A 115343-nucleotide genomic window follows, 5' to 3' on the forward strand; every position below is an offset into this window, starting at 1 on the left:
TTCGAGGCACGCGTCGGTCTTGTCGGTATTCGGGGACGCGGCGGAACGGCCGCCTCCTGGATGAGTGCCAACAGCCTGCCGATCGCATCCTTGCGGTTTTCTTCCTGCGTGCGGTGGCGGTTTGCCGTGATGACGATGACGCCGTCACGGGTCAGCTTGCCGCCTGCGAGTTTCTGGAGCCGGTTGCGAACGGCCGGGGGCAGAGAAGGCGAGTGGCGGGCGTCGAAACGAAGCTGCGCGGCGGTTGCGACCTTGTTGACATTCTGCCCGCCGGGACCGCCCGAGCGGATAAAGCTCAGGACGATCTCTTCTTCCGCGAGGGAGAGTCTGTCCGTGACCTCTATCATGTGCGCGAGCCTGGTGCAGCGGTCAGGATGCGGGCGGGGCTGTGTCCGCAAAGGACGGACGCTTGCTCATGTCCGCCCACCAGCCGGCGATCTCTCGGTAGTTCTTCTGCCATTCCAGCGCAGCGTGACGGAAGTCGAGATATCCAAGCGCCGATCCGACCGCGATGTGAGAAAGGTCGACGGGGCCGTCGAGTTTCGTCACTTCGTCGTCCAGAATTTGGAGCGAGCGGTCGATGGCGCGATGCCAGCGGCCGAGCCAGACTTCGGATTGTTCGGAATCCTTGCGGCCGCGTTCCATGGTGATGGCAACGGCTGCGTCCATGATGCCGTCGGCCAGCGCCTGAAAGCGCAGCACGGGCCAACGCTCGGGGTGGGCAAGGGGGATCATGGTTTCGCCTTCGAGGGTCGAATCCAGATATTCGCAGATGAGCGGGCTGTCGAAGAGCGTGTCGCCATTGGCAAGTACAAGCGCGGGCACCTTGCCGAGCGGGTTCGCTTCATGCAGCGCCGGCGGATCCTGCATGGCGACGATATTTTCCTCGCTCACATGGGATGTGCCGTTCTTCTCGCGGATGAGTACGCGGCATTTGCGGGCGAAAGGGGATGTCGGCGAGGCATAGAGTTTCATCGGATTTTCCTGAAGAGACGGCCGGACCATACGGATCCGGTTTCTATCCCATTCCGCCCCTGCCGTCACTCGATGTCATGTGTTGTCATCGGGCAGGGCGCCGCCGCTACTCCGGTTTTGTGTCGCCGTCTTTGCTCCCGCTGTCGCGATTGAGGATCGGCATGATGATCTTGCGCAAGAAAGGGCTCATCGCAGCCAGCGCGCCCAGGATGATTGTGACCATCGGCATCCCGGAAGAGGTGCCGCGGACCATGCCAAGAAGCCCCATAGAGAGATCGTTGAAACGCTTTTCCAGCGCATCGACATCGCGGCGAATGTCGGCGCGCGCCGCCTCGATATTGAGGTTGGCGAGTTTCATTTCCAGTTCGTCGGCATGGCTCGGTTTGCGGGCGGCAAGGCCGAGCGCAACAATGGCGACGAACAGCAGCGCGCCGCCGGTGATAAGCGCCCCAAGCGGATAGCCGTAAAGTTCCGAGAGTGCGAGAAAGCCGGCGATCACCAGCATGGTGAAGGCGAAAATCGTAAGGAAGACGGCGATGCCGATCAGGCTCAGACGGTTTGCGAGCCTCTTTGCCTCCAGTTCGGCGCGGAAGAGTTCGGCCTCGGCAAGCGTTCGCAGTTTGGGTGTGGGGTCGTACATCGCGGTCCTACTTTCCCAGCACACGGCCGATAAGGAATCCGATGCCCAATGCGATGAGCGCGCTTGGAACGGGATTGGAATCGATCTGTTTTTCCAGATCGGTCAGCCCGTCCTGCAATTTGTCGCCAAGCTCTTCGACATCTTCTTTCGAAAAGGGCGGGGCCTTGCGGGCGCGTTCCTCCTCAAGCGCTTCCTTGAGTGCGGCGATCTCCGCACGGAGGTCTTTCAATTCCGCGTCTGCCGTTTTTTTCGCGCCGCTTTCGGTCATTTCAAGCCTCTTCGGGATCGTCGTTTCAGATGGAGCGTCCGATCGCACCCCGGCAGCATAGCGCTCGCGGGGGCCGGGGAAAAGGAGATCGGGTCAGAGATAGGGTGAGCCAAGGCGGAAGAAGGCGTCGCGCAGCTTGATCGAGATGGGGCGTGCGGCAAGTTCCTTGCTGGAGACGGGCCGGGCCGACGCGATCTTGTGTTCGATGATGTCGTCGATCTCGTTTGCCAGCGAGGCACCGTAGCATTCCAGGTTGAATTCAAAATTGAGGCGAAGGCTCCGCCCGTCCCAATTGGCCGAGCCCAGCATCGACCAGAGTCTGTCCACGGTCATGAGTTTGGAGTGCTCGAAGGGGCCGGGCGTCTTCCAGATGCGGCAGCCTGCGCGGGCAAGCCATTCCAGTTGCGGGGTGGCGGCCCAGTCGACGAAGGGCAGATTGTTGGTCTCGGGCAGAACGATGTCGACCTTTACGCCACGCATGGCGGCGAGGGAGAGATTGGTCCGCAAGGTCTGGTCGGGGACGAAATAGGGCGTGACAATGCGGATGCAGTGACGGGCTTCGGAGAGCGCGCCGAGCAATGTCCAGCGGATCGGGTTCATGCCCATATCCGGCCCGGCGGGGAGGCCGCGCGCGGTGATCTCGCCGGCTTCCTCCAGTTCCGGAAACCAGTCCGGCCCGTCCAAAAGTTCGCCGGTGGCGAAATTCCATTCATGCGCGAAAGTGTGCATCAGGTGTGCGACCACCGGACCTTCCACCCGGAAGTGATAGTCGCGGATCGGCTTTCGAGGATCGGAATCGATCAAATTCCCCTCTGAAATGTTCATGCCGCCGGTAAAGCCGTGCCGCCCGTCGATCACCAGAATTTTCTGATGGTTGCGCATGTTGAGATAGGGCATGCGCCAGGGCATGAAGGAGTGCAGGTAGCGCGTGTAATTGAGACCACGCTCTCTGAGAAGCGGTATGAGGGAGGGGTGCGAGTAGTAGCAGCCGACGCCGTCGATCAGGATGCGTACCCGCACGCCGCGCGCCTTTGCGCGTGTCAGGGCGTCGAGCACCATTCGGCCAGCGAGATCGTTGTTGAAGATATAGGTGGAAAGCGCCACGGAGCGTTGGGCTGCGTCGATCGCCTCGACCATGGCGGGATAAGCCTCGTCGCCGTTTTCGAGGACGCGGATGGCGTTTCCCCCCTCGAAGCTTTCCGGCAGCACCTTCCAGCCGAAACGGGCGAGGCTCTCCATTTCGCGCACCTGCGGGCCGTCGGGCACCGTCTCGCCTGCGATGCGGGCGGGCGGCGGGACGGGCAGTAATTCGCCGACATGGCGGGCACGCAGTTCGCGCGCGCGGCGCTGGATGCGGTTGATGCCGAAGATGAGATAGACGAGCCAGCCGAGGAACGGCACCAGGAGAATGACCGCAAGCCAGCCGGCGGCTGCGCGTTCGTCGCTCTTGGAAAGCATGACGTGCACGGCAGCGCCCGCCATGGCGGTAAACTGGATGAGGCCAAGTATCAGGGGCCAGAGATCGGACATGAAGGTCAGCATGGCGCGCAAGACTAGTGCATGCGGCCTCGTCTGCCATCCCTCATTGTGGTGGGCTTCGCCGACCCGCCCGGCAAGTGTGCGATGCACAAAAATTGCGGATGCCCCGGCAGGCATGCCCGCGCACAATCGGGCACGCTATTACACACGTCATTTCCCGTATCGCGCGCTAGGTTCAATCCGAACCCGGTTTTTATTGAAGAGCGAAACACGGAAAAGAGATTGTTTTTCGTATGGAAAAACTTAGCGAAAACGAGAACCTGCTTCTCTGTTATCTGTCCGGTCAGATGAGCGAGCGCCAATGGCAGGCGCATTGCACGGACCGCGGTTTCAGGGCGTGGCTGAAAGGGCGGCGCGGTGCACCCGGAGAGTACAGGGTCGTTCATCGTCCTTTCCGGCAGAACGTTTAGCGTCAGTACGCCGCATCGGACAGGCGTTCGGCGGATAAGCCGGCAGGCGCGGGGCCGGAACCTTTGATCTCTTTAGGGTCTTTCAGGCCGTTCTGCTTGAACTGAATTCTGAAAAACCAGTCGAGCATGATCTGTGTCGCTTGCGGCAGACCGGCGGCCTTGCCCGATGACGTGGCGAGGAAGTCGGCCACCGAGCAGATGGATGCTTGCGGGCAAGTGAGGCACTCCATCTCGCATCCTTCCGACGAGATGAGAGCGGGGCTCTGCACCACCACCGACCATTCGTCGAAACAGCGCGAGGGCAGTTTCTCGAGGGCGACCCTCTTGACGGATCTGATGCGCCGGTCGTTCACGAGACGGGCTTCCAGGGCCAAGAGTTCCGCTTCGGCCCCTTCCACGATGTGGAAGAACGAGTTTTCCGAACAGAAAAGCGCCCCTGTAATCGCGGCGAAATTGTTCCGTATGGCAGACCCTTCGAATATCCGATGAAGCTCTGTTTCGTCGATCCGGTCGCTTACCCATGCGCTGAGACAGGCCATCTGGAAGATCATCGCGTTTCCTCTTGTTCTTGAGGAACAAGGGTTGCGCAGCAGGCCTGAATAAACAGTTTATCCTTGTGATTTATAGGGTTTTGTTCAGTCCGCGTTGGGACGCAGCAGATAGTGGCTGACGCCCCAGGCCGTGCCGTTCTCATGACCGAAGAGCCCGGCCGTTGCGAGAAAGAAGAGCCGCCAGCGCCGGAACCAGACGCCGGCCTCGTTGCCGTAGACGTCGTTCAATATGCGGCGGATGGCGGGTGCATTCGCATCGTAATTTTCCAGCCAGTCGAGCGCGGTGCGTTGATAATGTTTGCCGTTCCAGTTCCAGTCCTGCTCCACCTCGAAAAGCTCGGGGAACTGTCGGATCAGGCCATGGCTCGGCATATTGCCGCCGGTAAAGAAATACTGGGCGATCCAGTCATTGCCGTCTTCATGGTCGAAGCGGTAAGGCGCATTGCAATGCGAGAAGACATGGATGAAGAGGCGGCCTTCGGGGTTCAGCCATGTCTTGACGCGTTTCAGCAGGTCGTACCAATTCGTCATGTGCTCGAACATTTCGATACTGATCGCGCGGTCGAACATACGATCCGTCTCGAACACATTCATGTCGGCGGTGATGACTTCGAGATTGTCGATGCCGCGCTTTTTTGCCTCCGCTTCGATGAAGGCGCGTTGCGAAGCGGAGTTGGAGACGGAAACGATGTGTGAATTCGGATAGGTCGCAGCCATATAAAGAGAAAGCGATCCCCAGCCGCAGCCGAGTTCCAGAATGTCCTGCCCGTCGGCAAGGCCTGCGCGCTTGCAGGTGATCCGCAGCGCGGCTTCTTCCGCCTCGTCCAGGCTCGCCTCGTCATGCTCGTAGAAGCAGCAGGAATATTTCAGATGCGAACCCAGCGCGAGCTTGAAGAAGTCGGCGGGTAGTTCGTAGTGCTGTTCATTGGCTTCGTCGGTGAAAAGCGCAACGGGATTTTTCCGCATCATCTCGGCGAAAGCGTGTTCTTCGCTTGCCGGCATGCCCATCAACCGCCGGTTGGTGCTGGAGACGCGCATCCCGATCCCCGCCTTGAGCAGGCTGTCGGGAAGCGGCGCATGTTCGGCAAGAGAAACGGTCAGGGATTTCAGCATGATTTTGTCCTGCAAAGATCAGTGGGCAGAGGAGGCCGGGCGGGCGGTGTTTCCGCCGGAGGGCGGCAAGGGAATGAAGGGACTGACGCGGGCCTGATAGGCTTCATAGGCGGCGCCTTTGGAGGCGAGCATTTCGCGTTCCAGCATGGGCACGCCGGATACCCGGGTCAGGAGCCAGTACATGAAGACGGGGCCGGTGAGGGAGAGAAGGCCGGCGTAGTAGCCGTCCGACAGGTTGATCGCGAAGACGGGATAGGCGAGCCAGCCCATCCATTCGAAGAAATAATTCGGGTGGCGCGACCAGCCCCACAGGCCGGCGTCGCAGACCTTGCCCTTGTTTTCCGGATCCGCCTTGAAGCGGCGGAGCTGACGGTCGGCGATGGCTTCGCCGAGGATGGCGCCGGCGAGGATGAGGACGCCTGCGAGATCCGTCCAGCCAAGGCCGGGCGCGGGGTTATGCGCAGCGAAGAATACGGTGACGGCGAGGAGGAAGGCGGCAACGGCCTGAATCTGCAGGAACAGCGCCATGCGTGGCGACCAGTAGGAGCCGTATCTCTCGGCGAATGCGACATAGCGCGGATCGGGCTCGCTGATGAGCGTACGCTGGAAGAGGTGCAGGGTGAGCCGGGCCGACCAGGCGCCCGCCAGTATGGCGATGAGTATCTGGCGCTCGCTCAGGCCGCCGTCATGCGGGAAGAGAGCGGCTGCGACGCAGGCCAGGCCCGTCGCCAGCGACCAGACCACATCGACCGCGCCGCCGTGCTTTGTGACGCCCTGAACCGCCCAGGCCAGAAGCATGGCGCCACTGACGCAAACGGCTATCAGGCCTAATACTTCGGCCACTTTTCCGGCTCCCCGTTCAATTTCGACTATCTGAATGAGCTATACGCCGGTCAGGCCGAGGCGGATCATTCCCGCGCGGCGTGATCCGGCTCCCGCTCAAATGCGTATCCCAGATAGTCGAAGCGTTACGCCAAGGAGGATCATCATGCCGACCCGCCGCGCACTCCTGTTGGGCACAGGCGCTGCCATTCTGGTCTCGCGCCCGGTCCTTGCCGCCGCTCAAAACATCGTCGAGGCGCCCATAACGCCGCGCCGGCCGGCATCAAACGAAATCGCTTTCGATATTTTTCGCAAGGGGTCGAAAATCGGGCATCACCGGCTGAGCTTTCAGGGCGACGAGCAGGATTTTCGGGTCGCAATCGATGTGGAGATGGTGGTGAAAATCGGTTTCATCCCTGTCTTTCGCTATGAGCACCAAAATCTGGAGCGTTGGGAGCAGGGACGTTTTGTGGGTCTCGAGGCAAAAACCAACAATGATGGCGACGACCTCGTGACGAAGGTCAGCCAGACGGAGAAGGGCTACCGGGTCAAGTCGACGGGCAAGAAAACCTATGTCGCGCCCTCGCAGGCGCTGGCGGCGACGCATTGGAACATCGACGAGCTGAACGGCCCGATGATCAATCCGCAGAATGGCGAATTGCTGACGCCGGAGGTGGTGAAGCTGGGCGCGGACAAGGTGCCGCTGGCCGATGGCGAGCATGTTCCCGCCACCGGCTACAAGCTTGAAATGAAAGACCCGCTTTCGCTCTGGTATGACGGGCAGGAGCAGTGGACGGCGCTCGACTTCACCGCCGGCGACGGATCCAGTGTGGTTTACCGCAAGGTTTGAGGCCGTGCGTCAGAACCTCACTGTGGTGCCCGCATAGATCGCGCGGTCCTCGCCGGGGAAATAGCGCGCCGCGCCCCGGAAATAGTCGGCCCGGTCGGCATAGCGCGTATCGAACAGATTCATCACCTTGCCGAAAACGCTCAGGTTTTCGTTGATGCCGTAGCTTGCCCGCAGGTTGAAGATGTCGTGGCCGGGATATTTTTGCGTATTGGCTGCATCCATCCAGTACGATCCCATATGCACCCATTCCAGTTCCAGCCGTCCGCGGTCCTCGTCGAAATTGTAGCCAAGCGCGACATTGGCGAGGGTGCGCGGGGCGGTGTCCACATCGTCGCCGGAGCGGATGGACTCGGTGGTCAGAGGACCGGATGTGATGGGCCGGTTGAACTCATAGGTGTGCCGGGCATAGGTGCCTGAAGCCGCAATATCGAAACCATAGGCAAGCGGTGTGGTGACTTCGAGTTCGATGCCGACATGCTGGGTTTTGCCATCGGCCACATTGGTGTCGTTGGCGTCGCGGAAATAGAAATTGTGCTTCTTCATGAAATAGGCCGAGGCCGAGTAGCTGAGGGCGCCGATGCTGCCGCGCGCACCGATTTCCACGCTGTCGAGAATCTCCGAATGCGCCGCGCCCGGGGTCTCGTTGATGCGCAGGCGATAGAGATCGGTTGTCTGCGGTGCACGCGTGCCGCGGGCGAGGCGAATGAAACCGGCTAGATCCTCATTGAACTCGTGTACCAGGCCAAGCTTGGGCGAGACATCGGCGAAGGTGCTGATCTCGCTCGGGATCCGCAGCGCCTTGCCGAGCGCCCCGTTCGCAGTCCGGTTTTCATAGTCGTAGCGCGTGAATTCGAAACGCGCCCCCGCATCGAGCGTCGTCGCCTCGTCGAGCTTCCACTCGGTCTGAAGATAGGGGGCAAGGACGAGCGCATTGACCGCATAGTCGTAATGGGTGCCCTGCGCATAGGCAAAGACGGTCGGGTTGTCCTGGATTTCCGTCAGCGTGCCGCGCGTGTAATCCACGTCGAAGCCGGCAATGACCCGGTGACCGCCGTCAAGGTTGAACACGTAGCTCGACTGCATGCCGCCACCGGTCTGCTGGTTTTCCTCGACAGGCGATCCCGGCAGGAAATGCATCAGGAAATTCATGTAGGTCCGGCGCGCATATGGCGTGATGACGAGCATCTGATCGTCGGAGATACGCCGTTCGATGCGGACCATGGCGCGTCCGGAAAAGGCATCGCGATAGGCTTCGGGGTTCGGGTTGGCCTTGTAGATGCCGGGGTCCTTGTAGGAGCTGGCATAGGCCGCCGTTTCCTGATTGACGTTTACATAGGTCAGCGTCGCCATGACATTCGTGTCGGCGGAATCATAATCGTAGCGCAGCCGCGCCTTCTGCTGGTCATAGCCCGACGCGTCCCGGAAGCCGCCGTCATGGCCTAACACGAAGCTTGCGCGCATCCCGTGGCTCGTTCCGTTGTCGCCGGCCACGGTGGTGCTTGCTGTGCCCTGCAGATGGAGCACGTCATGAGGCCCCGCCCAGGCGGTGACTTCGCCGCCCGGCTCTTCGGCGGGCGGGCGGCTCAGAACATTGATGAGGCCGTGCACTGCATTGGAGCCATAACGCGCGCTGGCGGGGCCGCGCACGATTTCGATGCCGCCATTGATCTCCGGCATGGATTCCATCAGCGCGTTCACATTGCCGAAGCCCGCCGCGCGCAGGGGCACGCTGTCCTCCAGATAGAGAAAGGAGCCCGCGCCCGCGCCGCCGGTCAGCACCGGCGAACGGATGGCCGTCAGATGTTCGACGCCGGACCCCTGTTCGATATCGACGCCGGGGAGCCGGTTGAGCGCTTCCGCGGGCTGATCCGGCGCGATGAAGTCATACTGATAGGGCAGAAGTTTCGCGATATTGCCACTATGGGTGGCGCGTGGCGTGCCCGGCACGGTCGATGTCACGACAATCGCGCCTTCGGTGGCTTCCTGCGAAGAGGCGTTATCCGCGGCCCGGGCGGGACCGCAGGCGAGCGGAACAGCCAAAAGTGCGAGAATGGCGGCGGCGGCCGAAATGCGGCGCCGCGTCACGACTACTGAATCTGACACGAAACTCTATCCTCCCCTTGAGTCCCCTCCCGCCGCATGCCCGCTCTGTCGGGGGCTGTCATCGACCGGATGCAGAGTGATAGCACGGCGCGGCGTGACGCCGAAACGGTGCAAAAGGGCGTTTCGCAGGGGAAACCCTTTGTTTTCTGCGAGACAATCGGTCACGGGGCCCGGGGCGCTGCGCCAGCTTGCCGCAGGGCGATCTGCCTCTTAATGTCCGGCATCATGAAGCGTATCCGCGACAATATTGTTCCGCTCGGCCTTTCCTTCGTGCTGCTGGCCATGGCCACGACGGCGGTCGTCTATGCGCCGACTCTCTACCAGTTGTTCTGCCAGGCGACGGGCTATGGCGGGACGGTTACGGTGAAGCGGGACGTCAATCCCGGCGTGGACAGGATCGGCCGTGCGATCACGGTCCGCTTCGACGCCAACGTGGCCAATGGTCTGCCCTGGACGTTCAAGCCGGCGCAGCGGGAGGTGAAGACCCATATCGGGCTTCCCACCAAGATTTATTACACTGCCACCAATAATTCCGACCGCACGATTGTGGGTCGTGCGATCTACAATGTGACGCCGGACGCGGCGGGTTATTATTTCACCAAGACGCAGTGCTTCTGCTTCAACGAGCAGAAGCTAGCGCCGGGCGAGACGGCGAAGATGCCGGTCATGTTCTATGTCGATCCGGAATTCGAGACCGATATCGACACCAAAACCATTCAGACCATCACGCTGTCCTATACCTTCTTCCAGCTCAAGTCGGACAAGGAGGCGGTCGCCAGGGCAACGTCGTTGAAGGATGAAGCGGCGGCGCGCGACGAGCATCTCTCCACCGCCAAAACGGCGGAGTTCGAGGGGCCGCGCCCTTTACGTAAATAGCAGCGGCACCGGGGGCTTTCCTTCCGGCTTGCGACTAGGCTCTATCCGGCGGTCGGGATATAAATACCGGCGAGGCGGATTTCACGGCAAAGGGGCCCGGATGCCCGAAGCTCAGCAGGAAGAGGGGCAGCGCAAGCTGCCGGTTCTCGCGCTTGGCGCGCTGGGCATCGTATATGGCGATATCGGCACGAGCCCGCTCTATGCGTTCCGGCAGGCGCTGTCGGACCTCTCGCCCAGTCCTTTCCATGTACTCGGCATTCTGTCGCTCATCGTCTGGGCGCTCATCATCGTCATCTCGCTCAAATATCTCGTGCTCGTTATGAAGGCGGACAATAAGGGCGAGGGCGGTATCCTCGCCCTGCTGGCACTGCTCAATCCCTGGCGGGGCGGAGAGACGCGCGGCAAGACCATGCTGATCGTCTTCGGCATATTCGGCGCAGCGCTGCTTTACGGCGATGGAATGATCACACCGGCGATCTCGGTTTTGAGTGCGGTGGAGGGGTTGGAGACGGCCGCGCACGGGATCGACCCCTATGTGATCCCGATTACGCTGGTTATTCTGGTGGCCCTGTTCTCGATGCAGTCGCGGGGGACCTCCAGTGTCGGGGCTTTCTTCGGTCCTGTGACGCTTGTCTGGTTCATCACCATCGGCGTGCTGGGGGCGGTCCAGATCGTTCGCAACCCGGCGGTGCTGCTCGCCTTCAACCCGCTTTACGCGATCGAGTTCTGCACTCAGGCGGGCGGTGTGGCGCTCACCGTTCTGGGTGCGGTTTTCCTGGTGGTGACGGGTGGTGAGGCACTCTATGCCGATATGGGGCATTTCGGACGCGCGCCGATCCGCCTGGCCTGGTTCGGCTGCGCCTTTCCCTGCCTGATCCTCAATTATTTCGGGCAGGGGGCGCTGGTCCTTTCCGACCCCGCGCAGGCAAGCCACCCCTTCTATCATCTGGCACCGGGCTGGGCTCTTTATCCGCTGATCGCGCTTGCCACGGCGGCGACAGTGATCGCCTCGCAGGCGGTGATTTCCGGCGCGTTTTCCCTGACCCGGCAGGCGGTGCAGCTGGGCCAGTGTCCCCGCTTCAGGATCATCCAGACCTCGTCTGAGGAAACCGGGCAGGTCTATGTGCCCGCGGTCAATGTGGCGTTGGGGCTTGCGACGGTGGGCCTTGTGCTGGGCTTCAAGACATCGGGCAATCTTGCCGCGGCCTATGGCATCGCGGTGAGTTCCACCATGGTGATCACCACGTTTCTCATCTTCTATGTGATGCGCAAGCAGTGGAAGTGGAGCGGCTGGGTTGCGGGTGGCATCGCGCTCTTGTTCCTGCCGATCGATCTGCTCTTCTTCGGCGCGAATGTTCTCAAGATTGGCGAGGGGGGCTGGTTTCCGCTCCTGATCGGCGGCGGCGTCTTTCTGCTGATGCGGACCTGGTGGCGGGGACGCAAATTGCTGCATGAACGGCTGACCGAAGGCGAGCAGGGTCTGGACGAGTTCATCGAGGAACTGGAAGAACACCCCCTGACGCGCGTTCCCGGCACCGCCGTTTTCATGGTCGCCCCTTCCCCGAAATTGCCTCCCATTCTGCCGCATCACATCGCGCATAATCAGGTCCTGCACGAGCAGGTTCTGCTCGTCACCGTGGCGACCGAGGACGTGCCGCGCGTAAGCGCGCAGGACAGGTTGGAGGTGGAGACGCTGGGACAGGGCTTCCACCGTATCGTTCTGCATTACGGTTTCATGCAGTCGCCGGATATACCGGTCGCGTTGAGGCTGGCGAACGAACTGGGGCTGAGCATCGACCTCGACAGCCTGACCTATTATGTCGGTCGCGAAACCATTATTCCGACCGATGACGTGCCGGGCATGTCGCTCTGGCGGGAGAAGATTTTCGCTTTTCTCTCGCGGAATGCGATGGATGCCACCACATTTTATAAACTTCCCGCGGACCGTGTGGTGGAACTCGGCATTCAGGTGCCGATCTAGGCGGGCGGGGTCATGTTTCCGATTTCCGACGACAATTCGAGGCCCGGCACGCCCTATGTGACATGGGGGCTTATCGGCGCCTGCGTTCTCGTTTTCCTCTGGGAACTCAGCCTGACGGACAAGGCGCTGGAAGCTGCCTTCTATCGCTATGGCGCGGTGGCCGCCCAGCTTACCGGCGCGGGCCTGCAGGGTGCGGGGGCTATGCCTGCGCATGTTTCTGCGGACTGGTCGACGCTCGTGACCTCCATGTTCCTGCATGGCGGTCTCGCCCATATCGCGGGCAACATGCTCTATCTCTGGATTTTCGGGGACAATGTGGAACTGGCCATGGGGCGCGTGCGCTTCATCCTTTTCTATCTCGCTTGCGGCATCGTGGCGGCGCTTGCTCAAATCTGGATGAGCCCGACTTCCGCCTTTCCGCTGATCGGGGCGAGCGGCGCCATCTCGGGCGTCCTTGGCGCCTATCTGATGCTCTACCCCTATGGCCGGGTGCGCGTTCTCATTCTGCCTTTTCCGATCATCATCCTTCGCGTGATCGAAGTGCCGGCCATGCTGGTGCTGGGCTTCTGGTTCGTGCTGCAGTTACTGAGCGGAATTTTCAGCAATCCGGCGGAACCGGGCGTCGCGTTCGCGGCGCATGTCGGCGGCTTCCTCGCCGGGATGGTGCTGGTGCTGGTTGCAAGGCAGCCGGGCGTGCCGCTCTTCGAACGTCCGCGTCCCCGCTCGCCCTGGGATCGACGACGAGGCGGCCGGCGCGGACCCTGGGGCTAACTCGAAGGGCGCGTGACCTGAGGTGTTTTCGAGAGGATGAAGGCGCCGATCGAGATGGCGGCGAGCGGGCCATGCGGCATGTACTGCAGTGTCCCCGTTGCCAGGATCGCGGTCAGCGGCGTGGCGGCGAGCAGGATATCGCTCATGTGCCACCCGGTGCGGGTGCGTATCCGTGCAATACCCGCCAGCATCAGGGCGAGGAGGCACAAGGCCAGCGCCGGAACCTCGACCTGCCAGAAGGTGTGAAAGCGCAGCGCTTCATCGTGCAGACCTGCGACCCAGTAGCTCCCGATATCGGCAAGCGCGGCGATGGCCAGTGCGGCCCACGCAAACGGTGCCGCGATGCGCAGCAATCGGCTCTCTTGCTCCGCGAAGAAGGGCGACCATGCCATCAGATTTCCCAGATAGATCAGAATGGTCAGCCGACCGAATATTTCATACGGCTCCGGACCCAGCACGGGGGCAAGAATGTTCTGCACCCATGGACGCGCGATGTCGGGCCATATGAGGGACCCGATCCATGCAGGCGCGTCGGTCCCGTTCCATATCTGCGATTGAATGGGGCCGAGCAGGAGATCCAGCACAAGGGCGATGAGAGCTGCGCCGGGGACGCGCCAGCTGAGGCGATTACTCATGGGCGGTCTCCTCGCTCTTCTCGAATGCGATATAGCCGTCCTCCACGGTCATGACGATGTCGGTGACTTCGAAATAGGGGACCGTGAACAACGGTGTGTCGCGGAGCCGTTCGATGGCGAAGTAATAGGCTTTCAAGTCGGTCGTCTCGAAAAGCGCGAGGTCTGTGCAGCGTCCGGTAAACGCCTCGGCATCGAAATAGCGCATCCGGACCTCGTCCGACGGAAGCGCCTGGGCGAAGGCCTCCGCCGCAATGGCGGAACGCTGTGCGCGGGGCAGGGCGAGCCAGGATGGCGTGGTGCGCAGATGCACGAAGATCGCGTATCGGGTTTTTCCGGTGTCTTTCGCGGATTTTTCCGGATCGGGCATGACGGAGCCTTTCGGTGGAGGGAAGGTACCGTCATAATGTGAGCGATTGCTCGTATTTATGGGACTCGCATTAGATGGCATCACCTCCCGCCAAGCCCGACCTGCGGAAAAGGCCGAGACAAAGCCGCTCGCAGGCAACGGTCGACGCCGTTCTGGAGGCCACTGCTCGCATTCTGGAGCGTGACGGCATCGGCGCGGTCAACACGAATGCGGTGGCGAAGCTGGCCGGTGTCAGCGTCGGTTCGCTCTATCAGTATTTCCCCGACAAGGAGGCGATTTTCGCCGAACTCATCAGGCGGGAGCGAGGCCGGTTGCGGCGCGACGTGGCAAGCGCCGTCGGCAAAGCGGAAGCGCAGAGCTTCGAGATGACGATTGCCGGGCTATTGGAGGCGGCCATCGCGCATCAGCTCGACAGGCCGGCGCTTGCCCGGGCACTTGAATATGTCGAGGCACTGCTGCCGCTGGATGACGAGACACAGTCTCTCAACGAAGCCATTGTCGCCGATGTCAGGCATGCGATGCGTATTCATGGACGACCGGACGATCCTGTGACCGCGCAGGATGTTGTCGCCATGACAAAGGGGATGGTGGACGCGGCCGGGCTTGCAGGAGAAACCGACAAGCGCAATCTGATCAGCCGCGTCGAAAAAGCCGTGTTCGGTTATCTCAAAGCCGGATGATTGAGCTCAGAGGCGGTCGCGCAGAAGCGGAAGTGCATCGCGGAGGTCGACCGCGGGCAGCACTGCGAATGTTTCCGTCGCAAGAGACATGGCCTTCTCGCGATGGGCCTTGCCGTGACCGGTCAGCACATGGATGGCGCCTTTCAGGCCTGCGTTCCGTGCGGCCTCGATGTCGCTTGCCTTGTCGCCGATAAGCCAGCTTGCCTTGAGATCGATCTCCATCATCTTCGCGGCAAGCTCCAGCATGGCGGGACCGGGTTTGCGCCAGCGCGCTTCCGCGTCTCCATAGCCGGGCGTGAAGTCTGGATGGAAGGGGCAGGCAATGACGAGATCGAAGCTCGCATTCCATTCGGCCAATTGCCGGGCGATTTCCGCTTCGACCGCTTCGAGCGCCTCCAGGCTGATGCGGCCCCGGGCCATGCCGGACTGGTTGGTCGGACAGATAAGGGCGAGCTCTGCCCCATGGGCCCATTGCATCAGGTCGCCCGCGCCGTCTTCCAGTGCGACATCTTCAGGGGCTGCCAGATAGTTCCGTTCGGCGACCACCACGCCGTCCCGGTCGAGAAACAGGGCGGGGCGGCCCGGCATGGGGCGGGGTCTCTCGGTCGATATCCAGATTCCATTGTCGAGGAGCATGGGATGCGCGGTATGCGTATAGGGAACGGGCGCGCATTTTGCCCCGATTTTCCGGAGCTGGCCAGCAAGGCCGCGTGTCGTCGAATTTAATGCTAAGTAAGATTGTGAATGCTATATGCGTTTCTGCCTCTGCGCAGGCGGAGAGGCCCCATTCCCAACGATAAACCGGGCGTTTTCCCGTGAGCGAGATATGAGCGACATTTCAAGACAGGTTCAGGTCGGCGCATTGAGCGGTGCGCGTGTCGTCTGCGTCGGGGATGTGATGCTCGATCGCTTCGTCTATGGGCAGGTGGAGCGGATTTCGCCCGAAGCGCCTATCCCCGTTCTCAGGGTTCGCGACGAGAGGTCGATGCCGGGCGGCGCGGGCAATGTGGTGCGCAACCTCGCGGCGCTGGATGCGACCGTCTCCTTCATTTCGGTTGTGGGCGATGACGAGGCGGGCCGATCGCTTTCAGAGATTTTCGATGAACTGCCCGGCGTGACGGCGGATCTTGTGGCCGATCCCGGCCGTCCGACCACGATCAAGACGCGGTATATTTCGATGGGCCAGCAAATGTTGCGTGCCGACCGGGAGACCGTGGAAGCAATCGCCGATGAGACCGCCGATGTCGTCGTCGCCGCCGTCGCTCAGCATCTTCCCAAGGCAGACATTCTGGTTCTTTCCGACTATGGCAAGGGCGTTTTCACGCCTTATGTCTGCGAGGTGGTGATCAAGGCTGCGAGGGAAGCGGGCGTGCCAGTGCTGGTCGATCCCAAGGGGCGGGATTATGCGCGCTATCGTGGTGCCGATGTGATCACGCCGAACCGGCAGGAACTAGCCGAAGCGAGCGGCATGCCGGTGGATAGCGATGCGGCGGTTATCGCCGCGGCGCGGGCCGTCATGGATGCAGCCGGTATCGGCGCGGTCGTTGCGACGCGCAGCGAAGACGGCATGTCCGTGGTGAGCGGAACGGGCGATGCGATCCATTTTCCCGCCGAGGCGAGAGAAGTTTTCGACGTTTCCGGTGCGGGCGATACGGTTGTCGCCACGCTGGCGGCGGCGCGGGCCGGCGGGCTTTCGCTGCCTCAGGCGGCGCTCCTCGCCAATGCCGCGGCGGGGATCGTCGTCGGCAAGGTGGGAACGGCGGTCGTCTATCGCGAAGAGCTCGAGGCGAAGCTCCGCGACGAGGAGTTGTCGAGCATCGAGGAGCAGGTGGTCGGCCTGCCCACGGCCTGCGATCTGGTGGCGGGCTGGCAGGCGGCGGACCTGCAGGTCGGGTTCACCAATGGCTGTTTCGATCTGTTGCATCCGGGCCATGTCACGTTGCTGGAAAAATCGCGCGCGCTTTGCGACCGGCTTGTCGTCGGTCTGAACAGCGATGCGTCGGTAAAGCGGCTCAAAGGGCCGGAGCGGCCCGTGCAGCCCGATATTGCGCGGGCGACCGTGCTGGCGGCGCTGGGCTCTGTCGATCTCGTGGTGATTTTCGAGGAAGACACGCCCGCCGAACTGATCGAGGCCTTGCGTCCCGATGTGCTCATCAAGGGCGGGGACTATACCGTCGAAACGATTGTCGGCGCGGCGTTCGTGAAGGCGCAGGGCGGCCGTGTCGAGATCATCGATCTGGTGCCGGGCTTTTCGACGACACAGACCATCGAAAAACTCGGAAAGTAGTCCGCGTTTATTCCTCGACCAGTCCCAGCTTCTGCTCGATGGCCGCGCACAGCATGTGGCCGAGCGTGATGTGCATCTCCTGGATGCGGGCCGTGGTGCGCGAGGGAACTTCCAGAATGTGATCGGTGAAGTCCTTCATGGGACCGCCATCGGCGCCGGAAAGGCCGATGGTGACCATGCCTTGCGTCTTCGCCCTGTCGAGCGCGCGCAGCACATTGGGGCTCTTGCCCGAGGTCGAGATGCCGATGGCGACATCGCCCGGTCGACCCAGAGCCTCGATCTGGCGGGCAAAGACCTCTTCATAACCCATGTCGTTGGCCGCGGCGGTCAGAACCGAGCTGTCGGTGGTGATGGCGATGGCGGCGATGGCTGGACGGTCCTTGATGTAGCGCACGGAAAGCTCGGTCGCGAGATGCTGGGAATCCGAGGCGCTGCCGCCATTGCCGAAGAACATGATCTTGCCGCCCCCTGAGATCGCCTCCACGCAGGAAGCGGCCGCATGGGTGAACTCCTCTTCCAGCGCGTCCATCTCCTCCATCACGCGGCGGTGCTCGGCAAGGTTATTCTGGAAGATCGTTGAGAAGAGCATTCGCTGGGTCTCTCGATGGTTTGTGCCTCGGGCCCTCAATCTATCCAATGCGGAGGCAAGAGGCGAGGCCAAGGGAGGCGCTCCGGCTATCGAGGGGCGCGGCGGAACCAAAATGAACCCGACTCCCATATGCGAGCGCGGTCGGCCTGCTACTGATTCCAGATTGGATCGCGAGCCCGGAGGGACGACCTTGAGTATTGCCGACAACAAATCATCCCCTGAAAAACTGCCGCCGGAGAAACTGTCGTCCGAAAAAGCATCATCCGACAAATCCCCGTCCGATGCGAGACGTGCGGCTGGCGCCGAGCACCGGTCTGCCAATGTCCACGTCCTGCGGGCCGGCAATGAAGACATTGTGGTCGGCGACAACAGTTCGCTGGAAGGGTCTTTCGATACGAACGGTTCCATGTTCGTGGACGGGCTTGTCCGGCGGGCCGAATTGCGCGCCAATCTCCTCTCGATCAGTGCCTCCGGGCGTGTCGAGGGCGAGGCCTTCGTTCAGCGGGCGGAGATCGCCGGCGAGTTTGAAGGAACGCTGACCTGCGCGGGCGAGGTCATCATGCGGTCCACCGGCCGTGTCAGCGGTCATATCACCTGCGGGCAGCTGGTCACCCATCGTGGGGCCGGCGTCGATGCGCATATCAACGTCACCGGCGTCGAGGCGCTCGGCGAGGCACAGCCAGGCTCGTCGCCGGGGTCCTCGCGCAAGGCCGGCGGGCGGCGTTTCAGGCCCTCGTTGCGCTGGCATATGCGCCAGATGGCGCCGATCATGTTTGGTGTCATCATCGCGCTGGGCTCCATCGGCCTTATCTCCCTGATGCCCTGACGCCGCACCTTGGCGCCGATTTCAATGCCGCTGCTGGACAAGGCGCCAAGCTTGGAGCCGCTCTTCCGTTTTATCGGGAAAGTCGTTCGCGCGCGCCGCTGACAGCGATGCGCGGATGGCGGAAATCTGCGCGATTCCGCCGGATCATGCATTCATAGCCCAAATGGATCATGCGGGCAGAACTGCGATTTCACTAGGTTGACCCTCGTTTTCCGGAACCCCTTGGCGACTCGGGTTTTCGGATAAGTGATTGATGTGACGGGGGTGACATAGATGAATATCGGGAAAGCTTCCCTGCGCCGGGTTGGGTCCCGCCGCGGGACCGTGCCGTTCAGGCGAGGGATGGCGCGGCCTTTGATGCGATCGGGCCTGCTGGGTGCGGGACTGGCCATCGCGGCGGCACTTTCCGCGGCCGGGGTTGCCGCAGCGGGTACGCTTGAGGATGCGCAGGCGCTGATCGACAAAGATAATGGGCCGGCCGCCTACAGGATATTGAAGCCCGAAGAACGTGCCAGGGCGGGTGAGCCGGATTTTGACTATGCGCTGGGACTTGCCGCCATGGATAGCGGCAAGCCGGCAGAGGCTGCAGCCGCTTTTGAGCGGGTTCTGGCTGTCGATCCGGATCATCTGCAGGCGAGGGCGGAGCTGGGACGTGCCTATATCGCGCTCAACGAGCCGGAGGCGGCACGTCGCGAGCTTGCCACGGTCAAGGCGCAGGAAACAGTGCCCCCGGGCGTCAAGGAGGCGATCGCGCGTTATGTCGATGCGCTGGATACCGGACTTTCCGGTGGCGGAACGACACTCAAGAGCCATCTGGAGCTTAGTGCGGGCTACGATTCCAACGTCAATAATTCGACCGCAGACAACCGCATCCTGATCCCTGCTTTCGCCGGGCTCGGCTATGCGACGCTTTCTTCGAGCGCCACAGGGCAGGAGGATGCGTTTGCGCAGGTGGCAGGCCGGGTGTCGCTGACGCACGGCCTCTCCATCGGCAGGTCGCTCTTTGCCGATGTGAACGCCTCCTATCGGGGGAATGCGGAATACGATCAGTTTAACCAGGCAATTGCCGGGTTCAATGTCGGCGCGGCGCAGCGCACGCCGGATTGGGGTTCCTTCTCGCTTTCCATGCAGGGGCAATCCTACTGGATCGACGGCCAGCCCTATCGCTATACGGTGGGCGGGCTCGGCCAGTGGAACTATCGCAGCGAGGGTAAGACCGACTATGGCGTCTATCTGCAATATGCCCATCTGAGCTATCCCTCCAATCAGGGCCAGAACGCCAACCGATACACGGCGGGCGCGACCATCGGACAGAGCTTCTCCGGTTCGCGTGAGCCTTACGCCTATGCCGGCATGTATGGCGGCTATGAGAAGGTGACACATAGCGGTTTCGACCATTTGTCGAACCGGTTTCTCGGTGGACGACTGGGCGGTGAGATCACGCTTGTGTCGCAGCTGCGCGGGTATGCGAGCGCCTCGATCGAGGTTGCCGATTACAAGGACCCGGACCCGCTTTTCCTGACCGAGCGGCATACGGTGCGCAGCGATGCCTCGATCGGCGTGCGCTATGCGCTGAACGATGCCGTCACGCTGGGCGCAAACGTCTCCTACACCAATTCGGACAGCAACATCGTGCTCTACGAGTATGACCGCGTCGTCGCCGGTCTCTCGCTGGGCGTGGATTTTTGAAGCGAGGATATTCGACATGACCAGGCATTTTCGTAACGCTCTGCTGGCTTCGGCTCTTCTCGTTCCGATGGCAGGTATCTCCGGCGCACAGGCGCTCCCGGTTCTGTTCGGCAGCGATGCTGCGAATATCGAACCGGGCCAGACAGTGACGGTGGAAGGTTCCGTCCTGCAACTGGAGGCGCCCGACGGATCGATCATTTCCGTCGCCGAAGGGTCGACCTTCACTATTACGGGCGAGGGAGATTCGCTGTCCTTCAATCTTGTCTCCGGCTCCATGCGGGTTGCCTCGCAAGGCATGCCGATTTCCGTGACGCGCGGCGGTGTGACCGTGTCGTCCACGGGCGGCGCCTTTTCCGCCTTTGCTTCCGACAGCGGCGGGCTCGACGGCCGCGTCAACGAAGGGACGGCCAGCGTCTCCAATGGTGGCGAGACACGGGAATTCGCGCGGGGGGGCGGTTATGAAGCCAGCGACACGGATGTCGCGGGCACCTTCACGCCACCCGTTCCAACGACGACGCAGGTCGCCTCGAACACTTCTGGCGACACCGATTACTCGCCGGCGGACGAGCAGGGAGGCAGCGGCGGGTCGTCCGTTGCAGAGGAGGCATCCGGCGAATCGGGTGGTGGTTCGGGGAACGGCTCGGGTGGTTATGGCGGCACGCCGCCCGTGACCGGTGTCGTCAATCCGGTAACGGGTACGGAGGATACCGGCTATTCCATCGCATATGCGGGGGACGCCATCGGCATCGACACGCGCACCGATGTGACCGTGACGGTCGGTAGCGGCGGGGAACTCAACCGCTACAAGGTCGGGACCGGCGCGGATGAGGATCTGGAGCGCAATTCCAACTCATCGCTGGAGCGTGGCAATGCGGGCAATGCGATCTTCATCGAACGCTGGGCGGGCGGTGAGACGCATGGCAATTACTACAACGCCTATAACGGCACGACCTATTCCAGTTTGGCGCGGACGAGCCATCAGGGGCTCCATCTGGCCTATGGTCAGCCGGCGACCAATTTGCCGACGCAGGGAGTTGCTCTCTATTCGCTGGCCGCGGCGACATCGCCGACCATCGACGACGGGAGCTTTGCGCCGGGCACGTTCACCGGCACGCTGGGTATCGCCTTCGGTCCGGCCTTCAAGGTGGGGGTGGATTTCGCAGTCGATATGCCCGGTGATCACACCTATGCGATCCAGACGAGTGGCGGATCGGCCACGCCGAGTGGCGCGGTGAACTATTCCGACCTTGCCAATGGCGTTTTCGTGCTCGAATCCGTCAACATGGCGCAGGGTGGTGCCGCCTGTCCGAGCGCGAACTGCAAGGCATTCGTCGATGGTATTCTGGGCGGCACGACCGGCGACTATGTCGGGATCGCCTACAACATCTACGATTCCTCGGTAACGACCGATAGCACCTTCCGCGGCAAGCGCATTTCCGGCACGGCGGCCTTTTCGCAATCCTCCTATGATGCAGGTGCAAGCGGCGGTGGTGGCAGCGGCGGCGTGACGCCGCCGGAAGCAAGCGGTTCGCTTGACGCGCCCTTGATCCGGCAAAATCGGCAGAGCCTCACCCCCTTCATCGTTTTCTATGCGCAGGACACGCATATGGAGCGTCCAGGCGCCTATCAGAATTACGTCTTTGGTTCCGATGGCGCATTTGCCGGGTTTGCGACGGCCGGGTCGAACAATGACGTGTATGACAGGAACGATGCGGTGACTGCCGATCTTGCCGGCAATGCCTATTTCCAGATCGGCCGATGGAATGGTGGCGACATCGAGCAGACCGGTGCGACCACCGCGACGCATACGGTTTCCGGCGGCGACGGCCTCGTCTATCTCCTGCGTAGCGGTTACGACAGCAATCTCATCCCCATTTCAGGTACGGCACACTATGCATTGAAGGCTGCGACGCGGCCGATCTACAAGACGGGTATCGGGTATGACGGCAGTTTCGCAGGCGAGATGTCGGTCGCGTTCGCGCCCTCGACGGCCAAGGTAGGGCTCGATGCCGTCGTCACCATGCAGGAGCCGGGGGGCGACGCGGTCTACAACTTCTCTACCGCAGGTGGGGCGGCCGATCCGTCAACCGGGGGACTGGACCTCTATCTCTCGAATGGCAGCTTCAACACCTACGACAACATGACCTCGAACGGTATTGCCTGTGGCGGGAGCTGTTCCTACCAGATCATCGGCTATGTGAACGGTTCGGGCGGTAGCGATGCGGGCTTTGCCTATGCTATCGGGAGCGGATCGGAAAGCCTTACCGGCTCAGTCCTCTTTCAGCGCGACGATAATCCCGCCCTGCTGAACCAGGTCGCCTATATGAGTGGAATGGTTGTTAGTCCGGGTACGTTGATCGTGACGAACGGTATCGGCAGCTACGCCTATTCATCCAACGGGCTTGTCACCTTCAATACGAATGGCGAGGTCGCGGGCCTGGAGTCTCCGGGGGACGCGAATGTCGTGATCAATAACGGCGCGGCCAGCATTGTCGATGCGGGCCATGACGGCCCGGTTTCCTGGGCACGCTGGACCGGCGGAGCGCTGGGCGGCACTGCCTATTCGAATCCTGCGCCGACCATGCCCGCGGATGGCGGCATGCATATCGCGGTCGGATCGGATGCCACGAATATTCCGGTTTCCGGCACCGCGCAGTATGGCCTCGTAGGGGCAACCAGGCCGACTATCGATGATGGATCGGTCTCACCCGGCACATTCACGGGCACGCTGGGCGTTGCTTTTGGCGCAAATTCGTCGACCGCGCGGGTCGGTATCGACTTCAACGTTTCGATCGGCGGACATGATTATGCGTTCGCCTCCCAGGGCGGGAGCGCCGACCCGACCCAGTCGGATATCAATCTCTATGGAGCATATTTCGGCCAGAATTTCGGCCATGCCGCAGAAGGCCGCTACGACATCACGCCGGGCGGACCGGCCTGCCAGGGCTCGAGTTGTCGGGCCGTCGTCTCCGGCTTCCTGTCGGGCAATGGAGCGAGCCATGCCGCGGTCAGCTATACGATTTCGGGTACAGGTTCGTCGAACAATGCCGGGGCGGTGCAGGGCACGGCTGTGTTCAGCCAGGCCGCAGCATCGGCTCCGTGAGCGGGACGAATGTAGATGAAATGGAAATGGCCGGGCGATTGCCCGGCCATTTTCGTTTGTGGGATATCATGCGCCCTACATCACACCGGCGCGCAGGAAGTCGTGGATATGGACGAGGCCGACGGGCTTGTCGGCATCGACCACGAAGAGGCTGGTGATCTTCTTGTCATTCAGGATGTTGAGCGCTTCGGAGGCCAGCATGGAGGGCGGGATGGATTTGGGCGCGGGGGTCATGACCTCGCCTGCTGTCTTGGTCAGCAGGTTTTCGCCCATGTGACGACGTAAATCGCCATCTGTGATGATGCCCGCGAGTGCGCCCTTTTCGTCCGTGATGCCGATACAACCGAAGCTTTTCTCCGACATGATAATCAGCGCCTGGCTCATCGGCATGGACTGGTCGGCGAGGGGCAGGGAAGCGCCTGCATGCATGATTTCGCGGACATGGCGGAGCATCGCGCCGAGCTTGCCGCCGGGATGGAAGACGCGGAAATCGCTTGCCGTGAAGCCCTGACGTTCCAGCAGGGCGATGGCCAGCGCATCGCCGAGCGCAAGCTGCATCGTGGTCGAGGTGGTGGGGGCGAGGCCGTTGGGGCAGGCCTCCTCGGCGCGTGGAAGCACTAGCGGAACGGTCGCAGCCTGTCCGAGCGCGCTCGTGTCGACCGAGGTAATTCCGATCAGCGGTATCGAAAAACGCTTGGCGAAGGTGATGATCGAGGTGAGTTCGGCGCTTTCGCCCGACCAGGAGAGAGCCAGAATGGCATCGTCCGGCGTGATCATGCCGAGATCGCCATGGGAAGCCTCTCCGGGATGAACGAACTGGGCCGGTGTGCCGGTGGAGGCAAGCGTCGCGGCAATCTTGCGGCCCACATGGCCCGATTTGCCCATGCCGGTGACGACGACGCGCCCTGCGCGGCGCTGGCCGTCGCCATCCTCGCCCCGCACGGCCGCCAGCAATTCGACCGCATCGGAAAACGGACCGTCCAGCGAGGCGGCCATCTGCTTCAGCCCGTCGATTTCCAGCTCAAGAGTCCGCCGGGCGGAGGCGAGGTGATCGTGTGACCGGCTTTCATCCGGTGAGGCGGCGCCGGTCTTGCTCTTCGACAAATCGATCTCCTGAAAGGGTTGCGTTTCTCTTCGGCCGATTCGTTGATGGCCGCGGGATTCCCCGTTGTTTGCCTCACCTTATAGCAGGGGACGGGGGACGAACGGAATCGCCCAAAAAGAGAGGAAAGACCGCAGAATTCCGTGCTTGAGCGGTCGTTTCTTTGTTAACCCCTGTTCACTACACTTGTTCGCAGGCGTTCAAACGAGGCTCGGTATCAGATGCAGCGTATCTCCCCACGCTGGCGGCAGGGGGCTATCACGGTCACGGTGCTGGCCCTTGTCGGCTATCTCGCGCTGTCCGTCATGGCCGATGGCGACCGTCTCATGGAGGCCGTGGCGGTGATCGGCTGGGGGCGGCTCTCCCTGGTCTTGCTGCTTTCCCTTGCCAATTACGCGCTGCGCTTCTGGCGCTGGCAGCTCTATCTGGGTTGGCTCGGTCATGCCGTTCCCGCATGGCGCAGCCTTCTCGTCTATCTGAGCGGCTTTGCGCTCACCGTGAGCCCCGGCAAGGCAGGCGAGGCGGTGCGGTGCCTCTATCTGCGCCGCGATGGCGTTCCCTATTCCACAGGGCTGGCGATGATGTTCGTGGAGCGGCTGCTCGATCTTCTCGCCATTCTGGTTCTCGCATCCTTCATTCTGTTGTCGCGTCAGGACCTGTCCTGGACGGTCGGCATATTTGCCATTTGCCTCGCGGTCGGGCTTGCCGTGCTTCATCATCGGCATACGCCCGACCTGCTGACCGCGATGGGCAGACGTCTTGGCGGTCGCGCCGCCGGAGCGGCGGACTGGCTTTCCACGACACTCATGCATGCGCGTGCGCTGCTCGGCTGGTCGCGCCTCATGCCGATATTGTTGATCGCCATTCTCTCCTGGGGAGCTGAGGGTGTCGGCGTGTGGGTGCTTGCCAGCGCTTTTCCCGCGAGCCCCGATCTTGTCTTTTCAATCGGCGTCTACGGGCTGGCCATCCTGGCAGGCGCAGCGGCGGTGTTCCTGCCCGCCGGTCTCGGCGGCACGGAGGCCGTCATGACGGGGCTCCTGCTCACCGCCGGTCTCACCCTGCCAGAAGCGGTGGCGATTACCCTGATCTGCCGGCTAGCGACCTTGTGGTTTGCGGTCGGCGTGGGGGCGGCGGCGCTTCTCTGGCTTGAATATCGCGGCGGTGACGGAGAGGGCGTGCATGAAACGCATGTCTCGGAGCTGCATCCGGGGGAGGCTTCCCAATGAATGAAACACCTCAGTTCGCGACGGAATCTGTTCTCTGCGTCGATCTCGACGGCACGTTGTCGCGTACCGACACGCTGATCGAAACCCTGCTGATGCTGCTGAAACAAAAGCCGTTGGCGGTGTTGCTGTTGCCGTTCTGGCTGATGCGCGGTCGGGCGGCCTTCAAGGCGGCCGTCGCACAAGCGGTTCGTTTCGATCCGGAGGACCTTGCCTACAATCAAGATCTGGTCGACTGGCTCCGCGTCGAAAAAGCGGCAGGACGGCGTATCGTGCTGGCAACCGCGGCAGATGAGCGGATCGCCCGGCCCATTGCGGCGCATCTGGGTATCTTCGACGATGTGATCGCTAGCGACGGCTTGGCCAATCGCAAAGGCAGGGTCAAGGCGGAGGCGCTGCGTAATGCCTATGGCAGTTTCGTCTATGTCGCGAATGCCGATGTGGATGTGCCCGTCTGGGAAGCGGCCGACGGGGCCGTGCTTGTCGCGGGCTCGCCGCGTATTGCGCGGCGGCTTTCCGGTCGAGTGTCGTTCGCGCGTGTCTTCGGTCCGTCTTCGGAGCGTCCGGCCTGGCGTTTGTGGCTGCGGCAGTTGCGGGTGCATCAATGGGCGAAGAACGCGCTCATTTTCGTGCCGCTGGTACTCGCGCATCAGATCACGAATCCGGAAAAGCTTTCCATCGCCGCAATGGCGTTCCTTGCCTTCAGCCTTTGTGCCTCAAGCGTCTATGTGCTGAACGATCTTCTGGATCTGGGGTCGGACCGCAGGCATGTCACCAAGAAGAACAGGCCCTTCGCAGCCGGCGTTCTGCCGCTGGCGGCAGGGTTCACGATGATCCCGTTTCTGCTCGTGCCGGCCTTCGCGATTTCGCTCGCTATCGATATCGGTTTTGCGGGTGTGCTTGTGGGCTATTACGGGCTGACGCTGGCTTATTCGCTCGAACTCAAGCGACAGGCGGTGGTTGATGTCTTCACGCTGGCGGGCCTCTATACGATCCGGCTTTTCGCAGGTGGTGTGGTTGCCGGTGTGTATCTCTCCCCATGGTTGCTGGCGTTTTCGATCTTCCTTTTTCTGAGCCTCGCCATCGTAAAGCGTGTAGGCGAATTGCAGGGGCTTCCCCGCGACAGCGCGGGTGCGCTGCATGGCCGGGGTTATGGGCGGGATGATCTCCCGATACTGACCGCGTTGGGCGTTGCCTCGGGCTATGCGAGCGTGGTGATCTTTTCGCTCTATATCAATGCGCCCGACAGCCGGGCGCTTTATCCCCATCATGAGTTTCTATGGCTTTTCGTGCCTCTTATTCTCTTCTGGATCAGCAGGGTCTGGCTCAAGACTTGGCGCGGCGAGATGCATGACGACCCCATCGTTTTTGCGCTGAAGGACAGGGTGAGCCAGTTGACGGCTTTGGTCGCCGCTGGCGTTCTTCTGGGATCGGCACTTTAAAATGTCCGACGACTTCCAAAGCTGGGGGCGCTTTCCGGCAGCCCCCCACCAGAAAGCGGTCGCATGGCGCGACCGCCGCCGCATGCCCATGCTTGGCGACGGTCCGGTTCTCGCGCGCGGAAACGGGCGTTCCTATGGCGATGTCTGCCTGAACGATGGGGGCACGCTTCTCACCACGCGCCCGCTCGACAAGTTCGTCCTGTTCGATGAAGAGGCGGGCGAGCTGGTTTGCGAGCCGGGCGTGCTGCTCTCCGACATTCTTGACCTTATCGTGCCGAAGGGCTGGTTTCTGCCTGTCGTGCCGGGAACCCGGCTTGTGACGGTGGGTGGCGCGATTGCCAATGATGTTCATGGCAAGAACCATCACCGTTTCGGTACCTTCGGCACCAATGTTCTCGACTTCCGCCTGCTGCGGTCTGACGGGACGGCGCTTAGCTGCTCGCGGAATGAGAATGCAGAGCTTTTCGCCGCCACGATTGGCGGGCTGGGGCTGACCGGGCTCATTGCCGAGGTCCGGCTGAAGCTCCGCCCCATCGCCTCGAGCTATCTGGAAGGCGAGCAATTCCGTTTCGATACGCTGGACGAGTTCTTTGCCCTGTCGAAGGGATCGGAAGCGTCTCACGAATATACGGCCGCCTGGATCGACTGCCTGGCGGAAGGCGACAGGCTGGGGCGGGGACATTTCATGCGCGCCAATCATGCGGCGGATGGGGGGCTCGATCCGGCCGCCCGGTCCCTGCCTCTTGCCGTGCCGCTGACGCCGCCCTTGTCGCTTGTGAACCGGGTGAGCCTGCGCGTCTTCAACACGCTCTATTACGAGCGCCAGAGGGCGCATGAGGTGTCGCGGCGCTGGCATTTCGACCCTTATCTCTTTCCGCTCGACAGCATTGCGAACTGGAACTGGCTCTATGGACCCAAAGGGTTCCTGCAATATCAATGCGTGGTGCCGGACAATGAGGCGCGGGCGGCTTCCGCGGAACTGCTCAAGGAAATCAGCCGATCGGGCCAGGGCTCGCCGCTGGTCGTCTTCAAGACTTTCGGCGATGTCGCGTCGCCCGGCCTGCTGTCCTTCCCCATGAAGGGCGCGACGCTGGCGCTCGACTTTCCCATTCTCGGCAAGCGCACATTTGAGCTGCTTGATCGGCTGGACGGAATCGTCGTGGAAGCCGGCGGGCGGCTATATCCGGCCAAGGATGCGCGGATGAGTGTGGAGATGTTCGAAAAGGGCTTTCCGGCGCTGGACCGTTTTATGAAACAGATCGATCCGGCATTCGGGTCCGGCTTTGAGCGCCGTGTGATGGGGAGGGCGTGATGACGCGCATTGTGATTTTCGGTGCCACATCGGCGATCGCGCAAGCCGCCGCCCGGCAATGGGCGGCCGCTGGCGGTGCCCGCTTTGTGCTGGTGGGACGTAATGAGACCGCGCTGGGCGATATCGCCGCCGATCTGACCGCACGCGGAGCGGAGGATGTGATCGCGAAGCCTGCCGATCTGGCGATGCTGGACGGGCTCAGCGGTCTCTGTGCGGAGGCGGAAGAGGCGCTGGGCGGGATCGATATCGCGCTCATCGCCCATGGCATCCTGCCCGATCAGGCCAAGGTGACCGCCTCGGCAGACAATCTTCTGGAAAATCTCGGTGTCAATGCATTGAGCCCGGCCGCGCTGATGGTCGAACTTGGGCGGATCATGAAGGATCGCGGGCATGGCAGTCTTGTTGTCATATCCTCGGTGGCCGGTGACCGGGGGCGACCGAGCAACTGGGCCTATGGAGGCGCGAAGGCCATGCTCTCCGTCATGGGCGAGGGCATGGGCCTGGAGCTCGACAGCGCCGGGGTTAATGTCGTGATCGTGAAGCCCGGCTTCGTCGATACGCCGATGACGGCGGATTTCCCGAAGGGGCCTTTATGGGCCTCGGCCGATCAGGTGGCCGGGGCCATCGTGCGGGCGGTCGGGAAAAGACGAAATGGCGTGATATATGCGCCGGCATGGTGGCGATTTGTCATGCTGATCGTCCGTTTTGCCCCTGCCTTTATCGTGCGCCGACTGTGATGGCGTGGTTTATTGTGCCGGGCGAACAAGGGCATCGGGGAACGGGCCCTTGTCTGAGAGCCGAGAAAGGCTAACCTCTTATGGATAGATGGTTTTCCAACCCGACCGTTGGTAGAGAAACGGGTTGGACGCGCGTAAATGTAGTGTCAGGGACCTGACGTGGGACTAAAAAATCTCGTTCATCGTATCCAAAGCGCTCTGGGAGACAGCGGCGGTACACCGCCCTCGGCCCCGGAAGGCATGCGCATCTATGCGATCGGCGATATCCATGGACGGGCCGATCTGCTGGAAGGACTTCTGGCGCGCATCGAAAAGGATGCGCGGGACTTCTCCGGGCGCAAAGTGATCGTGTTTCTGGGCGACTACGTCGATCGCGGGATGGATTCGAGAGCGGTACTGGACCGGCTCGTGGCGGGGCCCCCGACGGCTTTCGAGGCGGTTTATCTCAAGGGCAACCACGAAGAAGCGATGCTGCAATTCCTCGCCGATGCCGAATTCGGCCGGACGTGGAAATATTATGGCGGGCTTGAGACACTTCATTCATATGGCGTCCGGGACCTTATGCGGCACGACAGCGCCGACGAATTCGAGCAAGCGCGTGAAAAGCTTGAGGCTGAGTTGCCCGAAGCGCATAAGAAGTTTCTCCAGCGGCTCGAGACGAGCGCCGAGTTCGGGGATTATTTCTTTGCGCATGCCGGGGTTCGGCCGGGCGTTCCGCTATCGAAACAAATTGACGAAGACCTGCTATGGATACGCGAGGACTTCCTCCTTTCGGAGAGTTCCTTCGGCAAAGTTGTCGTTCACGGACATACTCCGGAAGAGAAAGCCGTCTTTCGAAACAACAGAATTGGTGTGGATACGGGGGCGTACATGACCGGCGTCCTGACCGCTCTGGTGCTTGAGGGCAGGTCGCAGCGGCTCTTGCAGACCGGGCAGGACGATGCCCGCAGGCTTGCCGTTGCGAGTTGAACGACCGAGGTTTGCGGAATTTTCATTTCTTTTTGCGATCTTCGCCGGGACGGTTTCGGCGAACAGAGCCCGCAGCCAATGGTCTTGGCAATCTACGGTGTGGTAGATTTGCCGTAAGTACTTCTTGGCGTTGACAAATATGAGGACCATCGATGACCAGTCTGGCGCAATCTTCTTCGTCGTTCCGCAGGGACGCGGTATCGCGGCACGGATCGGCCATACAGCGCTGGTTACCCCTGATCGCAGCAGGGTTGCTGGTTCTCTTTTCGCTGGCAGGGTGTTCGGACGGTCCGAGAGAGAACCTGCCGGGGCCTCAAGCCGCGCCCGTGGCTGCGGGCGAGGTCCCGCTGCCGGAAGATGCCAATGTCGATTATACACTTGGATCCGGCGACAAGCTTCGCGTCATCGTCTATGGCGAGAAGGATTTGTCCGGCGAATTCGACATTTCAGGCGCCGGGAATGTGGCCCTGCCGCTTGTGGGGCAGGTCCGCGCGCAGGGGCTGACGGTCGGCCAGTTCGAGACGGCGGTCGAGAACGCCCTCAAACAGGGTTATCTAAACGAGCCCCGGGTCAGCGTTGAGGTGTTGAATTATCGCCCGTTTTACATCTACGGAGAGGTTGGTGAGGCCGGTCAGTACCCCTATTCGAGTGGGATGACCGTGCTCAATGCCATAGCTGTTGCGGGGGGATACACCTATCGCGCGGCCAACGACCGGGTCTATATCACACGCGGCAAGGGCAATGAGGTCGAGTATCCGGCCAGTCAGGCCGTGAAAATCCTGCCCGGGGACGTCATTCGAGTACCCGAGCGGTTCTTCTGAGTGAATCTGGTTGACGATAATTTTGTGGTGACCTGCCTAGAAGCGCCCGCCGGAAGGCGGTGTGAGCGCTGCTTATAAGCCTTTGTATCTAAAAGGCTAATTTCGCCCCTCAAGCGACGCATTTTTACAACAGCGGGGAGGAAACCGTCATTCACATGGCGAATCGCCGGTACTTTAAAAATTTGGCGGTTCGGTGCACCGCAGCAGCTATGATACTTTACCATCAATTAATTCAGGTAAGTACGATCCGGGCGTCGTCAAAGGCTGGATCGGGTATGGATTTCCGGTTTTGCGCCGCAGCAATGAGCGCAGATCCGGCAACCTCAAAAAGAGGGGAGTTCTTGTCATGCTCAAGAAGATGATCACCGCGGCTGTGCTCGGCCTGGGACTTGGGGTGTTCATGACGCCTCTGGTTGTGCCGGTTTCTTCGGCCAACGCCGCCACCGCAGATGAACTTGCGACCATGCAGACCGCTATCGAGGCCCTGATTGTCGCGAATGCCGGCGACGAAGCCGCTCTCGAGGCTGCGATCAAGGATTACGTCGCTAATTCCGACGATCCGGAAGGCGCCGCTCAGGCATTTGTCCAAGCAGTCACCAATCCGAAAAGCCCTGCGGCGCAGACCGCGCTCGCCAATAATGCCGGCCTGAAGGCCGCCGCTTCCCGCGGCCTCGGTGCCGCAATCGCCTTGATTGGGGTAGAAAATCCGGACGTGGCCAGCAGCATGCAGGCGGTGGTCGAAGCCTCCGACGATCCGACGCTGGTGACCGCTGTTTCCGAGGGCAATGCCACGGAAACGAAGTCGATCACAGGTGAGGGCGTCACGGATGAATCGTCCGAAGCCGTCGATGACGCTAATGAAAATGACACAACACCGGAAAGCCCGGCGAGCCCGAATTAGGGCTCGTCTTTCCGGCGACTATAGCGACTTTACGTTCCGTATACGCTGCGCCTGACGCCTATTCGTTCGCGTGGCAAGGAAGACAACTCGACTTTGGAGGTCACATCAAATGGGACGAGCCCGGATTTATTTCGCCTCGGCGGCACTCGTAGGCCTGACCTGCGCCGCTCTGCCGACCCTGGCGCAGGCCCAGGAGGCCGATACCAATCTTGCCGACGTTCGTGACCAGGGCGTTATGGAGCGTGCGCGGCCCGGTTATGATCCCGTTGGTATCCGCGCCGGCAGTTTCATGGTGTTCCCCACTGCTTCTGTGGGCGAGAGCTACAACGACAATATCTATGCGACCAGCAACAACACGGTCGATGATTTCATCACCACCCTTTCGGCGGGGATGTCGGCCAATTCGGTGTGGGGCCGGCACGCCCTTTCGCTGAGCGGCGGCGTAACCCAGCAGCTCTATGCCGACAAGTCCGACGAAGATCGGTTCAACTGGAACCTGGGCGGAGCCGGGCGGCTGGATATCAGCCGCGACACGGCGCTCAATGGGTCGGCGCGATATGCGCAGCTGCATGAGGATCGCGGAAACCCGAACTCTCCGACGACCTCTCAAGAACCCATCGAATACAATCTGTTCAACGCCGCGACGGATTTGAGCCACCGCTTCAATCGCGTCAATGCGAGCGTGGGTTTTGAATACAACAATTACGACTACAAGGACGCTACCACCCTGGGCGGCGCCAATATCGACCAGGACTATCGCGACCGTGACGAATACACCGAAACCGCCAGGCTTGGTTATTTCGTTTCCCCCGACACGAATGTCTATGTCGAAGGTCGGTTCGATCAGCGTCGCTACGATCTCACCACGCCCGCCGGCAACCGGGATTCCGATGGCTGGGCCGCGCTGGTCGGTACGGAATTCCAGATTTCGCGCCTGACTCAGGGCAATGTCTATGTCGGTTACCAGGAACGCGACTACAAGGCCGCCGCGCTGAGCAGCACTCAGGGTCTTGCCTATGGTATCGATGTGGAATGGTTCGCCACGCCTCTGACCACGGTCACGGTGTCCGGTGACAGCCGCGTCGAGGAAACGACCGTTGGCGCCGCATCGGGTTATGACCGCAATAGCCTGTCGGTGAATGTGGATCATGAGCTGCTCCGCAACGTGATCCTCTCCGGCGGGGTCAGCTACACCAACAATGATTTCAACGACAACCCGCGTAACGACGATACGACCGGGGCGAGCGTAGGGGTCAAGTATCTGATCAACCGGAATTTCGACCTGGGGCTGAACTACACTTACACGAACCGGGACTCCAATACGGCTGGTTTTGATTACACCCGCAACGTGGTCGGCCTGAAGTTGACCGGCAAGCTCTGATCGCAAGAGCGTTCGAACAAGTCGAGCAGGGCAGGCAGGGCGGAAGTCTTGGCCTGCCCTGTTCCGTTATGGCTGTTTTTGGCTGTCGTATAGGATGTGCAGGGTCCGCGATCATGTATATTGCGGTGCAATGTTCGGCGATTGGGGTTTAGAAGATGAACGCACCGTCTAAAGGTTCTGGCATGTCGTCGGCTAAATGGACTCCCCCTGGAGCGACGGAGGTGCAGACCGACTCCTTCCTGGAGTTCGATCTGATGGCCATCCTGCGGATCATGCGCAAGCGCGCTGGCGTTATCATCGGTATTACCGTTGTTCTGACGGCGCTAATCGTGCTTGCCATTACCCAGATGCGTCCTCTCTATACCGCTCAAACTCTGGTTCTGGTCGACAGCCAGAAGAGCAACGTCGTGGATATGGAGGCGGTCGTCTCCGGCATCCCGGCCAATGACGCCGCTTTGGACAGTGAAGTAGAGGTCATCAAGTCCCGCAATCTCATCGAACGGGTTGTGGATAACGAGAACCTGATCGACGATCCGGAGTTTAATTCAGCGCTGCGGGAGCCTTCGGCGCTTCGCTGGCTTAATCCGCGCTATCTGCTGGGCCGTCTTTTCTCCCTGTTGTCTCCAAGCGACCAGACCGACGCTGTTGAGCAGAGTGCCTCTCAGGAAGAGATGACGCAGAGATCCGTCGTGGACTCGGTTTTGTCCGATCTGGAAGTCGCAAGGCGCGGCCTCACCTATACGATCGAAATCAATTTCACGTCGGAGAATCGCTACAAGGCCGCCAAGATCGCGAATGCGATTGCCAATGCCTATATCGTCGACCAGCTCGATGCGAAGTTCAACGCGACCAAGCAGGCCAATGAATGGCTTGCCGGGCGACTGGACGATCTGCGCCGTCAGGTTACCGATTCCGAGCGCGCTGTGGAGCTCTATCGATCGCGGCACGGGCTTGAAGAATCGAAAGGTATGACCGTTACGGAGCAACAGCTCTCCGAACTCAACGCTCAGTTGATCCTGGCGCGGACCAATCTCGTTGAAGCAAGGGCCAAGTATAACCGCGCCCGGCAGTTGAGACGGGAAGGCAAGGGCGTCGAAACGGTCGGCGATGTGGTCCAATCGGGGACGATCTCGGCACTGCGTCAGAAGCAGGCGGAGCTGACCCGGGAAGAAGCCAATCTTTCCGCCAAATACGGGCCGCGCCATCCCGCGATCGTGAATATCGAGGCGCAGCAGAAAGACATTCAATCGCAGATCGCTGCAGAAGCAGGGCGAATTATCGAGAGCCTGAGCAACGACGTTTCCGTGGCCTCGACCCGTGTCCGGGCCCTTGAAAGCAATCTCAAAGAGGTCAAGGGCGAAACCGGCACCAATAATGAAGCGCTGATCCAGTTGCGCGAGCTGGAGCGCAAGGCGACGGCGAACCGGCAGGTCTATGAGGCGTTTCTCAAGCGCTTCAAGGAAACCAGCGAGCAGGAGGACATTCAGACCCCCGATACCCGGGTCATTTCCAAGGCGGTGGTACCGGGCGGGCCGTCCTTCCCGAAGACGTCGCTTTTCGTGATGCTCGGCTTTGCACTGTCGCTGATGACAGGCGTTGGCGCGGCCTTCCTGCTTGAACATCTCGATAACGGCATTCAGACATCCGGCGACCTGGAGAGGCTTCTGGCGCTGCCCAACCTGGCGTCGATCCCGCTGACGCCGAAGGAGCGTGGGCCGGATGGAAAGGTATTGTCTCCGCAGGACTATCTGGTCATGAAGCCGCTTTCGTCCTATTCGGAGGCGTTCCGAAGCCTGCGAAGCGCGCTTCAGTTTTCCAATGTGGACAATCCCCCAAAGGTCGTTCTTTTCACGTCGGCGCTGCCGAATGAAGGCAAGACGACTTCGGCGGTGTCCTTTGCGCGCGCTGCTGCGTCGGCCGGTCTGAAAGTCGTTCTCCTTGATTGCGACCTGCGTCACCCGTCGGTGGCGGAAGCGTTGAAGATCAGCCGGCCCGAACAGGGGTTGGTGGAACTTCTTGCCTCGCGTCTCGACTTCAAGGAAGTCGTCATCGAAGACGAGAAGACCGGTATGGAGGTCATCGCGGTTGCCAAGGGAACGGCCAACCCGCCCGACATTTTCGGGTCGTCGCAGATGAAACTCCTGTTTGAGCGGCTCCGCGAAACCTATGACCTTGTCGTTGTCGACAGCCCGCCGGTCATGCCTGTGTCGGACGCCCGCGTCCTGTCACAGATCGTCGATGAGACAGTGTTCGTTGCGCGCTGGAACGAGACCCCGCGCGATGCGGTGCAGAACGCGGTGAAGCAGTTGCGTGACTTCGATGCGCCGCTTGCGGGCGTCGTGCTCTCGATGGTCGATACGGCCAAGCAGGCAAAATACGGTTATGGCGACGGCGGCTATTATTACAGCCGCTACAGCAAGTACTATGTCAACTGACCAGCGGCGTACGCGCTTGAGGTTTTTGACGGCCGGTATTGTCGGGCTGTCAGGCGTAATGCTGTGTGCCCTTGCCGTGCCGCGAGCCGTCGCGACGGCCATTATCGATGCGGACGGCGGTGCGGCGCTGGAAGCGCTGAATTCAGGCGGTCCGCTTCGGGAAGAACAGCGTGTCGCAGGGATCGATCGACTTGCGCGCGCACAGGCGTTTGCGGCAGGGGACGGGGATATCGCTCTCGATATGGCCCGGCTGGAGCTGTCCCGCACCGACCCAGATCCCGATCGCGCGCGGCGGTATCTCAAGCGCGCCGCGTCACTTACCCCTAACAACAGTATTGTCTGGAGCCTTCTCGCGCGGCTGGAAGCCTCTCAGGGGGCACCGGTGGCCGATGTTTCCGCCTATCTCAACCTGTCGCATCTGACGGGACGTTTCGAATGGTCGAGCATTCTGGCGCGGATACCCGCCGAGCTTGCCTATTGGGACAAACTCGACACATGGGCACGAGACCGAGCCGTTCGCGATATGCGCCGGATGACGGATGATCGTGAATTCATGCGTAGTCTGGTGCCGGTCTATCTTCGGCTCGGTTACAACGAGCGCGCCATCCTGTTGCGGGAAGCCTTTCCGGATTCCACGCGGAAAAAGTTTTTTCTGAAGACGGCACTCCGCGCGGCTGGAATAGTAAACCGTTAGGCAGCCATGGCGTTCCCAAGGCGAAGGGCCGGGCTGTTGAAATGCCTTTGATCCAGGCATCGGGCGCAGCGGGCCGGGAAGTGTGCCGGTTATTCGTCTTGATATAGCCGATGAGGTGACGCGATGGCATTGAAGGCCGATTCAGTACAAATGCTGAAGTTGCTTTCCGAACGCGAGGGCCCCTTCGGCCGCGTCCTGGATGTCGGGTGCGGTGGCCGTATCTATGAGCCCTTCATCAATGCCGGGGAGTATATCGGCATCGACGTCGAGGAAAGCGGGCATGATCGGGCGGGCAAGATTGTGGATCGTTTCTTCGACGGAACCTCCATCCCGTTCGATGACGATCAGTTCGATCTCGTTTTATGTACCGAAGTTCTCGAGCATGCTGTGGATGCCGAGAAGCTGTTCGCCGAGATTAAGCGTGTTCTCAAGCCGAATGCGGTTCTGTTTCTGACGGTCCCCTTTATCTGGGGTGAGCATGAAGTGCCTTATGATTTCAGGCGCTATACCACCTACGGGATCAAAAGGCAGGTGGAGTTACTGGACATGGAACTCGTCTCTTTGGAGAAGGGGAGTCCCGGTGTGTCCGCTCTGATAAAGCTTGGCATCTCCGAAGTCAGACACAGCAGGACAACATCTGCGCTCTCGAAGCGTCTTTCCAGACACTGGCTGAAAGCGACGCAAATTGTCCTGGAGCGGATATTGCGGGTCGAAATGGAGCGGATTTATCTGCGAAATATCGCAGTTATCCGAAAGCGGGCAACCGGCTAGCGACCCTGGCCCTGCGTGGCGGGTGGCCAGGCCTGGCTCACGGCCATGCCCATCAGAAAAGCATAGAGGATTGATATGGCGGGTATCTGCAGGCTGAAATCGAGCAGCGAGTGCAGGCCGACCAAAACTGTTGCCGCGACGCCGATAGCAGGCAGTGTGCGGTTGCGCCGTCTGCGCCGGAGGCCGCGAGCGGCTTCTATGGCAAGCAGCAGAACCGACAGATTCAGCATGATGGCCGCAGGGATACCGAGTTCCAGTGCGTTTTCGAGATAGTCGTTATGCGCCTTGTCCCAGAAAAATTTTGAGGACAGCGTTTCGGGGCGATAGGCGGTGAAGACGCTGCGATAGGTGCCGTATCCTGTTCCCGTCCAGGGTGCCGTTTCGATGGCGTCCATCGTTGCGGCATAAACCATGCTGCGGTCGGCCGCGCTGAGATCGCTGCCGTCCTTGGCCAGCCGGTCGAACAGAAGGTTACCGCTCGCCGCCATGATGATAAGGAGCAGTCCGCCCAGAAGGGCGGCGGCGACCAGCGCGTGACGCAGCTGGAAAGACCGCTTGCGGGCGAAGGTCAACATCAGAACGAAAAGGGCCACAAGAGAACTGGCCGTTCCCGCGCGCGATCCCGTGAGGACGAGGGCTGTCATCAGCGACATCACCGCGATCGTGCGCAGGATGGCGCGCTGGAAGATCGTTTCGATGATGAGGACGGCTTTCTGCCCGGGACGCCGGTTGGTCGTGAGAAAATGGCTGAAGCTGTTGATGAAATAGACTGAGGCGCATAACAGGCAGAGGCCTGCGAATGCCGCGTATGAGTTGCGATTGACGAAGGTGCTGGAAAGGGCTGCCTGATAGGCCCATTTGTGAAAATACAAAACCTGCTGGTTGCCCAATGCGTAGACGATAATGCCGTAGATGGCATAGGCCGCGCCGATATAAACGACCGCGACGAGCGCCTGACGGGCGCGGTCCGGTTGTCGGCAGAGCTGGAGCGACAGCCAGAAGGCAGCCGCATAGCTTAGCAGCCGCATCAAAGCGGTCCGCGTCGCATTCGGGTCGACGGATATCGTGCCATGCAGAGGCTCGCCCAGAGCTCTCGACGCCTCATGCCAGATCGGATCGACCAGGCCCGCGGGCACGATCGGGAGGGATTGAAGCAGGATCCAGATGGCACAGAGGCCGAAAAGGAATAGAGGCCAGCGCAGTTTTCGTGGGGATACGACCATTTTTCCACCGCCAAAGCCGATATAGGCCGCCCAGGCGATCAGGAGAGCGCCCATGAAGGCGGCGAGGATGGCAGCGGGAAGCGGCCGATTGCTGGCAAGAGGGAGAGGCGCCAGTGCAACGACTGCGATCAGCGCGCGGAACAATATTTTCTCAGTCGCCGGGGAACGGCTGGCGAGCGATGTCTTCGGCGGCTCTGAGGTCATGAAGGATTTTCTTGCCGGGGGTCGGATTGTCGTTTTGTGACGCTCAATGGGCTTTGGAAGGAGAATGTCCAGCCCTGACGACAAGCTAAACGGTTTCGCATGGAACGATCAAACTGTCATACGGGCTTCCGCGTTGCGCCGGGTGGCCGTTTTCGGCAGAATCCAGCCGGTTCAGGCGTCGCTCGTGTCGGGGAACCGGCCGCCGGGCTCCACACCGGTATGTCGCCTGCGTTTTTTGCGACCTGTCCGGATTTTTCTTTCCTTCACGGAGCATGCTCTATTGCGTATCAGTGTGAGTGTGGGGGGCGAATAATGTCAGCTGAAGCGAACGTGGCGGCTATCGTCACCTGCTACAATCTCGAACGATATATCGCATCCGGTATCGAGAGTATTCTTGCGCAAAGCGCCAGTGCCTCTATCCGTGAGATTATCGTGGTGGATGACGGGTCCAAGGATCTTTCGCGCGAGCGGATCCAGGAGTGTGTTGGTCGCGATCCACGAATCCAGACTGTCTTCAAGGAAAATGGCGGCGCTTCGAGCGCCCGCAATGCGGGGCTTGCCCGGGCCACGGCGCCTTACATCGCTTTTCTCGACGGAGACGATCTCTGGCATGAGGAAAAGCTCGAATGTCATCTCGAGGCGGCGGCAGCTTTCCCGCGCGCGGGGCTTTATGTCGGAGATTTTGTCGAGGTCAATGAAGCCACGAATTCTTCCCGCGTTCACTGGGTCCATGATTTCAGTCAGGACGACCCGGATACGCTCAGAACCCTGTTCGTTTTCGGCGGTCCGATCCTTCCGTCCACCTCCCTCATTCGGCGTAGCGCCTTCGAAACATGCGGCGGCTTCAACGAAAATCAGAAATACAGTAATGATGCAGAAATGTGGTTACGTCTCGCCCGCGAAATCACTTTCCAGCGCGTGCCGGGCATCGTCGCGACGAAGCGCGACATTCCCAATTCCATCAGCTCGAATTTCGAAGCGCGGGTGCAGGCGCGCCGGGATCTTACGCAGCGTGTTCTCGGCTGGCGTCCGGATCTTGCCGCCTTTGCCCATCGGCGAAACATGAAAACGGAAATAGAGGCCGGGCTCGCCTGTCTCGAAATTGATGATCACCGGGCTGCGCGGCGCTATTTCCGCAAGGCGCTTCGCCTGGCGCCGGGCGAACCCGTTGCCTGGTTCTATGTCCTTGTCAGTCTGATACCGGGCGATCCTCGCCGGCGGTTTGAGTTTGTGAAGGGCCTAACCGCGCGGTTGCGTCAAAAACGCAAACAACGCCGCGTCACAGGTTGAAGGTACCGTCGTGAGGAAAGAGGCTGCCTGAATGGCACATATATTCAAATATCCGACGCCCGGGCAGAAGGGCATCCTCGTCTTCTCGCACAAGGAAGCTCGGTATTTCGAGGATCCGGGGCCGCTGGGGCGGTTGCGGAACAAGGTGGAGCGCCGTCTGGGGCGGCAGGCTCCCGGCGCGGGCGCTGCGCGGGCGCTGCGCGGGCCGATCCTGTCCGACATGGCGAAGCTGCGCGACGATTATTTCATTGGTATTCACTACGGATGGCATTTCGAGAACCCGTTCGGCGTGGGCTGGTCCGACTTCGCTTTGGCATCGCCCTCGACCCTGACCAATACCGTTCCGTCGATCCGTCGCATTCCAGTGACTTCAAACCACTTCACACCGGAAGTCTATTATCGGAAGACGGAGCCGGACCGGAAATATTGGGATGTCATCAATGTTTCGCGGCAGGGGAAGTTCAAGAAGGTGGATACCTTCATGCAGGAAATCCGGAAGATTTACGATCTCGGATATGCCTACAAGGTTCTGCTGGTCACGCCGACTGCGAAAGATGCCGACCCGGAACGCACATTCACCGAGATGTGCGATGTGTATTACGATCTCTTCTCCGCCGACGAACGGGAACTCTTCACACTGCTCAAACTCGACCCGGAGCTGCATTGGCTCGGTCTGTCGCAGACGCAGATCGCCCATTTCTACCAATCGTCGAAGGTGCTGACGCTTTTTTCCCAGAAAGAGGGCGTTGCGAAGGTGGTGAATGAGGCCCTTGCCTCCAGCCTCGTCGTCGTGACGAAGGACGATCTGACAGGCGGTGGCGCGGACTTTCTCAACGAGACGAACGCGGTCACGTTTCCCGACTATGACGAGGCGCACCGCGCCATCATCGATGCAGTGGAATCCTATGACGAACGCTGGCCAGATCTAAAGCCGCCGGTGGGCATCTCGCAGAGTGAAGGACTGGAGAAGATCAAAGCGCATTTCGCGGACCTCTACGCCGATCATGGCCAGAACTTCGATGGCGAGCTGGTCAACACCGATCACCTCAATCGCCGCATGAATGCGCATTTTACCGATGTGCCCTGGTCGCGCGGCCGTTTTGTTACGGCAGATATCGTGAACAGGGAGCAATGGGCGATCTTCATGGGCGAAGCCAGGCGCGGCCAGTGATGGAGAGACCGGTGCGACCGCGGGAAACCGAGCTTCTTGTCGGACTTCGAGCGGTCGACTGTATCTCCGGCAATGCATTGTTCCATCGGTTCAAGTCGGAAGCGGCTCATGGAAGGCGTTTTCTCTCGTTGGGCGCCCGCGCGATCAAAAGCGGACGCTGGCCCTGGTTGATGGCGCTGATGGGGGGGCTTGCCGGTTTCAATCTCGTGTGCCGCCTGTCGCTCCCCGATAAGCGGAGCAGGGTTCTTCTCATGTCGGCGACGGCGAATAATCGTCGGCAGCTGAAAAAGGTAGAAGATGCGTTGCCGGATATGTCTCCACAATGGATGGAGGTTCGGGCAAAGCGCAGCGTGTCGCAGGTTTCCTATGCCCTGTGGGAAGTGGTGCGGCACCCTTCAACTTCCATAAGAGTGCTTCGGCTGCTTTCCAAACTGATGGTGCACAAGCATCCGATGCATGCCATCGACCGGGCTCGATATGTCGTTGCCAATCTGATGATGCGCCGCGCTCTCCGGCAGCTTGACCCTCAGATTGTCGTCGTCTCGAACGATCATACGCCGGCCTGTGTCGCCATTGCCGCAGCAGCCCGTGCGCAGGGAAAACCCACGGTCTATCTGCAGCATGCGCATGTCTCGCCGCTGTTTCCGCCGCTCAATTTCGACCTCAATGTGCTGGATTCGCAGGCCGCTCTGGATATTTACGAAGCTCGCGGTCCCCGGCGCGGACGCGTCATCTTCAAGGGCATAGACGGCGACAGCGTGCCTCTCAGATTGAAGGCGATGAGCGAGCCTGTATCCGATCTTACGGTTGGTGTCGTTCTGAACAACTCGCGCCCGCAAGCCGGCCTTTTCAAAGGACTGGCAGGGCTCGTCGCCGATGAGAGGGTTTCACATGTGTTCGTCCGTCCTCATCCGGCCTCGCCGGTGGGGTGGTATGACGACCTTCCGGAAGGTGTCGAGCTGCGGATGGCGCGGGTCCCTCTCGCCGTCGACGCCCGGAACGCGGATTTGATCCTGGCCGGCAATACGTCGGCGGTTCTCGAAGCCCTGAAAGCAGGCGCGCCCACGGTTCTGTGGGAAAGCATAGATAACGTCGCGAGCGACTATTATGGCTTCGTCGCCCATCGTCTGGTGCCGACGACCAGCGATCCGGCAGCACTTTCTTTTTCCGCGATCAGTGCCTTCTTCTCCGGCGACTGGACCGAGCGAATGCGTTATTTCGATGCGTCCTATATGGCGGACGAAGCCGTGGACCTGCGAGCCGCCATGCTGGCAATACTGGAGCGCTCGCCGTCAAACCCGGCGTAAGGCAGCCGTCAGGGTCTCACCTTTGCCGGCCCGGTCGATTGCCGTCCAGAGCAGGCGGTTCAGACCGCGGGCGACGGCGCTTTTCTCCGTAGCAGCAAGCCATGTGGCTTCCAGCCCGGCGAAGCGAACGGGGAACCCGGGAATACGGCCGCGCGTCAGAATGGTCGAGGTGAAAAAACTCAACTCGTATTCCTTGCCGAACCTGGCTTCCAGGCCTTTGCGGGACGGCATGTATATGTGGCCGGGCTCGAACAGCATGTCCCAGCGGCCGAGACCCAGCCTGGCGCCCAGGCTATCGACATTCGGAAACTGGTTGATGAAAACACCGCCCGGTCTGATATGCGACTGCATGATGCCGTTCAGCCAATCCACCGGCTGATCGATATGCTCCAGAAGGCCGACGCTGATCGCGATGTCGAATTGTTCGCCCTCGGGCGGATCGGGAAGTACCCGGAAGCCATCCGCCTGCAGCGCCTTTACATAGCCGGGATCCTTCTCGACAAGCGTTATGTCGTCATAGCCGTTGTGGCGCATGTAGCGTGCGAGCCAGCCGGCGCCGCACCCGATTTCGAGAATGCGGACATCCTTGCTTTCTGGGAATGCGCTCAGAATGTCGTGCGAATAGGGGTAGGAGAAGGTCTGCGGGGCCTTGTTGTGGCCGGCGTTGTAGTTAGCGGAGGAAGAGTAGGGTGCCTCTTCGTAGTCGATCTTCCCGCCGGTTGCGAATTTCTCGATCGAACCGCAATTTCGACACCGGTGCCCGTCGAACGTTTCGCGCGCACCGCGCGTGAGGCCGAGCGGAACGCGCTTCAGGCTGGAATCGAAGTGATATTCCCGGAGATCCGAGCTACCGCAAAAGAGGCAGGTTCCTGCCATGGTCAGTATCCCTCATCCGAGACAAGGTGGCGGACATAGGGTTCGAGTTCGGCGAAGCTTATAGCTTCATAGGCTTTGGGCGGGAGCTTGAGAAACTCCAGATAGTCCGCGATGGTGTCGACGCAGAAGCGCAATTTCGGGTGACGAAGGCCGGCAGGGATGTCGGCGACGATGCGCTCGATCCCGCCTTCATTGTCATCGCCGATCACGAGGTGTTCACGCGTCGCCGGCAAGGTCGAATGCTCGGCCATGGCGTGGAGGGCCGCGCCGGTAAAGCCGCTCACCACGGTTCCATTCGGCAGTTGTTTGGACGAGTAGAGATCGACAATGACCTTGCTGTCCGGCTCCCCGAAGTTGCGAAAGGTCTCGATGATCAGCTCGAAGGGCTCGATCACCAGAAGGGGGTTGTCGGCCGTCACACGTATGATCCGTTCCGCGCCGATCGCGTCGATTGCCTTCTCGAACCGTCCAAGGACATCCTGCGCGGACCCGCCGACTAGCCGCACATTATCGGGCCAGTCCGAATGCTTGCGGAAAAGGGCCAGCTCTTCCTCGGGGACGGCGAGGCAGACGGGGCTGCCCAGTCCGAGCCGGTCACGTATGCGCAAGCATCTTTCGACAACGGATTCCACAACCGATTTCCCGTTGCCGAGCGGCAGGAATACCTTTGCCGGCAGCCGGGAACTGTCGAGGCGGGCCTGGACGACGATACCGGTGGTTTTCAGCATGCCGTCCATCCGCCATCGACCGGAATGTTGGCGCCATTGACGTAGGTGTTATGCTCATCCAGCAGAAATTCGAAAGCCGATACGAGCTCGTCCGGCTGGGAGAGGCGGCCCATCGGGGAGCGATGGGAGAAGTTTTTGACGAATGTCGGGTCCTGATTGTTCTCGATGCCATGAGGGCTGATCGAGTTGCAGAGGATGTTGTACTCCTTGAAATAGGAGCCGACATATTTCGTTAGGCCGCCAATGCCGAATTTGCTGACCGTGTATATGAACGGATTTCCCATCTCCGTGTTCTCGTAGAGAGCAGGGTTCGAGGAGATCAGGCCATAGGTCGAGCCCAGATTGATGATGCGGCCGGGTTCGGGCTTTCCCGCGACCCGATGGATATAGCTCGATGTCGATATAATCGGCAGCTTGACGTTCACGTCGAGCACCTTGTCGATGAAGTCGAGATCGACCGTCTTCAGCGAGTGGTCGACGAAGCCCGCTGGCTTGAATTGCTGGCAGTGCACGACGGCATAGTAATCGTTCCCCTCATAGAGGCCGGGGACTTGGTCTATGCCGTTCAGAACCACGTAGTCGGAATAAAAGTCCGACTTTGCCTCCATCACGTCGACGCCGACGATGTCGTAGTCCTTGCTCAGGGCGGAGCAGACGCTTTTGCCAATGCGTCCCTCGGACCCGAAGAACAGAATCTTCTTTCGTTCGCTCATAAGTGCAGTATCCATCTCGTGTCAGCGGCATGGGGGACAATGTAGCGGCCGTTCAGAAGGTCGAGCCACATCGCAAAGTAGGTCAGGTCGACATCGCTCTGCTGGGTAGCGGTGCGAAGCCGGACCGGTTGGAATTCATAAGAAAGAACTCCGCTGTCGGTCTCCAGACGATAGCGCCGCCTAGGCGATTTGGTCGTGATGGAACTTGTGACGCAAACGGATGAATCTTTGCTGCCGAAGATGAATCCCGTATCCACGCGATTTCCATCAATGTCCAGATAGTCATATTTCCGGCTGAGCGAGCAGGCCGACGGCTCGATCCCGAGAAAGCTGATCATGTCGAGTTCATGCGCGTTGGTTTTTACGCATCCGCCGCCAAGGTCGGCCCGGAAGACATAGGATTCTCTCCAGTCTTCCCAGGGGTGCCAAAGCCGCGCATCGGTATGGAACTGGAGTTTCAGCGCCCGGATTCTGTGCTGTTGGGCATGCGCCATCTGGACGAAAGGCAGATAGCGCAGGTTATAGAGAACCCTTATCTTTTCGGACTCGATGTCGGGGCCGGGTTTCTCGCAGAATATTTTTTCGAAGCCCGCTGCTTCCGCGATCCGGCAGGTTTCGGTGTGAAGGCCGGTGGGCACGGCGATGACAGCGAAATCCTGACGTGCCGGCGCTATGTCGTCATAGCCGACGACATCGGAAAAGTTGTTCGGCAGTTCGATTGCATTACGATCGCGCTGCGATCGCGATACGGCTATCGCCTTGACGCCGCAATGATGCAGAACCCGGCTATGGCGGCAGGCAATCGATCCTGTGCCGAATATGTAGGCAGTGGACATGCGGTCAGAGCCTGTTTGCCGGCGGAGTGCGGGACCTGCTGAATTTCATACCGGGGTCAGAGCTCCACGTCGTTCCAGTGCAAAAGCGTATCCGCTTCGATCGGGCGCGTTGCCTTCAGGCCGACGATCTGGTCCCAGTGCTCGCTGCCGATACCTGTGCCGGGCCGCTTGGTCACAAGGGCGTTCTCATCGAGGACTTCTCCTTCTTCGATGTCCCGCGCGGCGACGATACTTCTACGGGCATATTTGCGGGCATCGGCTTCATTGCCTGTGTCGCCGCCTTCTTCCCCGGTAAGCGCGCTCAAGAGAGACAGCTTTTCGTTGAATTTCCTGAGCGTCTGCTCGTCCATCGCGTGATAGTGGTCGTTTCCCTGAGCCGAACGGTCGTCGGTAAAGTGTTTTTCGAGAACCACCGCGCCGAGCAGCGTGGCGACTTCGAGTGACGTCATGGTGTCGTCCGGAGCGACGTGATCGGAATAGCCGATGGCGAGGTTCGGAAAGATGCGCTGTAGCGTCGCGATGCGGGCGATCTGCGCATGATCGATGGGCGTCGGATAGTTGAGGACGCAGTGGAGGAGGACGATTTGAGTGGCGCCCGCCTCCGTCAGGGTTTCAATGGAAAATTCGATTTCCGGCAACGTCGCCGCGCCGGTGGACATGACCACTGGCTTTCCTGTTTTCGCGACCTTGCGGAGCAGGGGGACGTTGAGAATGTCGGCAGATGCGATTTTGAAGAAGGGCACCAGCGGATCGAGCGTATCCACCGCTTCCAGGTCGAAGGGCGTCGACACGAAATGAATGCCGACTTCATTGCTGTATTCGGCCAATGCCTGGTATTCGGCCGGGCCGAACGCATCGTATTTGGCAAAAAGCTCGCGCTGGCTGCGGGTCGGCTCCTTGGAGAGGTCCCAATAGGCGGGGCTTTCCTTGGCGGCCAGTTTGCCGGCCTTGTAGGTCTGGAACTTGGCGGCGTGGGCGCCGCCTTGCGCCGCCTCACGGATCATCTTCTTTGCGCGATCGAGAGACCCTTCGTGGTTTACGCCGATCTCCGCGATGATATAGGGCCGCATGAAGCTGCCGCTTTCGACACCGTCCAGTTTGAATGTGTTCATATCGGTCACCATGGAATTATGAAACGAGCGCGCGGTCTCGTATTTCGTTGTGGTTCAGCAGGTCGCTGATCATCCTGTTCACGTTTTTGCGGCCCGACCGGAGGTTCAGCGCCTTCACTCTCTCTTTGAGCGTGTCGCGGAGGCCAGGCTCGTTGAGCAGGCGGTCGATGGTCCCGGATATTTCGTCGTCGGCCACATTGACATGCAGGCCCAGATTGATGATGCCGTTTTCTTCCGATGCGTAGGTGTGGGTGGTTTCACGCTGGTTTTGGCATATCACAAGAGTGGGCACATGCAGAGAGGCAAGCTCGAAAACCGTTCTGCCACCCGATGTGATGGCAAGGTCCGCGCGGGCCATGTAGCGACTGATCTGGGTGGTGTTGCTGACAATTTCGGCATTCGTCAGCCCCGATGATGTCAGCATGTCTTCCAGGGCTTCCCTGTTGGGATAGCCCGGTCCGAGAACGATGTCGGCCGTGATCGCGTTCTCCTGCAGCAATGGCTGCAGGAGGCGGAGAAGGCGGACCGAGAGGTTTGCCGGATCGACGCCGCCGAATGTGATCAGGACGCGGGGCGGTTCCCCGGCGGTTCGTGGCTTTTCGTGCGGTACGTTCAGAAATTCGTCCCGCAGGCAGAAATAGGCGGGCCCGCCAAAGACGTGCGGATCGGTGACGGGGTAGGGGTAAAGCGCATTGAAGACCAGATCGGCCATCTTCGCGCCTTCTCCCATATCCTCGAAATTGACCACTTTGAGCCCAGCCTTCTTCATCGCGTGGATATATGAGCCCGTGGTATCCAGGATGTCGTTGATCACGAGATCGGGTTCGGCAGCCAGCGTCGCTTCCAGGCGTTTTCCGTTCGGGCAGACGATGAGTTCGTAATTGCGTGCGGAAATTTCCCGTTGCGCGAAATCGTCTTCTTCCTGGCACAGGAAAACGACTTCATGTGAGACAAGATCGCCACCCAGCAACAATCCGCGATAGACGTGTCCGAGGCCGACATCCTTACGGCCGATCACATTGATGACCACTTTCTTCTGCGAAAGGATGCTTTCGCAAAGCCGGAACCCCAGCGATGTCCGAATTTCGACAGAGGCTTCTTCCGGCAAAATGAGCGGCTCGACATTCTCGCCTATGAAGGAACCGCGCTCGATCTGTTCGCGGCGGCAGCCGACGACGGTGCCTGTTTCACGGAAGACGGGCGGCAGAAACTTCCGGTTCACGCGCGCTTCGTAAGCCGGTTTCAATTTGCCGTCTGTTTCGTGCCAGCGGAGTTGCCGGTCATCGGTAACGGACAGGACCGTATCAGCCTCACCTTCCATCAGGCGCCCGATCGCCAGATCGACCTGGGCCGGCGCGACCAGCGGGGCCATCGGCTGAAGGACGACGACGAAATCGAAGGTTTGATCGGAGCTTCGCTCCGTTTCCTGCCATGCGTGGTGGACAACGGGGTCGAGCGTGGTTTCCTCCCGGGAGAGTTCGGGCGGCCGCTTCACGATCTGCGCGCCGAAGCGCTCCGCGAGCAGAGCGACTTCCTCATCTTCGGTCGAGACGACGACGACGGGCTCGAATTCGGAGTTCAGCGCGGCGTGGATTGGATAGAAAATGAGGGGACGCCCCTGAAGGCTCCTCAAGTTTTTTCGCGGAACGCCTTTCGAGTCCCCTCTGGCGGGGATCACGACCAGAACTCTAGGGTACATATGCTGTCTCTTCCCGCTGCGGCATGGCGGCTTCAAACGACGGCAGTATATTGAAACTCTGCAACAATTTGCGATGCCGCTTCAATTGAAATTGTTCAAATCTGATCCGTTACCGGCGGATTTCCGCGGCAGTTCCGGATCCGTTGCGTCTTTGCAGGTGGCGTCGGCGGCAACGGGTCCGGTCATCGCGGCTCGAGGCCTTTTCGTGTCAGGCTGGCGAAGGCCGAGAGTACGGCTTCCCACAAACGCCGCCGGTGTTCCCGGCTGAGGCCGAACATGAAGGACGACAGAAAGGTGATCGCCGCCCATACCAGCCCCACCGCCGCGACGGTCGGAATGTCGCCAAGGCCGGAGATCCAGGGGAGCAGCGGGACGGACAGGGCCAAAACGGCCAGTGCCGGCCACGCGCCGGCCAGGATGCCGTCCAGCACATAGGTCCTGAAGGGAATCCCAACAGCGCGCAGGATACGCGTGTACCAAACCGGATTGACGAGCATGGCGCTGATCGGAATGGCAAGGAATGCGCCCGACACACCGAAATTCGTACCGAGAACATATATGAGCACACTGCTCGCGGCAGCGACAGAGAGGTTGAAAAGGGTCAGGAAACGTATCTGTTCGTCGATAGCCGCGGCTGCCCGGGCGAGCACTTTCGGTGCCGCATTGAACAGGAACAGAAGCAGGCCGATCTGCAAGGCCGGCGCATAGGCGGCGTAGTCCTGGCCGGCCCAGATCGACAGGATCGGCGTGGCGAACAGGGTGATCAGCGTCACAAAGGGGGTAAAGAAGGACATTTGCGCCCTGGTTCCCTTCAGGACGAGGTTGTGCATTTCCTTGACGCCTCCGCTGGACATGCGGTGGCTCGCGGTCGGCAGGACAATCCGGTTGAATGTGACGGAGAGAGAGGATGAAGCGCTGAGAATCTGGCGCAATCCAAAATAGATGGGCACGGCGCCTACGCCGAGCGCGGCGCCAACAATCAGCTTGTCCATGGAGTTATTCAGGGTGCTGCCGATCTGCCCGATCGCCATCCATTTGCTGTAGTGAAATATTTCCCTGAAGACACGGCGCATTCCGCCGTCGATCCTGATGATCGAGGTGCCGAGGAGTTGCTGGGCCCTGAAGGCCAGGAACAGCTGCTGACAGATGACCGGAAGCGTGGCCAGGATGAAAAGCCACTCGACTCCCCAGCCTGCCAGCGCGCCTGCGACGACGGCAATCGTGCGCACGATCTCTGCGGCCAGGCGCGAGAGTGTCGCTTCGTTGAACCTGTTGAAGCCCTCGATGGCGGCCCGGAACGTCGTGAGCGGCCAGGACAGGAACAGCGCGGCGGCGGCGAGGTAAAGCCCGCCTTCAAGGCCGGGAACCTCGGTGTTGTCCGCAAAGATGCCAGCGCCGCCGACATAGGTGAAAAGAGCGACGCCCAATCCGGCCAGCAGGCCGAAGCCCATCATGGTCGCCAGCGTTGCGGTCACGGCGCGGGCAACGTCTGCGCGGCGGTCCTGAACCATGAATTGGGGGATGTAACGCTGAAGGCTCTGCCTCAACCCGCCGTCCAGATAGTCGAACTGCATGACGATCGAGGAAAGCAGCAGGAATACGCCATAGGTGTCTAGCGGAAGGAGGCGGATGAGGATGCCGAACCGGACCAGCCCGATCAGGAGGATCAGAGGGTTAACGGCGGCGGCCGCGAGCGCGTTGGAAACGGCTCGTTTCCCGGAATAGAGCTTGGCGGTATGCCCGGCCGTTTCATTGCTACCGCTCAATCGAGACCCCTGTTCCAAACCAACTCCTGCATGACCCGCTCAACCCGGCAAATCGGTGGGTTGGTCGACATTCTACGCTTCGATAGGAAGACATCTTTCCGGCATCGGGTCCAAAGTGGCGAAGCCATGCAATCCGGTGCTTCTTCGGCTCGCGAGACGTGCTCTCAGGAGGGTTTATCCGATTCCGGAGCATTAACGGATTGTTCCCGCCATGGCGTCAGAGCCTAATGTTCGCTACCAATTGCCGCAATTGGGAATTCCACCAGCCAAGATGTCGGTATTGATCTAAAATCGACAAACCTCGGGGTTGCTGCAACACTTCATTGGTGTAGGAGAAAGCTATGCTTCTGGTCGATACACTCCGAATTGGAAAGCGGGCGCTCGCAGCGCGCCAGCTTGTTCATCCAGCTCCATCGCAAACCGGATCCGCCCAAGCCAATGGCTGGCTGGAGGAAGTCCGGCGCGAGGGCATTTGCGTCGTTCCGGGTTTCTTTACCCCCGATGAATGCGCCGAGATCCGTGAAGATTTCGTGACCCTCTTCGACCGCTATCCCGAAGCCGTTCAGAAATGCTCCAACGGGGCCGACTGGCGCGTCTTCGGGGCGGAGAAGGCGGCCCCCTCCGTGCGCCGCTTTACCGATGACACACGCCTCAACGAGATGGCGAAGTGTTTCCTCGGCGAGGGAGCAAGGCCCGCTTTCACGCTGGGTAACCGTATCCAGTATTCGGAAAGCAATCTGGGGTCCGGCGATGGGTGGCATCGCGACTCCTTCTTCAACCAGTTCAAGGCGATCGTTTATCTGACGGATGTCGAAGAGGAAAACGGGCCCTTCGAATATATCAAGCGTTCCCATGGCCTTGCCGCGAAATTTCGCGATCATTTCCGCCATGATATTCCGCTTCATTCGAGCCGGGTCGAGGATAGTGTCGTCGAGAGCATGATCGCCGACGAGCCCGACCGCCACAGGGTGGTTTGCGGCACCGCCGGTTCGCTGGTGCTTGCCGATACGACCGGCATCCACCGAGGCCGCCCGCTCCGGGAGGGAACGCGGATCGCGCTGTCCAACTACTTCTATCCCGAAAAGAACATCGGCGAGCCGCTTTTTGAGCATTTCAAGCCGGTGCTCGGCTATCATGTTTCCGTATGAGCGGCGCGATGGCGTCTGGTTGACAGACAACGAGCGGGCAAGTTCTCATTTCACTCGGAGCATGATCTTGTCGTGAGGCAGGTCGTCTTCTCCGGGTACCACGTATAATATCTGGGACGCCAGCTTGCGCATTGTTCATATCATTACGCGGTTCGTAAGCGGCGGTGCCGACGAGAACACGGCGCTGACCTGCAACAGGCAGGCGGAAATGGGGCACGAGGTCTGGCTGGTCCACGGCGCGGCCTCTTCCGAGCGCATGCTGGAAATGACGGATGAGCGCGTAAAGGTCGTTCCTCTTCCCACGCTTGTCCGGGAAGTCGATCCTCTGCGGGACATCCGCGCTTTGGGCGCCCTGGCCAAGATTTTCCGCCGTATCCGGCCCGACATCGTCCACACGCATACGAGCAAGGCGGGGATCGTCGGCCGGATGGCGGCGCTTTGCGTACCGTCGGCGAAGGTCATTCATGGCGTCCATATTCTTCCGTTTACCGGCGAGCGATGGCCGAAGCGCTTTCTATATGTCGCTCTCGAAAAGGCCGCGGCGCTCCGCACGGATGCCTTCATCGATGTCAGCGAAGGGATGAGGGATTTGTGCCTTGCTTATGCGCTGGGCAGCGAGGCCAATCACCACGTGATCTTCAGCGGCATGGATGTGGAAGGGTTCCGGCATGCGGCGCCCGCCGATGATTTGCAGGCTCTGCGCACGGGCGAGGATGAGGTGCTGATCGGCTATGTCGCCGTGCTGGAACGGCGCAAGCGCCACCGGGAGCTCGTGCAGTCGCTGATACCGGTGCTCCGGGCCCATCCCCATGCGCATCTGGTTCTGGCCGGAGAGGGGCCGGAACGGCCTGTTCTTGAAAGCATGATCTCGCAAGCGGGCCTGGAGCGGCAGGTTCATCTCTGCGGCTTCCGGAACGACATAGCCAATGCAATTGCCGCATGCGATTTGTGCGTTTTCGGGTCCGAGCGCGAAGGTCTGCCGCGCTCGCTGGTTCAATATGCGCTGGCGGGCAAGCCCATCGTGGCGACCCATCTTCCGGGTATAGAGCGGATCGTGCGCGAGGGTGAGAACGGGTATGTCGTGTCCGAACAGGATTTCGCGGCGTTTTCGCAGAAGGTCGAGAATCTTGTGAGCGATGCGGCTCGGCGTGACGCTTTCGCGCGGGCAAGTGCCGCGCTCGACCTCTCCGAATGGGATGCGCGAACGATGGTGGACCGCATTCAGGACGTATATGCTGGCGTTTCCACCTCCGGCGGCGGTCCGAGACGGGGCGGCCGCGCGGCGGTCGGCAATGTACATGATTTGCCGCCGCAACCTTGATGAGGGCTGTATTGGCCGTGAAATCGGAAAACAGCATCAGGATCTCTTCCCATCTTTGTATCGTGACATTCGAGTTTCCGCCCTTTGCCGGCGGCATTGCGAGCTATGTGGAAAACCTCGCGCGGGAAGCAGTCCGCAAGGGGCCGGTGGAGCTGATCGTGCCGCGCTATGCGGATGAGACCGATGATGCTCTCTCGGTCCATCGGCTGCTCGATCATCACAAGTTCACGCTTGGGGGGCTTTGGCGGGCATTGCGCCAGATTTGGCGGAGCCCTCGGGGCACACTGGTTCATGCCGCCGACATAAGGGCGGGCGTAATCGCCTTATGCGCACGGCTTCTTTTCGGCAGGCACTACATCGTCATGGTTCACGGGAGTGACGTAGCGAAGTTCGCCGGCTGGTCGATGGCCAAGATACCGGCCTGGATCATCTTCAGGCTAGCCGACAAGGTGGTTTCCAACTCCGTTCACACGAAAGCCATCTACGACCGTAATTTTCCGTCGGGGGCGCGGTGCGAAGCGATCCCGCTGGGTGTCGGCCCGGATTGGTTCGAGGACCCCGCCGCCGATTTCGAGAATGCCGAGCTTGCCGCATTGCCTCGGGATGCGAGAATTATCTGCACGGTCGGGCGGCTTGAGCCCCGCAAAGGACATGTTCTGGCTATCGACGCCATTGCAGAATTCGCCGGGGAGGCCGGGCGCCCCCCGCCGGTCTATGTGATTGTCGGGCCGACCATCGATCCCGATTACGAAGCGGAGATTCGAAAAAGTGCGGCGAATTCGGGCGTAGATGTTCGCCTCGTCGGCAGAATTTCCGGTGCGGACCTTCGACGGCTTTATTCCATTGCCTGGCTGCATCTGCTTTGCGCGCTTCCCTTGCCCGGCAAGGTGGAGGGTTTCGGTCTGGTGCTTCTTGAGGCGGCTGCGCAAGGCTGCCCGTCGATTGCGACGCGGGAAGGGGGCATTCCCGAGGTAATCAGCGAAGGGCAAACTGGCATGCTTGCTTCCAGCGCCACATCGCACGGCGTGGCTGAGGCGATGACGAAATTTGCAGCATGGAGGGACGCCGATGACAGCGCGATTGCCCGTGGCTGCATCGAGCATGCCCGGACGTTTTCGTGGCGACGCACGGCGGAGCTGACCTATGCAGGGCGGGAATAGGGCGGCGTTTTCAATCGGGAAAAGGTTGAAAGAACGGAAATGGCTTCGTTCCGATTATCTTGGCCAGGCCTCTATCTTCCGGCCGAGAAGCGTCTCGAGTTTCTCCCGGTCTTTTGCATAGTAGGCACGAAGGTCGGCGCGTAGCGCGTCCGGCAGAGGCGGCTTTGAAAACCCCTTGGCGTTGATCGATTTGACCTTGTCGTTGAAGCCGCTCCTCTTCAAGGATTTGGCAATCCATGAAAGACCGGGTGTCGCCCTGAGGGCGGTGGCGGCTGCAACCGAGGCATTATGAAGCCAGGGTGCGCGATATGCGGTCGAGGCGAAGACGGCCTCATCCAGCCCCTCACTTGGCATTTGAGAGGGATCCACGCCGATGAAACGGCATATCTCTGCGATCGTTCCGGCCCGGTCGGACATCATTTCCTCGAAGGTGAGAACCAGAATCCTGTCTCTCGGAAACAGGGAGAAATAGCGTTCCAGCTGCTCGCCATAGAGCCCTCGCTGCACGATGGCTTCATGACGGCGGGCGACGACATCCTCCAGCTCAAGGTCGGTCGGAATATGCCTTTTGTTATGAGCCATCCAGTAGTGCGATACGGCCCGGTCCACCGGGTCGCGCAACGTGACGATGAGTTTCGCGGCGGGGACCGTGTCCGCAATTCTCTGAGGGGCGAGGTCGTCGCAGAGATACATCGGCGAAATGTCGCCTGATGCTGTCTCCGTTCCTGCATCCTCGAAGAATTTCTCGTACCAGCCGGCGTTCATCCGGGCGAAATTGTCGGTCTCAATCAGGTTGGAGTCCCGACGGTTGAAATAGGCAAGTTCCTTCGTGTCCGGCAGATAGATGTCGGGATGCCGTTTGAGAACGTCATACAGCCATGTGGTGCCGCACTTTTCCCCGCCGATGATCAGGAAGTTGGGAAGCATAAGGTCCTCGGTTCTTTGAGTGTCAGCTGGCGGATACTTCGGCGGAACGACCTGCTTCCAGCTTCGACCGGGAAGCAAGTCTGAGCGTGCCGTCCGGCATCCGCAGTACGATTGCAGGGAAATAAATCAATGCCGCCGGCAGGAAGAGCATCAGTGCGTTGCCGCCGCTGGTTGCCCGGAACATGTTGATGACAAGGCCGAAGACGAGAAGCGCTATGCCCATGCGGAGGCGGAACTTCAGGTGATTGTCCAGATAGGCCATAGACCTCACCCCGATGATGACCCGGCGCAGGATCATCATGATACCAGCCAGATAAAGCGCTAGGCCCACAAGCCCTGTTTCCGCGGCGATGCGGAGATATTCGTTGTGAACGCCATGTGCCAGCCAACTCGGCAGGCCCATCGTTTTCTGTTTGATGTAGGGAACGAAATTGTCGATGCCGATCCCGAAAGCGGGGTGCGACGAAACGATATCCGAGGCCAGACCCGAAATATAAACGCGGGCCCTGTTGGAGAGAGTTTCCTGGACATCCGTAATGGGATTATATGCCGGGTTCAGGCTCTTCTCGAAAGCGGAAACGGTGCTGTCGAATTGCTTTGAAAGATAATTCTGGCCGGTACTGCTCTCGGTGAGCAACATGGCCGGAATGACCAGCGCCAGCAACAAGACAGCGCGTTGGGCGATATTGCCCACTTTCAGGCGGCCTGTATCGGAGATTGCCGCGATGGCGACGAAAGCGGTTGCAACGGCGATCCAGCCTTTGCGTTCGCCGGAAATCAGCGTGAGTACTGCCGCAAGCAATATTAGAAAAAGAAGAAAGGGTCTGTGACGCTTGTCGACATAGGATGCCAGTACGATCGTCGCTATCAGGCTATAGGCGTGAGACAGTTTTTGCGGACCCGTGCCCTTGAATCCATAGACCTGACCCTGCGCCAGAAAGTAAGCGGCATTGCCGACAGATATCGCCCAAAGGCCGATCAGAAATCCTGCGATGAATGATTTGGTCCTGTTTTCGTCTCTCAGCAGATCGGTCAGCAGCCAGAAGAAGGCAGCGAAGCTCATCGCCTGTGCCGTCTCGATCACCATGACCTTGAAGGATGCGAGAACAAGTGCATTCGCGGCGCAATAGACCACATAGGCGAGATAGACGAGCAGGAAGTCGAATCCCGGCACACGGCCGGTTCGCCGGGAGAGGAGCGTCGATATCGCGTAGACGGCGACAAGCATCAACAGAATGATATCGAATATTCGAATGCGCACGCCGCCTGCATCGAATTCGAAATCCAGGAACATCGTGGTGCAGGCTATGCCAAACAGGAACATCACCCATTGTTCGACAGCGGATCCCTTGCGCGGGATCGATGCGCCGGAAAATGGTGCCGCCTCGTTGGTGTAGGTAACGGTCATGCCTGGGTGAGTTCCGGTTGGATGATCGGGTGAGTTCTACCGGCCGACGCCGACATAGCTGAGGCCGGCTTTTTCGACTTCGCGGACGTCGTAGATGTTGCGAAGGTCTACCATGATGGGATCCTTGGTATCGCGTGCCAACCGGTCGAGGTCGAGCGCGCGATATTCGTTCCACTCGGTGACGATGACGATGGCGCTGGCATCCTTCGCTGTATCATACGGATTGTCGCAATAGACGACGCTGTCGGGCAACAGGTGCTTTGCTTCCTTGACGCCTTGCGGGTCGTGCGCCTTTACGGTGGCGCCGCGTTCGATCAGGCCGGGTACGATGTCGAGCGACGGGGCATCGCGCATATCGTCTGTCTCGGGCTTGAAGGTCAGGCCCAGAATGCCGATGGTTTTGCCCTTCACGGAGCCGCCGCAGGCGTTCTCGATCTTGTCGACCATGTTCTTCTTGCGCTCGGCATTGACCTCGACGACGGCTTCGACGATCCGGGTTGGTGCCTGGAATTGCTGGGCCGTCCGGACCAGCGCCAGCGTGTCCTTTGGAAAGCATGAGCCGCCATAGCCGGGGCCTGCATGCAGGAACTTGGAACCGATACGCCGGTCGAGACCGATGCCGCGAGCCACGTCCTGCACATTGGCGCCTGTCTTCTCGCAGATATCGGCCATCTCGTTGATGAAGGTGATCTTGGTCGCCAGAAATGCGTTGGCGGCATATTTGATCAGTTCCGAGGTGCGGCGATTGGTGAAGACGATGGGTGTCTCGTTCAGGAAAAGAGGGCGATAGAGGGCGCGCAGCACTTCCTTGGCGCGGTCGTCCTCCACGCCAACCACTACGCGGTCGGGACGCTTGAAGTCGTCGATGGCCGCTCCCTCCCGCAGGAATTCCGGATTGGAGGCGACGGAAAAGTCTCCCTCCGGTGCCGCCTTGCGGATGATGGCTTCCACCTCGTCGGCGGTGCCGACGGGAACGGTCGATTTGGTGACGATGACCGTGTAACCGGTCATGGCATGCGCGATTTCCTCAGCAGCGGCATAGACATAGGAAAGGTCCGCATGGCCGTCGCCGCGACGCGTCGGGGTGCCGACGGCGATAAAGACGGCATCGGCGTCCTTCACGGCTTCCGTAAAGTCGGTGGTGAAGGAGAGGCGGCCTGCGAAGCGGTTGCCGTTAACCAGAACATCCAGTCCAGGCTCGTAAATCGGGATCTCGCCTTTGTTGAGAGCGTCGATCTTTTCGGCGTTCTTGTCCACGCAGATCACGGTATGGCCGAAATCGGCAAAACAGGCCCCTGACACAAGACCGACATAACCAGACCCAATCATCGCTACACGCATGCTTCTGCCTCGATGCTGCTACTCGAAAGAGATTATCTGTTCATACCGCCTGCGGACTTTCAAATGAAGCGTTGAACGAACCGACTTGCATCCGGTTGCGTTTTTGCATCATCTACGGGCGGGTTAACGTCCCCGGCAATATTTGAGAGGGCCATATGACGATACTGGTGACTGGCGCCGCTGGCTTTATCGGCAGCTATCTTTGCCACTACCTTCTCGATCGCGGGGACGAGGTCATCGGCATCGATGATCTCAATGATTATTACGATCCCAGGCTGAAGGAGGCCCGGCTGGAGCGGCTGCGGCCCCGGAACGGGTTTTCGTTCCTCAAAGGCGATATTTCCAGCACGGAGAGCCTGGCGGAGGCAGTGCAGGGGCGACGGATCGACAAGGTGGCTCATCTCGCCGCACAGGCTGGGGTGCGTTACTCGCTCGAGAATCCCCGAGCCTATGTCCGGTCCAATCTGGACGGTCATCTCGAAATCCTGGAACTGTGCCGTCATCTGGGCACGGTCGATCATCTCGTCTATGCCTCGTCCAGCTCTGTGTACGGCGGCAATCAGAAAGTGCCTTTCAGCGAAACAGATCCGGTCGATCATCCGGTGTCGCTTTACGCGGCCACGAAGAAGGCCGATGAGCTGATGAGCCACGCATATGCCCATCTTTACGGCATCCCCCAGACGGGCCTGCGTTTCTTCACCGTCTACGGGCCGTGGGGCCGGCCGGACATGGCTTATTGGCTCTTCACCGAGGCCATGCTGGCGGGCAAGCCGATCCGTGTCTTTAACGATGGCGATATGTGGCGCGACTTCACTTATGTCGACGACATTGTCGCGGGCACGGTCGCCGCGCTCGACCATCCGCCGGGTGGCCCCGGCGCGCCGCACCGTGTCTACAATATCGGACATAACGAGCCGGAAAATCTCGACAAGTTCATCGACATTCTGGAGGACGTTCTGGGCGTCAAGGCGGACCGCCATTATGAGCCCATGCAACCCGGAGACGTGAAGCAGACCTATGCCGATATCGACGCCATTCAGTCGGACCTCGGTTTCGCGCCCAAGGTTACGCTGCGCGAGGGGCTGACCGAGTTTGCCGGCTGGTATCGCAGCTATTTTAAGCTCTGAGGCACCTCAGAATAGTGAAACGAATGTTTTTTGCGCGGCTGTTCGTTCCCGTCCCGGATGGTCCGCGCAGCTTCCGGTTTCGGGAGACCACCAAATCGTCTCTATATCTGGATCAATCCGGCGTTGACCCACTGCATCTGGGCAGGATTTAGTAACGAAAATCTTGGTTTCAAAATTCGACGATATATTGCTCCCGGGCAGCATAGATAATGGTCTTGAATGCCGATGATCAGTGTTCAAACATGATTTCTATCAACGCTTGAACAGGACAGATTGCGCCACACTGGCACATCCTGACTGTGGGTCGTCGGCCAGTCCGGGCACCAATATTGCTGATAAGACTGCAGCCTTGTCATGAAGCTGCCCTAGGGGGAATTGGATGAGCAGCGCGGATCGAGCGTCGGGAGAGAGCGGGCCCGGCTTCATCCCGTGGAAGTCGTTCGGCAAGGCCGAAGCGGCCCAGAATTTTATTGTCTCAAAAAAGGTGTTCGGCGATCTGACCGCTGTGGCAGATGTGCTCGTCATTATAACGACGGCCATTAGTGCGAAGTGGATCTACATCGGGACTATTCTGGGGACGCCTGCCGAGATGGAGCCCTATGCCATTATCGGCGTGTTCGCGGCTTTGCTGGCCCAGATTTTTCTGCGCCGCCAATCCGTCTACGAGTTCGACAATCTGCGCTGGTTCAAGGGGCAGGTCCGCCGGATTCTTGTAGCTCTTTCCCTGGCGGCGCTTGTCGTGGTTGCCGTCGGCTATCTGCTGAAGATTTCGGAGACCTATTCCCGCGGCTGGTTCCTGCTCTGGATGGCGATGGCGACAGCGGGTGTCGTGGGCATGCACTATCTTGCGGCCCGTCTTCTGAGGCTCTGGATCTCGCAGGGGCGTTTCGTCCGTCGGGTCGCCCTGTTCGGTGATGCCGAGATCGCCATGCAGATGATCCCCAGACTGGAAGAAACGGATGATGCCGTCGCCGTTGTCGGTGTTTTCGACGAGAGTGCCGGTGCTGTTTCCCAGCAGAATGGAGCGTCCGGTTCGCTAAGCGATCTTATATCTCTTGCCCAGACCATGCCGCTCGACGAGGTGCTGATCGTTATGCCGACGACGACGGGCAGGCATATCACCTCGGTGGTGAAGCAGCTTTCGATTCTGCCGGTGGATCTGCGTTTCTGCCAGAGTGCCGATATCTTCGATATCCATCCCAAGGGACTTTTGAATTACGGCGGCGTGCCTGTCATGGAGATGGAGCGCCGCCCTATGGCGGATTGGGGCCCAATCGTCAAGGCGGTCGAGGATCGTGTTCTGAGCGCTGCCTGTCTTCTCGTCTTCAGTCCGCTCATGCTGTTCATCGCCCTGGCGATAAAGCTCGATAGCCGGGGGCCGGTGGTCTTTCGCCAGAAGCGCCACGGTTTCAACCACCGAATTATCACCGTTTACAAATTTCGGACGATGACGGTGATGGAGGATGGCGCGAAGGTCGCTCAGGCCACGAGAGACGACCGGCGTGTGACCCGTATCGGCCGGTTCCTTCGCAAGACTAGCCTGGACGAGTTGCCGCAATTGATGAATGTACTGAAGGGTGAGATGTCGCTGGTCGGTCCGCGGCCCCATGCCATCGCACATAACGAGTATTATGGCAGCCTGCTCGAGAGCTATGCGCGTCGCCACAAGATGAAGCCGGGCATTACAGGTTGGGCGCAGATCAACGGTTATCGCGGCGAAACGGATACGCCGGAGAAAATGCGCAAGCGTGTTGAACACGACCTTCACTATATCGAGAATTGGTCGCTCTGGTTCGACATCAAGATCCTTATGTTAACGCCATTTTATGGGTTCCTGTCCCGCAATGCGTTCTGAGAAGGAACGCACCGAAAACCTTCTCCACTAATACGGGTCATGATGTTGAGTACGACGATGGAGGGACAGGGGTGACGATCCTTGTGACGGGCGGGGCCGGTTATATCGGCAGCCATGCCGTGATCGATTTTCTGCAGGCCGGCGAAGAGGTGGTTGTCCTCGACAATCTTTCAACCGGTTTCGACTGGGCGGTGCAGCCCCGGGCGACGCTGGTGACCGGGGATATCGCGGATACCGACCTTCTGGCCCGCCTTTTTTCTGAACATGAAATCGAGGCGGTGGTGCATTTTGCCGGGTCGGTCGTCGTGCCGGAATCGGTTGAAAACCCGCTAAAATATTATCTGAACAATACGGCCAAATCGCGCGACCTGATCGCGGCATGCGTTGCGCATGGCGTGAAGCATTTCATCTTTTCCTCTACCGCGGCCGTCTACGGGACGCCGGCCAGCGTGCCCGTATCCGAAGGAGTGCCGCTGGCCCCGGAATCTCCCTATGGGCGTTCGAAGCTGATGACCGAATGGATGCTGTCGGACGCGGCTGCGGCACATCCGATGAGTTTCGCGGCGCTGCGCTATTTCAATGTGGCGGGCGCGGATCCGGAAGGGCGCACGGGGCAATCGACAGCCAATGCGACGCATCTCATCAAGGTGGCGTGCGAGACCGCGCTCGGCAAACGCGATCATATCGACATCTTCGGGACCGACTATCCGACGCCGGATGGCACCTGCATCCGCGACTACATCCATGTCAGCGACCTGGTCATGGCGCATCGTCGGGCGCTCGATTATCTGCGAGGCGGCGGCGAGAGCCTGATCGCCAATTGCGGTTACGGGCATGGCTATTCTGTGCGCGAGGTCTTGTCTTCAGTCGAACGCGTTTCCGGCCGCAGCCTCGATGCGCGCGAGGTGCCTCGCCGTTCGGGAGATGCTGTGGAGGTCGTTGCTAATCCGGGGCTGCTCAAGGCGCGGCTTGCCTGGGAGCCTGTCCATGACGATCTCGACGGGATCGTGGCTCACGCGCTGGCCTGGGAAGACGGACTGTCCCGACGGAACAGTTAGGATCTGTGTGCCGGTACGGGCGAAGGATGACCGGCCTATTTTGCTGCGAAGCTCTGTAGGATCGGCTTGAAGGCAGGCGCAATGTCGTCGCGATCCAGCGCATAAGCGAGGTTGGCGGCGAGATAGCCGACCTTGTCGCCGCAATCATAGGTCGTGCCCTTGAAGCGGTAGGCGAAGAAGTCCTGTTCTTTCAGGAGGGCGATCATGCTGTCGGTGAGCTGGATTTCGCCGCCGGCGCCGGGTTCTTGTTTCTCCAGCTTATCGAAGATTTCCGGTTGCAGGATGTAGCGGCCCGAAATGATGAGGTTGGAGGGCGCGTCTTCCAGTTTCGGCTTTTCGACCATGCCGGTAATGCGGTGCGTGTCTTCGTCGTAGCTCTCGCCGAGCGCCAGAATGCCGTAGCGGTCCACATGGCTTTCGGGAACCTCTTCCGTCGCGATGATGTTCCCGCCACGGGCGTTATAGGTTTCGATCATCTGAGCCAGGGCGCCGGGCCGGCCATGGATCAGCATGTCGGGAAGCGTCACTGCGAAGGGCTCGTCGCCCACCAGTTCGCGCGCGCACCAGACAGCGTGGCCCAGGCCCAGTGGTTCCTGCTGCCGGACAAAGCTTGCGCCGCCCGCGACGGGCCGGCTGCCTTCCAGCATCTCGAATGCCGCTGTCTTGCCCCGTGCCTTCAGCGTCGCTTCAAGTTCGTAGGCCATGTCGAAATGGTCTTCGATGGCGCCCTTGCCGCGTCCCGTTACGAAGACGAAATGTTCGATGCCTGCTTCGACCGCCTCTTCCACCGCATACTGAATGACCGGCTTGTCGACCACGGTCAGCATTTCCTTGGGAATGACCTTGGTGGCGGGAAGAAAGCGGGTACCGAGCCCGGCGACGGGCAGAACCACTTTGCGGACTTTGCGCGGAGAAGGCGTGTTCATTGCGTGTTTAAACCTGCAGCACTCGAGGTGTGAACGGCCGAATGATACTCGATCCTGACAGACCGAGCCCAAAAGTTTTGGCACTTATAGCGAGGGCGGACAAGAGCCGGTACGGCGCAATTGCCGTCATCCCAATCGCAATGCGGGGATGATTATACCCGACGTGTGATGAAGTCGACGAAGCCTTCGGTCCGATCGGGCGCCATATCGGAGAGACGCCGGACCACGTAATAGGTCTTCTCGAGTGTGCGCCCCGACAGGGCCAGGGCGACCAGGCGGCCCGACGAAAGTTCGTCGCGTACGACGCTGGTGCCGACCACAGATATTCCCGCCCCTGCCTTTACCGCTTCCTTGACCGCCGCCGTGCTGCCGAGCGTTTCATCGACTTCAAGATCATTGCCCAGCGACTTCAGCGCCGCGCGCAGGATGCGCCCCGTTCCGGTGCCGCTTTCGCCGCCGATCATGCGCTCATTGAGCAGTTGGCGGGGCGTGATGCGACCGTTTTTTGCGAGGGGGTGGGAGGGGGCGACGATTGCCACCAGCGGATCCCGGTACCAGGGCGTCGCCATATAGCCGGGCCGGTCGTCCCACCATTCGGTCAGGGCAATGTCGGATCGGCCGTCTTCGACGCGCTCGATTGCTTGTGGATTGCGGCCGATCCAGATGTCCAGCGGGGCCTTGCCACCACAGGTCTCGCGATAGTCCTGCGCCAGCGGTTGAAGAATATAGGTGCCGATATTGCTCGCGGCGGCTATTCGACAGCTCAGACCGGAGAGCGCCTTGCGGGCGTCGGAGGCAAGCGCCAGCATGCGTCGGGCAATCGGGACGAGGGTGTGCCCTTCAAGCGTCGGGCCGCCCGATCCGCCTCGCTCGATCAGAAGGGTGCCCAGTTCGTCTTCCAGCGCGCGCAGCTGATGAGACAAGGTCGGCTGCGGGCGGCCAAGCTTTACCGCCGCTCCGCCGACGCTGCCGGTATCAATTACGGCCAGAAATGCTTCCAGATGCTTGAGGTTCATCGCCTAGACCGCCTCTGCCGATGCCGCTGCCCGGCCGATAGCGCCATCCGGCGTTTCGCCGCGGAAAAACTGGGCGAGGTGGTAGGCGGCCGCTTTCGTGATGTCGCGCCGGACCTCGTCGACGGCTGAGCCGAGATGCGGTGTAAAGACTGTCCGGTCGGTCGCATCGAGCAGGTCTCTCGGAATGGAGCGCGGGCGGTCGGGGAGGCGCCAGTCTTCCATCGCAAATACATCGGCGGCGTACCCGGCGAGCCGGCCGGATTTAAGCGCATCGCCGATGGCGAGTTCGTCGGCGACCGATCCGCGTGCCGGATTGATCAGATAGGTTCCCGGCTGCATCTTCGCGATGGCATCCCGGTCGATCAGGTGATGCGTTTCCTGAACGAGCGGAAGGGCGAGAATGACGATGCGGCTTTCGCCCAGCAATTCGTCGAGTGTGGTGCCCTCAAAGGTATCCCATGGATCGATCCGGACCCGATCGACCTGCCGGTCATGGAACATGACATTCGCCTCGCAGGCGAGCAGTCGCTTTGCTATGGCCCGGCCGAGGCCCCCCATGCCGATTATGCCGACCGGCGTGCCGGCAAGGCCCAGCCCGTAGAAATGTGGTCGCCAGCCTTCAAAGTTACCGGAACGCACATAACGGTCCGCCGACAGCATATGGCGTGTGAGCGCGATGATCGCACCGAGCGTCAGATCCGCCGTCGGACCCTGCAGAAGGTCCGGCACATGCGCGACAGTGACGCCGCGCCGAACGCAGGCGTCGATGTCGAAATTGTCGTAACCCCGCACAGCGCAGGAGACCGTTTTGAGGTTCGGCATTTCCCGCAGCAGCGCTTCGTCGACTGTGTCGGTCATGAAGGCGAGCAGGCCATCCGCGTCGGCGCCGCGTTCGAGGATGTCTTCGCGGGACCAGGGCGTAGTGCGGTCCCGATTGGCGGTGCAGACAGCGAACTCTTCGATCTCGGCCAGAATGTCGTCGTGAATCCAGTTGGTGATGACGATTTTCGGTTTGTTCTTGGTCATGTTTTCCGGGTGCGTTTGGTCGACGGGGAGTTCGCGGTTTTAGTGCAGGCGTTTGCGTAGCCGCGCACCGACGCCGTCGACGATCGTGACGAGGAGGAGAATGGAGAGCAGGATCGCAGCGACTTCCCGGTATTGCATCAGGCGCAGGGAGGACATCAGCTCAAGGCCGATGCCGCCGGCACCGACCATGCCCATCACGGTGGAGGCGCGGAAATTGTATTCCCAGCGATAGAGCGTCACATCTGCGATCTGCGGAAAGACCTGTGGCAGTATCGCGTGCTGGATAACCTGAAACGGTGAAGCGCCCGCGGCCTGAGCGGCCTCGATCGGACGGTGATCGACATGCTCGATCGCTTCGGCGAAAAACTTCGCCACCATTCCGATCGAGTGAAAACCGAGGGCGAGGACGCCGGGAAGCGGGCCGAAGCCCACGGCGGCCACGAAGACGATGCCCATGATGAGTTCGGGAATGGAGCGCAGCACGTTCAGCAGAAGACGGCTCAGCCGATAGACCGCGATATGGGGCGTGGTGTTGCGAGCGGCGAGAAATCCCAGCGGCAGAGAGAAGATCACGGCAAGGGCGGTGCCGGCGATGCTCATTGCCATCGTGTCGACGAAGGGCTTCACCCAGTCTCGCCAGTTCGCGAATTTCGGCGGCATCATATCCATGAACAGAATGCCGATCGCCTCGGGCGCTTCGATCAGCCGGGTCAGGTTCAACATGCCGGTGGTCTGCGCGCTGAGCACGACGAAAAGAGCGATGACGCCGAGAACGAGCAGGTTTCGACGTCCCTGACGCGTCTCTTCGCGCAGGACGGCATCATAGTCGATGAGGGGTTGGGTAGCCGGTGTCATGACGCGTCACTCTCGTTGAGGAAAGGTCCGGCGGGCTATTGCGACCCGCCGGACAGTCAGCCCGGTCAAAGACCGAGCTTCGTCTGAAGATCGCGAACGACGTCATAGTCGGCATCGCTGACTGCTGCGAAGCCGTCGGCCTTGAAGGCCTTGAGGACCTCCTTGTCCTTCATGTCGAGGAAGGCGGCGCGGATCTTTTCCTTGAGTTCCGGTGCGAGGTCGCTGCGCATCGTCCAGGGATATTGCGGGAAAGGCTTGGAGACCTGCAGGACCGTGACCTTGGTTCCATCGATGAGCCCGCGCTTGACGAGGCTCTGGAAGATCGGCTGGCTGAGCCCGCCGGCCTGGGCCTTGCCGTTCTGCACGGCGACGGCGACGGCGTCATGCGCGCCGAGAAAATGTTCCCGGTAGTCCTTTTTCTCGGTGAGGCCATTGGCCCGCAGGATCGACTTCGGAATGAGATGGCTTGAGGTCGAGGCGGTGTCGCCCCAGGCGACATCCTTGCCCGCGACCTGGTCGATGGAGGTGACGCCTGCTTCGGTGTTGCCGATAAGGACGGAATGATAGGTCGCGGAACCGCCCTTGAGGCGGGCTGCGAAGGGCTCGATGTCGCTCCTGGATTTGGCAAGCGTATAGGAGAGCGGGCCGAAATAGCCGAGTTCAAGGCGTCCGAAGCGCATGGCCTCGATCATCGAGGAATAGTCGGTCGTCACGACGAGTTCGACTTTCTTGCCCAGCTTTTCCTCAAGATAGTCCTTCAGGGGCTGGTTCTTCTTGATGATGGTTGCCGCGTCTTCGTCGGGAAGAAGGGCGACGCGGAGCGTGTCCGGATTGGCTTCGGCGGCGTGCGATACGCTACCGAAGAGAGCGCTTGCGCCAAGAACGAGCGATGCGCAGAAAGTGGCAATCTTCTTCATCATGCTACCTGTTGGTTAGGCCGTGAGTGGGATCGGGTTCCAGCTGGAGTCATCTTCGACCGTGCTTTCGAGGTCCGGATCGCCGGGAGCCCCCTGCCGGTCGTAGATCTGGTCGAGCGCGCCTGCGTCGAGCTGCTGCGGTGTGCCATCGAAGACAATCCTGCCGTCGCGCATGCCGATGACGCGGTCGGCGAATTTGCGGGCGAGGTCGACCTGGTGAAGGCTCACAAGCGCGGTGATGCCGTCCTGCTTGCACACAGTACGCAGCAAGGTCAGCACGCGATGGGCGGTGGCCGGGTCGAGACTTGCCACCGGTTCGTCCGCGATCAGGAATTCAGGCCGCTGGGCAAGGGCGCGGGCAATGCCGACACGTTGCTGCTGTCCGCCGCTCAGTTGATCGGCGCGCTTCAGAACGAACTCGCCGAGACCGACGCGTTCAAGGCAGTCCATCGCAAAACGCTTTTCGTCGGCGGGCAGCGGAAGGAGCGAGCGCCAGCTGCTGTAATATCCCAGCCGTCCGGTGAGTGTGTTGGCCAGCGCGGAGATGCGGCCCACGAACTGGTGCTGCTGAAAGATCATGGCCGTCCGGCGGCGATGTGCGCGAAGCGCCGCGCCGGAGAAGACAAGCGGTTTGTCGCCGACAAGCACCTGGCCGTCGCTGGGTTTGACAAGACCGTTGAGCGCTCTCAGAAGAGACGACTTGCCGGCGCCGGAGGGCCCGAGGAGAACAGAGAAGCTTCCTTCGGCGAAGGACAGCGAGACACCGTCCACTGCGGGGCGAGCAGGGCCGTAACGGACCGAGATATCGACAGTTGAAAGCACCGGGCCACCATTCAGAAAATCAATCAAAAGGGCGTTTTCATTGATTTTCTTATTCCACCCGCTTGTGACGCAGGCATAACGCGGTTTTGATGATTTGATGACGCGGCGGGACGTGGCGCCGCTGAACGACGGCGCGTTGCCCCGGAGAGGCAGCTCTTAACCTTTGGATGAAATTGCTACTGAAAACATCGGGTTGGCGCGCTAGGATGCGGCTCAATTGACGACACAGTGGCGCTGAACGGGGACGAAGATGATTTATCCGGTAATTCTGTCGGGCGGGGTTGGATCGCGGCTCTGGCCCACATCCCGTGCCCTCTACCCGAAGCAGCTGCTGCCGCTCGTCTCGGAGCGCGCCATGCTGACCGAGACGGCGATCCGCGTGAGTGGGCGGGAAGGCTTTGCCGCCCCCATCATCATTTCAAATGACGAGCACCGCTTCATCATTGCCCAGCAGATGCATGATGCCGGGCTGACGCCGCTTGCCCATATTCTGGAGCCGGAGGGGCGCAATACGGCGCCCGCCGCGGCGGCCGCGGCGGCCTTTGTGCGGGACCACGACCCTGAAGGCATATTGCTGGTCCTGCCGGCGGATCATCACATTGCCGATGTGGAAGCGTTTCAGCGGGCGGTCGGGATCGGCGCCGCACTTGCCGGTCAAGGCAAGCTTGTCACCTTCGGTATCGTGCCGTCGGGGCCGGAAACCGGCTATGGCTATATCCGCAAGGGCGGCGCGCTCGCCGACGGCGCTTTCGAGGTGGAGCGGTTTGTGGAGAAGCCCGACCGTGCAACGGCGGAGAGCTACCTGGCCGACGGGAACTATTCCTGGAACTCGGGCATCTTCATGTTCCGGGCGGATCGCATTCTCGATGAAATGCAGGCGCAATGCCCGGAGATCGCCCGCTGCGCGGAAAGCGCCGTCGAAAAAGGCGCCAGGGATCTGGATTTCCTGCGTCTCGAAGCAGCGTCCTTCTGTGCGTCGCCGTCGGACTCCATCGACTATGCCGTGATGGAGCACACGAAGGATGCCGCCGTGGTGCCGGTCGATATGGGCTGGAGCGATATCGGTTCCTGGTCGGCGCTTTGGGAGGTCGGCAACAAGGATCAGGCAGGCAACGTGCTTTCAGGCGACGTCATCACGCATGATACACGTGACACCTATGTGCGGGCGGAATCCGGCCTTGTGGCGACGCTGGGTGTGGAAAACCTCGTCGTGGTCGAGACGGGAGACGTGACGCTGGTTGCGTCCCGCGATCGTGTGCAGGATGTGAAGAAGATCGTCGAGAAGCTTGCGCTGGACGGGCGCAGCGAGCATCAGAGCCACACCCGGGTTTACCGTCCCTGGGGCTTTTATGAAGGGCTCGACGAGGGCGACCGGCATCAGGTGAAACATCTGATGGTGCATCCGGGCGCGTCGCTTTCGCTGCAGCTTCATCACAAGCGGGCCGAGCACTGGGTCGTGGTGAAGGGGCAGGCGCGTGTGACCGTGGGGGATGACACCTTCCTCCTCGAAGAGAACGAATCCACCTATATCCCGATCGAGACTCGGCATCGTCTCGAAAATCCCGGCACGGAACCCTTGAGCATTATCGAAGTGCAGTCGGGCTCCTATCTGGGCGAGGACGACATCGTCCGTTTCGACGACGTTTACGGGCGGGATGTGAAGAAGCCGGCAGCCGAGTAAAGGCGTCCTTTATCCCCGGGAAAGGCCGGGCTCGCCCTACAGCGTCGATTTAAGCTGCTGGTAAACCGCCAGTTTTTGCTGCACTGCGACATTCCGCCACATCACAATTCCGAACAAAAGCCGACGCATCGCTTCGCCTCTTTGGACCTACCATTTTGTCAGTAGGGGAGGAGGAACCCATGAAGCAATTTGCAGGTCTTATCATAAGCGCTGCTCTTCTCGGCGGGTGTACGGCAAGCGGTACGCCGAGTGTGTCGAGCCGGCCCGCGGGGACGGCGGCGCCCGACAGCATTCAGCTCGGCGTAACAGGCGATGGCGGCGTGCTTGCCTCGACCGCCGGGGATGTCGTGACGCCTTTGCTGGGCGATGGCGGGGCTTTAGGGAATTTACTGAGCGGGGGCGATAGCGGCGTCCTCGGGGGTGTTGCGGCCGATGCGCCGTCTTCACCGCTGGCGACGGCCTTGCCGACGGATCAGTTGGCCGGCGCGACGGGTGCCGTACCCTCGCTCGGCATCAGCGGTGCCGGCGGTCTGGGCGAGGATCTATTGGGCTATGACGCCGTTGGCGGGCTCATCGGAACCGAAGGCGGGCTCGTGCCAGTTCTTTTGTCGGGCGGTAGCGACGCTCCGTTAGGCGGCGCAGTGCCGGCGGGTGCGGCTCCGCTCGGGCCCGTGGGCGATGGTCTTGAAACGCTTGTCACCAGCCTTGGCGCCTCGAGCCGGGACAATAACCTCAGCGGCCTGTCGCCTATCCTGACGCCCGTTCTGTTTCAGCTTGCCGGGGCTTCGGACAATGAAGGCGGCGGACCGTTCGGCCTGCCGATCCCGCTGCCCGATACCGCAATCATCGTCGATCCGTTGGCGCCGGTTCTCATTCCGGTGACGGACGCGGTCTTCGATGTGGCGGGGACGCGGCTGCCGACGGGGCAGACGGTGGGCGAGCTCGTCAACACCGGTGCCACAGGAGCGGGCATTGTCGACAATCTCGTGCCGCTGACGCTTGTCACGCAACCGCTCGCGGATGCACTGCCTTAGGGAGGGGCAGTGCGGTCCGTTTTACTCGTACATTCAGGGGAACAAGGGAACGAATATGATCAAGGGGAGGATCAGCCGGACGCTTGCGTTATTGCTGGTGTCGGGAGGGGTCGCCTTCGCTGCAGGGACGGCGCAGGCGGCTCAGATGGAAATCGGCGAGGTGGATTTCAATTTCTCCACCACGCTTTCCGCCGCAGCTAGTGTTCGCACAGGTGCGCAGGACTGCCGCTATATCTCGATTTACAATGGCGGCTGCCTGGGCGCGGCAGGGACGGATTACAGCGTCAACTCCGATGACGGTAATATCAACGTCAAGCAATGGGAGCCGATCTCGACACCTGTCAAAGGCATTTCCGAGGTCGAAGCGCGGTGGCGTAATTACGGCGCCTTCGTACGCGGCAAGGCGTATTACGACTATTATGGCGATCGCTATCTGGGGACCGGCGGCGGCCGGTTCGGGCCTGTGAATGCGCCGACGGATCAGCGTCGTCCGTTGTCGGACGATTTAAGAGGCGATCAGGCCGCCCTTCTTCAGGCCCGCGGGGCTGAACTGCTCGACGCTTTCGTCTATGGCAACTTCGACATTCTCGATCAGCCCCTGACTGTTCGTCTGGGGCGGCAGGTCGTGAACTGGGGTGAGAGCCTCCTTCTGCCGGGTGGCGTGTCCTCCTATCTGCCATTCGATGTGGCCGCGCTTACCAAGCCGGGTCTGGAATTGAAGGAGCTTTATCGGCCGCAGCTTAGCGCCTATGCGAGCCTTGGATTGCCCGCGGGGTTCACTTTCGAGGCCATGTATATCGCGGACTGGACGCGCTCTCGCCTCCCGGCCTGCGGGAGCTTTTTCTCACCCGATGACAGCCTTGTGGACGGGTGTGCCTATGCGCTGGCGGGCGGCGAGGTTTATACGCGGTCGAACGGAACCACCTATGCGCCGTCGACGACCATAGAGCGTATCGCCTCTCAGGAACCACCCAAGCAGGGGCAGTACGGCTTTGCGCTTCGCTATTATGCGGACTGGCTCAATCAGGGAACCGAGCTGGCGGGCTATTTCACCAACTTCCACTCCAATCTGCCTATCGGGACGACCACTGCGTCATTCCCGGCCTCGACCAATCCCGCTTATATCGCGGCGCGGGCGTTCTGTCCGCCCGGTCAGGGGACGCTCAAGGGATCTGGATGTACGGCCGCCTCTCCGGCGACGGACGATAACGGGAATCCGATCACCTATGGTCAGGCCATCTTTGCGCTGTCGGCCGGCGACAACAAGAAGCTGCTGGCGCAGTATCCGGCTGATATCAAGATGTTCGGAACGAGCTTCAACACCACGGTCAATCTCCTGAATGGGACTGCGGTGTCCGGCGAGCTTGCCTATTATCCGAACATGCCTTTCCAGGTCGACCCCAACGAGATCCAGGCGGTCGATGCGGTGAATTTCGGCTATGAGCCGGCGCCGGGGGACGAGCCTTATTATACAGGGCCGCCGGCCGCGCCGGGCGATGTCATACAGGGCTATCGCCGGACCGATGCGCTGCACGGGCAGGTCTATACCCTCTCGACACTGACGACCTCCAACCCGGTGACCTCGTTTTTCGACTCCGACCTGTTGATCCTGATCGGCAATGCGGGGTTCCAATGGGTGCCGGATGCGGGCTCCTATCACCTGGCCATCCCGCGCTCCGGCGAGACGGCCTACAACCCTGGCATTGCGGCAACCTTTGGCGATAAATGTCAGCTCAAATCGAGCGGGGCCTGCTCCATACCGATTCAGTATGCGAGTCAGTTTTCCTGGGGGTACAGGCTGATCGGTGTCCTTCAGTACAACAATGCGTTCGGGACACCCTGGACGCTGTCGCCCAGGCTTGTCTGGAGCCATGACGTGTCGGGCTATTCGGCTGGGCCCATCGGCCCCGGTTTCGTCGAGGGTAAAATATCGACCACGCTCGGGGTGACCGCGGACTATCAGTCCAAATACAAGGTCGGCCTCGACTACACGATGAATTTCGGCAACGAGTACCGAAACAGCAGCAACGACAAGGACTTTATGAGCCTTTCGGCGTCCTACACTTTCTAGGGCCGAGGTGCTCTTTGAATGGAATATGGGGTATCGTCCTCCCGGTTGAACCCCATACCGCTCCCCGCAAGACCCTGTGGCTCTGCCTTCTTGGCCGCAGATGTCTTGCGGGGAGTTTTTGTTTTGCGCTTCTTGTCTTTCGGTTTCTGTCCCCGAATTGGGTGAGGCCGGGAGCGAATGAACACAAAATCTCACACCCGCGCGACAGGTCGCCCGTCAACATGGTGGATGGCGGAAAAGCCGTGTCGCCGGTTTTGTGTTCAGGAGGTCGAGGTCGGTATGCGCAAGCGAACAGTTCTTCTTTTGCCATTGCTTTTGGCGCTGGCAGCATGTGGAGAGCCGTCGGAAAAGGATCTGCAGTCGGCGGTGAAGGAAGACCTTCACACCCGTGCCTTGGCTGCGGGCAGCACGTCGCAGGCCGTGGACGATTTGATGGATGTTCGGGTTGCCAAACATGAATGCCATCCCTTCGAGGATGGCTATCTATGTTCGTTCACGCTGAAAATGCGGACGCCCCTTTTTTCGACGCGACCGGTCGAGGCGGAGCGCTATTTCAAGCGCAAGAGCTGGTTCGGTGGCTGGCGTCTGGAGGGCGGGGACGCGGTCAGTTAGGCCGCCGTCGCGGCGGCGCCTTCTGCGTCGAGCTTCTCGCCCTGGGCGATTTTCCAACGCTCGACCAGTTCGCGATTGTCGTGATCCCAAGGGTGGAAGCTGGGGCGAAACCAGTCGAGATATTCGCCGATCGATTTGCGGACATGGCCGGGCTTGCCGAGCATGTACCAGACCCAGCGGCCCCAGGCGCGCGGGCTCCATTGCAGCCCGTCGGCGCGCAGCAGGAGCCACATATTCACGACGAGCCCGATATTGAAGAACAAGGTGGTCATGAGGATGGCGCGGATGCGGTTCATGTAGAAGCCGACCGGCGAACTCACCGCCTTCAGCGTGTCGAAGGCGACGGCCTTGTGTTCGGTTTCTTCCACGGCGTGCCACATCCAGAGTTCGTAATCCTCCGGCTTGGCCTTTTCCGCCATCTCCGTGTCGCGCAGAAGCTGGTTGGCCAGCATGGCGGTGAAATGTTCCAGCGCGCAGGTCTGGCCGAGTTGCCATTTGAGCGGCAGCCGGCGGCGCGCAATCTTGAGGCCGAACTGGGTAAGGCCCTCGAGCTTGTCCATGGGGTAACCCTGCGCCTGGATACGCTCGTTATAAGCTTTGTGTTCGCGCGAATGGACCGCTTCCTGGCCGACAAAGGCAGAGATTTCTTTCAGGAGCTTCGGATCGGTGATCTTGTCTTTCTGGGCGCGCACGCTGTCGCAGAAAAAGCGTTCGCCATCCGGAAACATGCTGGAGAGCGCATTGTAATGCGCGGTGATGACCGGATCGCCGCCATACCAGTGGTGGTCTTCGCCGCTGGCGAACTGGCGGTTCCTGACCTTGAAGTCCAGCTTGCTGCCGCTCTGGAGGGCAGGAGTGTCGTTCAGTGCAGTGTCCATGATCTTCAGCCGCTCCGCATTCAGGGGTTTGCGCCAGTGACGCTACGTCTGCCTACATCTTTGTAATCAAGGGCCACTCTTCAAGGGCGAGTACAAAACTCGACATTTCAAGGGGTATGCCCGCCATCTCGTCCTCCGCTCTGAAATCGGCTAATCCTGATCCCTCCGGCACTCGGGGGAAGGTGTTTTGTGACCGAGATTTATGAGATCGATACGGCGGTGATCGGCGCAGGCGCGGTAGGGCTCGCCTGTGCCCGCGCGCTGGCCATGACGGGCCGCGAGGTGGTCGTGCTCGAACGCGCAGGCGCGATCGGCACGGAGACCTCCTCGCGCAACAGCGAGGTCATTCATGCGGGGATTTATTATCCGGCCGGGAGCCTGAAGGCGCGCGCCTGTGTGGAGGGACGGCACCTCCTCTATGCCTATCTGGAGGCGCACGGGCTGCCCTATCGTCAATGCGGCAAGTTCATCGTCGCGACCGACGAGGCGCAGGCCGACGCCTTGCCGGGGATCGCGGCCCGGGCGCGAGAGAATGGCGTGGAGGGGATCGAGGAAATCGACGCGGCCCGCGCCCGGCAAGCCGAGCCGCAGCTTTCCTGCCTGGCTGCTTTGCATTCGCCGGTGACGGGCATTCTCGATGCCCATGCCTATATGCTGAGCCTGCAGGGAGAGTTTGAAGATCATGGCGGCGCGATAGCGTTTCACGCCGAGGTGGAGAGCGTTGAAGCAGGCGCGGCTGGGGGCGTCGTTCATGTCGGCGGCGATGCGCCTATGCGGCTTCGCGCGCGCGAGGTCGTAAATGCGGCGGGGCTTCAAGCGCCTGCGCTTGCCCGCCGGATTGAAGGTCTCGATCCCGCTTTCGTGCCGGAGGCGCATTTTGCCAAGGGCAATTACTTTGCGCTGTCGGGCCGGGCGCCCTTTTCGCGGCTCGTCTATCCCGCCCCCGAACAGGCCGGGCTCGGCGTGCATCTGACGCTCGATATGGGCGGGCAGGCGCGCTTCGGGCCGGATGTCGAATGGATCGAGCCGGGCGCGGATGGGACGCTCGATTACAGCGTCGATCCGGCGCGGGGCGATCTCTTCTATGACGCCATCCGGCGCTACTGGCCGGCCCTGCCGGAGGGCATTCTGGTGCCGGCCTATGCGGGCATTCGCCCGAAGATCCAGAAGCCGGGCGAGCCGGCGCGTGATTTCGTGGTTTCAGGGCCGGGCGAGCATGGCGTTGCCGGGCTCGTCAATCTTTTCGGTATCGAAAGCCCCGGCCTGACGGCGTCGCTCTCCCTGGCGGAGAAGGTCATATCCGTGTTGGACGGGGAATCCTGAGAGACGCCATCCTTGCGCCTTTTTTAACCCCGAAGCTTTAGCGTCGGTCGGCACGGATGTCTCATCCGCGGCGGCGGTTTTTCGAGTGTGAGTATAATTTCGCGATGAACAAGCTCTGGTTGCGTGCGATCTGGATAGCGGCCCTCCTTGCAGTGTTGCTGGGCTCTCTCTCGCCTGCGCTCGCGCCGCCTGCCTTCTGGGAACTCGACAAAGCGCTGCATTTCAGCGCCTTTGCCGCGCTGGCCGCCGCTGTTCCCTTTACGGCGAGGCGAACGAGCCGACGGTTGCTGCTCTTGGCCATATTGCTCGGGGTGGGGGCGTCGATCGAAATTCTGCAGTCATTCGTTCCGGGCCGGTCCGCCTCGATCCTGGATTTCGGGGCCGATTTTGCCGGACTCGCCGTCGGCGCGCTGGCGGGGCTGTGGCTCAGCCGCCATTTGCCCGCTTTCATCGGTGCGCGGTTCATGACCTCTGGCGATTGACGCGACGGTCCTGCCGCAGGGCATATCGTCGGCCCTGACGATTGCAATTTTCTACAAACAATCTGCGACGGAAGGCGCGGCGGTGGACGTATTCTTCGTCGCAGCTTGATGTCGACATGGGCCGGAAATGACGGAAATACCCGAGCGCCCGCCGCGTATGGCGTTGAAGATCGGCCGGTTCCGGCTGCCCGTGCCGCGAAGCCGGTCGGGCCGTGTCGGCGCGGGTGTCGGTCTTGTCATTCTGGGCGTTATTCCCGGTCCGCCGGGCCCGGGGGCGATCCCGGTCGGGCTGACATTGCTGACCATGGATCACGCGCCTTCGCGCAGATGGCGCCGCAAGGCGATCGTGCGGGTCGGGCGACGCTGGCAGCGGACCTCGCGGCGGCTCAGCAGGCGCCCTTCCGAGTGATGAGGACGGGCACGGTCTTGAAGAGGATCGCGATGTCGGCCCAGAGCGACCAGTTCTTCACATACCAGGCATCGAGCTGCACGCGGCGCACATAGGTGGTGTTGTTGCGGCCGCTGACCTGCCACAGGCCGGTAATGCCGGGCTTGGCCGCCAGATAATATTCCGCATCCTCGCCATAGCGGCGGACTTCGGCCTGCGTGACGGGGCGGGGCCCGACAAGGCTCATCTCGCCGCGCAGCACGTTCAGGAGCTGGGGCAGTTCGTCGAGGCTCGTCTTGCGCAGGAAGTGACCGATGCGGGTGATACGGGGATCGTGACGCAGCTTCTGGTCGCGGTCCCATTCCGCGCGGGCCTCGGGGTTTTTCTCCAGCAATGCCTTCAGGATCGCATCGCCATCGGTGCGCATGGTGCGGAACTTCAGGCAGTTGAAGTCGCGGCCCTGTTCGCCGACGCGCGTATGGCCGTAAAAAGCCGGTCCGCCGTCGCGGCGGATCAGGGCGCTCAGCACCGCGAAGAAGGGGGCGAGAGCCACCAGGGCCGCAGCGGCCACGGCAAGGTCGAAGCTGCGCTTCACGAAGCGGCTCATCGGACGGGCCAGATTGTCCGCCAGTGTCAGCATGACGAGGTCATGGCTGAAGAAATTGCCGACATCCAGCGACATCGCGCCGATGCCCTTGAGCGGGGGAATGATCGCGAAAGGGATGCGGGCGCGATGGAGTGCGCGCAGCAGCGGGTCGAGATGGACCATTTCTTCCGGCGAAGGGGCCAGCACGACAAAGCGCGCCTGGTACGTCTCGCAGGCCTGCAACAGCGCTTCGGAGAGGTCGCCGCCCGCGCGATAAAGGAAACTCGACGGACGCATGGCGTTGTCTTCATCCATCAGCTCGGCGGTATCGGCCATGCCGGCGATTTCGTAGCCGAGATAGGGTTCCGATTCCAGGACCTGAGCGGCTTCGGCGGCGTTCCGGCCGGTGCCGATGACGAGGACCGGGGCCACCCAGCTGCCATGGCGCTTCAATACGGCGCGCATGCCGATACGTCCCAGCGGGATCATGACGAGCGCCAGCGCCCAGCCCTGCAAAATCCAGAGACGGGAGAAATAGTCCTTGGTGACGAAGAGCAGGAAGCCATCGAGAAGGGCGACGAGGAGCATCGCCTTGGCGACATCCTTCATTTCGCTCCAGAAGGGGGTGCGGCGGGAATAGTGTCCTTTCGCGCTCCACCAGATCAGCGGCAGCAGGATAAGGGCTGCAACCCGTATGAACCGCTCGCTCAGGGCGTCGGCCTGAATGGCTTCGTAGCTGGTGTTCAGAATGTGCTCGTTGACGGAGAGCGCCAGAAAGCCCGCCATGCCCTGAGCGAAAACCAGAGACAACGTGTCGCCCAGTGTCAGCATCAAGCGATCGGAGATCGGCGTGAGCCGTGCGCTCAGCCGGTCGCGACGCGGGCTGTCGCTTTTGCCGTAGGACGCCCCGGCAAGGTCCACGCGCGGGTTGGCCGCAGGCGTGTCGACGGGAGAGATCGGTGTGGCGTTATTCGTTGCGGCAGTCATTGGGGGGCTCGCTTCATGCCTTCAATTCGTTTGCGAAGACATGCGCAAGCCGCGTTCCAGCCCGTTTCGTCCCATAGACGGCAAAAACAGGGTTAACTGGCTCATATCGGGCCATATCCGCCGGGGCTTCCCGGCAGGGGCCGCTCGAAACGAGACAGGAGGTTGCGGCCTGTCTCAGAACCGGACGCGGCGGTGAACCGCGCCGGCGGCCTTTCCGTATTGCGTGGCAGGCGATTTGCCAGGGCCCAAACGGGGAGACGAATGACCGTGGAAGAGGAAATATCCCGGGACAGCGGGCAAGCGGTTGTGATCGGGGCCGGCGGCGGGATCGGTCATTCCCTGCTGGACACTCTCCGAACCAGCGGTGGGTTCAGCCGCGTTATCGGGTTCTCGCGATCCGGCACCCCAGGATTGGACATCCTTTGCGAAAAGAGTATCGCGCAGGCCGCTGCGCAAATTGCCGGGCAGGACGAGCCATTGCGTTGTCTCATCGTTGCGTCGGGGTTTCTGCATGACGAAGGGACGCAGCCGGAAAAATCCTTCCGCGATCTCGACGCGGCGGCGCTGGCGCACAGCATGGCGGTGAACGCGATCGGTCCGGCGATAGTGATGAAGCATTTCCTGCCGCTTTTTCCAAGGCGGGGCCGTGCCGTCTTCGCGGTGCTCTCGGCCCGTGTCGGCAGCATCTCGGACAATCGCCTCGGTGGCTGGTATGGCTACAGGGCATCGAAGGCCGCGTTGAACCAGTTCGTTCGAACGGGGGCGATGGAGCTGGCGCGCCGTTCGCGAGACGCGGTTTGCGTTGCCGTCCATCCGGGGACGGTGGATACGGCCTTGTCTCAACCCTTTGCCAAAAGGGGATTGAAAGTGCACTCACCGGAAGAGGCGGCGGCGAATATTCTGGATGTGCTGGGGCGCGTCGAGCCAAGGGACAGCGGCGGATTTTTCAGTTGGGACGGAAGCGAAATTCCGTTCTGACCGGTTTTCAGCTCGCGGCGCGGCTAGGCTCGGGGGTTTCCACTGCCGCATGGCTTTCTTCTGCGCCGGCATCTTGCGGCAGGTAGACGCTCACGACGGTGCCTTTGCCCGGAGTACTCTCGATTTCCAGATGGCCGCCATGCAATTCGGCCAGGCTTTTGGAGAGCGGGAGACCGATACCCAGCCCGTCATACCGGCGCCGATGTTCCATATCGATCTGACCGAAATGCTCCAGGGCTGCCGGTATCTGTGCCGCGGACATGCCTATCCCGGTATCGCTTACGCGCAGGACCGTCATGCCGCTTTCGTTGCTCAGGCTGAGTTCGACGTTGCCATGAGCGGGGGTGAATTTGATGGCGTTGCTGACCAGGTTGATCAGAATCTGTTTGATGCGCTTCCGGTCTCCATAAGCCGTTACCTGGCCGGATGGCGTGGCGCACGTAAATGTCAGTTGTCCCTTGAGCGCTTGAATGTTCATCATGCGGAAGACATCGTCGACAATCTCCTTGCCGTCGAATTCTTCGGTCGCCAGTTCGAGGTCGCCCGAGGTTGTGCGTACGATGTCCAGGATGTCGGAAATGATGCCCAAAAGGTGCTGGCCGCTCTTGCGAATGTCGCTTGCGTACTCCCGATAGTTGGGGTGTCCAAGCGGGCCGAAGGTCTGGTTCTCCATCAATTCCGCGAAGCCGATCACCGCGTTGAGGGGTGTACGGAGTTCATGGCTTGTCTGAGCGAGGAATGCCGTTTTTGCACGGTTGGCAGCGGAGGCTTCGAGCAAGGCGGCTTTGAGCTTTTCGGACATGCCGCGAAGCTGCTTCTGGGACTCCTCGAGCTGGGAGACATATTTGCGCAGCCTTACCGCCTCTTCCTTGTCACGCAACATCAGGCGTCGGTCGACGAGGGAGATCGTGATGGCGATCATGATGATCGTGGCCGTCGTGATGGCGATGCCAACCGCGATCCAGTCGGCCGGGATTGCGCTTTGGGAAAGGACGATGCTGGGGTCCGGCTCGATGGTCATTGCCGTCATGCCGGTGAAATGCAGCATCATGACGGCGATTGTCAGGACAGCTGCAGCGGACAATCGCCGTGAAAGACTGTTGCCGCTTGTCATGAGCAGCATAGCCGGCACGGAAAAAACGATGGATGCGACGACGGATGCCACGACAAAGCCTGTCGACCATGCAATATGCGCCGCGATGTCCAGACCGCTAATGCCCAGATAGTGCATCGTCGATATCGCAAGCCCCAGGACCACACCCCCAACAGCGATACCCGCACGGGAGGTGCTTTGGCGCAGGGCGATCAGAAAAGCGACCCATGAAAATGCGACGGCGGCGAGCGCGGAGATCAGGGTGCGTTTGATGTCGAAGCCCATCGAGAGGTCCGGCGTGTAGCCGAGAATGGCAACAAAATGCGTGGCCCATGTCCCGCCGCCGACAACGATCGCCGCGCCGCCTATCCATGCATGAATGGTCCAGCCATGTGCATCGCGCACGCGTCCGATCAGGCTTGCCGTGGTCAGGCAGGACAGCAGGCATATGATGGCGGCCAGTAGGACGAAGTCCGGGCTGTGCTCTGTGGCGATGCAGTTTATGACCGAGAACAAAATATACTCCCTGAACACCAGCAAATTGCGCGAGAGGTGTTTAAGCGGGCCTTAAAGAGTCAGCATGGCGGATGAATCTTAAGTAACCTTTGCTCACACAAGGTGAGAGTCGCCTTGCCTGTTTTCTTTTTGGGACAGCGTGATAGCGTTCGCGCCAGGCGGGGTGGTGGCGTTTCGGGTTATCCGAACAGCGAAGAGGCGTGAGAGGACCGAGTTTCCGAATGAAAGACCTGATCCGGACGGGAATGCCTGGGGTGGTTGCCCTGGGAGCGGTTTTCCTGGGTTTTTGGGCTTGCGGAACACCCGCCGTGCAGGCTGCAACGGGCATTTCCGCACCGGTTCCTCTGGTTTCGCCGAGGACGCCGGCCGATCCCGCTTTTACGGCCTGGGTGAAGTCGTTCCGCAAGGAAGCCGTGGCGGCGGGGGTAAAAGCCTCGGTCTACGATCGGGCCATGAGCGGGCTTAACCCCGACCCAGATGTGATCGCGGCGGACCGCAATCAGCCGGAATTCTCAAAACCCGTCTGGGGCTATCTTGAAAGCGCGCTTTCGGACAAGCGCGTGGCCAATGGAAAGGCGATGCTGCGCTCCCATGAAAAGGCGCTTGCCCGTATCGAAAAAGCCTATGGGGTGGACCGCCGGATCGTCGTGGCGATCTGGGGTCTGGAATCGGCTTACGGCCAGTTTACGGGATCGCTCCATGTCCTGCGCTCTCTGGCGACGCTTGGATATGACGGGCGGCGCGAGGCATTCGCCAAGTCGCAGCTCATCGCCGCGCTGAAGATCGTTCAGGCGGGCGACATCGCACCGGAACGCATGATGGGGTCCTGGGCGGGCGCCATGGGGCAGACGCAATTCATTCCCACCACCTATCTCATCCATGCCGTCGACTTCGACGGCGACGGGCGACGCGATATCTGGAACAGCGCCGACGATGCGCTGGCCTCCACCGCTCACCTTCTCTCGCGTTCCGGCTGGAAGACAGGTCAGAGCTGGGGCTATGAGGTGACGCTGCCCAACGGGTTCGACTATGCCGAAGCCGACAGGTCAAACAGGCGCAGCGTCGCACAATGGCGTGCGCTGGGCGTCCGCATGGCCGATGGCGGAGCGTTGCCCGCGGGCGACGACGCTCAATCCGCGGCTATTCTCCTGCCGGCGGGCCACAGGGGCCCCGCCTTTCTTGTTCTGCCGAACTTCAAGGCAATTCTTGCCTACAACAATTCGACCTCATATGCGCTTGCGGTCGGGCTGTTGTCGCAAAGGTTCGCCGGGCAGGGCGAGATCGTGAGGGACTGGCCGAGGGACGAGCGACCGCTGAAGCGCAGCGAACGCGAGGCCTTGCAGCGTGCGCTGACCAACGCCGGATACGATACGAAAGGCGTTGACGGTATCATCGGCTACAACACGCGGCAGGCGATCCGGCGTTACCAGAAGGCCCACGGGCTGCCTGCGGATGGACACCCGAACGAGCGCTTGTTGCGGAAGCTGAATTCGCGTTGATCGGCGAAGAAGACAACACGCTGCGCGATCTGTATCCCCGGTGAAACGCTATGCAAAAGGTGCTGATCCTCGATCCGGAATGTTGCTTTACGCATGGCCATTATTTCCCGACCACCAAATCGCTCCTGGATGCATTCGAGGACAAGACGCGATTTGTGGCCGTGCACCGCAAAGCATCGCTGCTGATCAAATTCGGCGATGACGTAACGGTTTGGAACTGGCCGGATGTCAGAACCCTCAGCCGCCGGATTTTCCGGCAGGTGGAACATACGGCGCATTATCGCTCGGTCGTAAGATCGCGCAATGCAAAAGCGATGCTGGGCTTCGCCCGGCGCGCCCGATTGGGTGCCGAGGACGCGGTGATCTTTCATACCGTCTGGCCGCACCAGGCCGGCAGTCTTGCCATGTTCGCGCAGAAACTCGGGCGCGACGGTCCTGCCATGCATTTCCGTATCATTGGTGAGAGCCCAGCGGAGGGGTTCATCCGGGAATATGAAGCGGGACTTTCTCTCCTGGCGAAAACTGCCCGTAAACTCCCCAATCTTCACCTCTACACCGAAACGTCGGAAATGGGGGCGGAGCTTGAAACTTCGCATGGCTTTCCGCCTGTGACCCAATGGCTCACGCCGATGAATATTCGCGACGGGGCACTCGTCGCCAAGGGAGGCCCGCAAGACTGTTTTGTTGTGGGTATGCTCGGAGGAAAGCGCAAGGAACAGGGCATCGATCTGATTCCCGATATCGTGAGGTCGCTGGCGGAACGCCAGGAGCAGGCAGGTATTGGACGTATTCGTATTCTCCTGCAAAAGCCCGCCGGGCTGGACGACGATTCCAGCGGATCGAATGCGGGAACGCGTTTCATGGAATCTTTGCGGCAGCTCGAGTTGCCTGATTTTCTGGAGGTCGACTTTCTGGACTCGGAGCTGAGTTCGGCAGCATTCGCCGATGCGATCGCGCAGTCACACCTTCTCGTTCTGCCATACGATATTCATTCATACCGAAGCCGTGGTTCGGGCATGATCATCGAAGCCGCGATGTGCGGGACGCCGGTGGTCGTTACCAAAGGCTTTGCGATGGCGGACTGGCAGGAAATCGCAGGGTCTCCAACGGCAAGCAGCGTCGCCGAATATGCTGACGCCATTCTCGCCGTGGCGCGGGATTATGGGCGCTACCGCGATGGGGCGTTTACGGCAGGACAGGCCATGCGACGCGCCATGACGGAGCGCATCGAGCAAATCCGCGCCGGCTCGCATTAAGTCCATGCGAGGTCCGAAACATCGCTTTCGGTGCGCTTTGTTTTATGCCTGGCGTTCGTTTTTTGGCATGTCCCTCAGTGCCACCTCAGCGGTAATCCAGGCATAGATCGATTCAAGGCCTTCCCGAAGCGGCCGCGACGGTGCCCATCCGAGCTTCTCGCGGATCAGGCGATTGTCGGAATTGCGGCCACGCGCGCCTTCAGGACCGGGAACGAAGCGCTTCTCAAGCGTCTTCCCCGAAATGGCGATGTAGATGTCCACAAGGTCGCTGATCGAGATCATTTCTTCGGAACCGATATTGACCGGACCGCTCCAGTCCGAACGCATCAGGCGCAACGTTCCTTCAAGGCATTCATCGATATAGAGGAATGACCGCGTTTGTTTGCCATCGCCCCAGATCTCGATCTCGCCGCCGTTCGGTGTTTCCGCGACTTTGCGGGCCAATGCAGCGGGCGCTTTCTCCCGACCGTTGTTCCAGGCGCAGTTAGGTCCGAATATGTTGTGATAGCGCGCTATACGGACGGCCATGTCGAAATTGCGTGCATAAGCCAGATACAGGCGCTCCGCAAAGAGTTTCTCCCAGCCATATTCGCTGTCCGGGTCGGCGGGGTAGACGCTGTCTTCGGCACAATTGGGATTTGACGGATCGGTCTGGTTTCGCTGCGGATAGATGCAGGCGGATGAGGAGAAGAATATGCGGCGGGACTTGCTGCGGCTGGCTGCTTCCAGAACATTGAGGTTGATCGACGCCGAGTTGTGCATGACCCGGGCGTCGTTGTCGCCCGTGAACAGATATCCGGCGCCCCCCATATCCGCGGCAAGCTGGTAGATTTCGTCGAAAGGCCGGTCGACCGCCTCTGTAATGAAAGAGGGGTCGCGCAGGTCGCCGACAATCAGCTTCCCGATGGAATGATCGAAATATCCATTCGGTTCGATATCGACCGCCCGAACATTGTGCCCCTCATTGATGAGGCGCCGGGTCAGATGGGATCCGATAAATCCGGCAGCGCCGCAGACGAGTATTTCCATCTTTCAGGGTCCAGCTTTTGTTTGCGGCCCTTGGGCAACCCGGAAAATGCCGCGATTTCACGGGCCGCTCGACCGCCTTGGCAGAAAGTCACCCATAGTGGATTTTCGTGAGTTCGCCAACCGAGACGGCATCCACTCCTGCCGGGTTTTGCCTCTTTCAAAAGCGGCCTGCACTTTTCGTTGCCACTCCATTGCCTGGTGAGCGACCAGCTTTGCCTGAAGAATGGAACTTTTGCCAAGGTCATGTGCATGGCATCGCTCTTGCTCTTTCATTGTACGAAGAAATCGGTCTAGGCTTATTGAACTGGCTAAAAGAAGCAAACGGGAGATGTGATGGCGTCTGCCATCTTTGATGAAATGGGAGCTATGGGTGCGGAACCGCGCCCGGCCTACCGTGTCCTGAAGGACTGGCTTGACCAGATCCCTCACGACGTTCTTACCCTTCGCCGGGAAGAGGCGGAGACATTCTTCCGGCGGATCGGCATTACCTTCGCCGTCTATGGCGAGGGCGGCGATCCCGAACGGATCATTCCCTACGATATCATTCCACGCATTCTGGAAGCGGCGGAATGGGAACAGATATCGGCGGGTCTCATCCAGCGGGTGAATGCGCTCAATGCTTTCATTGCCGATATATACGGACCGCAGGAAATTCTGAAAGCCGGGATCGTGCCGTCCGAGCATGTCCTGCTCAACGAGACCTATCGCCATCAGATGCAGGGCGTTCGGTTGCCCTATGATGTCTATACCCATATTGCGGGCATCGACATGGTGCGCGTGGGACCGGAAGAGTTCTACGTGCTGGAGGACAATTGCCGTACGCCTTCCGGTGTCTCCTACATGCTGGAGAACCGGGAAATCAGTATGCGGCTCTTTCCCGATCTCTTCGAGCGCTATCACGTCGCGCCGGTGGACCATTACTGCGACGACCTTCATTACACGCTCGCCTCGGTTGCGCCGCGCAATTGCGAGAGCGAGCCGACCGTCGTGGTGATGACGCCGGGCATCTACAACTCGGCCTATTACGAGCATTCCTTTCTGGCCGACCAGATGGGCGTGGAGCTTGTGGAAGGTCCCGACCTCTATGTGAAGGACGACATCGTCTATATGCGTACCACGCAGGGACCGCGGCGCGTGGACGTGATCTATCGGCGTGTGGATGACGACTTCCTCGACCCGCTGGCCTTCCGCGCGGATTCGGCGCTGGGCGTGCCCGGCATCATGCAGGCCTATCGCGCCGGTAATGTGAACCTTGCCAATGCCGTGGGGGCCGGGATCGCAGACGACAAGGCGATCTACACTTATGTGCCGAAGATGGTGGAGTTCTATCTGGGCGAGAAGCCGATCCTCAAGAATGTGCCGACATGGCGCTGTAGTGAGAAGGACGACCTTGCCTATGTGAAGGAGCATCTGCCCGAGCTTGTCGTGAAGGAGGTTCACGGGTCGGGCGGATACGGCATGCTGGTGGGCCCGAAGGCGACGAAGGAAGAGATCGCGAAATTCGCTCATGCGCTGGAAAAAGAGCCGGAGAAATATATCGCACAGCCCACACTTGCCCTGTCGACCTGTCCGACTTTCGTCGATGAAGGCGTTGCGCCCCGCCATGTCGATTTGAGGCCGTTCATTCTGTCGGGCCGGGAAACCCGGGTCGTGCCGGGCGGGCTGACCCGCGTTGCCATGCGGGAAGGGTCGCTGGTCGTCAATTCAAGTCAGGGCGGCGGCACCAAGGACACATGGGTTTTGAAAAGTTGAAGGGAGGGCCGGGAACGCCGATATGCTGAGCCGTACCGCCGACAATCTCTACTGGATTTCGCGCTATATGGAGCGCGCGGAAAACCTCGCCCGCATCCTGCGCGTCACCGACCGCTTGTCTCTGATGCCGGCTATTGCCGAGTCGGATGGCAATGAATGGCATTCGACCATCGTCGTATCGGGCGTGGAGGACGAGTTCTACGAGCGCTATGACGAGGCGACGCCGGAGAATGTGATCTCCTTTCTGGCTTTCGATCCGGAAAACCCGTCTTCCATCCGCAATTGCCTCGAAACGGCGCGCCGCAATGGCCGCGCGGTGCGCACCGCTCTGACCACGGAACAATGGGAGAGCCTCAATACGACATGGCTCGAGCTGCCGGGCTGGAACGAGAACCGTGTGCGCGGCAGCGGTTTGAACCGCTTCCTCGACTGGGTGAAGGACCGTTCGCTGCTGTTTCACGGTGCTACGGTTGCGACCATGCTACGCCGCGACAGCTATTTCTTTTCCCGGCTGGGAACGTTCATCGAGCGGGCGGACAATACGGCGCGTATCGTCGACGTGAAGTATCATATCCTTCTGCCGGAAGAGGCGGAGGTGGGCGGCGGTATCGACTATTATCAATGGGCCTCCATCCTCCGGGCCGTGTCGGGCTATCGCAGCTACAATTCGGTCTATCGGCAGGGGCTGAAGCCCTGGCTTATCGTCGAGTTCCTGACGCTGCGCGAGGAAATGCCGAGATCTCTTGCAAGCTGCGCACTCGGCATCAAGGAGAGCCTCGACCATCTGGCGGAACAATATGGCCAGCGCCACGAGTGCCATCGTATGGCCGGGCAGATCCATTCCCGGCTTCGCTTCGGCCAGATGGACGATATATTCCGGCAGGGCCTGCATGAGTTTCTGTCCGAGCATATTGAGAACAACAACCGTCTCGCCTATGAGATCAGCCGGGCGTATCTTTTCTAGGCCCCATCAGGACGAATCCAGGATCCGACGCCGGCCATGCGCATCCATCTGCAACATGAAACGACCTATCGCTACGAGTTCGAGGCGTCCTATGCCTTGCAGGCGCTGCGTCTGACGCCACTGGACAATGGTAATCAGAAAATCCTCGACTGGCGGATCGGTACTCAGTGGGGCGCGACCATGACTTATGGTCGCGACGCCTATGGCAATGTGCTGAACATGCTGACCATGGACCGGGCCCATACCGAACTGACGCTGACGCTGACGGGGGAAGTGGAGACGCAGGACGCTCATGGCGTTCTCTCCGAGGTTCCGGAATATTTCCCACCGCTCTTTTATCTCCGTGAAACGGAACTGACCGAGCCGGACGAGGCAATCGAGGCTTTGGCGCAGGCCGCGAAGAAAGGCTCGGACGGCTCACCGCTCGATCTGGGCCACCAGCTGATGGGCGCCGTGCGGGATGCCATCGACTACCAGACCGGCTTGACGGATGTGGCAACCAAGGCGGGCGAGGCTTTGGCGGCGGGCCATGGCGTCTGCCAGGACCATGCGCATGTGTTCATCTCGGCTGCGCGGGTTCTGGGGGTGCCGGCGCGCTATGTCAGCGGCTATCTCTGGGGTGGCGAGGGGGAGGCATACGAGGCTAGCCACGCATGGGCCGAAGCCTATATTGATGGACTTGGCTGGGTTGGATTCGATGTTGCCAACCGGCTCTGCCCGACCGATGCCCATATCCGCGTGGCCTCCGGCCTCGACTATTTCGAGGCGGCCCCGGTGCGGGGCGTTCGGCGCGGCGGCGGGAACGAAACGCTGGAAGTACGCCTTGTCGTGGACGACAAGGTCATCCAGCAATAGGCTGACATCCGGAGACAGAAAATGACCTATTGCGTGGCGCTGCGCCTTAAGGACGGGCTGGTGATGCTGGCCGATACGCGCACCAATGCCGGCGTCGACAATATTTCAACCTTCCGCAAGCTCACCTTGATCGAACATCCGGGCGATCGGGTGATCGGCATCATGACGGCGGGCAATCTGGCCGTCAGCCAGGCGGCAGTGAATATCGCGCTCGAGCAGGGCATCGCCCCTCGACCGGGCGAGGAGGCGATGACGCTTCACACCGTACCGTCCATGGTGCGCGCGGCGCAGCTGATGGGGCAGGCGGTGCGGGAGGTGTACCGGACCGACGGCCCGTCGCTCGAGGCACAGTCCGGCGATTTCAGCGTGTCGATCCTGCTGGCGGGCCAGGTCGGGCAGGGCGAGATGCGGCTTTTTCAGGTCTATTCGGCGGGCAACTATATCGAGGCGACGGAAGACACGCCCTTCCTGCAGATCGGCGAGCACAAATACGGCAAGCCGATCATCGACCGCGCGCTGCATTACGACACGCCGCTCGATGACGGACTGAAACTCGCGCTGATTTCCATGGATTCCACCATGCGCTCCAATCTGTCGGTCGGCATGCCGATCGATCTGATGGTCTATCGGCGGGATACGCTGAAGGTCGCGATGACACGGCGGATTCGGGAGGATGACGAGTATTTCCGTGGGTTGCGCCAGTCCTGGTCGGATGCGCTGACGCAGGCCTACCGGGCCATTCCCGAGCCGGGCTGGGAATTTTAGGGGCAACTAATCCCCGCCCGTTTACGGGGCTTCAGACTGTGTTCGATGGAAGCAGTCTGGAGCATCCCATGAACCGGGTAGATTACGATATTGTATTTCCTCTTTCGCGGACACTTGCGCGCGACGTGGTTCCCCCGCCCCGGCTTTCGAGGGCTGTGTGGTCGGCGGATTTTTCTTCGGGGGTCTATAGCCGCGGCGGCTTGCCGGTGGATCTTGAGGAAGCCGTTTCCGCCTCGCGTGCATCGGAAGCGCTCATGGCGGGCGCGGATGGCGTCTACCGGACTTTCGGTATCGACGTGCCGCCCGTCGTTGCAGGCGTCGGATTGGACATTGGGGGCCGGCATACAAGCGCGTATCCGTCGACCGACGATATTTCCGACATCACCTATTGGCCGCGTTTTTCAGGTGTTGCATCGGCGGTAAATGATTTCGATCTGGGGGCGGTCACGCTGGTGACGGTCACCGAGACCGTTGGTACGGATGTTTGCGGGATTGCCGGTCCGGCATTCGGCTATCGTCCGTCCTATCCGGATACGGGCGATTATGTCGCTATCGGTCTTATCGCCCGGGGAACGCGGCGCTATGTCATTTTTGGGGCGGCGGCCGGCGACGACGCCTACATTGTCTTTGACACGCAGACCGGAACAATCACGAACAGCTTCGGGTCTGCGACGGGAAGAGACGCGGCGGTGGCGGAAATTGCCGACGGCGTATGGCTGGTTTCCATCAAAGCGACATTTGCGGGCAGTTCATCCTGTCTGATGCGCATTCAGTCTTCTCCGGGCGCCAGCCAGAATTCGGTCAATCCGAGTTTCCCTCTCGATGGGTCGACCCTTATCGGCGGGGCCTTTGCCTTCGTCCCCGGCACTGTGGTGCCGCCGGTCATGCTCTCCAGCGGCAATAACAGCGTCACCCGCGATGCAACCGATATCAGCGTTCCCGGTTTCGATGCCCTCGCCGCCACATGCGGTCTTGCCGGCGGGTTCAGAATCGCAACGACGATAGACCTCTCGCATCTATCGGAGCCGAGTGCCCGCTGTCTCCTTGCGCTGGGCGAGGGCGTGGCGGACCATATCAGGATAGAGATCACTGCCCTGGATACCGTCAAGGCCACGATCCGGCATGCGTCCCATGACGATCTGGTACTGGAGACCGGCGCGTTCGGCACGGCGGGCGAGAAGACGATCACGCTTGACGCGTCGAATGGCGGATGGGCGCTGGAGGCGACCGGCGTGACAGGTGACGGCGATGCCGGCAGCTACACCATGCCGCCGCTCAACATGCTGCGCCTTGGTAGCCGGTTCGGCGACAGCGATTACCTGAACGGTGTTTTGAAACAGAGCCAGATCGACAGGATTGCCTGACAGATATGTTTTGCAGCCAGGGTGACGACCCGGCCGCTATCTCCGTCCAGCGTGAGAGGCTAGCCCGCCGCATTCATGTAGGTCGCAAGGTCGAAATAGTCCCGCCAGGCAGCGATCTTGCCGTCACGCAGTTCGAAGACGCCACAGACGGGCAGGGCGACGAGTTTGCCGTTCACCATCATGCGGTCCACGCGCTCGGTAAAGACGGTCTGGCCATTGACGGCAATGTTGAGGAGTTCCCAGTCGGGCTCGCTCCAGTTGCCTGCGAACCCCTTGATGAATTCGCGGATGTTGTCCCGGCCCTCTACGGCGTCGAACATCATGTTGTGATAGATGCCGTCCTGGGTGAAGAAATCCGCCAGTTCGTCGATGTCGAGGCGCGACCATGCGGAAACGAAGTTGCGGACGATCTGCTCGTTGGTGCTCATGGTATTTCCTCCCGCTTCCTGTTTTTGTTCCAGGTTGTTTTTCGGAACTGTGCCGCGTTGCGCGGCGGGTCGCAAGGAAGGTATGAAAAAAGGGCGGATACCGCTGAGGAATCCGCCCTTCGGAGTGTGCTGCTTATTCGGGATCAGAGATCCTTGAAGCCCTTGCCTTCGGCGACGAGCTTTTCGAGCAGGGCTGAGGGCTTGAAGTCGTCGCCCATCTGCGACTGGAACTCCTTCATCTTGCCGAGCACTTTGTCGAGGCCGACCGTGTCGCCATAGAACATCGGGCCGCCGCGATAGCGCGGGAAGCCATAGCCGTAGATCCAGACGATATCGATGTCGGAGGCACGGATGGCCTTGCCCTCCTCGAGGATCTTGGCGCCCTCATTGACCATCGGATAGATGCAGCGCTCCAGGATTTCCTCGTCGGAAATCTGGCGGCGGTTGATGCCCTTTTCGGCGGCATAGTCGAGGATCATTTTCTCGACGACCGGCGAGGGGGTCGCATTGCGCTTCTCGTCATAGTCGTAATAGCCCGCACCGGTCTTCTGGCCGCGGCGGTCCATTTCGCAGAGGCGGTCACGGAGCGTTTCGCCCTTGGACTTTTCCTTGTTCCAGCCGATGTCGAGGCCGGCGAGATCGGACATGGCGAAGGGGCCCATGGGCAGACCGAAATCGTAGAGGACGCGGTCCACATCCCAGGGCATGGCGCCTTCCATGATGAGCTTCTGCGCTTCGCGCTGACGCTGGGCGAGAAGGCGGTTGCCGACGAAGCCCGGGCAGACGCCGACAAGGGCTGCGACTTTGCCGATCTTCTTGGCGATCTGCATGGAGGTCGCGATGACCGACTTCGAGGTCTTGTCGGCGCGGACGACTTCCAGCAGCTTCATCACATTGGCGGGCGAGAAGAAGTGGAGGCCGATCACGGCTTCCGGGCGCTTCACCGCCGTGGCGATCTCGTCGATGTTGAGCGCCGAGGTGTTGGTGGCGAGGATGGCGCCGTCCTTGGCAATCTTGTCGAGCTTGCCGAAGACATCCTTCTTCACGTCCATGTTCTCGAAGACGGCCTCGATGATGAGGTCGGCGGTGCCGAGGTCTTCCATCTTCAGCGTGGGCGTGAGGAGACCCATGCGCTTTTCCACCTCGTCCATGGAGAAGCGGCCCTTCTTGGCGCTGTTCTCATAGTTCTTGCGGATGGTGGCGACGCCCCGGTCCAGCGCTTCCTGTTTCGTCTCCACGATGGTGACGGGGATGCCGGAATTCAGGAAGTTCATGGCGATGCCGCCGCCCATGGTGCCGGCGCCGATGATGCCGACGCGCTCCACCGGGATGATGGGGGTATCTTTCGGCACGTCCGGCAGCTTCCATACCTGGCGTTCGGCAAAGAAGACGTGGCGCTGCGCGGCGGACTGGGTGCCCGTCACCAGCTCGCGGAAGAGCTTCTGTTCGACCTTGATGCCTTCCTCGAAGGGGAGGTTCACCGCCGCCTCGATGCACTGGATGTTGTATTCCGGCGCGAGGAAACCGCGGAACTTGCGGGCATTGGCCTTGCGGAAATTCTCGAAGATTTCCGGTTTGCCGCGATCGGCTTCGACCTTGTCGTTCTGCTCGCGGATTTTCACGAGCGGACGGTTTTCGGAGAGCACCTTTTTCGCAAAGGCGATGGCGCCATCGCGCAGCTTGCCTTCCTCGGCGAGTTCATCGACGAGACCCATTTCAAGGCACTGCTTGGCGCCCACATGGGTGCCGGCCGTCATCATCTCAAGCGCCTTCTGGGCACCTACGATGCGGGGCAGACGCTGCGTGCCGCCGGCGCCGGGCAGGAGGCCGAGATTGACTTCCGGCAGGCCGCATTTGGCGGAGGGGACGGCCACGCGGTAGTGGCAGGTGAGCGCGACCTCAAGGCCGCCGCCGAGCGCGGTGCCGTGGATGGCGGCGATGACGGGCTTGGGCGCGTTTTCGATCATGTCCTGCGCGTCGAAGAGGCTCGGGCCAGACGGGGCCTTGCCGAATTCCGTGATGTCCGCGCCCGCGATGAAGGTGCGGCCGTCGCAGATGAGGACGATCGCTTTCACCTTGTCGTCGGCGATGGCCTGCTTGATGCCCTCGTGGATTGCCTCGCGCACCGGCGCGGACAGGGCGTTGACCGGCGGCGAATTGAGGGTCAGGACCCCGATATCGCCTTCTACTGTCAGATCTCCGACGTCATTGATGGCCGTCATCTCGTTTCTCCCTAGTGTCGCTTCTTTTGAGTATTTGGCGGCGATTATAGCCCCGGCTGGCGGCGACGCCAGCGGCGCGATCGTTCAAAATCAGACGGGGTGTCGTGCAGCAGTGGTCAGGCCGGGGCTGACGGGACGTTAGGCGCGGTCCCTTGCCCATGATAATGTGCCGCCAACAAGAAACTGGACTATCGGGAGTAGGGCGTTGAGTTCTTCGACAAATGCAATCGACGAGATCAGATCGGGCTTCGAGAAGAGCGGATATATCTGCTCAAGCCAGATCGCGACTTCGATCTTCCTGGCGCAGCGGCTGCAAAAGCCGCTGCTGATCGAGGGGCCGCCCGGCGTGGGCAAGACCGAGCTTGCCAAGGCAACGGCGGAACTCGTCGGCAAGCCGCTCATCCGGCTGCAATGTTATGAGGGCCTCGACGAGGCCAAGGCGCTTTACGAGTGGAAATACGGCAAGCAGCTTCTCTACACGCAGGTGCTGAAGGAAAAGCTCGGCGATCTGATGACCGGCGCGCATGGGCTGAAGGAGTCCATGGCGCGGCTGCATGATTTCGACGATACCTTCTTCAGCGAAGAGTTTCTGGAACCGCGGCCGCTGCTGAAGGCGCTGTGGCAGCCGGGCGGCGCGGTGCTGCTGATCGACGAGATCGACAAGTCGGATGACGAGTTCGAGGCTTTCCTGCTGGAGCTGCTGGCCGACTACCAGATTTCGGTGCCGGAGCTTGGCACGATCAAGGCGCGCACGACGCCCATCGTGTTCCTGACCTCCAACAATACGCGCGAGATCGGCGATGCGCTGAAGCGGCGCTGCCTGCATCTCTACATTCCGTTCCCGGAAGCGGCGCTCGAAAAGAAGATTATCGCGGCGCGCGTACCCGAGGCGTCCGAAAAGCTGCGCGAGCAGCTCGTCAGTTTCGTCCAGGGCCTTCGCGAACTCGACCTGAAAAAGAAGCCTGCCGTCAGCGAGACCATCGACTGGGCGCGCACGCTGGTCCTGCTGCATGCGGAAGATCTGGGCGTCGACATGGTGCGCGAGACGCTCAATGTCCTGCTGAAGTTCCAGGACGACATCGAGAATGTCGATGGCGAGCTGAATGCGCTGACGTCGAAGGCGCAGGCCGCGGCGGAGTAGAGCGGCAATGAGCGATGTTCTCGGCGATTTCATTCGGGCGCTGCGGGCTTCCGACGTTCGCGTGTCGACGTCGGAAACCATCGATGCGGGCGATGTCGTTCAGCTTGTCGGCTATGACGACCGGCAGGTGCTGAAAGATGCGCTGGGGCAGGTGCTGGCGAAGTCGGAGGAAGAGAAAACCTCTTTCGACGAAACCTTCGACCGCTATTTCGCGTTCGACCAGTTCAAGAACCAGAAAGCGGCCAATGGCAATGCCGAGACGGAAGCCGATGGCGGCGACGGTGAGGGCGATGCCGAAAGCGGCCAGCAGGAAAGCGACCAACAAGGCCAGAGTGGTCAGAGTGGCGAAGGCCAGCAGGGTGAAGGCGGCCCTTCTTCGGGCGGCGGCAGCGGCGGTGCGACCGAAGCGGGCGAGGGGGCTGCGACGGAGCGCGATCTCGTGGCGCTGCTGGAACGCGGCGACCAGACCGAATTGCAGATGGCGCTTGCCGAAGGCGCGCGCGACGCGCAGCTCAACAATATCCGGCTCTTCACGCAGCGTGGGCTCTACACGCGGCGGATCATGGAGGCGATGGGTCTCGACGGTCTGAACGAGGAGATCGACCGCCGACAGGCCTCCGGCAATGAAGAGGGGGCGGAAAATCTGCGCGAAGCGCGCGACGGGTTGCGCGAGCAGGTGCGTGACTATGTCGAGAAGCAGCTCGAAATCTTTACCGCCAATGCAGGGCGTCAGCTTCGCGAGGAAGTGCTGAGCCAGGTGCGTCTCACCAATGTGGACCGCTCCGACATCAAGATCATTCGCCAGCTCGTGCGCAAGATGGCGAAGAAGCTCGTGGCGCTGCATTCGCGCCGCCGCAAGGTGACACAACGCGGCGTGCTGGATGTGCGCCGGACGATCCGCGCCAATATCGAATTCGACGGTCTGCTCTTCCACACGATCTGGAAGAAGAAGAAAGTGGACCGGCCCAAGGTGATGGCGATCTGCGATGTCTCCGGCTCGGTCGCGCAGGTGTCGCGCTTCCTGCTGATGTTCCTTTATTCCATGCAGGAAGTGTTGCCGGATGTGCGCAGCTTCGCGTTCTCCGGCCGGCTGGGCGAAGTGACGGATCTCTTCAAGACGGAAGACATCGAAATGGCGATGGCCACCGCGCTGCAGGAGCATGGCGGCGGGTCGACCGACTATGGCAAGGCGTTCGAGGATTTCACCGATCTTGCGCTGGACGATATCGATCACCGCACCACGATCCTCATCCTCGGCGATGCGCGCTCGAACTATGGCGATCCGCGCAGCGACCTGCTGCACAAGGTGCATGAGCGCGCGCGCCGGGTGATCTGGCTCAATCCCGAAGGCCGCTCCATGTGGAACAGCGGCGACAGCGAAATGCGGCGTCTCCAGCCCTATTGCGACAAGGCCGTGACCTGCGCCTCGCTGAAGGAGCTGGAGCGTGTTGTATCGGAGATACTCCGGCACGCCAGCTGACCCATTCCGGGTTATCTCCCCCTTCCATCCTTCGTTGTATCGCTCTATGACGCCCTTAGACTGTGTCCCGATACGGGACATCGGCAGGGCTCTCGTTGGGCATGAGCGCTGCATTGATTGGGAGAAAGCAGGCGTTCAGGCGCGAAAACGTGCCATTGCGGCGCTATGCCGATGATTTGGTGGTCCCAGGGGGTTGAGTTGAAGCTGGAATTGTCGATGGCTGGCAGGAGGGTGGCGGCAGCATTGCTGTTGGCGGCCATGGTGCCGTTCGCAGTGCCTTTCCCGGCCCATGCCGATCCCATGGCCATAACGCCGAGCCAGCGTCTGTCAGACGCGGCGGTTTCTGCCGGTGGCGGCGTCAGCGAGGCGGCGCTCACCGAAGAGGGGGCCGTGCCTGCGAAGCCGGCGGCGCCCGCGGCGAAAACCAAGCCTGTGGCGCATAAAGGCCCGTACAATCTCGTGGTGCTGGGGGACTCGCTGGGCGACGGGCTCTGGGCGGGTCTCTACCACGTGCTGCGCAAGGACAAGCGATTCAAGGTCATCAAGAAATCGAAAGTTGCGACGGGGCTCGTCCGGCACGACTATTATAACTGGAACAAGGTCGTCGAGGAGATCGCCGCCGATACGCCCATCGATATCGCCGTGGTGGTGATGGGAACGAACGACCGGCAGGCCATGGTCGTGAACGGCAAGCGCCATGCGCGCTTTTCTCCCGAGTGGGAGAAGATCTATGCGGAGCGCGTGGAGGAATTCATCGATACGCTGAAGGAGACGGGCGCGCAGATCTACTGGATGGAACTTCCCGTGATGCGCTCGTCGGGATTCGATGCGGATATGCAGAAGTTCAATCGTATCTTCGAGGAAGAGACGCGCAAGGAAGGCATTCAATTCGTACGGACGCGGGATCTCGGCACCGATGAGAACGGCGCCTATGAGGCTTATGGTGCGGACAGGTTCGGGCGCAAGCGGCTGCTGCGCGCCGAAGACGGCATTCATTTTTCCATGGCCGGCTATGAGCTTCTGGGCAAGCGCATGGCCGATCGCGTCAAGCAAGGTCTGAAGCAAGGTGAGCCGACCTCTATTGCCATGGCCAAAGCGAAAGGGCTGCAAGCCAAGCCGAAGAAGTCGGAGCAGGTTGCGGAGATTTCGGCGCCGCTGCCGGTTTTACGACCCGGGCGAAGCGATGACTGGCGCTGGCTCGGCCGGACCAATTGAGCGCATGGGCCGTTTGCGCATAGGGGCGCGAATGGCGGCTTTCGCCTCGACGATCCTGTTCATGACCGGCGGTTGCGCTGTAGCGAATGAGGGCGGTGCCGTGCCTGGTCTTGAGAAGTTTCATGCAGCCCTTGCCGCCGTCGAAGACGGCAGGCGCACACGGCCCGTTTCCATTCTGCATCTCGGCGACAGCCATATCTCGCTCGACCATCTGACCGGCGAGATGCGCAAGCTGTGGGATGAGCGCTACGGCAATGCCGGACGGGGGCTGCAGCCCGGTGTGCCCTATCAATATTACTCGGTGCAGGGCTACCGGATCTCCATGAGCGGGGAGTGGGAGGTGAAGTCGAGCCTGCCCGCCGATGCGCATGGGGCGTTCGGCATACAGGGTTTCGTGGCAAGCGCGGCGCGCGCCGATGCGGAGATGGTGCTGGATGCGGACGAGCCCTTCGACGGCGTGGAGGTGGAAGTCGCCGGAGCGCCCGATACGGGTTACCTCTCGCTCGCTATCGACGATGCCGCGCCTTTACGGCTTTCCACTTATCGCAAGACGCCGGGGCTGGTGACGCTCTACGTGCCCGCCGCGCAAGCCCGCCATCTGAGGCTGTCGCCGGTCGGCAATGGCGGTCCGGTGCGCGTTCTGGGCTGGGGCGTGCGGCGCTCCGAGGCGAAGGAGGGCGGCGTTCGGTATGACAGCTATGGCGTGGTGGCGGCGCGGCTCGATATCGTGTCGCGCTGGCGGGACGATATCGTCGATGCGCAAATCGAGCGGCGGCGGCCCGATCTCATCATTCTGGGATATGGCACCAATGAGGGCTTCGACGATGGGCTCGATCTGGCGGCCTATCGGAAGCGCCTTGTCGCCTTAATCGACCGGCTGAGGCGGGTTGCGCCACAGGCCTCCATTGCGCTGCTCGGTGCCTTTGACGGTGCGCGTGACAGCGGGGCCGGTGAGCCATGCGGCGATGGCTGGGTGACGCCACCCAAGCTCGGCAAGCTGCGAAAGCTTCAGCAGGCGGTCGCGGCGGAAAAAGGGGCCTGGTTCTGGAATGGCGAAGCGGCGATGGGCGGGCGTTGCGCGATCCATCGCTGGGTTACGCAGGACCCGCCACGCGCCTGGCCCGACCATGTGCATTTGCGCCCCTCCGGCGCGCGGGAAATGGGCGACAAGCTCTGGCGGGCGCTGATGGCCGGTACGGATTAGCTCGCAACTTGTGCGCCCGTGTCCTTCGCATAGCGGATGCGGAAGAAGAGCGAATAGAGCACCGGCACCGCGGCGAGGGTGAGGATCGTTGCAAAAGCCAGCCCGCCCATGATCGTGACCGCCATATTGGCAAAGAAGGCGTCCGTCAGCAGCGGGATCATGCCGAGGATGGTCGTGACCGAGGCGAGGAAAACCGGCCTCAGGCGGCTGATGCTCGCATCGATCAGGGCTGCATGCTTCTCTTTGCCGCTGTCGATCTGCTGGTCGATCTCGTCGATCAGAACGATGGCGTTCTTCATCAGCATGCCCCACAGGCTGATAAAGCCCAGCAGCGCCACGAAGCTGAATGAGAGGCCGCTGACAAGCAGGCCGAGCGTGACGCCGCAGATCGACATGGGGATCAGCAGCCAGATGATGAGCGGCTGGCGGATCTTGCCGAACATCAGGATCGAGATGATCAGCATGGCGGTCAGGCCGACGGGAAGCTGCGAGGCGAAAGAGCCTTGTGCCTCTTTAGAGTTCTCGTATTCGCCGCCCCAGCTGACCGAATAGCCCGGCGGCAGGTGGATGGACTCGATCTGCTCCAGCACTTCGTTCCGTGCCTGGCTGGCGGTGATTTCGCCGCGTGGCTGGGCCTGTACGGTAAGGGTTCGGATGCGGTCCCGGCGGCGAATGACCGTGTCCTGGGGCGCGAATTCGAACCGGTCCACGATCTGCGTAACCGGCACATAAGTCGCTTCGCCGGAGCCGGAGACGAGGCGGTCTTCAAGCCGCGATACGTCGAGGCGTTCCTTGTTCGGCGGGCGAACCACGATGGGGATCTGGCGTTCGCCTTCGCGATAGGTGCCGGCCTTGATGCCGTCCGTCGCAAAGCGCATGGCGCGCGCAAGGTCGGCGCGCGTGATGCCGGCGATGCGTGCGCGTTCCTCGTTGAAGACCGGGCGAATGGTGAGTTCCTTGTTCCGCCAGTTCTGCCGGATGTCGATGATGTCGCCATTCTTCTGAAGGATGGCGATTGCCTTGTCGCCCAGGGCGCGCAGCGTATCGGGGGAGTGGCCGGAGAAACGAATTTCGATCCGTGCATCCGAGGGCGGGCCGAAGACGATGCGCTTGGTGCGGATTTGAGCATCGGGATAACGCTCGCCCAGCGTTTTGCGCAGGCTTTGCGTCAGCGCCGGGATGTCGTCCCGGTCATCCATGCGGATCATGAGCTGGCCGTAGGAAGGATCGGGCTGATGCGGATCGTAGGTCAGCATGAATCGCGTGGCGCCACGGCCTGCCAGCGTGGTGACCTGCGCAACACCGGGCTGCTCGCGGACATAGGATTCGACTTCCAGCAGGTCGTGCGCCGTGGTGCGGATGTCGGTGCCTTCCGGCAGCTGGTAGTCGAGATAGAAGATCGGCGTGTTTGCGGCGGCAAAGAAGGATTGCGGGACGAAGCCGAAAAGACCGATACAGCCGAGCGTAACGCCGATGAAGCCGGCCACGCAGAGCCAGCGGGCGCGCAGCATACGGTTCAGAAGGCTGCGATAGCCGTGCGCCGCGGCGTTGTCGTAGGGATCGGCTTCGGCATTGCCGCTGCCCGCCTGCAGAAGCATGTTGCCGAACATGGGGGTGACGGTGACGGCGAGAACCCAGCTCAATGTGAGCGACACGGCAATCACGAAGAAAAGCGAGAACATGAACTCGCCCGTCACGTCATTGGACAGGCCGATGCCGGAAAATGCTGCGACACCAATGAGTGTGGCGCCCAGCAAAGGCCATTGCGTGCGGGTGACGGCCTGCTGGGCGGCGGGACGCGCCGCCATGCCGCGCTGCATGTTCACCAGCATGCCTTCCGCCACCACGATGGCATTGTCGACCAGCATGCCCATTGCGATGACGAGGGCGCCGAGCGAGATGCGTTCCACCTCGATGCCGAAAAGCCGCATGAAAAGGAAGGTGCCCAGCACGCTGAGTAGCAGGGTGATGCCGACCACGATCCCGACGCGCCAGCCCATGAAAATGCAGAGCACGCCGATCACGATCGAGACGGAGAGAATGAGGTTCAGGATAAAATTGTCGATCGCCTCGTTGACGACCTTGTGCTGCTCATAGATGGGATGGATCTCGACGCCGAGCGGCAATTGCTGCTTGAGTTCTTCCAGGCGATTTTCCACCGCCTCGCCGACATCCACGATATTGGCGTGTTTCACACCTGCGATGGCGAGGGTGAAGGCGCGCTGGCCGTCGATCCAGATCATGTGACCGGGAATTTCTACCGGCTCGCGGGTGACCTTTGCGACATCGAGCAGGCTGATCTGTTCGGTCGAACCCGGCCGCCCGAGCCGCAAGGCCTCGATTTGCGAAACGGTATCGAAGCCGGGATCGGTGGAAACGCGCACACGCCGTCCATCCACCGTGATGGCGCCTGCCGGCGCGATGCTGTTTTCCGCCTGAAGGGTACGGATCACCTGTTCCAGCGGGATGCCGAGCGAGGCAAGCCGTTCGTTCGTCACTTCGACATAGACCGCCTCGGATAGCTCGCCCGCGGTTTCGACCTTGGCCACATCCGGCACGGTCAGAAGCTCGCGCCGCAGGAAGGTCGCCATGTTGCGGATTTCCCGGTCGCTGAAATCGGGTGCGGTCACGGCATAGAAGAGACCGAACACATCGCCGAAATCGTCATTCACGTGCGACGGGCCGGCACCTTGAGGCAGGCTCGACTGGACATCGCGAACCTTGCGGCGCAATTCGTCCCAGACCTGCGGGATGGTCCGGGCATCGTAGGTGTCCTTCATCTCCACCTTCACCTCGGACATGCCGGGCGTCGATTTCGATGTTACCTCCTTGAGCTGGGGAAGCTGCTGGACCGCGGACTCGATATGTTCGGTGACTTCTTCCTCGACCTCGGCGGCGGTGGCACCGGGATAGGGCGTGAAGATGATCGCGTTCTTGATGGTGAAGTTGGGGTCTTCCAGACGGGGTACCGTCATCAGCCCCCAGAGCCCGCCGATCACGCAGATGGCCACGATGAGCCATGTGTTGACCGGTTTATCGATCGAAGCGCCTGCAATATCCATAATCGTTTCCCCCGGCGCGTTCAGAACCGCTCGGCTGCATGGACGAGAGCGCCTTCATGCAGAAGTCGTGTGCCGGCGGTGACGATGGCTTCGCCTTTTTTCAGTCCCTGGAGAATAACGACCCGTTCGGAGCGCACCGGTCCGAGCGTGACGGAGTGCGGCGCAACGGTCGATGTTTTCTCATCCAGGACCCAGACGCGGGTGCCGCCTTTGCTGTCCGTGTCGACGGCGGATAGCGGTACGGAAACCGCATTGGGCTTGTTCTCGGCCAATTGGATCCGCACGGAACAGGTCATGCCGGGAAGGATCGTTTTCTTATCCGGTGACGGGGCATTTTCAGGGATCGGCGCGCCGAAGGTAACCTTGTAGGTCTGGGTTACGGGGTCGGGTTCGGTCTCATGTTCGCGATATTCGAGCGGCAGTTCGAAATTTTCTGCGAAAGGGAACACCGCCACCGCGTTTATGGCATTCACATTGTCGGTCAGGTGGATGAGCTGTTCGGGTACATGGATCGCGACGCGGATTTCGGTGACGTTCTGTATCCGGACAATATTCTGTTTGGGCTGAACCGCGCTGAAATTGTCGATCAGGCGGCGCGTCACCAGCGCCCGGAACGGCGCTTCGATCGTCGCATAGTCGAGATTGCGCCGCGCCTGGTCCAGCGCGACGTCGCGCAGGCTGAAATCGGCCTGGGCCCTGTCGAAAGCCTGTTGGGAGACATTGTCCCGTTTCAGCAGTTTCCGGTATCGGGCAAGTTCCTTGAGGGCGAGCGTGCGCTGCACCTCAGCCTGACGGACGGCGAGTTCGAAATCGGTCGGGTCGAGGGCTGCGACGAGGTCGCCCTTCGACACGACCTGGCCTTCGCGAACTGGCAGTTTTGCCAGCCTTCCGCCGACTTCAAAGGAGAGGTCGACCGTGCTGACGGCTTCCAGGCGGCCCACGAAATGGCGCGTGGCGGTACCGGATGCTTCACCTACGACCTCCACACGGACCGGCAGGCTGTTTTCCGGCGCAGCGCCGTCCTCGGCATGGGCGCTTGCGGCAGGCAGGAGGAGGGCAATGAGGCAGAGCAGGCTCGCCAACGGAAATGTCCCCTGCCGTTTCGCGGCCGGATTCCTCGCAGATTTTCGATCAGCGTGAAGTGCCGTCACGGCTGCATACTCCTCTTTCTTTGGGTTTTCCGGGGAATTTGGTTTCCCGAGGCCTCCCGACCCGATCCGTACGCGTTTGCCGAGCTTTTCTCGACCGTACGGTATGGTACGGTTCCGGGAAAGCATATCTTTCGGCAATGTAATGAATCAATCGCGAAGGCCGTCATTTCGCGAAAGAATGAGAGTCATGGAAACGGGTAAGCCGCAGCATCCAGACAGCGGAGATGAAAGGCGCGAACGCAAGCGGCGCCAGATTCTGGCGGTCGCCCGGGAGATTTTCCTGCGTGATGGTTATGCAGGGGCCTCCATGTCGGAGATTTCGGCATGTGTGGGCGGTTCCAAGGGGACGCTCTACGCCTATTTCGCGTCCAAGAGCGAGCTCTTCCGGGCGGTGCTTGAGGATTTCCTGACCCGGCATGAAGCAGAGATTTCCGGCACGGTCGCGGGCGGGGGCGCGCCGGGGGAGGTATTGCGCGCATTCAGCGAGCGTTTTCTCGAGGTCTTGCTGAGGCCGGAGAACCTCGCCCTGATGCGGCTGGTTTATGCCGAGGCTGGCCGTTTCCCCGAGGTGGGGCAGGCTTTCTACGATAGCGGGCCGGCCAATGCCGAGCAGCATCTGGCCGACTATATTCGCGGCGCCGTGGAGCAGGGCTATCTGCGGGCGGATACGGACCCCCTGCTCGCCGCGCGGCAGATGATCCTGTTGAGCCAGGGCTGGATTCACAATCGGCGTCTCTGGAACGTGACGCCGGCGCCGAGTGAGGCCGAAATCAGGGAAAACGCTCATGCCGCCGTGCGCACATTTCTGGCCGCTTTCGGCGCCTGAGGTCCCTGTTCGGGCATTAACTAACAATTAACTCTGCCATTGAGCTTTGCCGCCACGCGTTGGATTATGCGCCTGACCGTCATGCCCCCCTGATGGTTAACGGTTGCGTAGTGCGCGCGGACGGTGGACCGCGCGCTTGGTTGGGCTGCTTTCGGACGGAAAACCGCTCCCTTGTTTGCGGGAAGCGCCTTTTCTGAAAGCGGTCGTGTCAGGGCGGCGGCATGCTTTTTCCGACTCTCGAGTTCGGTATCTTCTTCCTGATCGTTTTCACGGTCAGCTGGTCGCTGCGCTGGACGCCGGGCTTTCGCAAGCTGGCGCTGCTTGCCGCTTCCTATGTGTTCTATGGCTGGTGGGACTGGCGCTTTACCGGGCTGCTGTTCGCCTCGACTCTGATTGCTTATCTGGCAGGGCTCGGGCTCGAGCGCGCCGAACGCCCGGCGCTTCGCAAATGGATCGTCGGGGTTGCGGTCGCAGGTTCGCTCGTCATTCTCGGCTTCTTCAAATATTACGGCTTCTTCCTGACATCGCTTGCGGCGCTGCTCGACAGTTTCGGCCTGGCGCGCGATCTGCCGTTCATGGAGATCATCCTGCCGGTGGGAATTTCATTCTTCACCTTTCAGAGCATTTCCTATGTGGTCGATGTCTATCGCGGCGATGTGCGGGCGGAGCGTTCGCTTGCCGACGTGATGCTCTACATCTCGTTCTTTCCTCAGCTCGTTGCCGGTCCCATCGTGCGCGCGGCGGATTTCCTGCCGCAGCTTCATGAGACGCCGCGCCTGTCGCGGGAGCATCTGGGCGTCGGCACGGTGCTGATTCTGTCCGGCCTCATCAAGAAGATGGTGATCGCCAACTATCTCGCCACGGGCATTGCCGACCCGGTGTTCTTCGACCCGACGGTGGTGGGAGCGGGAGATCTTCTGCTCGGCGTCTATGCCTATGCAGTGCAGATATATTGCGACTTCTCAGGCTATAGCGACATTGCCATCGGCGTTGCGGCGCTGCTGGGCTATCGCTTTCTTGAGAACTTCAATCAGCCCTACCGCGCGGCGAGCCTGCAGGATTTCTGGCGGCGCTGGCATATCTCGCTTTCCACCTGGCTGCGCGATTATCTCTACATCCCGCTGGGCGGTAACCGGGGTGGGAAGAAAGCGACCTATCGCAATCTCTTCCTGACCATGTTTCTGGGCGGGCTATGGCACGGCGCGGCCTGGACGTTCGTCTTCTGGGGTACGGCGCACGGTCTGATGCTGGGGCTGGAGCGGTTTATCAAATCGAAGATCGAGCGATTTGCGCCGGCGCAGGCGGGCCCCCGGGGCGTTGCCGGTATGCTGGGCGACGGGGCGCAACATATCGTCGGCGTGGTGTGGACGTTTCATTTCGTCTGCTTTACCTGGATCTTCTTCAGGGCGGATACATTCGGCACGGCGTGGAACTATCTCGCAGGCTTCGGCAATTGGGGCGAGCCGCTGCAATATGCAACGCCGTTCCTGACGGGGCTTATCGTGCTGGCGATGATCTTCCAGTTCACGCCGGGCAATCTCGGGCGCTGGCTCGCGCAGGGGATCAAACATCTGCCCTCGCCGCTGCTGGCCTTGCTGCTGGGCGGCGGTATCTGGCTCATCTGGGCCATCGCGCCTGCGGGCGTGGCGCCGTTCATCTATTTCCAGTTCTAGGATGCGATCAATGCTCGATCTGCTGCATGACATCGAAACGGAAGTGGAAGGCGGTTGGGAAGCCGCCTCGCGCGCCGAGCTGCATCAGGCGGAAGAGACGCGGCGCAGCGTTGCCCGCTTTACCCGCGTCATGTGGCTGTCGGCTTTCCTGCTGCTGTTTTTCAACAGCTCTCAGCTCGTCACCTATGTGAACGGGTTCGAGGTCGGCCCCGTGCAGGACGCCGTGGTGGCGCTCAGCCACACATGGGACGAGCAGATGCGGAAGAACGGTCTGACGGCGCCCGCCGCCGCCATCCGCGCAGAGGTGGACGATCTGCGGACGACGGGATGGGCGGAATTACGGGCTGAGTTTCCCGTCGTCGAGCGGGCGATCGCCGCGTTGCGCGGCAAGCCGCGCGCCGAGGACGACGCGCTGCCTGGCGGCCTGCGCGACACGCAGGGCTAGATCAGCCACCCCAGCAGCCAGAAAAGCGCCATACCGCCCAGAATGGTCACGAGCGCGTTGCGCGTGGCCCATGCGATCAATGTGGCGCCGACAGCCGCAAGCAGGCGCGGATTGTCGAGCGCATAGCTCATTGTGCCGTCGGGCAGGCGCAGCACGGCAGGCAGGATGATGGCCGAGAGCACCGCGGCGGGCACGAAGCGCAGCGCGCGGATGAAGGGCCGGGGCAGGGCGATCCTGTCGGCGAGCTGGATGAAGGAGAGCCTGAGCGCGAAGGTGCCGAGCCCGCCTGCCAGCACGATGAACCAGAGGGTCGTGGTGCTCATGTGTCGTCTCCCTCCTGCGGGGTGAGCATGACGCTCTCCCAGACATAGCCGGCGGCGATGCCGCACAGTGCGGCGAGAAAGAGCCCGAGATTATTGGGGAGCGGCGCGGCGATGACGGCCATGACGCCGCCGACACAGGCCGCAGCCACGGTGGCGCTGTCGCGCAGGCCCGGCACCATCAGGGCGATGAAGGTGATGGGCACGCCGAATTCCAGGCCCCATGACGGCGGGAGGCCCGCCCCGAGATAATAGCCAAGCGCCGTCGATGCCATCCAGACGACCCAGAGGGTAATCGCGGTGCCCAGATAGAAGCGGAACTTCCTGTCCAGCGACCAATCGGGATTGAGCGTGAACCGGGCCAGCGCAAGCGCATAGGCCTGATCGGTCAGCAGATAGGCGACGAGGCTCTTCTTGGTGCCCGACAGGCCGCGCAGATGCAGCGACAGCGAGGCGCTGTACATGGCGAAGCGCAGATTGATGAGCAGCACCGTCAATACCGCCATCGCCGGAAGGGCCTTCTCGCCGATAAGCTGCGACATGGCGATCTGCGATGCGCCGGCGAAGATGATCGCCGACTGACCGATACCGAGCAGGGCGTCGAAATCGACCTTGGCGGCGGCGAGTCCCGCCATCATGCCGAAGGGCAGCGCGGCGGGCAGCAGCGGCGCAATCGCCCGGATACCCTCCAGCCAGTCCTGCCATTCCTCATTCTTCCTGTCCGGCATGGTCCGATCCTTCCTGGTTGCGGCAGGAGATGACACGGAAAGCGTTATCGTGTCTTGCCATATCCGGAACCCACATCTGCATGTACCGGAAAAATTTTCTCAAAGAAAAACCCCGCGGGATCGCTCCCGCGGGGTTTTGGATGTTTCGTATGGAGGGCCGCTAGCGGGGCAGGAGCGACTCTCCCATCAGGTAAAGATCTACTTCGCGGGCGGCCTGGCGGCCTTCGCGAATGGCCCATACCACGAGGGACTGACCACGGCGCATGTCGCCGGCGGCGAAGAATTTGCCTTTGCTGGCTTTGTAGGTCGCCGTGTCGGCGGCCACGTTGCCGCGCTGGTCAAGTTCCACACCGATCTCTTCCAGCATGCCTTGATGCACCGGGTGCACGAAGCCCATGGCGAGCAGCACGAGATCCGCCTTGATTTCGAACTCGCTGCCTTCGATGGGCTGCATCTTCTCGTCGACACGGATGCATTCGAGCGCCGTCACATGACCGTTCTCGCCGACAAAGCGGCGGGTCATCACGGCGAAGTCACGCGTCGCGCCTTCCGCCTGGCTGGAGGAGGTGCGCATCTTCATCGGCCAGTCGGGCCAGGTCAGGAGCTTGTTTTCCTTTTCCGGCGGGGCAGGCATGATTTCGATCTGGGTGACCGAAAGCGCGCCCTGGCGGAAAGAGGTGCCGATGCAGTCGGAACCGGTGTCGCCGCCGCCGATCACGACCACATGCTTGCCATTGGCAAGGATAGGCTCGACCTGGCCGATGGGCTCGTCGGACACACGGCGGTTCTGCTGGGGCAGGAATTCCATCGCGAAATGGACGCCCGAGAGATCGCGGCCCTCGACCGGCAGGTCGCGGGGCGCTTCGGAGCCGCCGGTCAGCAGCACGGCGTCGAATTCGGATTCGAGTTCCGTCGCGGATTTGTCGACGCCGATGTTCACGCCGTAGTGGAAGGTCACGCCTTCCGCTTCCATCTGGCCGACGCGGCGGTCGATCAGGGTCTTTTCCATCTTGAAGTCGGGAATGCCGTAGCGGAGCAGGCCGCCGGCTTTCGCATTCTTCTCGAAGAGATGCACGTCATGGCCGCGGCGGGCAAGCTGCTGCGCGGCGGCAAGCCCGGCGGGGCCGGAGCCGACGATCGCGATCTTCTTGCCGGTCTTCTGCGCGGGCACCTGCGGGACGATCCAGCCTTCCTGCCAGCCGCGATCGACGATGGAGCACTCGATCGTCTTGATGGTGACGGGCTGCTCGGTCAGGTTCAGCGTGCAGCTTGCCTCGCAGGGAGCGGGGCAGATGCGGCCGGTGAACTCCGGGAAGTTGTTGGTCGAATGCAGGTTGCGGCAGGCGTCTTCCCACTCGGCGTGATAGACGAGATCATTCCAGTCGGGGATCTGGTTGTTCACCGGACAGCCCGAATGGCAATAGGGAATGCCGCAATCCATGCAGCGCGCGGCCTGGTCGCGGGTCGCATCCTCGCTCAGCGGAATCACGAATTCCTTGTAGTTGCGGATGCGGTCCGACGCCGGCAGGTACTTTCGGTCCTGACGGTCGATTTCCAGAAAGCCTGTAATCTTACCCATGGTTGCTTACTCTCCTGCTGCGGCCATGGCCTGGGCCGCTTCCTGAGATTCCTTCAGTTCGCGCAGGGCGCGGCGGTACTCGACCGGCATCACCTTGCGGAACTTCGGCAGGAAGCTCTCCCAATTTTCAAGAATCTCACGCGCGCGCGCCGAATTGGTGTAGCGCGCGTGGTTTTCGATCAGCTGATGCAGACGTTCGGCATCGAAGCGGGTCATGTCGGACATCACGTCCACACGGCCATGCGCCTCGAGGTCGGTGGACTGGTGACGGAGCTTCTCCATCAGCTCGTGTTCTTCCTTCACGGGCTCCAGATCCACCATGGCGAGGTTGCAGCGACGCTCGAACATGCCGTCTTCGTCCAGCACATAGGCGATACCGCCCGACATGCCGGCCGCGAAGTTGCGGCCCGTCTCGCCGAGCACGACGACAACGCCGCCCGTCATGTATTCGCAGCCATGATCACCCGTGCCTTCGACAACGGCGACGGCACCGGAGTTGCGGACGGCGAAACGCTCGCCGGCCACGCCGCGGAAATAGCATTCGCCGCCGATGGCGCCGTAAAGCACGGTATTGCCGACGATGATGCTCTTCTCCGGCACGATGCCGCTGACGGCGGGCGGATAGACGATCAGGCGACCGCCCGAAAGGCCCTTGCCGACATAGTCGTTGGCTTCGCCTTCAAGCTCCAGCGTGACGCCGGTGGCGACCCAGGCGCCGAAGCTCTGCCCCGCCGTGCCCTTGAACTTCACATGGATCGTTTCGTCGGGCAGGCCGATATGGCCATAGTGCCGGGCGATCTCGCCCGACAGCATGGCGCCGGTGGTGCGGTCGGTATTGTGGATCGGAAGCTCGATCTGTACCGGCTTCTTCTCTTCGATCGCGCCCTTGGAGGCTTCGATGAGCTTGCGGTCGAGGATGTCGTGAATCTTGTGATCCTGCTCCTCGCATTTGAAGATGCTCACGCCCGCCGGTGCGTCCGGCTTGTGGAAGAGCTTGCCGAAATCGAGGCCCTTCGCCTTCCAGTGGTCGACGACCTTGCGCTTATCGAGCATCTGCATCTGCCCGATCATTTCGTTCACCGTGCGGAAGCCCATTTCGGCCATCAGCTCGCGAACTTCCTCGGCAACGAAGAAGAAGTAGTTGATGACATGCTCGGGCGCACCGACGAAGCGCTTGCGCAGTTCCGGGTCCTGGGTGGCGACGCCGACCGGGCAGGTGTTCAGATGACATTTGCGCATCATGATGCAGCCTGCCGCGATGAGCGGCGCGGTGGCGAAGCCGAACTCGTCCGCGCCCAGCAGTGCGCCGATGACGACATCGCGGCCGGTACGCAGGCCACCATCGACCTGAACGGTGATGCGGCCGCGCAGGCGGTTCAGCACCAGCGTCTGATGGGTTTCGGCCAGGCCGATTTCCCAGGGGCTGCCCGCATGCTTGATGGAGGTGAGCGGTGAGGCGCCCGTGCCGCCGTCATAGCCGGAGATCGTCACATGGTCGGCGCGCGCCTTGGAGACGCCCGCGGCCACCGTGCCGACACCGACCTCGGAGACGAGCTTCACGGAGATGAGCGCCTTGGAGTTGGTGTTCTTCAGGTCGTAGATCAGCTGGGCCAGATCTTCGATCGAATAGATGTCGTGGTGCGGGGGCGGAGAGATGAGGCCCACGCCCGGCGTCGAATGGCGCACCTTGGCGATGACCGCGTCGACCTTGTGGCCGGGCAGCTGGCCGCCTTCGCCGGGCTTTGCGCCCTGCGCCATCTTGATCTGGATCATGTCGGAGTTGACGAGATATTCCGTCGTCACGCCGAAACGGCCCGATGCGACCTGCTTGATCGAGGAGCGCATGCTGTCGCCATTGGCCATCGGCTTGAAGCGATCCGGCTCCTCGCCGCCTTCGCCCGTGTTGGACCGGCCGCCAAGCCGGTTCATGGCAATCGCCAGCGTCGTATGTGCCTCGCGGCTGATCGAGCCGTAGGACATGGCGCCGGTGGCGAAACGCTTCACGATCTCGGAAGCGGGCTCGACTTCTTCCAGCGGAACAGGCTTGCGGCCCACATCCTCGGCCGTCTTGATGTCGAAGAGGCCGCGCATGGTGAGCAGGCGTTCGTTCTGCTCGTTGATGCTCTTGGCAAAGGCCTTGTACTGGTCCTGGCTGTTGCCGCGCACCGCATGCTGCAGGTCGCGCACGGATTCAGCCGTCCAGGCATGGTCTTCGCCGCGAATGCGCTGGGCATATTCGCCACCGACATCGAGTGCGCTCTTCAGCACGGGCGCATCGGAATAGGCGAGGCGGTGCCGCGTGAACGTCTCACGGGCAATCTCGTCGATGCTGACGCCTTCGATCATGGAGACGGTGCCGGTGAAGTATTTGTCGCAGAACGAGGTGGCGAGGCCGACCGCGTCGAAAATCTGCGCGCCGCAATAGGACTGGTAGGTCGAGATGCCCATCTTGGACATGACCTTCAGAATGCCCTTGTCGATCGCCTTGATGTAGCGCTTCTCGGCTTCCTTCTGCGAGAGGCCCTCATCGAGGTTCGGCAGCAATTCATGCAGCGTCTCGAAGGCGAGATAGGGGTTGATCGCTTCGGCGCCGTAGCCGGCCAGGCAGCAGAAGTGATGCACTTCGCGCGCCTCGCCCGTTTCGACGACGATGCCGACCTTGGTGCGCAGGCCCTTGCGGATCAGATGGTGATGCACGGCGGATGTGGCGAGCAGCGCCGGAATGGCGATGCGCTCCGCCGAGATCAGGCGATCCGACAGGATGATGATGTTGTAGCCCTGATCGACGGCTTCTTCTGCGCGCTGGCAGAGCCGGTCGACCATTTCGGCCATGGCTTCCTCGTTGCGATCGACGGCGAAAGTCATATCGAGCGTCTGGGTGCGGAAATGATTGTCCGCGACCTCGCCGATCATGCGGATCTTTTCCAGATCCTCATTGGTGAGGATGGGCTGGCGCACTTCCAGGCGCTTCACCGAGGACATGCCTTCCAGATCGAGCAGGTTCGGGCGCGGGCCGATGAAGGAGACCAGCGACATGACCAGTTCCTCGCGGATCGGGTCGATGGGCGGGTTCGTCACCTGCGCGAAGTTCTGCTTGAAATAGGTGTAGAGCAGCTTCGACTTGGAAGAGAGCGCGGAGATGGGCGTGTCCGTGCCCATCGAGCCGATCGCTTCCTGTCCGTCGGTCGCCATGGGCGACATCAGGAACTTCAGGTCTTCCTGCGTGTAGCCGAAGGCCTGCTGCGTATCGAGCACCGAGCCGTAGCGCGGCGTCTGCATGCGCGTGGACGGGGCGTGCATGTCCTCGAGCTGGATCTGCGTCTCGTTCAGCCACTTCTGGTAGGGGTGAAGCGTTGCGAGGTCCGCCTTGATCTCGGCATCGGAAATGATGCGGCCCTGTTCAAGGTCGATCAGCAGCATCTTGCCGGGCTGCAGCCGCCACTTTTCGACGATCTTGTCTTCCGGTGCCGGGAGCACGCCCATTTCGGAGGCCATCATCACATCGCCATCGTCGGTGACGTAATAGCGGGCCGGGCGCAGGCCGTTACGGTCCAGCGTCGCGCCAATCTGGCGGCCGTCCGTGAAGGCGACCGCGGCGGGGCCGTCCCAGGGCTCCATGAGGGCTGCGTGATATTCGTAGAAGGCGCGGCGCTCTTCATCCATGAGCGGATTGCCCGCCCAGGCTTCCGGGATGAGCATCATCATCGCATGGGCCAGCGAGTAGCCGCCCATGATGAGAAGTTCGAGCGCATTGTCGAAGCAGGCCGTGTCCGACTGTTCCTGAACGGCAATCGGCCAGATCTTCTTGATGTCGTCGCCCAGAAGCTCCGATTCCATGGTGGCGTAGCGTGCCGCCATCCAGTTCACATTGCCGCGCTTCGTGTTGATCTCGCCATTGTGGCAGACCATGCGGAAGGGGTGGGCAAGGCTCCAGGTCGGGAAGGTGTTGGTGGAGAAGCGCTGATGCACGAGGGCGAGCGCCGTCACCATGTCCGGATCGGTCAGGTCCTTGTAGTACTGGCCCACCTGGGCGGCGAGCAGCATGCCCTTGTAGACGATGGTCTGCGAGGAGAAGGAGGGAATATAGAGTTCCTCCGGTACACGGCCTTCCTGCTCCAGCAGCGTGTTGAAAATGCGCTTGCGGATGACGAAAAGCTTGCGCTCGAACGCGGCCTGATCGGCACAGTCGTCGGCGCGCTTCACGAAAACCTGCATGTGGCGGGGTTCGGTCGGGATAACCGACTCGCCAAGGTCGGAATTATCCACCGGCACGTCGCGCCAGCCGAGAAGGGTCTGGCCTTCCTCGGCAACGATCCTGTTCACCAGTTCGACGATCTTCGCGCGTGCGTCGTCCGCCTTGGGCATGAAGAGCATGCCGACGCCGTAATGGCCTTCTTCCGGCAGCTCGATACCAAGCTTGCCGGCTTCCTTGCGGAAAAAGGCATCCGGCATCTGAATGAGAATGCCCGCGCCGTCGCCCGCCTTGGGGTCGGCGCCGACCGCGCCGCGATGCTCGAGATTTTCGAGGATGCGCAGACCGTCTTCGATGATTTTGTGCGATTTCCGGTTGTGGATGTTCGCGATGAAGCCGATGCCGCAGGCATCATGCTCGTTCCGGGGGTCATAGAGGCCCTGCGCCGCCGGAAGGCCCGCAGCGTAAGCCATGGGCGCAGTGGCGGCGGAAGCTTTCAGCTTCGCCATGCTGGTCCGCGTCTGGCCGATGTCTGCCCGCATTTCCGTCATTTCTTTCCATCCCTAACCTAGGCCCGGGCCGTGCCGATCCGGACGGAATGTCTTTCCGTTGCCGGACCCCGAACCGGGTCGTCACCTACGCCACTTTCGTCTCTCGCCTCGTCCTTCCGGTTCTGACCGGAGGGCCGGGCATTCCGGCATGCCGGAACCCCGAGGGCGGGGGACGTCAGCGGATTACGCCTGATCGCAAGATCCCCGCGCGGTGGGCCCGCAAGCCCGTCATCTAGCACGCTCCACGACCCGGGCCAGCAGCCCGGGGGACAAATCTTAGGTCCCGTTATCCTGGCGCGTGCCCCGGCTGCAGTGCCGCGTAGCCGCTCAGCTTTCTGCAGGGTGCTCCTTTTGCCCGGAGCGGGGCCACCTGACAAGTCTCCCGGCGGCCCAAATTACGCTTGACCGGCCATCCGAAAGGACCCCGGGAAGCGGGGCTTCTCCGGGAGCGCGATACTGCCAGAACGGGGGCTTTTTAGCAAGAAAATATGACAGGATTGCTGACCTATAAAATGACTCTTTGAATCAGGCGCTTAGCGGCTCCGGGCTTCATGTCCGGCAATCACGACCGTGTGAAAATGCGTGTCCGCGCGCGCCCCTCTTCGTGACAGCAGTTGATTTCACGGCCCGCGTTCCGGCGGGCATGCTCGATCTCGTTCCGGCAAGACAGCACATGCATGCCGCCGGGACGGATGGACAACATCCATTTGACCCAATCAGCGGAGATCCAACATGTCGAAGACCCTTTCCCGTTCCACGCTCGCCCGTTCCTCGCTGGCCATTGCCGGTGCTCTCACCGCCGCCATCAGCCTGTCCGCCGCCGCTCATGCCGACAATATGGGCAAGGGCGCGATGGAGAAATGCTACGGCGTCGCCATGGCCGGCCATAACGACTGCAAGGCCGGAGCGGGCACGACCTGCGCGGGCACGTCGACACTCGACTATCAGGGCAATGCCTGGAAGCTCGTGCCGGCCGGCACCTGCGCCAGCATCGAAACGCCCTATGGCAATGGCAGCCTCGACCCGAAGGACACACAGCTTCCCTCGTAAGTGTGTGTTTCAAGGGACCGGACGGAGATCATCATGACCATCCCCCCATCTCATGATGCACCGGCAAGTCGTGCCGGAAGCGGCCGGTCCCGTCTCGGCCGCCCGGCCCCCGCCGCCTGCCCCCGGGCGGCCGGGGTCGGGCTCAAGGCCGATCACTATCGCGAAATCCTCGACACGCGGCCCGCCATCGGCTGGTTCGAGGTGCATGCCGAAAACTTCATGGGCGAGGGCGGGGCGCCGCATCGCTATCTCACCGCCATTCGAGAGCACTATCCGTTGTCGCTGCACGGGGTCGGGCTGTCGCTCGGCTCGGCCGGGCCGCTCGACCGGGCGCATGCAAAGCGGTTGTGTGCGCTTGTGGACCGGTACGAGCCCGGGCTCGTCTCCGAACATCTCGCCTGGTCGCGGCACGATGGCGTCCATTTCAACGACCTTTTGCCTGTGCCGCTGACCGTGGAAGCGCTCGGCATCGTCGCGGAGCATGTCGAGGAGACCCAGGACATTCTCGGGCGGCGTATGCTGATCGAAAACCCGTCCACCTATGTCGCTACGCGCGATGAGATGAGCGAGACGGAATTTCTCGTCGCGCTGGCGCGGCGCACGGGATGCGGACTGCTGGTCGACGTCAACAATGTCTATGTCTCTTCGATGAACCACGGCCGGGACGCCGCCGCCTGGCTCGACGCCATTCCCGCCGAGCTGGTGGGCGAAATTCACCTGGCGGGCCATGCGGTGGAGATGGTGGACGGCGAAGCGCTCCGGATCGACGATCATGGCAGCCGGGTATCGCCGGAAGTCTTGGAGCTCTGCGGCCGTTTCCTCGACCGGGTCGGGCCCGTCCCTACACTGATCGAATGGGACAGTGACGTGCCGCCGCTTTGCGTGCTGCTCGAGGAAGCATCGAAGGCGGACAAGCTGTTGCTTCGGGCTCAGGCGCAAGCCGCCATGATGGGGCGTGCGCATGACTGACGCGCGCGCCTCGCTGGCAGATTTTCAGGCGCGCTTTGCCGCGTCGCTGCGCAAGCCCGAAGACGGCTCGGCGCTTTCGCTGTTCTCGTCTTCCGAACGCATACCGCTCGCGCGCCGTTTCGATGTTTACCGCAACAATGTGCATGCCAGTCTTGTCGATGCGCTTGCCGATATTTTCCCTGCCGTGGCGCGTCTTGTCGGTCGCGATTTCTTCCGGGCGTCGGCGCGGCTCTTCCTTGCCGACAGTATGCCGTCGCGGGGCACGCTGATCGGTTTCGGCGATGGTTTTCCGGAATTTCTCGACCGGTTCGAGCCGGCCGCCGGGCTGCCTTATCTTGGCGATGTTGCGCGACTGGAGCTTCTTTGGCTCGCCGCCTATCACGCGGGCGAGGCACCGCCGGTCGATCCCGGCGCGATGCAGGCCGGCGACGATCCGTCTGGGCTTTGCCTCCGTTTCCATCCTTCGGCGGCGTTGCTCTCTTCCAGCTGGCCCGTGTTTCAGATCTGGCGAAGCAATCGCGAGGATGCGGAGGTCATGCCTATCGACCTCGATACCGGTCCCGATTTTCTGATGGTGTTTCGGAGCGGGGGAGAGGTGCGCATCGCATCGCTCGATTTGGGCATGCATGCGTTTTGCGAAAAGCTCGCCGCGGGCGCGGCGCTGGGCGATGCCGCTGAGGTGGCGGCTGCCGTCGACACGGATTTCGATCTCGTCGCGGCGTTTCGTTTCATCCTGTCATCGGGCGCTTTCGCTGCGCCCTTATCCGAGCGAGGAGACACCTGCCATGTCCAACATCTCTGAGAGTGCCGCGTCGCGCGCCGCGATACCACGAGCGGCTGCGTTTGCCGGGCGGGCGAATACGCTTTTGGCGGGCATCCCCGTTTCGCTCTACACACTGATGATGCGGGTGGCGATCTTTCTGGTCTTTTTCCAGTCCGCCCGCACCAAGGTGGAGGGACTACTCACGATCAAGGAGAGCACCTTCTTCCTCTTTCAATATGAATATGCGCTGCCGCTTCTGCCGCCGCATCTCGCAGCCTATATGGCGACCTATTCGGAACATTTCTTTTCGCTTCTCATTCTGCTTGGGCTCGCCACGCGCTTTGCCGCTTTACCGCTTCTCGGCATGACGCTCGTCATCCAGATCTTTGTCTATCCGGAAGCCTATACGGTGCATCTTTCCTGGGCGGCCATGCTCGTTGCCCTGGCGGCGCTGGGGGGCGGCAGGTTTTCGCTCGATCATCTTCTCTTTCGCCGATGAGCCCGTTACGATCCGCCCGTTCAGGTAGTGAGGAGGGCGGGATCGAAAATGGCGGCGATGGATTTTACCAGCGACAATGCGTCGGGTGTGGCGCCCGAAATCATGGCGGCACTGGCGGAAGCCAATCATGGCAGTGCCGCTTCCTATGGCGCCGACGATGCGACCGCGCGGCTTCAGACCGTCATGGCGGATCTGTTCGAACATGAGGTCGAGGTTTTTCCCGTCGCGACCGGCACGGCGGCGAATTCGCTGGCGCTGGCCTGCCTCACGCCGCCATGGGGCGCGGTTTTCGGTCACGAACACGCGCACGCCCATGTCGACGAATGCGGTGCGCCGGAATTCTTTTCCGACGGCGCCAAGTTCGTGCCGATTGCAGGCGAGAACGGAAAGCTCGAACCGGATGCCTTCAAGGGCGCATTTCGTCTTCTGCCGCTTGGCAATGTCCACAATGTACAGCCTTCGACGCTGACGCTGACGCAATCCACCGAATGCGGGACGCTCTATTCCGTCGATGAAATCCGGACGCTTACGGATATTGCGCATTCCCGCGATATCGCGGTTCACATGGATGGCGCGCGCTTTGCCAATGCGGTTGCGTCGCTCGATGCGTCGCCGGCGGAGATCACATGGAAATCCGGGATCGATGTGATGTCGTTCGGCGCGACCAAGAACGGCGCCATGGGGGCTGAGGCCGTGATCTTTTTCGACAAGCATCTGGCACGCGATTTTGCGTTCCGGCGAAAGCGTGGCGGGCATCTCTTTTCGAAGATGCGTTTTCTTTCGGCCCAGCTCGAAGCCTATCTGAAAGACGGATTGTGGCTGCGCCTGGCCGCTCACGCCAATGCGATGGCGGGCGAGCTTGCCGAAGGTCTCGGTGCAATGCCCGGCGTTGACATTCATTTCCCCGTACAGGCGAACGAGATTTTCGTCCGCATGCCGGTCTCCATGTCGAAGGGCCTCAAAGAGGCGGGCGCGCGCTTCCATCCCTGGCCTATGGTGGGGGACAATGACGGTGCGCGGACGGTGAGGCTTGTTGC

At 61.1% G+C, this 115343-nt stretch carries 99 protein-coding genes (2 of these 99 only partly in view); 56 read left to right on the plus strand and 43 right to left on the minus strand.

The window, feature by feature from the left end; genetic code table 11:
* The 8 genes from arfB to ACSSVQ_RS13490 form a co-directional block, all read right to left on the minus strand.
* Positions 1-347 carry the 5' portion of an alternative ribosome rescue aminoacyl-tRNA hydrolase ArfB gene (gene arfB, locus ACSSVQ_RS13455; RefSeq protein ID WP_454183824.1) on the minus strand. Its footprint begins 76 nt before the window's first position, so 347 of the gene's 423 nt are visible here — the first part of the coding sequence; the start codon lies at positions 345-347; its stop codon lies beyond the left edge, outside the window.
* A 22-nt stretch (positions 348-369) separates the two neighbouring features.
* Positions 370-975, minus strand: coding sequence for a glutathione S-transferase N-terminal domain-containing protein (locus tag ACSSVQ_RS13460; protein WP_454183826.1), 606 nt, complete (start codon positions 973-975; stop codon positions 370-372).
* Positions 976-1081: 106 nt separating this feature from the next.
* Entirely contained in the window at positions 1082-1615 is a 534-nt protein-coding gene (locus tag ACSSVQ_RS13465) for a phage holin family protein (protein ID WP_454183828.1), read from the minus strand.
* Positions 1616-1622: 7 nt separating this feature from the next.
* On the minus strand, positions 1623-1883 hold the full coding sequence (locus ACSSVQ_RS13470) for a hypothetical protein (RefSeq protein ID WP_454183830.1): 261 nt from the start codon (positions 1881-1883) through the stop codon (positions 1623-1625).
* A gap of 93 nt (positions 1884-1976) precedes the next feature.
* Positions 1977-3425 (minus strand): phospholipase D-like domain-containing protein, encoded by a 1449-nt coding sequence (locus ACSSVQ_RS13475; RefSeq protein ID WP_454184695.1) that lies wholly within the window; start codon positions 3423-3425, stop codon positions 1977-1979.
* Between the two features lie 409 nt (positions 3426-3834).
* Positions 3835-4383, minus strand: coding sequence for a BLUF domain-containing protein (locus tag ACSSVQ_RS13480; protein ID WP_454183832.1), 549 nt, complete (start codon positions 4381-4383; stop codon positions 3835-3837).
* An 84-nt stretch (positions 4384-4467) separates the two neighbouring features.
* Positions 4468-5499: an SAM-dependent methyltransferase gene (locus ACSSVQ_RS13485; RefSeq protein WP_454184696.1), complete on the minus strand. Its 1032-nt coding sequence runs from the start codon at positions 5497-5499 to the stop codon at positions 4468-4470.
* A gap of 15 nt (positions 5500-5514) precedes the next feature.
* Positions 5515-6339, minus strand: a complete 825-nt coding sequence (locus ACSSVQ_RS13490) for a DUF1295 domain-containing protein (RefSeq protein WP_454183834.1) — start codon at positions 6337-6339, stop codon at positions 5515-5517.
* A gap of 145 nt (positions 6340-6484) precedes the next feature.
* On the opposite strand from ACSSVQ_RS13490, the gene ACSSVQ_RS13495 reads away from it, so the two are divergent.
* Positions 6485-7168 carry a DUF6134 family protein gene (locus ACSSVQ_RS13495; RefSeq protein ID WP_454183836.1) on the plus strand — a complete coding sequence of 228 codons (684 nt, stop codon included), beginning with the start codon at positions 6485-6487 and terminating at the stop codon, positions 7166-7168.
* Between the two features lie 9 nt (positions 7169-7177).
* On the opposite strand, the gene ACSSVQ_RS13500 is transcribed toward ACSSVQ_RS13495, so the two are convergent.
* Positions 7178-9271 carry a TonB-dependent receptor gene (locus ACSSVQ_RS13500; RefSeq protein ID WP_454183838.1) on the minus strand — a complete coding sequence of 698 codons (2094 nt, stop codon included), beginning with the start codon at positions 9269-9271 and terminating at the stop codon, positions 7178-7180.
* A gap of 213 nt (positions 9272-9484) precedes the next feature.
* Here ACSSVQ_RS13500 and ACSSVQ_RS13505 point away from each other — a divergent pair, with 213 nt between their 5' ends.
* From ACSSVQ_RS13505 to ACSSVQ_RS13515, 3 genes are all read left to right on the plus strand, one after another.
* A complete protein-coding gene (locus ACSSVQ_RS13505; RefSeq protein WP_454183840.1) occupies positions 9485-10147 on the plus strand; it encodes a cytochrome c oxidase assembly protein in 663 nt (220 codons plus the stop codon).
* Between the two features lie 100 nt (positions 10148-10247).
* On the plus strand, positions 10248-12128 hold the full coding sequence (locus ACSSVQ_RS13510; protein WP_454183841.1) for a potassium transporter Kup: 1881 nt from the start codon (positions 10248-10250) through the stop codon (positions 12126-12128).
* 12 nt (positions 12129-12140) lie between these two features.
* Entirely contained in the window at positions 12141-12899 is a 759-nt protein-coding gene (locus tag ACSSVQ_RS13515; protein ID WP_454183843.1) for a rhomboid family intramembrane serine protease, read from the plus strand.
* Here ACSSVQ_RS13515 and ACSSVQ_RS13520 read toward each other — a convergent pair.
* Together ACSSVQ_RS13520 and ACSSVQ_RS13525 are read right to left on the minus strand one after the other, a co-directional pair.
* Positions 12896-13534 (minus strand): hypothetical protein, encoded by a 639-nt coding sequence (locus ACSSVQ_RS13520; protein ID WP_454183845.1) that lies wholly within the window; start codon positions 13532-13534, stop codon positions 12896-12898. The genes ACSSVQ_RS13515 and ACSSVQ_RS13520 overlap by 4 nt on opposite strands.
* The gene (locus ACSSVQ_RS13525) at positions 13527-13901 is read right to left on the minus strand and encodes a darcynin family protein (protein ID WP_454183847.1); all 375 of its coding nucleotides are present in this window, start codon (positions 13899-13901) and stop codon (positions 13527-13529) included. Before ACSSVQ_RS13525 ends, ACSSVQ_RS13520 begins: the two co-directional genes overlap by 8 nt.
* Before the next feature lie 74 nt (positions 13902-13975).
* Here ACSSVQ_RS13525 and ACSSVQ_RS13530 point away from each other — a divergent pair, with 74 nt between their 5' ends.
* Positions 13976-14581, plus strand: coding sequence for a TetR/AcrR family transcriptional regulator (locus ACSSVQ_RS13530; RefSeq protein ID WP_454183849.1), 606 nt, complete (start codon positions 13976-13978; stop codon positions 14579-14581).
* A gap of 6 nt (positions 14582-14587) precedes the next feature.
* On the opposite strand, the gene ACSSVQ_RS13535 is transcribed toward ACSSVQ_RS13530, so the two are convergent.
* Positions 14588-15169 carry a D-glycero-alpha-D-manno-heptose-1,7-bisphosphate 7-phosphatase gene (locus ACSSVQ_RS13535; RefSeq protein WP_454183851.1) on the minus strand — a complete coding sequence of 194 codons (582 nt, stop codon included), beginning with the start codon at positions 15167-15169 and terminating at the stop codon, positions 14588-14590.
* A 238-nt stretch (positions 15170-15407) separates the two neighbouring features.
* Here ACSSVQ_RS13535 and rfaE1 point away from each other — a divergent pair, with 238 nt between their 5' ends.
* Positions 15408-16868, plus strand: coding sequence for a D-glycero-beta-D-manno-heptose-7-phosphate kinase (rfaE1, locus tag ACSSVQ_RS13540; RefSeq protein ID WP_454183853.1), 1461 nt, complete (start codon positions 15408-15410; stop codon positions 16866-16868).
* Between the two features lie 7 nt (positions 16869-16875).
* On the opposite strand, the gene ACSSVQ_RS13545 is transcribed toward rfaE1, so the two are convergent.
* A complete protein-coding gene (locus tag ACSSVQ_RS13545; protein ID WP_454183855.1) occupies positions 16876-17457 on the minus strand; it encodes a D-sedoheptulose 7-phosphate isomerase in 582 nt (193 codons plus the stop codon).
* Between the two features lie 190 nt (positions 17458-17647).
* On the opposite strand from ACSSVQ_RS13545, the gene ACSSVQ_RS13550 reads away from it, so the two are divergent.
* The 3 genes from ACSSVQ_RS13550 (at position 17648) to ACSSVQ_RS13560 (ending at position 23075) form a co-directional block, all read left to right on the plus strand.
* Entirely contained in the window at positions 17648-18283 is a 636-nt protein-coding gene (locus ACSSVQ_RS13550) for a bactofilin family protein (RefSeq protein ID WP_454183857.1), read from the plus strand.
* Positions 18284-18640: 357 nt separating this feature from the next.
* Entirely contained in the window at positions 18641-19972 is a 1332-nt protein-coding gene (locus ACSSVQ_RS13555; protein ID WP_454183859.1) for a tetratricopeptide repeat protein, read from the plus strand.
* Positions 19973-19988: 16 nt separating this feature from the next.
* A complete protein-coding gene (locus ACSSVQ_RS13560) occupies positions 19989-23075 on the plus strand; it encodes a hypothetical protein (RefSeq protein WP_454183861.1) in 3087 nt (1028 codons plus the stop codon).
* 75 nt (positions 23076-23150) lie between these two features.
* Here ACSSVQ_RS13560 and ACSSVQ_RS13565 read toward each other — a convergent pair whose 3' ends face one another.
* Entirely contained in the window at positions 23151-24179 is a 1029-nt protein-coding gene (locus ACSSVQ_RS13565) for a KpsF/GutQ family sugar-phosphate isomerase (RefSeq protein ID WP_454183863.1), read from the minus strand.
* 219 nt (positions 24180-24398) lie between these two features.
* Between ACSSVQ_RS13565 and ACSSVQ_RS13570 the strand changes: the two genes are divergently transcribed.
* The 11 genes from ACSSVQ_RS13570 to ACSSVQ_RS13620 all read left to right on the plus strand — a co-directional run bounded on the left by ACSSVQ_RS13570 (position 24399) and on the right by ACSSVQ_RS13620 (position 36863).
* Positions 24399-25403, plus strand: a complete 1005-nt coding sequence (locus tag ACSSVQ_RS13570) for a lysylphosphatidylglycerol synthase transmembrane domain-containing protein (RefSeq protein ID WP_454183864.1) — start codon at positions 24399-24401, stop codon at positions 25401-25403.
* Positions 25400-26842 carry a UbiA family prenyltransferase gene (locus ACSSVQ_RS13575; protein WP_454183866.1) on the plus strand — a complete coding sequence of 481 codons (1443 nt, stop codon included), beginning with the start codon at positions 25400-25402 and terminating at the stop codon, positions 26840-26842. The genes ACSSVQ_RS13570 and ACSSVQ_RS13575 overlap by 4 nt, the downstream gene beginning before the upstream one ends.
* Before the next feature lies 1 nt (position 26843).
* Entirely contained in the window at positions 26844-28154 is a 1311-nt protein-coding gene (locus ACSSVQ_RS13580; RefSeq protein ID WP_454183868.1) for an FAD-binding oxidoreductase, read from the plus strand.
* Positions 28154-28891, plus strand: coding sequence for an SDR family NAD(P)-dependent oxidoreductase (locus tag ACSSVQ_RS13585; RefSeq protein WP_454183870.1), 738 nt, complete (start codon positions 28154-28156; stop codon positions 28889-28891). Before ACSSVQ_RS13580 ends, ACSSVQ_RS13585 begins: the two co-directional genes overlap by 1 nt.
* A 240-nt stretch (positions 28892-29131) precedes the next feature.
* Positions 29132-29860, plus strand: coding sequence for a metallophosphoesterase family protein (locus ACSSVQ_RS13590; RefSeq protein WP_454183872.1), 729 nt, complete (start codon positions 29132-29134; stop codon positions 29858-29860).
* Positions 29861-30012: 152 nt separating this feature from the next.
* On the plus strand, positions 30013-30681 hold the full coding sequence (locus tag ACSSVQ_RS13595) for a polysaccharide biosynthesis/export family protein (protein ID WP_293329222.1): 669 nt from the start codon (positions 30013-30015) through the stop codon (positions 30679-30681).
* Between the two features lie 346 nt (positions 30682-31027).
* Entirely contained in the window at positions 31028-31582 is a 555-nt protein-coding gene (locus tag ACSSVQ_RS13600) for a hypothetical protein (RefSeq protein WP_454183875.1), read from the plus strand.
* A gap of 109 nt (positions 31583-31691) precedes the next feature.
* Entirely contained in the window at positions 31692-32963 is a 1272-nt protein-coding gene (locus ACSSVQ_RS13605) for an outer membrane beta-barrel protein (RefSeq protein WP_454183876.1), read from the plus strand.
* Positions 32964-33184: 221 nt separating this feature from the next.
* Complete coding sequence (locus ACSSVQ_RS13610; protein ID WP_454183878.1) at positions 33185-35398, plus strand: GumC family protein; 2214 nt, start codon at positions 33185-33187, stop codon at positions 35396-35398.
* A gap of 58 nt (positions 35399-35456) precedes the next feature.
* Positions 35457-36092, plus strand: a complete 636-nt coding sequence (locus ACSSVQ_RS13615; RefSeq protein WP_454183880.1) for a hypothetical protein — start codon at positions 35457-35459, stop codon at positions 36090-36092.
* 123 nt (positions 36093-36215) lie between these two features.
* Positions 36216-36863 (plus strand): class I SAM-dependent methyltransferase, encoded by a 648-nt coding sequence (locus ACSSVQ_RS13620; RefSeq protein ID WP_454183882.1) that lies wholly within the window; start codon positions 36216-36218, stop codon positions 36861-36863.
* Here ACSSVQ_RS13620 and ACSSVQ_RS13625 read toward each other — a convergent pair.
* Positions 36860-38290 carry an O-antigen ligase family protein gene (locus ACSSVQ_RS13625; protein ID WP_454183884.1) on the minus strand — a complete coding sequence of 477 codons (1431 nt, stop codon included), beginning with the start codon at positions 38288-38290 and terminating at the stop codon, positions 36860-36862. The genes ACSSVQ_RS13620 and ACSSVQ_RS13625 overlap by 4 nt on opposite strands.
* A 99-nt stretch (positions 38291-38389) precedes the next feature.
* On the opposite strand from ACSSVQ_RS13625, the gene ACSSVQ_RS13630 reads away from it, so the two are divergent.
* The 3 genes from ACSSVQ_RS13630 to ACSSVQ_RS13640 are packed head-to-tail and all read left to right on the plus strand — an operon-like array spanning position 38390 to position 42058.
* Positions 38390-39580 carry a glycosyltransferase family 2 protein gene (locus ACSSVQ_RS13630; RefSeq protein WP_454183886.1) on the plus strand — a complete coding sequence of 397 codons (1191 nt, stop codon included), beginning with the start codon at positions 38390-38392 and terminating at the stop codon, positions 39578-39580.
* A gap of 31 nt (positions 39581-39611) precedes the next feature.
* Positions 39612-40751 (plus strand): glycosyltransferase, encoded by a 1140-nt coding sequence (locus ACSSVQ_RS13635; protein WP_454183888.1) that lies wholly within the window; start codon positions 39612-39614, stop codon positions 40749-40751.
* 11 nt (positions 40752-40762) lie between these two features.
* Positions 40763-42058, plus strand: a complete 1296-nt coding sequence (locus tag ACSSVQ_RS13640; protein ID WP_454183889.1) for a hypothetical protein — start codon at positions 40763-40765, stop codon at positions 42056-42058.
* Here the strand turns inward: ACSSVQ_RS13640 and ACSSVQ_RS13645 are convergent.
* The 7 genes from ACSSVQ_RS13645 to ACSSVQ_RS13675 all read right to left on the minus strand — a co-directional run bounded on the left by ACSSVQ_RS13645 (position 42044) and on the right by ACSSVQ_RS13675 (position 49788).
* Positions 42044-42934 (minus strand): class I SAM-dependent methyltransferase, encoded by an 891-nt coding sequence (locus ACSSVQ_RS13645; RefSeq protein WP_454183891.1) that lies wholly within the window; start codon positions 42932-42934, stop codon positions 42044-42046. The two genes, ACSSVQ_RS13640 and ACSSVQ_RS13645, sit on opposite strands and share 15 nt — an antisense overlap.
* 2 nt (positions 42935-42936) lie before the next feature.
* Positions 42937-43662: a cytidylyltransferase domain-containing protein gene (locus ACSSVQ_RS13650; protein WP_454183893.1), complete on the minus strand. Its 726-nt coding sequence runs from the start codon at positions 43660-43662 to the stop codon at positions 42937-42939.
* Positions 43656-44375 carry an SDR family oxidoreductase gene (locus ACSSVQ_RS13655; RefSeq protein ID WP_454183895.1) on the minus strand — a complete coding sequence of 240 codons (720 nt, stop codon included), beginning with the start codon at positions 44373-44375 and terminating at the stop codon, positions 43656-43658. Before ACSSVQ_RS13655 ends, ACSSVQ_RS13650 begins: the two co-directional genes overlap by 7 nt.
* Positions 44372-45211 carry a hypothetical protein gene (locus tag ACSSVQ_RS13660; protein ID WP_454183897.1) on the minus strand — a complete coding sequence of 280 codons (840 nt, stop codon included), beginning with the start codon at positions 45209-45211 and terminating at the stop codon, positions 44372-44374. Before ACSSVQ_RS13660 ends, ACSSVQ_RS13655 begins: the two co-directional genes overlap by 4 nt.
* 56 nt (positions 45212-45267) lie before the next feature.
* On the minus strand, positions 45268-46323 hold the full coding sequence (locus tag ACSSVQ_RS13665; RefSeq protein WP_454183899.1) for an N-acetylneuraminate synthase family protein: 1056 nt from the start codon (positions 46321-46323) through the stop codon (positions 45268-45270).
* A gap of 16 nt (positions 46324-46339) precedes the next feature.
* Positions 46340-48022: a cytidylyltransferase domain-containing protein gene (locus ACSSVQ_RS13670; protein WP_454183900.1), complete on the minus strand. Its 1683-nt coding sequence runs from the start codon at positions 48020-48022 to the stop codon at positions 46340-46342.
* 182 nt (positions 48023-48204) lie between these two features.
* Positions 48205-49788, minus strand: coding sequence for a lipopolysaccharide biosynthesis protein (locus ACSSVQ_RS13675; RefSeq protein WP_454183902.1), 1584 nt, complete (start codon positions 49786-49788; stop codon positions 48205-48207).
* 341 nt (positions 49789-50129) lie between these two features.
* On the opposite strand from ACSSVQ_RS13675, the gene ACSSVQ_RS13680 reads away from it, so the two are divergent.
* The 3 genes from ACSSVQ_RS13680 (at position 50130) to ACSSVQ_RS13690 (ending at position 53417) form a co-directional block, all read left to right on the plus strand.
* Positions 50130-50936 (plus strand): phytanoyl-CoA dioxygenase family protein, encoded by an 807-nt coding sequence (locus ACSSVQ_RS13680; RefSeq protein ID WP_454183904.1) that lies wholly within the window; start codon positions 50130-50132, stop codon positions 50934-50936.
* A 124-nt stretch (positions 50937-51060) separates the two neighbouring features.
* Complete coding sequence (locus tag ACSSVQ_RS13685) at positions 51061-52257, plus strand: glycosyltransferase family 4 protein (protein ID WP_454183906.1); 1197 nt, start codon at positions 51061-51063, stop codon at positions 52255-52257.
* 17 nt (positions 52258-52274) lie between these two features.
* On the plus strand, positions 52275-53417 hold the full coding sequence (locus tag ACSSVQ_RS13690; RefSeq protein ID WP_454184697.1) for a glycosyltransferase family 4 protein: 1143 nt from the start codon (positions 52275-52277) through the stop codon (positions 53415-53417).
* A gap of 54 nt (positions 53418-53471) precedes the next feature.
* Here ACSSVQ_RS13690 and ACSSVQ_RS13695 read toward each other — a convergent pair whose 3' ends face one another.
* From ACSSVQ_RS13695 to ACSSVQ_RS13705, 3 genes are read right to left on the minus strand one after another with little or no spacing between them, the layout of a single operon-like run.
* A complete protein-coding gene (locus ACSSVQ_RS13695) occupies positions 53472-54344 on the minus strand; it encodes a sulfotransferase domain-containing protein (protein ID WP_454183908.1) in 873 nt (290 codons plus the stop codon).
* Between the two features lie 22 nt (positions 54345-54366).
* The gene (locus ACSSVQ_RS13700) at positions 54367-55752 is read right to left on the minus strand and encodes an O-antigen ligase family protein (RefSeq protein WP_454183910.1); all 1386 of its coding nucleotides are present in this window, start codon (positions 55750-55752) and stop codon (positions 54367-54369) included.
* 36 nt (positions 55753-55788) lie between these two features.
* The gene (locus tag ACSSVQ_RS13705) at positions 55789-57093 is read right to left on the minus strand and encodes a UDP-glucose dehydrogenase family protein (protein ID WP_454183912.1); all 1305 of its coding nucleotides are present in this window, start codon (positions 57091-57093) and stop codon (positions 55789-55791) included.
* A 155-nt stretch (positions 57094-57248) separates the two neighbouring features.
* On the opposite strand from ACSSVQ_RS13705, the gene ACSSVQ_RS13710 reads away from it, so the two are divergent.
* The 3 genes from ACSSVQ_RS13710 (at position 57249) to galE (ending at position 61133) form a co-directional block, all read left to right on the plus strand.
* The gene (locus ACSSVQ_RS13710) at positions 57249-58220 is read left to right on the plus strand and encodes an NAD-dependent epimerase/dehydratase family protein (protein WP_454183914.1); all 972 of its coding nucleotides are present in this window, start codon (positions 57249-57251) and stop codon (positions 58218-58220) included.
* Positions 58221-58599: 379 nt separating this feature from the next.
* Positions 58600-60075 carry an undecaprenyl-phosphate glucose phosphotransferase gene (locus ACSSVQ_RS13715; protein ID WP_454183916.1) on the plus strand — a complete coding sequence of 492 codons (1476 nt, stop codon included), beginning with the start codon at positions 58600-58602 and terminating at the stop codon, positions 60073-60075.
* A 71-nt stretch (positions 60076-60146) separates the two neighbouring features.
* Positions 60147-61133 carry a UDP-glucose 4-epimerase GalE gene (gene galE, locus ACSSVQ_RS13720; RefSeq protein ID WP_454183918.1) on the plus strand — a complete coding sequence of 329 codons (987 nt, stop codon included), beginning with the start codon at positions 60147-60149 and terminating at the stop codon, positions 61131-61133.
* Positions 61134-61168: 35 nt separating this feature from the next.
* On the opposite strand, the gene galU is transcribed toward galE, so the two are convergent.
* The 6 genes from galU to phnC form a co-directional block, all read right to left on the minus strand.
* Positions 61169-62059 (minus strand): UTP--glucose-1-phosphate uridylyltransferase GalU, encoded by an 891-nt coding sequence (gene galU, locus ACSSVQ_RS13725; RefSeq protein ID WP_454183920.1) that lies wholly within the window; start codon positions 62057-62059, stop codon positions 61169-61171.
* A 152-nt stretch (positions 62060-62211) separates the two neighbouring features.
* Positions 62212-63075, minus strand: coding sequence for a LysR family transcriptional regulator (locus tag ACSSVQ_RS13730; protein ID WP_454183922.1), 864 nt, complete (start codon positions 63073-63075; stop codon positions 62212-62214).
* A gap of 3 nt (positions 63076-63078) precedes the next feature.
* The gene (locus ACSSVQ_RS13735) at positions 63079-64101 is read right to left on the minus strand and encodes an NAD(P)-dependent oxidoreductase (protein WP_454183924.1); all 1023 of its coding nucleotides are present in this window, start codon (positions 64099-64101) and stop codon (positions 63079-63081) included.
* Positions 64102-64140: 39 nt separating this feature from the next.
* Positions 64141-64956, minus strand: coding sequence for a phosphonate ABC transporter, permease protein PhnE (phnE, locus tag ACSSVQ_RS13740; protein ID WP_454183926.1), 816 nt, complete (start codon positions 64954-64956; stop codon positions 64141-64143).
* A 65-nt stretch (positions 64957-65021) separates the two neighbouring features.
* Positions 65022-65873: a phosphate/phosphite/phosphonate ABC transporter substrate-binding protein gene (gene phnD / locus ACSSVQ_RS13745; protein WP_454184698.1), complete on the minus strand. Its 852-nt coding sequence runs from the start codon at positions 65871-65873 to the stop codon at positions 65022-65024.
* Positions 65874-65888: 15 nt separating this feature from the next.
* Positions 65889-66695: a phosphonate ABC transporter ATP-binding protein gene (gene phnC / locus ACSSVQ_RS13750; protein ID WP_454183928.1), complete on the minus strand. Its 807-nt coding sequence runs from the start codon at positions 66693-66695 to the stop codon at positions 65889-65891.
* Between the two features lie 250 nt (positions 66696-66945).
* Here phnC and ACSSVQ_RS13755 point away from each other — a divergent pair, with 250 nt between their 5' ends.
* The 4 genes from ACSSVQ_RS13755 (at position 66946) to ACSSVQ_RS13770 (ending at position 72093) form a co-directional block, all read left to right on the plus strand.
* The gene (locus tag ACSSVQ_RS13755) at positions 66946-68376 is read left to right on the plus strand and encodes a mannose-1-phosphate guanylyltransferase/mannose-6-phosphate isomerase (protein ID WP_454183930.1); all 1431 of its coding nucleotides are present in this window, start codon (positions 66946-66948) and stop codon (positions 68374-68376) included.
* Between the two features lie 179 nt (positions 68377-68555).
* Positions 68556-69410, plus strand: a complete 855-nt coding sequence (locus tag ACSSVQ_RS13760) for a hypothetical protein (RefSeq protein ID WP_454184720.1) — start codon at positions 68556-68558, stop codon at positions 69408-69410.
* Positions 69411-69465: 55 nt separating this feature from the next.
* Positions 69466-71481 (plus strand): DUF1302 domain-containing protein, encoded by a 2016-nt coding sequence (locus tag ACSSVQ_RS13765; RefSeq protein ID WP_454183932.1) that lies wholly within the window; start codon positions 69466-69468, stop codon positions 71479-71481.
* 279 nt (positions 71482-71760) lie between these two features.
* Positions 71761-72093 carry a hypothetical protein gene (locus ACSSVQ_RS13770; protein WP_454183934.1) on the plus strand — a complete coding sequence of 111 codons (333 nt, stop codon included), beginning with the start codon at positions 71761-71763 and terminating at the stop codon, positions 72091-72093.
* Here the strand turns inward: ACSSVQ_RS13770 and ACSSVQ_RS13775 are convergent.
* Complete coding sequence (locus tag ACSSVQ_RS13775) at positions 72090-72971, minus strand: metal-dependent hydrolase (protein ID WP_454183936.1); 882 nt, start codon at positions 72969-72971, stop codon at positions 72090-72092. The two genes, ACSSVQ_RS13770 and ACSSVQ_RS13775, sit on opposite strands and share 4 nt — an antisense overlap.
* 198 nt (positions 72972-73169) lie before the next feature.
* On the opposite strand from ACSSVQ_RS13775, the gene ACSSVQ_RS13780 reads away from it, so the two are divergent.
* From ACSSVQ_RS13780 to ACSSVQ_RS13790, 3 genes are all read left to right on the plus strand, one after another.
* Positions 73170-74294 carry an NAD(P)/FAD-dependent oxidoreductase gene (locus tag ACSSVQ_RS13780; protein WP_454184699.1) on the plus strand — a complete coding sequence of 375 codons (1125 nt, stop codon included), beginning with the start codon at positions 73170-73172 and terminating at the stop codon, positions 74292-74294.
* 104 nt (positions 74295-74398) lie between these two features.
* Positions 74399-74776, plus strand: coding sequence for a VanZ family protein (locus ACSSVQ_RS13785; protein ID WP_454183938.1), 378 nt, complete (start codon positions 74399-74401; stop codon positions 74774-74776).
* Positions 74777-74903: 127 nt separating this feature from the next.
* On the plus strand, positions 74904-75185 hold the full coding sequence (locus tag ACSSVQ_RS13790) for a hypothetical protein (RefSeq protein WP_454183940.1): 282 nt from the start codon (positions 74904-74906) through the stop codon (positions 75183-75185).
* On the opposite strand, the gene wbaP is transcribed toward ACSSVQ_RS13790, so the two are convergent.
* Positions 75163-76737 (minus strand): undecaprenyl-phosphate galactose phosphotransferase WbaP, encoded by a 1575-nt coding sequence (gene wbaP / locus ACSSVQ_RS13795; RefSeq protein ID WP_454183942.1) that lies wholly within the window; start codon positions 76735-76737, stop codon positions 75163-75165. The genes ACSSVQ_RS13790 and wbaP overlap by 23 nt on opposite strands.
* Positions 76738-76998: 261 nt before the next feature.
* On the opposite strand from wbaP, the gene ACSSVQ_RS13800 reads away from it, so the two are divergent.
* Positions 76999-77715, plus strand: coding sequence for an SDR family NAD(P)-dependent oxidoreductase (locus tag ACSSVQ_RS13800; protein WP_454183944.1), 717 nt, complete (start codon positions 76999-77001; stop codon positions 77713-77715).
* A gap of 7 nt (positions 77716-77722) precedes the next feature.
* Here the strand turns inward: ACSSVQ_RS13800 and ACSSVQ_RS13805 are convergent, their stop codons facing one another.
* Positions 77723-79324, minus strand: a complete 1602-nt coding sequence (locus tag ACSSVQ_RS13805; protein WP_454183946.1) for an ATP-binding protein — start codon at positions 79322-79324, stop codon at positions 77723-77725.
* 308 nt (positions 79325-79632) lie between these two features.
* Between ACSSVQ_RS13805 and ACSSVQ_RS13810 the strand changes: the two genes are divergently transcribed.
* Entirely contained in the window at positions 79633-80823 is a 1191-nt protein-coding gene (locus ACSSVQ_RS13810) for a lytic murein transglycosylase (protein ID WP_454183948.1), read from the plus strand.
* A 50-nt stretch (positions 80824-80873) separates the two neighbouring features.
* Positions 80874-82079, plus strand: coding sequence for a hypothetical protein (locus ACSSVQ_RS13815; RefSeq protein WP_454183950.1), 1206 nt, complete (start codon positions 80874-80876; stop codon positions 82077-82079).
* A 42-nt stretch (positions 82080-82121) separates the two neighbouring features.
* Here ACSSVQ_RS13815 and ACSSVQ_RS13820 read toward each other — a convergent pair whose 3' ends face one another.
* On the minus strand, positions 82122-83108 hold the full coding sequence (locus ACSSVQ_RS13820) for an NAD-dependent epimerase/dehydratase family protein (RefSeq protein WP_454183952.1): 987 nt from the start codon (positions 83106-83108) through the stop codon (positions 82122-82124).
* 333 nt (positions 83109-83441) lie between these two features.
* On the opposite strand from ACSSVQ_RS13820, the gene ACSSVQ_RS13825 reads away from it, so the two are divergent.
* The 5 genes from ACSSVQ_RS13825 to ACSSVQ_RS13845 all read left to right on the plus strand — a co-directional run bounded on the left by ACSSVQ_RS13825 (position 83442) and on the right by ACSSVQ_RS13845 (position 88808).
* Positions 83442-84860: a circularly permuted type 2 ATP-grasp protein gene (locus tag ACSSVQ_RS13825; RefSeq protein WP_454183954.1), complete on the plus strand. Its 1419-nt coding sequence runs from the start codon at positions 83442-83444 to the stop codon at positions 84858-84860.
* Between the two features lie 22 nt (positions 84861-84882).
* A complete protein-coding gene (locus ACSSVQ_RS13830; RefSeq protein WP_454183956.1) occupies positions 84883-85824 on the plus strand; it encodes an alpha-E domain-containing protein in 942 nt (313 codons plus the stop codon).
* Positions 85825-85860: 36 nt separating this feature from the next.
* Positions 85861-86679, plus strand: a complete 819-nt coding sequence (locus ACSSVQ_RS13835; protein WP_454183958.1) for a transglutaminase family protein — start codon at positions 85861-85863, stop codon at positions 86677-86679.
* 21 nt (positions 86680-86700) lie between these two features.
* On the plus strand, positions 86701-87444 hold the full coding sequence (locus ACSSVQ_RS13840) for a peptidase (protein WP_454183959.1): 744 nt from the start codon (positions 86701-86703) through the stop codon (positions 87442-87444).
* A 68-nt stretch (positions 87445-87512) separates the two neighbouring features.
* Positions 87513-88808 (plus strand): hypothetical protein, encoded by a 1296-nt coding sequence (locus ACSSVQ_RS13845; RefSeq protein ID WP_454183961.1) that lies wholly within the window; start codon positions 87513-87515, stop codon positions 88806-88808.
* A 59-nt stretch (positions 88809-88867) separates the two neighbouring features.
* Here ACSSVQ_RS13845 and ACSSVQ_RS13850 read toward each other — a convergent pair whose 3' ends face one another.
* A complete protein-coding gene (locus ACSSVQ_RS13850) occupies positions 88868-89236 on the minus strand; it encodes a limonene-1,2-epoxide hydrolase family protein (RefSeq protein WP_454183963.1) in 369 nt (122 codons plus the stop codon).
* Positions 89237-89379: 143 nt separating this feature from the next.
* A complete protein-coding gene (locus ACSSVQ_RS13855) occupies positions 89380-91449 on the minus strand; it encodes a 3-hydroxyacyl-CoA dehydrogenase NAD-binding domain-containing protein (protein ID WP_454184700.1) in 2070 nt (689 codons plus the stop codon).
* Positions 91450-91663: 214 nt separating this feature from the next.
* Between ACSSVQ_RS13855 and ACSSVQ_RS13860 the strand changes: the two genes are divergently transcribed.
* The 4 genes from ACSSVQ_RS13860 (at position 91664) to ACSSVQ_RS13875 (ending at position 96498) form a co-directional block, all read left to right on the plus strand.
* Positions 91664-92599: an AAA family ATPase gene (locus tag ACSSVQ_RS13860; protein ID WP_293326380.1), complete on the plus strand. Its 936-nt coding sequence runs from the start codon at positions 91664-91666 to the stop codon at positions 92597-92599.
* A gap of 7 nt (positions 92600-92606) precedes the next feature.
* The gene (locus ACSSVQ_RS13865; protein ID WP_454183965.1) at positions 92607-94079 is read left to right on the plus strand and encodes a vWA domain-containing protein; all 1473 of its coding nucleotides are present in this window, start codon (positions 92607-92609) and stop codon (positions 94077-94079) included.
* A 216-nt stretch (positions 94080-94295) separates the two neighbouring features.
* Complete coding sequence (locus ACSSVQ_RS13870) at positions 94296-95294, plus strand: SGNH/GDSL hydrolase family protein (RefSeq protein ID WP_454183967.1); 999 nt, start codon at positions 94296-94298, stop codon at positions 95292-95294.
* Positions 95295-95325: 31 nt separating this feature from the next.
* The gene (locus ACSSVQ_RS13875; protein WP_454183969.1) at positions 95326-96498 is read left to right on the plus strand and encodes a GDSL-type esterase/lipase family protein; all 1173 of its coding nucleotides are present in this window, start codon (positions 95326-95328) and stop codon (positions 96496-96498) included.
* Here the strand turns inward: ACSSVQ_RS13875 and ACSSVQ_RS13880 are convergent.
* Together ACSSVQ_RS13880 and ACSSVQ_RS13885 are read right to left on the minus strand one after the other, a co-directional pair.
* On the minus strand, positions 96495-99560 hold the full coding sequence (locus ACSSVQ_RS13880; RefSeq protein ID WP_454183971.1) for an efflux RND transporter permease subunit: 3066 nt from the start codon (positions 99558-99560) through the stop codon (positions 96495-96497). The genes ACSSVQ_RS13875 and ACSSVQ_RS13880 overlap by 4 nt on opposite strands.
* A gap of 20 nt (positions 99561-99580) precedes the next feature.
* Positions 99581-100642 (minus strand): efflux RND transporter periplasmic adaptor subunit, encoded by a 1062-nt coding sequence (locus ACSSVQ_RS13885; RefSeq protein ID WP_454183973.1) that lies wholly within the window; start codon positions 100640-100642, stop codon positions 99581-99583.
* Between the two features lie 256 nt (positions 100643-100898).
* On the opposite strand from ACSSVQ_RS13885, the gene ACSSVQ_RS13890 reads away from it, so the two are divergent.
* The 3 genes from ACSSVQ_RS13890 (at position 100899) to ACSSVQ_RS13900 (ending at position 103655) form a co-directional block, all read left to right on the plus strand.
* Positions 100899-101537, plus strand: coding sequence for a TetR/AcrR family transcriptional regulator C-terminal domain-containing protein (locus ACSSVQ_RS13890; RefSeq protein WP_454183975.1), 639 nt, complete (start codon positions 100899-100901; stop codon positions 101535-101537).
* A gap of 221 nt (positions 101538-101758) precedes the next feature.
* Positions 101759-103210: an MBOAT family O-acyltransferase gene (locus tag ACSSVQ_RS13895; RefSeq protein WP_454183977.1), complete on the plus strand. Its 1452-nt coding sequence runs from the start codon at positions 101759-101761 to the stop codon at positions 103208-103210.
* Between the two features lie 10 nt (positions 103211-103220).
* The gene (locus tag ACSSVQ_RS13900) at positions 103221-103655 is read left to right on the plus strand and encodes a hypothetical protein (protein ID WP_293323826.1); all 435 of its coding nucleotides are present in this window, start codon (positions 103221-103223) and stop codon (positions 103653-103655) included.
* Here ACSSVQ_RS13900 and ACSSVQ_RS13905 read toward each other — a convergent pair.
* From ACSSVQ_RS13905 to gltB, 4 genes are all read right to left on the minus strand, one after another.
* Positions 103652-103978, minus strand: coding sequence for an AzlD domain-containing protein (locus ACSSVQ_RS13905; RefSeq protein WP_454183979.1), 327 nt, complete (start codon positions 103976-103978; stop codon positions 103652-103654). The genes ACSSVQ_RS13900 and ACSSVQ_RS13905 overlap by 4 nt on opposite strands.
* Entirely contained in the window at positions 103975-104703 is a 729-nt protein-coding gene (locus ACSSVQ_RS13910) for an AzlC family ABC transporter permease (RefSeq protein WP_454183981.1), read from the minus strand. Before ACSSVQ_RS13910 ends, ACSSVQ_RS13905 begins: the two co-directional genes overlap by 4 nt.
* Positions 104704-104863: 160 nt before the next feature.
* On the minus strand, positions 104864-106282 hold the full coding sequence (locus ACSSVQ_RS13915) for a glutamate synthase subunit beta (protein WP_454183982.1): 1419 nt from the start codon (positions 106280-106282) through the stop codon (positions 104864-104866).
* Positions 106283-106288: 6 nt separating this feature from the next.
* Complete coding sequence (gene gltB / locus ACSSVQ_RS13920; RefSeq protein WP_454184701.1) at positions 106289-110983, minus strand: glutamate synthase large subunit; 4695 nt, start codon at positions 110981-110983, stop codon at positions 106289-106291.
* 774 nt (positions 110984-111757) lie between these two features.
* On the opposite strand from gltB, the gene ACSSVQ_RS13925 reads away from it, so the two are divergent.
* The 5 genes in view from ACSSVQ_RS13925 to ACSSVQ_RS13945 are tightly spaced (at most 48 nt apart) and all read left to right on the plus strand, a layout consistent with a single transcriptional unit that may run on beyond the window.
* Entirely contained in the window at positions 111758-112075 is a 318-nt protein-coding gene (locus ACSSVQ_RS13925) for a BufA1 family periplasmic bufferin-type metallophore (protein WP_454183984.1), read from the plus strand.
* A gap of 33 nt (positions 112076-112108) precedes the next feature.
* The gene (gene bufB, locus ACSSVQ_RS13930) at positions 112109-113044 is read left to right on the plus strand and encodes an MNIO family bufferin maturase (RefSeq protein ID WP_454183985.1); all 936 of its coding nucleotides are present in this window, start codon (positions 112109-112111) and stop codon (positions 113042-113044) included.
* A complete protein-coding gene (locus tag ACSSVQ_RS13935; protein WP_454183986.1) occupies positions 113037-113846 on the plus strand; it encodes an HvfC/BufC N-terminal domain-containing protein in 810 nt (269 codons plus the stop codon). The genes bufB and ACSSVQ_RS13935 overlap by 8 nt, the downstream gene beginning before the upstream one ends.
* Positions 113830-114306, plus strand: coding sequence for a DoxX family protein (locus ACSSVQ_RS13940; RefSeq protein WP_454183987.1), 477 nt, complete (start codon positions 113830-113832; stop codon positions 114304-114306). Before ACSSVQ_RS13935 ends, ACSSVQ_RS13940 begins: the two co-directional genes overlap by 17 nt.
* Positions 114307-114354: 48 nt before the next feature.
* On the plus strand, positions 114355-115343 hold the 5' portion of the coding sequence (locus ACSSVQ_RS13945) for a threonine aldolase family protein (RefSeq protein ID WP_454183988.1). 67 nt of this gene lie beyond the right edge of the window; only the first 989 of its 1056 coding nucleotides appear in the window; its start codon is at positions 114355-114357; the stop codon falls past the right edge of the window.

The sequence above is a fragment of the Parvibaculum sp. MBR-TMA-1.3b-4.2 genome, from assembly GCF_053628815.1.

What these genes read in the sequence shown, in the direction of transcription:
- ACSSVQ_RS13480 (WP_454183832.1), bottom strand. Translation starts at nt 4,383, where the DNA reads ATGATCTTCCAGATGGCCTGTCTCAGCGCATGGGTAAGCGACCGGATC.
- ACSSVQ_RS13800 (WP_454183944.1), top strand. Translation starts at nt 76,999, where the DNA reads ATGACCGTGGAAGAGGAAATATCCCGGGACAGCGGGCAAGCGGTTGTG.
- ACSSVQ_RS13770 (WP_454183934.1), top strand. Translation starts at nt 71,761, where the DNA reads ATGCGCAAGCGAACAGTTCTTCTTTTGCCATTGCTTTTGGCGCTGGCA.
- ACSSVQ_RS13895 (WP_454183977.1), top strand. Translation starts at nt 101,759, where the DNA reads ATGCTTTTTCCGACTCTCGAGTTCGGTATCTTCTTCCTGATCGTTTTC.
- ACSSVQ_RS13705 (WP_454183912.1), bottom strand. Translation starts at nt 57,093, where the DNA reads ATGCGTGTAGCGATGATTGGGTCTGGTTATGTCGGTCTTGTGTCAGGG.
- ACSSVQ_RS13465 (WP_454183828.1), bottom strand. Translation starts at nt 1,615, where the DNA reads ATGTACGACCCCACACCCAAACTGCGAACGCTTGCCGAGGCCGAACTC.
- ACSSVQ_RS13615 (WP_454183880.1), top strand. Translation starts at nt 35,457, where the DNA reads ATGCTGTGTGCCCTTGCCGTGCCGCGAGCCGTCGCGACGGCCATTATC.
- ACSSVQ_RS13665 (WP_454183899.1), bottom strand. Translation starts at nt 46,323, where the DNA reads ATGAACACATTCAAACTGGACGGTGTCGAAAGCGGCAGCTTCATGCGG.
- ACSSVQ_RS13815 (WP_454183950.1), top strand. Translation starts at nt 80,874, where the DNA reads ATGCAAAAGGTGCTGATCCTCGATCCGGAATGTTGCTTTACGCATGGC.
- ACSSVQ_RS13730 (WP_454183922.1), bottom strand. Translation starts at nt 63,075, where the DNA reads ATGAACCTCAAGCATCTGGAAGCATTTCTGGCCGTAATTGATACCGGC.
- ACSSVQ_RS13645 (WP_454183891.1), bottom strand. Translation starts at nt 42,934, where the DNA reads ATGGCAGGAACCTGCCTCTTTTGCGGTAGCTCGGATCTCCGGGAATAT.
- ACSSVQ_RS13910 (WP_454183981.1), bottom strand. Translation starts at nt 104,703, where the DNA reads ATGCCGGACAGGAAGAATGAGGAATGGCAGGACTGGCTGGAGGGTATC.
- ACSSVQ_RS13460 (WP_454183826.1), bottom strand. Translation starts at nt 975, where the DNA reads ATGAAACTCTATGCCTCGCCGACATCCCCTTTCGCCCGCAAATGCCGC.
- ACSSVQ_RS13880 (WP_454183971.1), bottom strand. Translation starts at nt 99,560, where the DNA reads ATGGATATTGCAGGCGCTTCGATCGATAAACCGGTCAACACATGGCTC.
- ACSSVQ_RS13495 (WP_454183836.1), top strand. Translation starts at nt 6,485, where the DNA reads ATGCCGACCCGCCGCGCACTCCTGTTGGGCACAGGCGCTGCCATTCTG.
- rfaE1 (WP_454183853.1), top strand. Translation starts at nt 15,408, where the DNA reads ATGAGCGACATTTCAAGACAGGTTCAGGTCGGCGCATTGAGCGGTGCG.
- bufB (WP_454183985.1), top strand. Translation starts at nt 112,109, where the DNA reads ATGACCATCCCCCCATCTCATGATGCACCGGCAAGTCGTGCCGGAAGC.
- ACSSVQ_RS13905 (WP_454183979.1), bottom strand. Translation starts at nt 103,978, where the DNA reads ATGAGCACCACGACCCTCTGGTTCATCGTGCTGGCAGGCGGGCTCGGC.
- ACSSVQ_RS13775 (WP_454183936.1), bottom strand. Translation starts at nt 72,971, where the DNA reads ATGGACACTGCACTGAACGACACTCCTGCCCTCCAGAGCGGCAGCAAG.
- ACSSVQ_RS13700 (WP_454183910.1), bottom strand. Translation starts at nt 55,752, where the DNA reads ATGACCGTTACCTACACCAACGAGGCGGCACCATTTTCCGGCGCATCG.
- ACSSVQ_RS13575 (WP_454183866.1), top strand. Translation starts at nt 25,400, where the DNA reads ATGAATGAAACACCTCAGTTCGCGACGGAATCTGTTCTCTGCGTCGAT.
- phnE (WP_454183926.1), bottom strand. Translation starts at nt 64,956, where the DNA reads ATGACACCGGCTACCCAACCCCTCATCGACTATGATGCCGTCCTGCGC.
- ACSSVQ_RS13710 (WP_454183914.1), top strand. Translation starts at nt 57,249, where the DNA reads ATGACGATACTGGTGACTGGCGCCGCTGGCTTTATCGGCAGCTATCTT.
- ACSSVQ_RS13850 (WP_454183963.1), bottom strand. Translation starts at nt 89,236, where the DNA reads ATGAGCACCAACGAGCAGATCGTCCGCAACTTCGTTTCCGCATGGTCG.
- ACSSVQ_RS13570 (WP_454183864.1), top strand. Translation starts at nt 24,399, where the DNA reads ATGCAGCGTATCTCCCCACGCTGGCGGCAGGGGGCTATCACGGTCACG.
- ACSSVQ_RS13915 (WP_454183982.1), bottom strand. Translation starts at nt 106,282, where the DNA reads ATGGGTAAGATTACAGGCTTTCTGGAAATCGACCGTCAGGACCGAAAG.
- ACSSVQ_RS13585 (WP_454183870.1), top strand. Translation starts at nt 28,154, where the DNA reads ATGACGCGCATTGTGATTTTCGGTGCCACATCGGCGATCGCGCAAGCC.
- ACSSVQ_RS13660 (WP_454183897.1), bottom strand. Translation starts at nt 45,211, where the DNA reads ATGTCCACTGCCTACATATTCGGCACAGGATCGATTGCCTGCCGCCAT.
- ACSSVQ_RS13735 (WP_454183924.1), bottom strand. Translation starts at nt 64,101, where the DNA reads ATGACCAAGAACAAACCGAAAATCGTCATCACCAACTGGATTCACGAC.
- ACSSVQ_RS13505 (WP_454183840.1), top strand. Translation starts at nt 9,485, where the DNA reads ATGTCCGGCATCATGAAGCGTATCCGCGACAATATTGTTCCGCTCGGC.
- ACSSVQ_RS13840 (WP_454183959.1), top strand. Translation starts at nt 86,701, where the DNA reads ATGACCTATTGCGTGGCGCTGCGCCTTAAGGACGGGCTGGTGATGCTG.
- ACSSVQ_RS13935 (WP_454183986.1), top strand. Translation starts at nt 113,037, where the DNA reads ATGACTGACGCGCGCGCCTCGCTGGCAGATTTTCAGGCGCGCTTTGCC.
- ACSSVQ_RS13470 (WP_454183830.1), bottom strand. Translation starts at nt 1,883, where the DNA reads ATGACCGAAAGCGGCGCGAAAAAAACGGCAGACGCGGAATTGAAAGAC.
- ACSSVQ_RS13630 (WP_454183886.1), top strand. Translation starts at nt 38,390, where the DNA reads ATGGAACGATCAAACTGTCATACGGGCTTCCGCGTTGCGCCGGGTGGC.
- ACSSVQ_RS13830 (WP_454183956.1), top strand. Translation starts at nt 84,883, where the DNA reads ATGCTGAGCCGTACCGCCGACAATCTCTACTGGATTTCGCGCTATATG.
- ACSSVQ_RS13695 (WP_454183908.1), bottom strand. Translation starts at nt 54,344, where the DNA reads ATGCTTCCCAACTTCCTGATCATCGGCGGGGAAAAGTGCGGCACCACA.
- ACSSVQ_RS13475 (WP_454184695.1), bottom strand. Translation starts at nt 3,425, where the DNA reads ATGCTGACCTTCATGTCCGATCTCTGGCCCCTGATACTTGGCCTCATC.
- ACSSVQ_RS13635 (WP_454183888.1), top strand. Translation starts at nt 39,612, where the DNA reads ATGGCACATATATTCAAATATCCGACGCCCGGGCAGAAGGGCATCCTC.
- ACSSVQ_RS13820 (WP_454183952.1), bottom strand. Translation starts at nt 83,108, where the DNA reads ATGGAAATACTCGTCTGCGGCGCTGCCGGATTTATCGGATCCCATCTG.
- wbaP (WP_454183942.1), bottom strand. Translation starts at nt 76,737, where the DNA reads ATGACTGCCGCAACGAATAACGCCACACCGATCTCTCCCGTCGACACG.
- ACSSVQ_RS13620 (WP_454183882.1), top strand. Translation starts at nt 36,216, where the DNA reads ATGGCATTGAAGGCCGATTCAGTACAAATGCTGAAGTTGCTTTCCGAA.
- galU (WP_454183920.1), bottom strand. Translation starts at nt 62,059, where the DNA reads ATGAACACGCCTTCTCCGCGCAAAGTCCGCAAAGTGGTTCTGCCCGTC.
- ACSSVQ_RS13520 (WP_454183845.1), bottom strand. Translation starts at nt 13,534, where the DNA reads ATGAGTAATCGCCTCAGCTGGCGCGTCCCCGGCGCAGCTCTCATCGCC.
- ACSSVQ_RS13515 (WP_454183843.1), top strand. Translation starts at nt 12,141, where the DNA reads ATGTTTCCGATTTCCGACGACAATTCGAGGCCCGGCACGCCCTATGTG.
- ACSSVQ_RS13825 (WP_454183954.1), top strand. Translation starts at nt 83,442, where the DNA reads ATGGCGTCTGCCATCTTTGATGAAATGGGAGCTATGGGTGCGGAACCG.
- ACSSVQ_RS13875 (WP_454183969.1), top strand. Translation starts at nt 95,326, where the DNA reads ATGGCGGCTTTCGCCTCGACGATCCTGTTCATGACCGGCGGTTGCGCT.
- ACSSVQ_RS13535 (WP_454183851.1), bottom strand. Translation starts at nt 15,169, where the DNA reads ATGCCGGGCCGCCCCGCCCTGTTTCTCGACCGGGACGGCGTGGTGGTC.
- ACSSVQ_RS13530 (WP_454183849.1), top strand. Translation starts at nt 13,976, where the DNA reads ATGGCATCACCTCCCGCCAAGCCCGACCTGCGGAAAAGGCCGAGACAA.
- ACSSVQ_RS13650 (WP_454183893.1), bottom strand. Translation starts at nt 43,662, where the DNA reads ATGCTGAAAACCACCGGTATCGTCGTCCAGGCCCGCCTCGACAGTTCC.
- ACSSVQ_RS13655 (WP_454183895.1), bottom strand. Translation starts at nt 44,375, where the DNA reads ATGAGCGAACGAAAGAAGATTCTGTTCTTCGGGTCCGAGGGACGCATT.
- ACSSVQ_RS13870 (WP_454183967.1), top strand. Translation starts at nt 94,296, where the DNA reads ATGGCTGGCAGGAGGGTGGCGGCAGCATTGCTGTTGGCGGCCATGGTG.
- ACSSVQ_RS13765 (WP_454183932.1), top strand. Translation starts at nt 69,466, where the DNA reads ATGATCAAGGGGAGGATCAGCCGGACGCTTGCGTTATTGCTGGTGTCG.
- ACSSVQ_RS13555 (WP_454183859.1), top strand. Translation starts at nt 18,641, where the DNA reads ATGCGATCGGGCCTGCTGGGTGCGGGACTGGCCATCGCGGCGGCACTT.
- ACSSVQ_RS13545 (WP_454183855.1), bottom strand. Translation starts at nt 17,457, where the DNA reads ATGCTCTTCTCAACGATCTTCCAGAATAACCTTGCCGAGCACCGCCGC.
- ACSSVQ_RS13580 (WP_454183868.1), top strand. Translation starts at nt 26,844, where the DNA reads ATGTCCGACGACTTCCAAAGCTGGGGGCGCTTTCCGGCAGCCCCCCAC.
- ACSSVQ_RS13925 (WP_454183984.1), top strand. Translation starts at nt 111,758, where the DNA reads ATGTCGAAGACCCTTTCCCGTTCCACGCTCGCCCGTTCCTCGCTGGCC.
- ACSSVQ_RS13625 (WP_454183884.1), bottom strand. Translation starts at nt 38,290, where the DNA reads ATGACCTCAGAGCCGCCGAAGACATCGCTCGCCAGCCGTTCCCCGGCG.
- ACSSVQ_RS13600 (WP_454183875.1), top strand. Translation starts at nt 31,028, where the DNA reads ATGCTCAAGAAGATGATCACCGCGGCTGTGCTCGGCCTGGGACTTGGG.
- ACSSVQ_RS13510 (WP_454183841.1), top strand. Translation starts at nt 10,248, where the DNA reads ATGCCCGAAGCTCAGCAGGAAGAGGGGCAGCGCAAGCTGCCGGTTCTC.
- ACSSVQ_RS13560 (WP_454183861.1), top strand. Translation starts at nt 19,989, where the DNA reads ATGACCAGGCATTTTCGTAACGCTCTGCTGGCTTCGGCTCTTCTCGTT.
- ACSSVQ_RS13670 (WP_454183900.1), bottom strand. Translation starts at nt 48,022, where the DNA reads ATGTACCCTAGAGTTCTGGTCGTGATCCCCGCCAGAGGGGACTCGAAA.
- ACSSVQ_RS13790 (WP_454183940.1), top strand. Translation starts at nt 74,904, where the DNA reads ATGACGGAAATACCCGAGCGCCCGCCGCGTATGGCGTTGAAGATCGGC.
- ACSSVQ_RS13865 (WP_454183965.1), top strand. Translation starts at nt 92,607, where the DNA reads ATGAGCGATGTTCTCGGCGATTTCATTCGGGCGCTGCGGGCTTCCGAC.
- phnD (WP_454184698.1), bottom strand. Translation starts at nt 65,873, where the DNA reads ATGAAGAAGATTGCCACTTTCTGCGCATCGCTCGTTCTTGGCGCAAGC.
- ACSSVQ_RS13595 (WP_293329222.1), top strand. Translation starts at nt 30,013, where the DNA reads ATGACCAGTCTGGCGCAATCTTCTTCGTCGTTCCGCAGGGACGCGGTA.
- ACSSVQ_RS13525 (WP_454183847.1), bottom strand. Translation starts at nt 13,901, where the DNA reads ATGCCCGATCCGGAAAAATCCGCGAAAGACACCGGAAAAACCCGATAC.
- ACSSVQ_RS13755 (WP_454183930.1), top strand. Translation starts at nt 66,946, where the DNA reads ATGATTTATCCGGTAATTCTGTCGGGCGGGGTTGGATCGCGGCTCTGG.
- ACSSVQ_RS13835 (WP_454183958.1), top strand. Translation starts at nt 85,861, where the DNA reads ATGCGCATCCATCTGCAACATGAAACGACCTATCGCTACGAGTTCGAG.
- ACSSVQ_RS13760 (WP_454184720.1), top strand. Translation starts at nt 68,556, where the DNA reads ATGAAGCAATTTGCAGGTCTTATCATAAGCGCTGCTCTTCTCGGCGGG.
- ACSSVQ_RS13890 (WP_454183975.1), top strand. Translation starts at nt 100,899, where the DNA reads ATGGAAACGGGTAAGCCGCAGCATCCAGACAGCGGAGATGAAAGGCGC.
- ACSSVQ_RS13785 (WP_454183938.1), top strand. Translation starts at nt 74,399, where the DNA reads ATGAACAAGCTCTGGTTGCGTGCGATCTGGATAGCGGCCCTCCTTGCA.
- gltB (WP_454184701.1), bottom strand. Translation starts at nt 110,983, where the DNA reads ATGGCGAAGCTGAAAGCTTCCGCCGCCACTGCGCCCATGGCTTACGCT.
- ACSSVQ_RS13940 (WP_454183987.1), top strand. Translation starts at nt 113,830, where the DNA reads ATGTCCAACATCTCTGAGAGTGCCGCGTCGCGCGCCGCGATACCACGA.
- ACSSVQ_RS13715 (WP_454183916.1), top strand. Translation starts at nt 58,600, where the DNA reads ATGAGCAGCGCGGATCGAGCGTCGGGAGAGAGCGGGCCCGGCTTCATC.
- ACSSVQ_RS13590 (WP_454183872.1), top strand. Translation starts at nt 29,132, where the DNA reads ATGCGCATCTATGCGATCGGCGATATCCATGGACGGGCCGATCTGCTG.
- ACSSVQ_RS13845 (WP_454183961.1), top strand. Translation starts at nt 87,513, where the DNA reads ATGAACCGGGTAGATTACGATATTGTATTTCCTCTTTCGCGGACACTT.
- ACSSVQ_RS13605 (WP_454183876.1), top strand. Translation starts at nt 31,692, where the DNA reads ATGGGACGAGCCCGGATTTATTTCGCCTCGGCGGCACTCGTAGGCCTG.
- ACSSVQ_RS13900 (WP_293323826.1), top strand. Translation starts at nt 103,221, where the DNA reads ATGCTCGATCTGCTGCATGACATCGAAACGGAAGTGGAAGGCGGTTGG.
- ACSSVQ_RS13680 (WP_454183904.1), top strand. Translation starts at nt 50,130, where the DNA reads ATGCTTCTGGTCGATACACTCCGAATTGGAAAGCGGGCGCTCGCAGCG.